We start from the raw sequence: 104868 nt of genomic DNA, 5'->3' as shown, positions 1-104868 counted from the left end.
TAATCCCCACCGAAGTGGTTCATCGTTCGACTTGCATGTGTTAAGCACGCCGCCAGCGTTCGTCCTGAGCCAGGATCAAACTCTCCGTGAATGTTTTCCCGCTGTGCTTATTTAAAAGCGCGGGGCGACACCACGAGAGCGGAACCACCGGAGGAATAGTCCGATGGTTCACAGCGTCCTCGCTGTGTTTTCTTCAAAGGAACCTCGTCCCAACCGAAGATTCGGCCGGAGACGGGGTAATCAACATATCTGGCGTTGACTTTTGGCACGCTGTTGAGTTCTCAAGGAACGGTCGCTTCCTTTGTACTCACCCTCTCGGGCTTTCCTCCGGGCTTCCCTTCGTTCTTGCGTTTCCGACTCTATCAGATCTTTCCGATCCGATTTCCTCGGCGCTTTCCAGGTTTCCGCTTTCGCGTTTCCCTTTCCGGCGGTTCCGACTCTATCAGATCCTTTCGGCGTCCGATTCCCGGTCGGCGGGTTGTCCAGGGCTTTTCGGCTTTCGCCGGTCGGCCTTTCGACATTCACTACGTTAGCCGATTCCCGTCGGGACTCATAATCGAGTTCCGCGAGTTCGAATTCGAGCATGCGGGCATGACGAATCCGACCCCGTCAGGGGAAGTCGTAGGTAGTGGGTGGCCGCTTCCGACTGCTGGCGAACACCGTACCCGGTTCAGCGGCTCGGGCCACATTACGCACCTTCCAAGCGCGCGTCAACTTGAACGGCGCCGGGGTACGTGCGCCCGGTAGGGGCTGACCGTGGGGTCGTTGGCGACCCAGTATCGCCACGGATGGACCTCCCCGTCGCCGCCCTCGCCGGCGACCCCGGTGCGCGGACCGTTGCGTACCTGGTCGGAGGGGACGGGGGTACCGGTCAGCATGCGCAGCGGTGTCTCGCCGGCGGCACACGCGTCCGTGCCGTCCAGGGCCCGGTCGACGCCCAGGGCGGTCGCCAGGCGGGCCGGGCCTTTGGCCAGTTCTCTGTCGTAGCGGGCCGAAAGTCGACGTTTACGGGCCAGCGCGGCGCCCTCGACGATCTCGCCGGCGCGGAGCAGGACCCCGCTCGGGTTGCCCACGGGACCGCAGACGAGGTTCATGCAGGACCACATGCCGTACGTGAAGTAGACGTACACGTGTCCGGGTGGACCGAACATCACCTCGTTGCGGGGTGTGCGGCCCCGGTAGGCGTGCGACCCGGGATCGTTCGGGCCGTCGTACGCCTCCACCTCCGTGATGCGGACCGCGATCGGACCCTCCGGGGTGGTGCGCAGGACGACGCGCCCGAGGAGATCGGGGGCGACCTCCAGTACAGGGCGGTCGAAGAAGTCCCTTTGAAGTGGCGTACGGTCCGGGGGCGAGATCATGGCGTCCGAGCCTAGTCCAGGCCGTGGATGCCAAGGGGTGGTCAAGGATTGGTCTCCTTGCCAGGGTGTGGGCCGGAACCGGTCGCGGCCGGATCGCGTTTGTAGGGATCAAGGGTCCGTACGTAAAGGGAGAGTCATGGGGTTCAAGAAGCTGCTCGCGAGCCTGGGGGCCGGCGGGGCGTCCGTGGAGACGGTGCTCACCGAGGCCAACGTCGTACCGGGTGGCGTCGTCCAGGGCGAGGTGCGGATCCAGGGCGGGTCGGTGAACCAGGAGATCCAGGGGCTGTCCGTGGGTCTCCAGGCGCGGGTCGAGGTGGAGCACGGCGACGAGGAGTTCAAGCAGAACATCGACTTCGGCAAGGTGCGGCTCGGCGGTGCCTTCGAGCTCCAGGCCGGTGCGGTGCACGCGGTGCCGTTCGGGCTGGAGATCCCGTGGGAGACGCCGGTCACCATGATCGACGGGCAGGCGCTGCGCGGGATGCACATCGGCGTGACCACCGAGCTGGAGATCGCGCGTGCCGTGGACTCCGGTGACCTGGACCCGATCAACGTGCACCCGCTGCCGGCCCAGAAGGCGATCCTGGACGCCTTCATCCAGCTCGGTTTCCGGTTCAAGAACGCGGACCTGGAACGCGGCCACATCCGGGGGACCCGGCAGACCCTGCCGTTCTACCAGGAGGTCGAGTTCCACCCGCCGTCCCAGTACCGCGGCCTGAACCAGGTCGAGCTGAGCTTCGTGGCGGACGCGCAGGCTATGGACGTCATCCTGGAAATGGACAAGAAGCCGGGGCTGTTCAGCGAGGGCAGTGACACCTTCCGGTCGTTCCAGGTGGGTCTGCACGACTTCCACGGGACCGACTGGGCGGGTTATCTCAACCAGTGGCTGTCCGAGGTCGGCAGCAAGCGCAACTGGTTCTAGGCTCGGGAGGCGCGGAGTCCGTCACGGCCTCCGCAGCCGATCCGCATCGATCAGGAGGTACCGAGGTGACCGAGCTCAAGCGGCGGCCGCTCCCCCATGACTTCCATCCGCCCGTTCCGTCGTTCACGGTGACGAGCGAGGACGTCGAGGAAGGGGCGACGCTCAAGGACGCTCAGGTCTACGACAAGGGCAACACCTCACCGCAGCTGCGGTGGGAGGGCTTCCCGGCCGGGACCAAGAGCTTCGCCGTGACCTGCTACGACCCGGACGCGCCGACGGGAAGCGGGTTCTGGCACTGGTCCGTGTTCGACATCCCGGCCTCGGTGACCGAACTGCCGGCGGGTGCGGGCAGCGGCAAGTTCGAGGGCTTGCCCGAGGGCGCCATGCAGGTGCGCAACGACTACGGGTCGAAGGACTTCGGCGGTGCCGCGCCGCCGCCCGGGGACGGTTCGCACCGGTACGTCTTCACGGTGTACGCGGTGGACCAGGAGAAGCTCGGTCCGGACGCCGACGTGTCACCGGCGGTCGTCGGTTTCAACCTGCGGTTCCACGCGATCGCCCGCGCGCAGTTGATCGGCGAGTACGAGAACCCCGAGAAGGGCTGACGTACTTCGCGGAATCAGCCAAGCGTTCATTGAACGTTTGCCCGTCCCTGGTCATGGAAGTGATCAGGGGCGGGCAGTTTTTATTGCGTTGTCCATCTCGGCGCGCCCGTCCAGAGTTGATCCAAGCCCGCCGGGGGTGGGCACGGTGCACATGGGAGGTGGGCTGGATGCGTGACACGCTGGTGCTGAACGCGAGCTTCGAGCCGCTGTCTACGGTGACGTTGAATCGAGCCGTCGTCCTGGTGCTTCAGGACAAGGCCGTTGTCGAGCAGGCCCACCCCGAACTGCGCATGCGCGGTGCCGATGTGGACATACCTGCGCCTCGAGTGATCAGGCTGTGCCGCTACGTACGGGTACCGTTCCGGAGACAGGCGCCCTGGTCGAGGCGGGGTGTGCTGGTCAGGGACCGGCACCGGTGCGCGTACTGCGGGCGGCGGGCGACGACCGTCGACCACGTGGTGCCTCGGGCCCAGGGCGGTCAGGACTCGTGGCTGAACACGGTGGCCTCGTGCGCGGAGGACAATCACCGTAAGGCGGCCCGGACGCCTGAGCAGGCGGGGATGCCGTTGCTCCGGAAGCCGTTCGAGCCTTCGCCGCAGGACGCGATGCTGTTGGCGATGGGGGCGGAGGACCTGGCGTCGCTTCCTGAGTGGCTCGCGGGGGATGTGGCCGCCTCAGAGGCTGCCTGACCCCGGTCGTTCGGCGGCCACGGCCATGTCGTGGCTTGTCGCGCAGTTCCCCGCGCCCCCAGGAGGGTGGGCGCGGGGAACGTCTGTCTGCAGGGGCGCCCTAGTCGATGTGGGGCTTCTCGCGGCGTTCCTGGGCCGGGACGCTGCCGCTGCTGCCGCCGCCGCCGGAACCGCCGCCCAGGTTGCCGAAGTTGCCCATCGCGCCGGAGAGGCCCTTGAGGGCGTCGCCGATCTCGCTGGGGACGATCCAGAGCTTGTTGGCGTCGCCCTCGGCGATCTTCGGGAGCATCTGGAGGTACTGGTAGGAGAGCAGCTTCTGGTCCGGGTCGCCGGCGTGGATCGCCTCGAAGACCGTGCGGACCGCCTGGGCCTCGCCCTCGGCGCGCAGGGCGGCCGCCTTGGCCTCACCCTCGGCGCGCAGGATCTGGGACTGCTTCTCGCCCTCGGCGGTGAGGATCGCGGCCTGGCGGGTGCCTTCCGCGGTGAGGATCGCGGCGCGCTTGTCACGGTCGGCGCGCATCTGCTTCTCCATCGAGTCCTGGATGGAGGTGGGCGGTTCGATCGCCTTGAGCTCGACGCGGTTGACGCGGATGCCCCACTTGCCGGTGGCCTCGTCGAGGACGCCGCGCAGGGCCGCGTTGATCTCCTCGCGGGAGGTCAGGGTGCGCTCCAGGTCCATGCCGCCGATGATGTTGCGCAGCGTGGTGACCGTGAGCTGCTCGATGGCCTGGATGTAGCTGGCGACCTCGTAGGTGGCGGCCCGCGCGTCGGTGACCTGGTAGTAGATGACCGTGTCGATGTTCACGACCAGGTTGTCCTGGGTGATCACCGGCTGGGGCGGGAACGGCACGACCTGTTCACGCAGGTCGATGCGGTTGCGGATGGTGTCTATGAACGGGACCACGATGTTCAGGCCCGCGTTCAGGGTCCGCGTGTAGCGGCCGAAGCGCTCCACGATGGCGGCGCTCGCCTGTGGGATGACTTGGATCGTCTTGATCAGGGCGATGAAGACCAACACCACCAGAATGACCAGGACGATGATGACCGGTTCCATCGTCGCTCCCCGTACCCTTCTCCGCCTCGGCGCTTCGGCATATCTCATGGTTGTCGAAGATCTTGCTGCACGAGTCTGACAGACCGTCGCCCAACTCGGGAGTCCTTCCGACGAGTTGCGTCGTACGAGGTCAGATGACGATGGCCGTGGCTCCCTCGATCTCCACGACGTCCACTTCCTCCCCGGCTTCGTAGGCGCGCCCGGTGTCGAGTGAGCGGGCCGACCAGATCTCGCCGGCCAGCTTGATCCGTCCGCCGGATCCGTCGACGCGTTCCAGCACGACGGCCTGCTTGCCCTTCAACGCGTCGATGCCCGTGGCGAGTCCGGGCCGCTGGGCGGCGTGCCGGGATGCGATGGGCCGTACGACGGCGATCAGGGCGACGGAGACGACGACGAAGACGAGCACCTGGATCACGGCGCCGGCACCCAGTCCGGCGGCGGCCGCGGCGGCCAGCGCACCGACCGCGAACATGCCGAACTCCGGCATCGCGGTCACCACGAGCGGGATTCCGAGCGCCACCGCGCCGACGAGCCACCACACCCATGCGTCGATGCTGTTCACATCGTCATGGTAGGGCCGCGGGTACCCACCTCGACAGGGTGCTTCACCGGGGCTGTGCGTCCGTCAGGGACCCGTCGGGAGCCGTCAGGACAGCGGGAGTCCGTGGGCGGTCCAGCGGTCGCCGAGCTGCTCGACGACGAGCGGGAGGCCGAAGCAGAGGGAGAGGTTGCGGGAGGAGAGTTCGAGCTCCAGCGGGCCGGCGGTGAGGACCTTGCCCTGGCGGATCATCAGGACGTGGGTGAAGCCGGGGGCGATCTCCTCGACGTGGTGGGTCACCATGATCATGGAGGGGGCGATCGGATCGCGGGCGAGCCTGCCGAGGCGGCGGACCAGGTCCTCGCGGCCGCCGAGGTCGAGGCCCGCGGCGGGCTCGTCGAGCAGCAGCAGCTCGGGGTCGGTCATCAGGGCGCGGGCGATCAGGGTGCGCTTGCGCTCGCCCTCGGAGAGGGTGCCGAACTTCCGGTCCACGTAGTCGGTCATGCCGAGGCGGTCGAGGAAGGCGCGGGCGCGCTCCTCGTCGACCGCGTCGTACTCCTCCTGCCAGTGGGCGGTCATGCCGTAGGCGGCGGTGAGCACGGTCTCCAGGACGGTCTGGCTCTTGGGGAGCTTCTCGGCCATGGCGATGCCGGCCACGCCGATGCGCGGGCGCAGGTCGAAGACGTCGACCTTGCCGAGGGTGTCGCCGAGGATGGTGGCGGTGCCCTTGCTGGGGAAGAGGTAGCTGGAGGCGATGTTGAGGAGGGTGGTCTTGCCGGCGCCGTTGGGGCCGAGGATGACCCAGCGCTCGCCCTCCTTCACCGACCAGGAGACCTGGTCCACCAGAGCCCGTCCCTCCCGGACCACGGATACGTCCTGAAGCTCCAGAACATCGCTCATGAGCGCGTTGTCTCCCCTTGCAGTGTGGCCGGTCTCGGCTGGCGCGTACGCCGGTGGCTCGGGCGGCGGCGCCGGTGGGCGCGGCCCTTATGAAATCTACGCCACGAGGGCGGCGCTCCATTCCATCGGTCCGGTCCTTAGGGTGGGGGCATGCTCTCGGAACCGCGTTCAGGACGCCTCGCCGCGTGGGGAAATGCCCTATTGGCCGGACTCGTCTCCCCGGACGAAGCCGTGCTCGCCGTCGTCGGCGAGGACGCGCTGCACCGGGTGGCGGGGCTGCCCGGGGAGCCGGCTCCGGTCGGGCTCACGCTGGCGCTGGGGCGGCTGCGGACGCTGGGGGCGTCCGGGCTGTGCGTCGCGCTGCCGGCGCCCGGGCATCCGCTGGGGCTGAGCGGTCCGCCGGAGTTCAACGCGCGGGCCCTGGAGGCCGAGGAGGCGGTCGTCTGTCACGGTGCCGCCTTCGGGCTGGTGCCGGAGGTGTCCGAGGCCGGTCCCGCCGGTGACGTGCACGTCGAGGTGGTCTGGCACGTGCTGCCGGTGCGGGAGGCCCCGCCCGCGGACGTGCCCTCGCTGGGCGAGGCGGAGCGGGAGCTGGCGGAGGCGCTCAGGGACGCGACCGAGGTGCTGTCGAAGCTGGACGTCGCCGGGTCGGGTCCGGTGGCGGAGGCGGCGATCGACGCCTACCGGGCCCGGGCCGCGCGGGGGCGGGAGGTGCTGGCCCCCGGGTATCCCCCGCGGGCGGTACGGGTGCTGGAGCTGGCGCAGCGGGTCGGGATGCTGGTCTCGCTGGCGTACGAGAACGGGCACGGCGGTGCGGTGAGCGCGTCGGAGATGGCGGGGCGGTCGCTGGCCCTGCGGCCGGTGGAGCGGACGGCCCGGCGGGCGCAGGTCGCCGCGTACAACTCGGTGGTGGAGGAGCGCGAGCGGGGGCGCTGAGGTGAGTGGAGAGGACGCCGCGAGCCGGTGAACCCTTCCGGTCGCGGCACCGGGGCGGGTCCGACGGTTCCCGCCGTCTCCCGGAGGGGGCCCGGGGCGGGACGCCGGGCCACCGTGCGGGACGGCAAGCCGACCGGCCTCCCGGGCGTACCCGGAAGGCCGGAGGTCGATGCCGCGGTGCGGCGCGGTCTCAGTGGTTGAGGCCGAGGTTGCCGAAGGCGGGGTTCAGGACGCCGATGACGTTGACGCTGTTGCCGACGGCGTTGACCGGGATGTGGACCGGGACCTGGATGACGTTGCCCGAGACGACGCCCGGAGAGCCGTGGGCCCCGCCGTCGGCGTGCGAGCCGCCGGTGTGGGCGGAGGCCATCCCCGCGCCCGCGGCCACGATCCCGCCGGCCACCATCGTCACGGCCGCTGCCTTCTTCAGGTTCTTCACTTCTTGACCCTCCTTGGCGATCGCCGCGGCGGTCACCGCGGCACGCACTGAGAACGCGGGTGGCCGGGAGAGGATGCGCCGTCCGGGTGACATTCCCACGACGGTATGAATCTCAGTCCGTAGGACGACCCTTCAGGTTGCCGCCGGTGAAGCGTTGCGGAGGGCGTTTCAGCCGGTCACGCCGTGGCGTACGGCCCACAGGGCGGCCTGGGTGCGGTCGGCGAGGTCGAGTTTCATCAGGATGTTCGAGACGTGCGTCTTGACGGTCTTCTCGGAGAGCACCAGCGCACGGGCTATCTCCCGGTTGGAGCGGCCGTCGGCGATCAGCCCGAGCACCTCGCGTTCCCGTTCGGTGAGCGACCCGCCACGGCCCTGCCCGGAGTTGGCCTCCTCCTGGGAGAGCAGGGCGCCTGCCACCTCCGGCTGGAGCACGACGTGCCCGGCGTGGACCGAGCGGATGGCGGTGGCGAGCGCGTCGGGATCGACGTCCTTGTAGACGTACCCGGCGGCGCCGGCGCGCAGGGCCGGGACCACCGTGCGCTGCTCCATGAAGCTCGTGACGATGAGCACGCGCGCGGGGTTGTCGAGTTCGCGGAGCCTGCGCAGCGCCTCCACGCCGTCCATGCCCGGCATCTTGACGTCCATGAGGACGACCTCGGGACTCAGTTCCTGCGCGCGTTCGACGCCCTCGGCACCGTCGGCCGCCTCGCCGACGACCTCTATGTCGTCCTGGATCTCCAGAAAGGTGCGCAGTCCCCGGCGGACGACCTGGTGGTCGTCCACGAGCAGGACCCTGATCGCGTCAGCCACCGGGGACCTCCATCTCGATCGTGGTGCCCTTGCCGGGCGCCGATTCCACGGTGAGCGTGCCGCCGACCCCGCTCGCCCGGTCCCGCATGGAGACCAGGCCGAGATGGCGTCCGGCGCTGCGGATGACGTGCGGGTCGAAGCCCGCGCCGTCGTCGGTGACCCGCAGCACCGCTCCGCCGCCCCGCCGGTTCACGCTGACGTCGACGTGCTCGGCGCCGGAGTGCCGCAGGGCGTTGTGCAGGGCTTCCTGGGCCACCCGCAGCAGCGCCTCCTCCTGGGCCGCGGGCAGAGCGCGGAAGCCGTTGCCCGCGAAGGTCACCCGCGCGTCGTGGGCGCGGTCGAGGACCTGGATCTGGGTGCGGAGGGTGGCGATCAGGCCGTCCTCGTCGAGGGCGGCGGGGCGCAGCTCCACGACCGCGGCGCGCAGTTCCTCGGTGGCCTCGGCGGCGAGCGCCGCCACCTGCTGCAGCTCGCCCTTGGCACGGGAGGGGTCGCGGTCGACGAGGGCGGCGGCCGCCTGGGCGGTGAGCCGCAGGGAGAAGAGCTTCTGGCTCACCGCGTCGTGCAGCTCGTGGGCGAGCCGGGAGCGCTCCTCGGCGATGGTCAGCTCGCGGCTGCGCTCGTAGAGGCGGGCGTTGGTGAGGGCGATGGCCGCGTGCTGGGCGAGGATGGAGAGGAGTTCCTCGTCCTCCGCGGTGAAGCCGCAGCCGCCCCCGGGCCTGGCACACCTCTTGTTGGCGAGGAACAACGCGCCGATGGTCTCGTCGCCGTCGCGGATCGGCAGGCCCAGGAAGTCGGACATCTCGGGGTGGGCGGAGGGCCAGCCCTCGAAACGGGGGTCCGCGCGGACGTCGGCGAGCCGCTCGACCTTGGCCTCCTGGAGCATCGCGGCCAGGATGCCGTGCTGGCGCGGGAGCGGGCCGATGGCCTTCCACTGGGCGTCGGTGACACCGTCGACGACGAACTGCGCGAAGCCGCCGTGGTCGTCGGGGACCCCGAGCGCCGCGTACTGGGCGTCGAGCAGTTCACGGGCGGAGGCGACGATCGTCTTGAGGACGTCGCGCACCTCCAGGTGCCTGCTCATGGCCAGCAGCGCGGCGCTGACCGCCGCGAGGCCGGACCGGGGACCTTGGCTCATGTCCTCACGGTACCGGCGGGGTGCGACAGCGGTGATCGGCCTTCGGTGGCGGGGGGCCGGGCCCTTGGCCGTAGGCCTCGGGTCCTAGGCCCAGGGCCCCCGACCGGCGGCTTAGTCCGAAGGACCCCGCCCGGTTGCGGCTCGCGTCCGAGGCGGCCGGGGCGGTGCCGTTCCTAGGTTGGGATCTCCGCCGACGCGGGCGGACGGAGCCGAGGGGACGGTTGTCATGCCGGTAGCGATCATCACGGGGGCGTCGAAGGGGCTGGGGCGGGCGCTGGCGGCGGCGCTGGCCGCGCGCGGCTGGGACCTGGTGCTGGACGCCAGGGGCGCGGGCGCGCTGAAGGAGGCCGCGGAGGCCGTCTCGGGGCCGGGGACGCGGGTGGCGGCGCTGCCCGGCGACGTCACGGACGCCGGGCACCGGGCCGACCTGGTGGCCGCGGCGGGCCGGCTGGGCGGGCTGGACCTGGTGGTGAGCAACGCCAGCGCGCTGGGTGCCGAGCCGCTGGTGCGCCTCGGCGAGCTGCCGCTGCCGGGACTGCGCCGGGCCCTGGAGGTCAACGTGGTGGCCGCGCTGGGCCTGGTCCAGGAGGCGCTGCCGCTGCTGCGGGAGTCGGCGGCCGGTGCGGTGGTGGCGGTCAGCTCGGACGCGGGCGCGGAGGCCTATGCGACCTGGGGCGGGTACGGCGCCTCGAAGGCGGCCCTGGACCAGCTGGCCGCGGTGCTCGGTGTGGAGGAGCCGGGGTTGCGGGTGTGGGCGGTGGATCCCGGCGACATGGCGACCGGCCTGTACGCGGCGGCCGTACCGGACGACGACGACCCGCGGCCGGCGCCGGAGAGCGTCGTACCGGCGTTCCTGCGGTTGCTGGACGAGCGGCCGGCCAGCGGCCGCTACGACGCGCCCGCGCTGGTGGAGGGGCGATGACGACCGCGCTGAGGGTGCCCGAGGAGCTGTCGGCGCGAGTGCCGGCCGAGCAGCGCGGGCCGGGGCTGGAGCGGGATGCCGTGCGGCTGCTGGTGTCGCGCGGGACCGCGGTGTCGCATCACGCCTTCGCCGAGCTGCCGGTGCTGCTGCGGGCCGGGGACCTGCTGGTGGTGAACACCTCGCCGACGCTGGCGGCCGCCGTGGACGGGCGGGTCGGGCACGCGCGCGTGGTGGTGCACTTCTCCACCAGGGGGGACGACGGCAGGTGGGCGGTCGAGCTGCGGGAGCCGGACGGCAGGGGGACCACTCGCGCGCGGGCGGGCGCGTCCGCGGGGAGTGAGGTGCGGCTGCCCGGGGGCGGGCGGCTGGTCCTGGCGGAGCCGCTGAGCGCGCGGGGTGAGCGGTTGTGGTGGGCACGGGTCACGGGGGACGTGCCGGGGCTGCTGCGGGAGCACGGGCGTCCCATCCGTTACTCCTATACGGAGCGGGACCAGCCGTTGTCGGTGTACCAGACGGTGTTCGCGCTGCCCTCGGCCGACGGGGCCGGGAGCGCGGAGATGCCGAGTGCGGCGCGGCCCTTCACCGCGCGGCTGGTGGCGGAGCTGGTGAGCCGGGGCGTGCAGTTCGCGCCGATCACGCTGCACACGGGGGTGTCGTCGGCGGAGGCGCACGAGCCGCCGTACGCGGAACGCTTCGCCGTGCCGGCGGCGTCGGCGCGGCTGATCAACGCGGCCAGGGCGGGCGGCAGGCGGGTCGTCGCCGTCGGGACGACGGCCGTGCGGGCCGTGGAGTCGGCGGCGGACGCGGACGGGGTGGTGCGGGCGGCCGGAGGGTGGACGGAGCTCGTCGTGACGCCCGGTCGCGGTGTGCGGGTGGTGGACGGGCTGCTGACCGGGCTGCACGAGCCGGAGGCGTCGCATCTGCTGATGCTGGAGGCGGTCGCGGGCCGGGCCGCCGTCGACCGCAGCTACCAGGAGGCGCTGGGCGGGCTCTACCTGTGGCACGAGTTCGGCGACGTGCACCTCATCCTCCCGGAGGAGGGGGCTCACGCAGAGCATTGCTCAAGCAACTCGTGGTGAGATTCGGGGCGCCGCGATGTGAGGGCGCACATAGGGCGCACATCACGTACGAACGGACATAGGAGATAAAGGGTCCCTCGGTGAACGGGACAGACGACCTAGTCTGTCCCGTTTTGCCCCTCCGGGTTCAACTACCGGGGATCGTACGTCACACCTTTGCCAGGGCGTTTTGCGGCCGCTAAGAATTGCTCTCGTCGCTCAGCACCGCGGGTTCCCCCCGCGGTGTTCGTGCAGGAGGAGCCGGTCTCCCCCGCGGACAACGAGCGACTCCGCGCTATTCGAAGAGGTCACCTGCTATGCCCAAGCACTCCCACAGTCCGACCCTGACCAAGCACCACAAGATCGCGCTCGCCGGTGTCGCCACGCTCGGCGCCGCCGCCCTCGCCATCTCGGCCGTGCCCAGCAGCGCCGAGACCGTCGCGAACGTGTCCCCCCAGGCCGCGGCGCAGGTGGCGTACAGCACGCAGCAGATCAAGGACGTCAAGGGCGCGGTCACCGACCGGCTCGCGACCCAGCACCTCAAGGTCGAGGCGATCGCCGCCAAGAAGGCGCCCTCGGCCCACGCCAAGCACGTGGCCCACGTCAAGAAGGTGCACGCGGCCCACACCGCGCACCTCAGGAAGGTCCACGCCGCGCACGTCGCGCACGTCAGGACGGTCCACGCCGCGAAGGCCAAGGCGGCCCACAACGCCCACGTGAAGCACGTCGAGGCAGCCACCAACAAGGCCGCCCACGCCGCCCACGTGAAGCACCTGGCCAAGCAGGCCGCGAGCCGGTCCGCGCAGCGCCCGCAGCTCCAGCGCCCCGCCACGTCCTACGGCAACAACCTCGACGGCTGGATCCGCCAGTCCCTGGACATCATGCGCTCCAAGGGCATCCCGGGCTCCTACAACGGCCTGTACCGCAACATCATGCGGGAGTCCTCCGGCAACCCCAACGCCATCAACAACTGGGACATCAACGCCATCAACGGCATCCCCTCCAAGGGTCTGCTCCAGGTCATCCCGCCGACCTTCGCCACGTACCACGTGGCCGGCACCTCGTGGAACATCTACGACCCGGTCGCCAACATCACGGCCGCCTGCAACTACGCCGCCCACCGGTACGGTTCGATGGACAACGTCAACAGCGCGTACTGAGGCCTGCGCGGACCTCTTCACGCACACGCCGAAGGGCGGCACCCCACTGCGGGGTGCCGCCCTTCAGGCGTTCTACGGGCACCGGAGTGCTACTTGCGCATGACCTCGGGCTCGTGGCGGCGCAGGAACCGGGCCACCAGGAAGCCGCACAGCACGCCGAGGACGATCAGCACGGCCATGTCCATGGTCCAGGCGCCGGCCGTGTGCTGCCAGAGCGGATCCTTGCTGGTCGGGTCGTCGGTGTTGGGCGCGATGTTGTTGAAGTCCAGCGTGGCGCCGGCGGCGCCCACCGCCCAGCGGGACGGCATCAGGAACGAGACCTGGTTGGCGCCGACCGCCCCGTTCAGGGTGAACAGGCAGCCGGTGAACACGACCTGGATGATCGCGAACATCACCAGCAGGGGCATGGTCTTCTCGGACGTCTTCACCAGCGAGGAGATGACCAGGCCGAACATCATCGAGGTGAAGCCGAGTCCCATGATCGGGATGCAGAGCTCCAGGATGACGGAGTGGCCGAGGACCACGCCCTCGTCGGGGATCACCCGGCTGGAGAAGCCGATCAGGCCGACCATCAGGCCCTGCAGCACGGTGATCGCACCGAGCACGACCACCTTGGACATCAGGTACGCCGACCGGGACAGGCCGACCGCGCGCTCCCGCTCGTAGATCACCCGTTCCTTGATCAGCTCCCGGACGGAGTTCGCGGCGCCCGCGAAACAGGCGCCGACCGCGAGGATCAGCAGGACCGTGGTCGCCGTGCCGTTGGGGACGGGAATGCCGGTCTTGCTGTTGACCGGGTTCACCAGCAGGGTCTTGTCGCTGTCGATGAGCAGGCTGACCGCGCCGAGCACCGCCGGCAGGATCACCGTCAGCAGCAGGAAGCCGCGGTCCGAGGCTATGACCGACACGTACCTCCGGATCAGGGTCATCAGCTGCGACCCCCAGCTCTGCGGCTTCTTCGGCCGCATCGCCTGCATCGCGGGGATCTGTACGGACTGCGGGGCGATCGCGTCGATGTCCGCGGCGTACATCTGGTAGTGCTGCGAGCCCTTCCAGCGGCCCGCCCAGTCGTAGTCGCGGTAGTTCTCGAAGGCGGAGAACACGTCGGCCCAGGTGTCGTAGCCGAAGAAGTTCAGCGCCTCCTCCGGCGGACCGAAGTAGGCGACCGAGCCGCCCGGCGCCATCACCAGGAGCTTGTCGCACAGCGCCAGCTCGGCCACCGAGTGCGTGACGACGAGGACCGTACGGCCGTCGTCGGCGAGGCCGCGCAGCAGCTGCATCACATCGCGGTCCATGCCCGGGTCCAGGCCCGAGGTCGGCTCGTCGAGGAAGATCAGCGACGGCTTGGTGAGCAGCTCCAGGGCGACCGAGACCCGCTTGCGCTGGCCGCCCGAGAGGGAGGTGACCTTCTTGTCCTTGTGGACGTCGAGCTTCAGCTCGCGCAGCACCTCTTCGATGCGGTCGTCGCGCTCCTGCCCGGTGGTGTCGGCCGGGAAGCGCAGCTTGGCCGCGTACTTGAGGGCTCTCTTGACGGTCAGCTCCTTGTGCAGGATGTCGTCCTGCGGGACCAGACCGATGCGCTGGCGCAGCTCGGCGAACTGCTTGTAGAGGTTGCGGTTGTCGTACAGCACCTCGCCCTCGTTGGCGGGGCGGTAGCCGGTGAGCGCCTTGAGCAGGGTCGACTTGCCGGATCCGGACGGGCCGATGACCGCGATCACGGACTTCTCCGGGACGCCGAAGGAGACGTCCTTGAGGATCTGCTTGCCGCCGTCGACCGTGACCGTCAGGTGCCGCGCCGAGAAGGAGACCTCGCCGGTGTCGACGAACTCCTCCAGCCGGTCGCCGACGATCCGGAAGGTGGAGTGGCCGACACCGACGATGTCGTCCGCGTCGAGCAGCGCGGTGCCGCCCTTGGCGATCGCCATACCGTTGACGTACGTGCCGTTGTGCGAGCCGAGGTCGCGGATCTCCATGCGCCCGTCGGGCGTGGAGTGGAACTCGGCGTGGTGGCGGGAGACCTGGAGGTCGGACACGACCAGCTCGTTCTCCAGGGCACGGCCGATGCGCATCACACGGCCGATGGAGAACTGGTGGAACGTGGTCGGGCTGCGGTCTCCGTAGACCGGCGGCGCCCCCGCGCCACCGCCGGAGGCCATCGCCGGGGCGCCCTGCTGCTGCGGGATCGCCGGCGGGGCCTGCTGCCACTCCTGCCGCGCGGCCGACGGCTGCGCGGCAGGCGGCTGGGACCAGCCCGCACCGCCCGCGCCCTGCGCCGCGTACGGCTGCTGCCGGGGCTGCGCCCGGGCCGGGTCGGCGGCCGCGGTGCCGGACAGGCTCAGCCGCGGTCCGTCGTTCGCGTTGCCGAGGTGCAGGGCCGTGCCCGGGCCGATCTCCGTCCGCTGCACCCGCTGTCCCCGCGCGAAGGTGCCGTTGGTACTGCCGTGGTCCTCGATGACCCAGCCGCGGCCGTCGAAGCTGATCGTGGCGTGCCGCCAGGAGACCCTGGCGTCGTCGAACACGAGGTCCCCCTGCGGATCACGTCCGAGGGTGTAGGACCTGGACGGATCGAGCGTCCAGGTACGTCCGTCTGATTCCAGTACGAGTTCCGGCACTCCAAGCCCCATGAGTAGTCCCCCGAGTTACCCCCATCACAGGGAGTCTAGGGATGTCGAACATCGTCGGGAACTATTTCAGGCTCGGCCCTCTGACCGAAAGTCGGGCCTTGCGCAGGCCTCGTGCGACCGCTTCGACTCTTTCCGTTGACGGGGTTGAAACCGGGCCGGAGAGTGGTAATTCACGCGAGGGGGACAAGCGCGGCGGAGCGGCCCGGCGCGTGAGCGGATCGGGGGGTCGGCCATGGGTCCTGGCACGTCCGGCACGGGAGTCGAGAGCACGAGGCACGGCGCGCGGCTGCCCTGGGGCGACGTCCTGCTGTCCGCGATCGCCGCGGTCAGCTGGGCGTTGATCGGCATGGCGGGCACCGCGGCGCTCGGTCTGCACCTGCTGCGGGCGGACGCGGCGGGCTCACTGGGCCCGATGACAGCGGCTGTTGTGGCACTCGGGGCGGGTGGTTCGGTCACACCGGACGGAGATCTGTCCGCGTTCGGCCTGAAAGGAGCACAGGCCACCACTGCCATCGACATCACGCCACTGGGTGTGAGTCTGGTGGGGGCCCTGCTCCTGTCCTGGTTCTTCCTACGATCCCTGCGGGCGGCCGGAGTTGTGATCGCACCGGCCGAACTGCTGGTCCGGGCCGGGTCGGTGGTGGTGCTGTTCGTGGCGACGCTGGGCGGGCTGGCCTGGGCCGGGCACTCGGTCGTCACCATCGACGGCGGCGCGCTGGGGCTGGACAAGCTGCCCGGCACCGGCGGCAACGGCGGCGGGCTCAAGATCCCCGGCATCGGGGACGTCGGCGGGCTGCTGCCGGACCGCCTCGGCGACCTCGTGCACGCGAACGCGGCGGTCGGCTTCAGCGTGGACACGACGGCGACCCTGCTCGGTGGCCTCGGCTGGTCGGCGGGCGTCCTGCTGATCGCCCTGCTGGCCTCGCGCCGCACGCCGCTGCCGCCCGGCCTGGAGGCCGTGCACCGGGTGGTACGGCCGGCTGTCTCGGCACTGGTGACGGTCCTGCTCGTGGCGGTCGTGGCGGGCTGGGCGGCGGCGGCCTACGCGGCGATCGGGGACCCGCACCCGGCCCGGATCATGGGCGCGGCGCTGCTCGGCGCCCCGAACGGCGTCTGGCTCGGCATCCCGATCGGCCTCCTCGTCCCTTTCGACGGCCGGGCGACGGGCGTGCTCACCATGTTCCTGCCGCACCCCCTGGACGACCTGCTGAACTCACCGTCCGACCACCCGGTCACACTCGGCCGCCTGGCCGACCTGGACGGCCGGGTATGGCTGCTGGGCGTGGCCGCGGCACTGCTGATGCTGCTCGCCGGAGTCTTCACGGCGGTACGGACGCCGGTGGCCGCCCATGGCGCGGCGACCGTGCCCGGCGGCCGGGGCACGGGGCACGGGGCGCTCGGGTTCGCCGGGCGGTGCGCGGTGCGGCTGGCCGTCGCGACCGCGCTCACCCTGTCGCTGCTGGCCTGGCTGACGGACGTGTCCGTGGACGCGTCGCTGTCGGTACTGGGCTTCGACGCCTTCGGCGCCGGCGTCGAACTGCACGGGCAGCCGGGCATGGCCCTGCTCCTGGGCGCGGGGTGGGGCGCGGCGGCGGGGGCGGCGGGGGCGCTGCTGGCCTGGGCGACCGGCGCCGCGGGCACCCGCGCGGCACCGCTGGCACGCGGTGACGCGGACGCCGTCCCGTCCCGCCCCGCGGGGTCGGGCACGCCGGGAGGGCCCGGAGGCCCGGGAGGGCCGGGAGGGCCGGGAGCGCCGGGAGCGCCGGGAGCGCCGGGAGGCGGGACGCCGGAGGGGCCCTACGTCCCGGCGGCTCCGTACCGCCCGCCGAATCCGTCCACCAACCCCTACCTCCGGATCCCGGACGAACTGCGCGAGCCCGGGGGCGGCGGCGCGGAGTCCCGGCCCGGGCGACCGGGGGTACGGCAGGGTCACGAGCCGGGAGTACCGCAGGGTCAGGGACCGGGGGCACGACAGGGTCAGGGACCGGGGCCGTACGACGGACAGGGGTTTCCGGCCGACGCTCCTCGGGGCTTCGGGACCCACGGAGAACGGGGCGGTCCGCACGGAGGACCGGGGCAACCGCGGGACTCCAGGGCGGGAGCCGGTCGGGGCCGCGGGCCCGGGACCCCGGCCGACGGCGGGGTGGTCGGCGGCCCTCGGTCACCCGAGGAATGGCCGCGGGCCGGTGGCGATGCGCCCTCCGCCGACAACGCCCACGGGGACGCCCGCGGCGGACGGCCAGGCACCGATGACGCCTACCGCAACCCCTCCGACGGACGGCCCGGCGCCGACAACCCCTACGGCGCTCCCTCCGACGCAGGGCCCGGCGCCGATGCCCCCTACCGCAACCCCTCCGACGGACGGCCCGGCGCCGATGACGTCTACGGCGCTCCCACCATGGCGCGGCCCATGGACCCGCCGACGCGCTCGCCGCGGCGCGGATCGCAGGCGGGCCGGCCGGACGGGCCCGACCAGGGCCCGCCGCCCCCGCCGCCGCCACCTCCCGCGCCGCCGCCCAAGCGGCCCCGTCGGTGAGGGCGCGCGCCGTCGGTGAGGGCGCGCGCCGTCGGTGAGGGCGCGCGCCGGGACAGGGTGCGGCGGCGGTACCGCGGCGTCCGGACCGTGCGTGGGCCCGCGCCGAACCGTGCGCGCAGAGGGCGGCCGGAGAGTCCCGCCGCCGGACCGCCGAGGACGCACGCACGATCGCCCGGGCCACCGAGGACGCACGCACGTTCGCCCGTTGTGCGGAGGCAAGGCGTCCGACACCGGACGGACACTTATTGTTCCGTGTCCGTCAGGCGGACCACCTGCGCCGCAGGCACTGCGTGCCGGTTACGGTGGTCACACCATGAGCGATCCGCAGACCTCCGAGGTCCCCACTCTCCTCGTCAAGATTTTCGGCAAGGACAGGCCGGGCATCACGGCCGGCCTCTTCGACACCCTTGCCGCGTACATGGTCGACGTGGTCGACATCGAGCAGGTCGTCACGCGGGGACGGCTGGTGCTGTGCGCGCTCGTGACCCAGCCTCCCGCGGGACTCGAGGGCGACCTCAGGGCGACCGTGCACAGCTGGGCCGAGTCGGTGAAGATGCAGGCGGAGATCATCTCCGGCCACGGCGACAACCGCCCGCGCGGGCTCGGCCGTTCGCTGGCCACCGTCCTCGGTCATCCCCTGACCGCCGAGTCGACGGCCGCCATCGCCGCCCGGATCGCCAAGGCCGGCGGCAACATCGACCGCATCTTCCGGCTCGCCAAGTACCCCGTGACCGCGGTGGAGTTCGCCGTCTCCGGGGTGGAGACCGAGACGCTGCGCACGGCCCTGGTCTCCGACGCCGCGGAACTCGGCGTGGACATCGCGGTCGTGGCGGCCGGGCTGCACCGGCGGGCGCAGCGCCTGGTGGTCATGGACGTGGACTCGACGCTCATCCAGGACGAGGTCATCGAGCTCTTCGCCGCGCACGCCGGCTGCGAGGACGAGGTCGCCGAGGTGACGGCGGCGGCGATGCGCGGGGAGCTGGACTTCGAGCAGTCGCTGCACGCGCGCGTGGCGCTGCTGAAGGGGCTGGACGAGTCGGTCGTGCGGAAGGTGCGCGCCGAGGTGCGGCTGACGCCGGGTGCCCGGACCCTGATCCGCACACTGAAACGGCTCGGCTACCAGGTCGGTGTCGTCTCGGGCGGCTTCACCCAGGTCACCGACGATCTCCAGGAGCGGCTCGGGCTGGACTTCGCCCAGGCCAACACGCTGGAGATCGTCGACGGCAAGCTGACCGGCCGGGTGACCGGCGAGATCGTGGACCGTGCGGGCAAGGCACGGCTGCTGCGCAGGTTCGCCGCCGAGGCGGGTCTGCCGCTGTCACAGACGGTGGCCATCGGTGACGGCGCCAACGACCTGGACATGCTGAACGCGGCCGGTCTCGGTGTCGCCTTCAACGCCAAGCCGGTGGTCCGTGAGGCCGCGCACACGGCGGTGAACTTCCCCTTCCTCGACACGGTGCTGTACCTGCTGGGCGTCACCCGGGAAGAGGTCGAGGCGGCGGACACCCACGACGAGAGCTGAGCCGGCGGCCGGTCGGACCTGTCAGGACCTGACAGCGCCTGACACCAGGGGCCCGGCACCGAGGTGATCGGTGCCGGGCCCCTGGTCGCCACACGTCCGGAGGGAGCGGTGGTCGTCGGACAGTCGTCCCGGTCGTGTCACTCGGAGGGGGCCCAGTAGTCCACGAGCGTGGTCACGCCGGGTTCCAGGCTCTTCCAGGTGCCCTCGAAGGTCACGACGGCGAAGGCCGCGGCGGGAAAGCCCCGGCTGTTCATCCGGTCGCGGGCGTCGCCCTCGGAATCACCGATAAGGATCTCGGTCACGCCGTGCACCCCGGGGTTGTGACCGATGAGGATAACGTCCTGCGCGTCGTCCGGCACCTCGTTGAGCACGGCGATCAACTCGCCCGGAGAGGCCTCGTACACCCGCTCCTCATAGACTGTTTTCGGCCGGTGTGCGAGTTCGTGGACGGCGAGCTTCCAGGTCTCCCGGGTGCGCACGGAAGTGGAGCACAGGGCCAGGTCGAAGGTGATGCCGCTGTCCGCGAGCTTGCGTCCGGCGACGGCGGCGTCCATTCGGCCCCGGTCAGCGAGCGGTCGCTCGTGGTCGGTCACCTGCGGCCAGTCGGCTTTCGCATGGCGGAAGAAGACGATCCTGCGGCGTTCTGCGACACTCATGTCACCCAGCTTCGCATGAAACAGGCCAACGGGCGCAGGGAGTTGACATGCGGCCCGGCCCGGTCCGGAGGCCGTGGGGCTAACGCGTGACGATCTGCTGGACCCGCTCGACGAGATGGGTGACGGCCGGGTCACCGGTGGTCGCGTGCGCGTCCGCCGGGTTCAGTATCAGCGCCAGGAGCGCGACGAAGGCGAGCGCGGGCAGCGCGAGGGCCCACCAGGGCAGCCGGACGTCGACGCTGCCCGGGGTGGCGGGGTGGGGCAGGGTGTGCGTACGGGCCGGCATGGTCGCCTCCGCTGGTCTCCGGGCTTCGGCGGCCGCCCCTCGCGGCCACACCTCGAAGTTACGGAATCCGCGGCCGCCGCCCCATCCGGTGATCCACCCACTTCACCCTGACCCTCACCCCCTAGGGGTTGGTGGGGCTAGCCCCACCAACGGCCGCCGGGACCGTGGTCAGGGTGACGCGAGGGTCGCGATGACGGCGATGACGACGAAGATGGCGAAGAACGAGCCGAAGACGATCAGCATCTTCTTCTGACCGTTCTGGGGGTTCGGGTCGAGCACTGGCATGCGCTCAGTCTGGCATCCCGCGAAGGAGCCGGACCGGGCGGGGGTGGCCCGACACGCCGCGCGGGCCCCGACGGGACCCCACCGGTGCCGTGCCCGCGAGGCCGCGCCCGCGCCCGGACGCGTGCCGCCCCCGCACCGCCCGCACCCGCCCCCGTACCCGCACGCGCCGCGTCGGGCGTCAGGCGTCGGGCGTCAGGCGGTCGCGGCCGCCTCGTCCTCGACCGTGCGGTCGCGGCCCGCCAGGACGCCGACGGCCATCTGCGGGACCATCAGGCCGATCATGAGGGCGATGGGCAGGCCCCAGCCGCCGCTGTGCTGGTAGAGCACGCCGACCAGCAGCGGCCCGGGGATGGAGATCAGGTAGCCGACGCTCTGGGCGAAGGCGGAGAGCTGTACGACGCCGGCGCCGGTCCTGGACCGCATCCCGACCATCGTGAGGGCCAGCGGGAACGCGCAGTTCGAGATGCCGAGCAGCACGGCCCAGGCCCAGGCGCCGCCGGCCGGAGCGGCCCACAGGCCGGCGTAGCCCGCGAGTCCGCACACCCCGAGCACGATCACGATCGGGCCCTGGTGCGGGAGCCGGGTGGCCACGCGCGGGATGACGAAGGCCAGCGGTACGCCCATCACCATCGTGACGGCCAGCAGCAGTCCGGCGGTACCGGCGGAGACGCCCGCGTCGCGGAAGATCTGTGCCATCCACCCCATCGTGATGTAGGCGGCGGTGGCCTGGAGTCCGAAGAAGACGGCGAGCGCCCATGCGGTGCGGCTGCGGGTGATGCGCAGAGCGGGCGGCGCGGGCGGCCGCCGGTCCGTACCCGCGTGTGCCGTACCCGCGTGTGCCGTACCCGCGTGTGCCGTGGCCTCGGGGGCCGGCGCCGGCCCCCGGTCCCGGACCAGCGTGATCCACGGCAGCACCGCGACCGCCGCCAGTCCCGCCCACACCGCCAGCCCTGGGCGCCAGCCGCCGCCGAGCGCGTCCGTCAGGGGCACGGTCACCGCGGCGGCGACCGCGGTGCCGGCGGCGAGGGCCATCGAGTACAGCCCGGTCATGGAGCCGACCCGGTCGGGGAACCAGCGCTTGACGATGACCGGCATCAGCACGTTGCTGACCGCGATGCCCATGAGCGCGAGCGCGCTGCCGGCCAGGAACCCGGCCGTGCCACCGACGTACGGGCGTATCAGCAGGCCGGCCGTGATGGCGGCCATGCCTGCGCAGACCACCGCCGGCGGGCCGAAGCGGCGGGCCAGACGGGGGGCCATGACGCCGAAGACGGCGAAGCAGAGCGGCGGCACGGAGGTGAGCAGCCCGGCGACGCTGCCGCTCATGCCGAGCCCGTCGCGGACCTCCTCGAGGAGGGCGCCGAGGCTGGTGATGGCGGGCCGGAGGTTGACGGCGGCCAGCAGGATGCCGACGACGAACAGCCGTGTCGTCCACGCGCGCGTGCCGTTCACGGGGCGGCTTCCGCCGGATTCCGTCGTTCGTGCTGTCGTGGCTGCTCCTGGTGCGGATGTCGTCGCGGTGTTTTCCTCGGCTCCCATGACACTCATCATAGAATCATGGGATGATTGGTTGTCCAGTCCGGGTGGTGAAGCGCGGCACACCCCGCCGCCACGGCCCGGCCCTCGCGTGCGAAGGTGTGTCATGCCTCTGAGCCACCCACGCCGCTCGGCGCTGTCCGAGCAGGTCATCGCCGAGCTGCGGAACCAGATCGCCACCGGCGAATGGCCGGTCGGCTCGCGCATCCCCACCGAGCCGGAGCTGGTCGAACAGCTCGGGGTCGCCCGCAACACCGTCCGGGAGGCCGTCCGCGCGCTGGCGCACAACGGCCTGCTGGACATCCGGCAGGGCTCGGGCACCTACGTGGTGGCCACCAGTGAGCTGGCCGGCGTGATGCACCGCCGGTTCGCCGGGGCCGACCCCCGGCACATCGCCGAGCTGCGCTCCACCCTGGAGTCGGCGGCGGCCCGGCTGGCAGCCACCCGACGCGGCGAGAAGGACCTCAGGCAGCTCGACGCGCTGCTGGCGCACCGCGAGCGGGCCTGGGAGTCGGGTGAGGCGGAGGCCTTCGTGACGGCGGACGCGACCTTCCACCTGGCCGTGGTGGCCGCCTCGCACAACGACGTGATGACGGCGATGTACGCCGACCTGGGCGAGGTGCTGCGGGACTGGCTGCGGGCGGACGTCGGCGCCGAGCTGACACCGGAGACGTACATGGACCACGCCCGGCTGGTCGACGCGATCCGCGCGGGCGACGCGGACGCGGCCGCGAAGGAGGCGGCCAGCTACCCGTACCTGTGCCGTCCCGACCGGTTCAGTCCGCCTTCTGGTGGCTGATCCACACCGAGCGGACGTCCTGCCAGCAGCGGCCGGTGAGCCGTACGGTCATCGCCGGTCCGGTGTCCACCGGGGAACCGTCGGTGTCGATGTCCCACCACTGGGCGCACTCGATGTGCAGCTGTACCCGGTCGGTGTCCACGTAGGGGTTGTGGCAGTAGGCCACCACGTGGGAGCCCCGGACGGTCGTCCGGCAGGACGCGCCGAAAAGCTGCGGGGCCGGCCGGTCATCGCCGTCCACGCGCGCGTGGGACGCGGCGTCGTACGGCAGGGCCAGCACGAGGGCGAGGGCCGTGGTCACTGGGGCCAGGCTGCGGAACAGGCGCACAAGGGGGACCTCCTCGGCCGGGCTGGGGAGGGACGTCGCACGGTGAACGCGTGATCCGACGCGTAGTCCCAGAGTGCGCCGCCCGGCCGGCGACGGCCCGGCCGGTGGGCCGAACGGGTGAGGCCCGCACTCCCCGGGGAGTGCGGGCCTCAGGATGTCCGCGTGAGAACGGTGACCGCGTGAGGACGGTGTCCGTACGCGTCAGGCGCCGATGGCGTGCAGGCCGCCGTCCACGTGGATGATCTCGCCGGTGGTCTTCGGGAACCAGTCGCTCAGCAGCGCGACGATGCCCTTGCCGGCCGGCTCCGGGTCCTTGAGGTCCCACTCCAGCGGAGAGCGGTGGTCCCAGACGGCGGCCAGGTCGCTGAAGCCCGGGATGGACTTGGCGGCCATGGAACCGATGGGGCCGGCCGAGACCAGGTTGCAGCGGATGTTCTGCTTGCCGAGGTCGCGCGCCATGTAGCGGCTGGTGGCCTCCAGGGCGGCCTTGGCCGGGCCCATCCAGTCGTACTGCGGCCACGCGTACTGGGCGTCGAAGGTGAGGCCGACCACCGAGCCGCCGTTCTGCATCAGCGGCAGGCAGGCCATGGTCAGCGACTTCAGGGAGTACGCCGAGACGTGCATGGCGGTCGCGACGGACTCGAAGGGCGTGTTCAGGAAGTTGCCGCCGAGCGCGTCCTGGGGGGCGAAGCCGATGGAGTGCACGACTCCGTCGAGGCCGCCCAGCTCCTCGCCGACCAGGTCGGCCAGCCGCGCGAGGTGCTCGTCGTTGGTGACGTCCAGCTCGATGACCTTGGTGGGCTTCGGCAGCTTCTTGGCGATGCGCTCGGTCAGCGTGGGCCGCGGGAACGCGGTGAGGATGATCTCGGCACCCTGCTCCTGGGCCAGCTTGGCCGCGTGGAAGGCGATGGAGGACTCCATCAGCACGCCCGTGATCAGGACCCGCTTGCCCTCGAGGATTCCACTCATGGTGATCAGTGACCCATTCCCAGTCCGCCGTCAACGGGGATGACGGCTCCAGTGATGTACGAGGCGTCGTCCGAGGCCAGGAACCGCACCGTCGCGGCGACCTCCTCGGGCTGCGCGTACCGGGCGAGCGGCACCTGCGACACGATGGCCGCGCGCTGCTCGTCGGTGAGCACCTTGGTCATGTCGGTGTCGACGAAACCGGGCGCGACGACGTTGAAGGTGATGTTGCGCGAGCCCAGCTCACGGGCGAGGGAGCGCGCGAAGCCGACCAGGGCGGCCTTGGAGGCGGCGTAGTTGGCCTGGCCGGGCCCGCCGAGGAGGCCGACGACCGAGGAGATCAGGACGACGCGGCCCTTCTTGGCGCGCAGCATGCCGCGGTTGGCGCGCTTGACGACACGGAAGGTGCCGGTGAGGTTGGTGTCGACGACCGAGGCGAAGTCCTCCTCGGACATCCGCATCAGGAGCGTGTCCTTGGTGATGCCGGCGTTGGCGACCAGGACCTCGACCGGGCCGTGGGCGTCCTCGATCTCCTTGTAGGCCTGCTCCACCTGCTCGCTGTCGGTGATGTCGCACTTGACGGCGAGGCAGCCCAGTTCCTTGAGGACGGCGGGCGGCTCACCCGAGCGGTACGTGACGGCAACCTTGTCGCCGTTGTCGGCGAATGCGCGGGCGATGGCGAGGCCGATGCCCCGGTTGCCTCCAGTGACGAGAACCGAGCGGCTCAACGGATCACCCTTTCGTTCGGTCTGACCACCGGCCGGTACAGCTGGCACGACAGGCGGCTTCATCGAAAACCTATCGGTCCCGCCATCACCGCGACCAAGCGGGCACCGACAGTGGCTCGGGGGTGTCGCTGTCGGGTCCCTACATAAAGACGTGGCGCCGGACCGAAACCTGTGGTCCGTACACCCGCGGGCGCGACATGATCGGAGGGACAGGCCACGACAGCAGGGAGACCTCCGTGCCCCATTCCATCGACGAAGCCTTCACGGCGCTTCCGCTACGGGCCCTCGCCGACGCCGCGCTCGCACGCGCGCGGGCGCTCGGGGCCCAGCACGCGGACTTCCGGTTCGAGCGGGTGCGCAGCGCGTCCTGGAGTCTCAGGGACGCCCGGCCCGCCGGATCGTCGGACACCACCGACCTCGGCTACGCGGTCCGGGTCGTGCACGGCGGCACCTGGGGGTTCGCCTCCGGGGTCGACCTGACCCTGGACGCCGCCGCCAAGGTCGCCTCCCAGGCGGTGGCGATGGCCAAGCTCTCGGCGCAGGTCATCAAGGCCGCCGGGTCGGACGAGAGGGTGGAGCTGGCCGGCGAGCCGGTGCACGCGGAACGCACCTGGGTCTCCTCGTACGAGATCGACCCGTTCACCGTGCCCGACGAGGAGAAGGCGGCGCTGCTAGCGGAGTGGAGCGCGCGGCTGCTGGCGGCGAACGGGGTCAACCACGTCGACGCCTCGCTGCTCACCGTGCACGAGAACAAGTTCTACGCCGATACCGCCGGGACCGTGACCACCCAGCAGCGGGTACGGCTGCACCCGCAGCTGACGGCCGTGTCGGTGGACGATTCCAGCGGTGAGTTCGACTCGATGCGGACCGTCGCGCCGCCGGTCGGGCGCGGCTGGGAGTACCTCACCGGCACCGGCTGGGACTGGGACGCCGAACTGGAGCAGATCCCCGAGCTGCTGGCCGAGAAGATGCGGGCGCCTAGCGTGGAGGCGGGGCTGTACGACCTGGTGGTCGACCCGTCCAACCTCTGGCTGACCATCCACGAGTCGATCGGCCACGCCACCGAGCTGGACCGCGCGCTGGGCTACGAGGCGGCCTACGCCGGCACCTCGTTCGCCACCTTCGACCAGCTCGGCAAACTCAGGTACGGCTCCGAACTGATGAACGTCACCGGCGACCGCACCGCGGAGCACGGCCTGGCGACCGTCGGCTACGACGACGAGGGCGTCGAGGCCCAGTCCTGGGACCTGGTGAAGGACGGCACGCTCGTCGGCTACCAGCTGGACCGCAGGATCGCGAAGCTGACCGGCTTCGAGCGCTCCAACGGGTGCGCGTACGCCGACTCCCCCGGGCACGTGCCCGTGCAGCGGATGGCGAACGTGTCCCTCCGGCCGGACCCGGCCGGGCTGTCGACCGAGGACCTGATCGGCGGGGTCGACCGCGGCATCTACGTCGTCGGCGACCGTTCCTGGTCAATTGATATGCAAAGGTACAATTTCCAGTTCACCGGACAGCGGTTCTTCCGGATCGAGAACGGGCGGATCACCGGGCAGCTGCGCGATGTCGCCTACCAGGCGACCACCACCGACTTCTGGGGCTCCATGGCGGCCGTCGGCGGCCCGGGGACGTACGTCCTGGGCGGCGCCTTCAACTGCGGCAAGGCGCAGCCGGGACAGGTCGCCGCCGTGTCCCACGGCTGCCCCTCGGCCCTCTTCAGGGGCGTCAACATCCTCAACACCACGCAGGAGGCCGGTCGATGAGCGCCCGCAGCAACAAGCCGCACGAGATCGTCGAGCGCGCGCTGGAGCTCTCCCGCGCCGACGGCTGTGTGGTCATCGCCGACGAGCACTCCACCGCCAACCTGCGCTGGGCCGGGAACGCGCTCACCACGAACGGCGTCACACGCGGCCGTTCGCTCACCGTCGTCGCGACCGTCGACGGCAAGGAGGGCACGGCCTCCGGTGTGGTGTCCCGGTCGGCGGTGACCGCGGAGGACCTGGAGCCGCTGGTGCGGGCCGCCGAGGCCGCCGCGCGGGGCGCGGGTCCCGCCGAGGACGCGCAGCCGCTGGTCACCGGCGTGCCGGAGGCCCCGGACTTCACGGACGCGCCCACCGAGACCTCCTCGGCCGTGTTCGCCGACTTCGCCCCGGCGCTCGGTGAGGCCTTCGCCCGCGCGCGTGCCGGTGGCCGCGAGCTGTACGGCTTCGCCAACCACGAGCTGGTCTCGACGTACGTCGGCACCTCGACCGGGCTGCGGCTGCGCCACGACCAGCCCAACGGCACCCTGGAGCTGAACGCGAAGTCCCCGGACCGCACCCGGTCGGCCTGGGCGGGTCGGTCCACCCGGGACTTCAAGGACGTCGACCCCGGCGCCCTCGACGCCGAACTGGCCGTGCGGCTGGGCTGGGCGGAGCGGCGGGTGGACCTGCCGGCGGGCCGTTACGAGACGCTGCTGCCGCCGACCGCGGTGGCCGACCTGCTGATCTACCAGCTGTGGTCGGCGTCCGGGCGGGACGCCACCGAGGGGCGGACGGTGTTCTCCAAGCCGGGTGGCGGCACCCGCGTCGGTGAGCGGCTGACCGAGCTGCCGCTGACCCTGCGCAGCGATCCGAACGAGCCGGGCCTGGAGTCCGCGCCGTTCGTCGTGGCCCATTCCTCCGGCGGTGACCAGTCGGTCTTCGACAACGGGCTGCCGGTCCCCGCCACCGAGTGGGTCGCGGCCGGCGAGCTGAAGCACCTGACCACCACCCGGCACACGGCCGGTCTGACCGGGCTGCCGGTCGCCCCGGCGGGCGGGAACCTGATCCTGGACGGCGGCGGGGAGCACTCCCTGGAGGACATGGTCGCCGCCACCGGGCGCGGGCTGCTGCTGACCTGCCTCTGGTACATCCGCGAGGTCGACCCGGCGACGCTGCTGCTCACGGGGCTGACCCGGGACGGCGTCTACCTGGTGGAGAACGGCCAGGTCACCGGGCAGGTGAACAACTTCCGGTTCAACGAGTCGCCGGTGGACCTGCTGGGACGGGCCACGGAGGCCGGGCGCACGGAAAAGACGCTGCCGAGGGAGTGGAGCGACTGGTTCACTAGGGCTGCGATGCCCGCGCTGCGCGTGCCCGACTTCAATATGAGCTCTGTCAGTCAGGGCGTATAACCTCGTAGCCGGGGTGTCGCTCGACCACCCGAAGATCATCTGATGATCACCCGAAGATCGCCCGAGGAGATACGAGAACCGTGACGGACATCGTCGACGAACTGAAGTGGCGGGGGCTCATCGCCCTCTCCACGGACGAGGACGCATTGCGCAAGGCGTTCGCGGACGGTCCCGTCACGTTCTATTGCGGCTTCGACCCGACCGCGCCCAGCCTGCACCTCGGCAACCTCGTGCAGATCCTGACGATGCGCCGGATCCAGCAGGCGGGCAACCGCCCGCTGGGCCTGGTCGGGGGTGCCACGGGCCTGATCGGCGACCCGAAGCCGAACGCCGAGCGCACGCTGAACGCACCCGAGGTCGTCGCCCAGTGGGTCGAGCGGCTGCGCGCGCAGATCGCACCGCTGCTCGACTTCGAGGGCCCGAACGCGGCGGTCATGGTGAACAACCTGGACTGGACCCAGGGCATGTCCGCCATCGAGTTCCTGCGGGACGTCGGCAAGCACTTCCGCGTGAACAAGATGGTCGCCAAGGAGGCCGTCGCCCGGCGCCTGGAGTCCCAGGAGGGCATCAGCTACACGGAGTTCAGCTACCAGATCCTCCAGGGGATGGACTTCCTGGAGCTGTACCGGCGGCACGGCTGCACGCTGCAGACCGGCGGCAGCGACCAGTGGGGCAACCTCACCTCGGGCACCGACCTGATCCACAAGGTCGAGCCCGACGCCGTGGTGCACGCGCTGGGCACGCCGCTGATCACCAAGGCCGACGGCACCAAGTTCGGCAAGACGGAGTCCGGCACGGTCTGGCTCGATCCCGAGATGACCACACCGTACGCCTTCTACCAGTTCTGGCTGAACGCGGACGACCGGGACGTCTCCAAGTTCCTGCGGATCTTCAGCTTCAGGTCGCACGAGGAGATCGAGGACCTGGAGCGGCAGACCGAGGAGCGTCCGCAGGCGCGGGCCGCCCAGCGGGCGCTGGCCGAGGAACTGACGACGCTGGTGCACGGCGCGGACCAGACGGCCGCGGTGATCGCCGCGAGCCGTGCCCTCTTCGGGCAGGGCGAGCTGGCGGAGCTGGACGAGCGCACGCTGGCCGCGTCGCTCTCCGAGGTGCCGCACATCCAGGTCGCCGAACTGGCGCCGGTGGTGGACCTGTTCGCCGAGGTCGGGCTGGTGGCGAGCAAGTCCGCGGCCCGGCGGACCGTGAAGGAGGGCGGGGCCTACGTGAACAACGTCAAGGTGACCGCCGAGGACGCGGTACCGGATCCCGCTGAGCTGCTGCACGGGCGATGGCTGGTGCTGCGCAGGGGCAAGAAGAACCTGGCGGCCGTGGAGGTCGTCGGGGCCTGAGCGTGGTGAGGGGCCTGAGCGTGGTGAGGGGTGCGGGTGCCGTGACAGGACCCGCACCCCTCACGGACGCTTCAGACCCGGTGCCTGCGCCTGCCCAGCGTCGCCGTGTAGAGCATGTCGCCCAGGAAGACGATGATGACCGCGGCGACCAGCTGGAAGAGGTGGCGGCTCCAGTCGATGCCTCTGGTCGCCTCCACGCCCAGCGCACGGGCGACGGCGTTGCCGGCGATCGCCCCCAGGATGCCGAAGATGGTCGTCAGCCAGAGGGGGCTGTGCTGCTTGCCGGGGATGACCGCCTTCGCGATCAGGCCCAGCACGAATCCCACGATGATCGCCCACAACCATCCCATGCCTGCCTCCTAGGTACGGCTCGACGTGAGCATTACGCCAAGTCTCGGCCTGCCCGCCGTACGGCGCATGTCGGTACACCCGTACGCGCTACGGCGCAGAACGTTCACGCAGGCGGGAGGGTGACCCGGTCTCGAACGCGGCGCAGGCGCGGCGTAACGTAAGAGGCGTCCTGGCCCGGTTCCCCGTGCGGGCGCGGGCAGCGTACGGGCCGGGGAGTGTCCGATGCGGGCGGATGGTGGAATCTGATGCGGAAGCAGCGCGGCGGCGGCAGCGTCCAGGTGTTCCGGATCACCGGGGCCCGCACCGGCCTCGCGGAGGACGTGCGCGGCCGGCAGCGGCGGTACGTCATCTCGATGGGTGTCCGGACCGTGTCGGTGATCCTGGCGGCCACGTTGTGGAACGTCGAACGCTATGTCGCGGTCGTGGCGTTGGTACTCGGGGCACTGCTCCCCTATGTCGCGGTCGTGATCGCCAACGCCGGCCGGGAGCGGCCGGCCTCCCTTCCGTCGACGTTCGGCATCGCACCGACCCGGCTGATGATCGCACCGCCGCGCGCCGAGGAACCGCGCCCGGAACCCGTCCCGGAGGACGTGCGCGCCGACCCGGTGACGGGGGTACGCGATGAGCGGCCCGAGTCGGTCTGACCACCGGGGCCCCGGCGTGGGCGGGCCGCGGCCACGCACAAAGCTCAAGAAAAGCTCAGATCAATCGCGCAGTTCCGGTGCCGGGCGGCGGGTGACCCATGACATACTGCGTACGCGCTCCGCATCCCCCGTCGGAGCGACGGACCGACGCCGGGCAGCTCCCCCCGTGGCTGCTCGGCGTCGCCTTGTTTACGGGGCTTTCTGGTGCGGGACGACACGGTGCGGGACGAAGTAGTGAGTGACGTCATCTGTTCGGCGAAGGGGTGCCGGGCCGCCGCCGTGTGGGTGCTGGCGTGGAACAACCCGAAGATCCACACGCCGGAGCGGCGCAAGACCTGGCTCGCGTGCGAGGAACACCGCGAGCACCTCTCGCAGTTCCTCGGGGTGCGCGGATTCCTGAAGGACGTGGTGCTGCTGGAGGAATGGCAGCCGTCCGAGTCCCACTAAGGGCTGTCCCGTAATCCCCGGCGGGCGCACGACGACAGCTACGGCACCTCGCGGCGTTGTCGGGGTCGCCCGAATACGCCCAGTATGAGGACGACCCTCCGCCTTGCGATGCACCGCATCTGACGCCGTGCGCCGACCCACCGGGGATTACGGGACAGCCCTTAGGCGGTTCGCGAAGGCCCGCCTGTCGCGCGGCTTCGCGCAGCCGCTCCGGCGGGACGGCCGCTAGCCCCCGATCGCGGACATCGGGCGGTCCGGCTGGACGAAGGTGGGATCGTCCAGGCCCGCTCCGGCTTTCTTCCCCCACATCGCGAGCCGCCAGATGCGGGCGATCTCCTCGTCGGAACCGCCTGAGCGCAGTGCGCCGCGCAGGTCCGTCTCCTCCCTGGCGAACAGGCAGTTGCGTATCTGGCCGTCGGCCGTGAGGCGGGTGCGGTCGCAGGCCGCGCAGAACGGCCGGGTGACCGAGGCGATGACTCCGACGCGGTGCGGGCCGCCGTCCACCAGCCAGCGCTCCGCCGGGGCGGCACCCCGCTCCTCCGCGTCCTCGGGTGTCAGGTCGAAGCGGGTGCGGAGCGAGGCGAGGATGTCCCCCGCCGTCACCATGCCGTCGCGCTTCCAGCCGTGCTGGGCGTCCAGCGGCATCTGCTCGATGAAGCGCAGTTCGTAGCCGTGCCGCAGCGCCCAGGCCAGCAGGTCGGGGGCCTCGTCCTCGTTCAGGCCGGGCATCAGGACCGTGTTGACCTTGACCGGGGTCAGGCCCGCGTCGTGGGCGGCCAGGAGGCCGTCGAGGACGTCCCGGTGCCGGTCGCGGCGGGTGAGGATCTTGAAGACCTCCGGGCGGAGGGTGTCGAGGGAGACGTTGACCCGGTCCAGGCCGGCCGACTTCAGGGCCTGGGCCGTGCGCCGCAGTCCGATGCCGTTGGTGGTCAGGGACATCCCGGGGCGGGAGTCCAGCGCCGCGACCCGCTCGACGATGCCGACCAGGCCGGGGCGGAGCAGGGGCTCACCGCCGGTGAAGCGGACCTCCTCGATGCCGAGCAGGCGGACGGCGATGTCGATCAGTCGGACGATCTCGTCGTCCGTGAGCAGCGCGGTCTTGGTGAGCCACTGCAGACCCTCCTCGGGCATGCAGTAGGTGCAGCGCAGATTGCACCGGTCGGTCAGCGAGACCCTCAGGTCGGTGGCCACCCGGCCGTAGGTATCGATGAGCACGTGGGCCCCCTCCCTCGTTACGGATCGGTTGTCTTCCGTCACCTGCGAGCCTACGTGACCGCGCCGACATCGCGAGAGGACCGATGCCACGAGGTACGACGCGGCCGCGTCGTAGGGTCCTACGATCCCCCCCCGACGCGGCCTGTCGTACGAAGCTCAGTGCGCCCCGGTGCCGGTCAGGGACCGCACCTCCAGTTCCGCGTACTTCGCGGCGTCCGGGGTCTCCTTCGACAGCAGGGTGCCCACGATCCCGAGGAGGAAGCCGACGGGGATCGAGATGATGCCCGGGTTCTCCAGCGGGAACCAGTGGAAGTCGACGTCCGGGAACATCGAGGTCTCCTTGCCGGACACCACCGGCGAGAACAGCACCAGGCCGACCGCGGTGACCAGGCCGCCGTAGATGGACCAGAGGGCGCCCGCGGTGGTGAAGCGCTTCCAGAACAGGCTGTAGAGGATGGTCGGCAGGTTCGCGGAGGCGGCGACCGCGAAGGCGAGCGCGACCAGGCCGGCGACGTTGAGGTCGCGGGCCAGGGCGCCGAGCAGGATCGACACCGCGCCGATGCCGACGGTGGCGTAGCGGGCCGCGTTGATCTCCTGCTTCTCGGTGGCCTGCCCCTTCTTGATCACGTTGGCGTAGATGTCGTGCGCGAAGGACGAGGAGGAGGCCAGGGTGAGGCCCGCGACCACGGCGAGGATCGTCGCGAAGGCCACCGCGGAGATGGTGGCCAGCAGGATCGCGCCCCAGGTGGAGTCGACGCCGCCCAGGTGCAGGGCGAGCAGCGGGGCCGCGGTGTTGCCCGACTTGTTGGAGGCGATGATCTCGTCCGGTTTGATCAGCGCGGCCGCGCCGAAGCCGAGGGCGAGGGTCATCAGGTAGAAGGCGCCGATCAGGCCGATCGCCCAGAGCACGGACTTACGGGCGGCCTTGGCGGTGGGCACCGTGTAGAAGCGGATCAGGATGTGCGGCAGGCCGGCGGTGCCGAGGACCAGGGCGATGCCGAGGGAGAGGAAGTCCAGCTTGCTGGTGCCGGTGGCGCCGTACTTCAGGCCGGGCTCCAGGAAGGCGCTGCCCTTGGCGCTGTTGTCGGCGGCCTTGCCGAGCAGGTCGGAGAGGTTGAAGTGGAACTTGGCCAGGACCATGAAGGTCAGCAGCAGGGCGCCGGCGATGAGCAGCACGGCCTTGACCATCTGCACCCAGGTGGTGCCCTTCATGCCGCCGATGGTGACGTAGACGATCATCAGGACGCCGACCAGGGCCACGATGCCGATCTTGCCGGCGTCGCTGGTGATGCCGAGGAGCAGGGAGACGAGGACGCCCGCTCCCGCCATCTGGGCCAGCAGGTAGAAGATCGAGACGACGATCGTCGAGGTGCCGGCGGCGGTGCGGACCGGGCGCTGGCGCATGCGGTACGCCAGCACGTCGCCCATGGTGTAGCGGCCGGAGTTGCGCAGCGGTTCGGCGACCAGCAGCAGGGCGACGAGCCAGGCGACCAGGAAGCCGATGGAGTACAGGAAGCCGTCGTAGCCGAAGAGGGCGATGGCGCCGGCGATGCCCAGGAACGACGCGGCGGACATGTAGTCGCCGGAGACGGCGAGGCCGTTCTGGAAGCCGGTGAACTGGCGGCCGCCCGCGTAGAAGTCGGCGGCGTCCTTGGTCTGGCGGCCGGCCCAGACGGTGATGACGAGGGTCGCGGCGACGAACACCGCGAACAGGGTGATGATCAGGGTCCGGTGCTCGCCGGCCTCGCCGGCCGCCATGGTGATCGCGGGGGTCATGCGCCGCCCTCCGTCCGGGACTTGATGGCCTCTGCCTTGGGGTCGAGTTCGGCCGCGGCGTGGTGGGCGTACCACCAGGCGATGAGGAACGTGGTGAGGAACTGGGCGAGGCCGAGGACCAGGGCCACGTTGATGTTGCCGACGACCTTGGTGCCCATGAAGTCGCCCGCGTAGTTGGAGAGCAGGACGTACAGCAGGTACCAGGCGATGAAGCCGACGGTCAGCGGGAAGGCGAAGGAGCGGTAGGAGTGCCGCAGTTCGGCGAACTCCGGACTCTGCTGCACCTCGGCGAACTCCTCGCTGGAGGGAAGCCGGGTCTGCGCTTTCGAGGGCGGTGGTGTCTCGGTAGCCACGGAGTCTCCTCGCGATACGGACATGCGGATTCGGACCTGACAGACATTTGGATCACCTACTTGGAGTGATACCACGACTCCTTTGAGTGATGCCGGCAGGGGGCCCCGATCCTGCTGCGGCTCCCTGCCCAAGGTCACGGCGCCACGCGTGGACGGGTTCAACTCGCCCGGCTTCTTTCGGAAGTCGTTCGCGCGGGTCGCCTCGGGTCATTGCTGGCCGGTGAGTGCGGGAGATAGCTTCGGCCCTGCACCATCCGTCATGTACCTGTCCAAGCAGGCCACGCGCGGCTCGGACGGGCCCGTTCTCGGTTGATGTCCCGGATGAAGTGGAGACCCCATGGCTCATCTGCGTTCCAGACGCGCGCTGGCGCTCGCCGTACCGGTCGTCCTGTCGCTGACCGCCTCGCTCGGCCTGCTGCCGGCCGCGGCTTCGGCGGCACCGTCGACGGTCGCGGCGGCGCCGGCGGCGGACGGCCCGAACCTGGCCTATGTCGTCAACACCGGCACCGACCACCGCACGATCGCGTCGGTGCGGCGGGCGATCACCCGCAACGGCGGCACGGTCGTCGTGTCGTACGACCGGATCGGTGTGATCGTCGTGCACTCGGCGAACCCCGGCTTCGGCGCCGCGATGCGCGCGGTGCGCGGAGTGCGGTCGGCGGGTGCGACGCGCACCGCCCCGCTGAGCGCGGCCGGCACCACCGACGAGGGGGCCGTGCAGGTCCTGTCGAAGGCGGAGGCCGCGAAGGCCGGGAAGCGGGCGGCGCCGGGCCAGGAGCCCCTGGAGGCCGACCAGTGGGACCTGCGGGCCATCGGCGCCGACAGGGCCGCCGCGGTCGACCCGGGGAGCCGCTCGGTGACGGTCGGTGTCATCGACACCGGCGTCGACGACACCCACCCGGACATCGCCCCCAACTTCTCCGCCGCGCAGTCCGCCAACTGCGTGAGCGGCAAGGCCGACACGACGTACGGCGCCTGGCGGCCCGCGGACGCCGACCACTACCACGGCACGCACGTCGCGGGCGAGATAGCCGCGGCCCGCAACGGCATAGGCGTGGCGGGCGTGGCACCGGGGGTGAAGGTCGCGAGCATCACCGTGGCCCAGCCCGACTCGACGCAACTGTTCTACCCGGAGAGCGTCGTCTGCGCGTTCGTGTTCGCCGCCGACCACGGCGTGGAGATCACCAACAACAGCTACTACGTCGATCCATGGCTGTACAACTGCATGGACGACCCTGATCAGCGGGCCATCGTCGACGCGGTCGACAGGGCGCAGCTGTACGCCCGGAGCAAGGGCACGCTCAACGTGGCCTCGGCGGGCAACTCGAACGACGACCTCGACGCGCACGCCCTCACGGACGCCTCCAGCCCGGACGACTCGACGGCCACGACCCGCACGGTCGATCCGCACGAGTGCTTCGACGTGCCGACCCAGCTGCCCGGCGTGGTCACCGTGAGCGCGGTCGGCGTCAACGGCACGAAGTCGTACTACTCCAGTTACGGCCGGGGCGTCATCGACGTGGCGGGCCCGGGCGGCGACAAGTACCAGATCCCGGACACGCCGTCGAAGAACGGCCGCATCCTGTCCACCCTGCCGAACGGCCAGTACGGCTTCCTCCAGGGCACCTCGATGGCGTCCCCGCACGTGGCCGCGGTCGCCGCCCTGCTGAAGTCGGCCCACCCGCACGCCTCCCCGGCCCGGCTGCTGGCCCTGCTGAAGGCCGAGGCGGACAACCCGGGCTGCCCGAGCGGCCCCTACGACGGGGACGGCGACGGCGTCGTGGACGCCACCTGCGTGGGCGGGAAACACGTCAACGGCTTCTACGGCGCGGGGATCGTGAACGCGCTGCGCGCGGTCAGGTGACCGTCCCCCGGCAGGACTTCCCGCACGGCATCCTCGTTTCGCGAACGAACCGGAGGCTCAACCACATGACAGCGCCCCAGTCGCGCCACCGCCGCGCGCTCGCCGTTCCGCTCGGCATGGCCATGGCCACGGCCCTCGCCTTCCTGCCCAACGTCTCGGCGTCCGCCGCCGACACCGCGGCCGCGGCCACGACCGCGGCCGCGAGTGGCGCGAGTGACGCGACGTCCCTCAGCTACGTCGTCAACGTCCGCCCCGGGCACGGCACCGCGCAGCGCGTCCAGCGGGCGATCGACCGGGCCGGCGGTTCGGTGGTGATCGCGTACGACGAGATCGGTGTGATCGTCGTCCACTCCTCGAACCCCGACTTCGCCAAGGCCATGCGCAAGGTGCCCGGCGTCGACTCGGCGGGCGCCACCCGCAACGCGCCGCTGCCCGCCCAGTCGACCACCGACGTCGGCACGCCGCGGGCGCTCGGCTCCGAGCAGGTCGCCGCGGCGGGCGCCAAGGCGGCCGCCGGGCAGGACCCGCTGGAGCCGTTGCAGTGGGACCTGCCGGCCATCAAGGCCGACAAGGCGCACGAGAAGACCCTCGGCAGCCCGAAGGTCACCGTCGGTGTCATCGACACCGGCGTGGACGACACCCACCCGGACATCGCCCCCAACTTCTCCGCCAAGCAGTCCACCAACTGCGTCACGGGCAAGCCGGACACGACGTACGGCGCCTGGCGGCCCAGCGCCTCGGAGAGCCCGCACGGCACCCATGTGGCGGGTGAGATCGCCGGCGCGAAGAACGGGATCGGCATCACCGGCGTGGCGCCCGGCGTCAAGGTGGCGGGCATCAAGGTGTCGACCACCGCCGGGTACTTCTACACGGAGGCGGTCGTCTGCGGTTTCGTGTGGGCGGCCGAGCACCACATCGACGTCACCAACAACAGCTATTACACCGATCCGTGGTACTTCAACTGCACCACCGACCCCGACCAGAGGGCGCTCGTCGACGCCATCACCCGCGCCTCCCGGTTCGCGGAGCGCAAGGGCACGGTCAACGTGGCGGCGGCCGGCAACGAGAGCTACGACCTGGCGGCCGACTCGATCACCGACCCGGTCTCGCCGAACGACGGCACGCCGAGCGACCGGGTCATCGACCCGCGCAAGTGCTTCGACATACCGACCCAGCTGCCGGGCGTCGTCACGGTCTCCGCCACGGGCGCCAAGGGCCTGAAGTCGTCCTTCTCGAACTACGGCCTCGGGGTGATCGACGTCGCCGCGCCCGGTGGCGACTCGACCTCGTACCAGACCCCGGCGCCCCCGGCGACCAGCGGTCTCATCCTGGGTCCGCTGCCGGGCGGCACGTGGGGCTACATGGCCGGTACGTCGATGGCGACCCCGCATGTCGTCGGCGTCGCCGCATTGATCAAGTCCACACATCCGCACGCCTCCCCCGCCCTGGTGAAGGCCCTGCTGTACGCCGAGGCGACCGCCACGCCGTGCGCCGACCCGTACGACATCGACGGTGACGGCAAGGTCGACGCGGTGTGCGAGGGCTCCAGGAACCACAACGGTTTCTACGGCTGGGGCACGGTGGACGCGCTGGCGGCGGTCACCCGGTAGCCGGGCACATGTATTGATTCATTACTGATTCAGTCAATACTGCATAGTGCAGTCATGACTGCAATCAACTCCGCGTGGTCCGCGCTGGGCGGCGCTCCGTCGCTGTCCGCGCGGATCACGACGGTGCCCCGCGCGGACACGCTTCCCGCACGCCTTCCCGTACGACGGCTGGCCCGCGCGTGCGTCGGCGTGTGCGCGCTGGCCGCCGCCGAGCTGGCGGCGCGCCGGACCGGTGCCGCCCGGGTCCCCGCCGTCCTGGTGGACGACGGGGCGGTGGCGGCGGCCTTCACCAGTGAGCGGCAGCTCCTGGTCGACGGGCGGGCTCCGGTGCAGTTCGCGCCGCTGTCGCGGTTCTGGCGCACGGCCGACGGGTGGGTACGCACGCACGCCAACTACCCGCATCACCGGGCCCGGCTGCTTGGCGCGCTGGGACTGCCGGAGGGCGCCTCGGCGCAGGACGTGGCGGCGCGGATCGCCGACCGGTCCGCCGCGGCGGTGGAGACGGCCGTGTACGGCGCCGGCGGGCTGGCCGTGGCGCTGCGCTCACCCGGGGAGTGGGCCGCGCACGAGCAGGGGGTGGCGGTGGCCGCCCGGCCCCTCGTCGAACGCGGCCGCCTGGACGCGGCCCCCGCGCGCGTGCTCGCGCCCCTCGACGCCGGCGCCACCGCCCTGCTGCCCGCCGCCGGGCTCCGCGTGCTCGACCTGACCCGGGTGCTGGCCGGTCCGGTCGCCACCCGCACCCTGGCGCTGCTGGGCGCGGACGTCCTGCGCCTGGACGCGCCGTGGCTGCCCGAACTGGCCGACCAGCACGCCGACACGGGTTTCGGGAAGCGTTCGGCCACGCTCGACCTGACGACCGGCCGGGCGGCCTTCGAGGAGTTGCTGGCGTCGGCCGACGTCGTGGTCACCGGCTACCGGCCGGGCGCCCTCGACCGGTTCGGTCTCTCCCCCGAGGCGCTGGCCGGACGGCGGCCCGGACTGGTCGTGGCCCAGGTGTCCGCGTGGGGCGGACACGGGCCGTGGGGCGGGCGGCGCGGGTTCGACAGCCTGGTGCAGGTCGCCACCGGAATCGCGGAGACCGAGGGTTCGGCGGACCGGCCGGGCGCGCTGCCCGCGCAGGCGCTCGACCACGGGACGGGATACCTGCTGGCGGCGGCGGTGCTGCGAGCGCTGACCGAGCAGTCGTACGACGGCGGGAGCAGGTTCGTACGGCTGGCGCTGGCGCGCACCGCGCGGTGGCTGACGGCGGAGGTGGGACGGGAGCCCGAGGGCGGTGAGCCGTACGAGGGGCCGCGGGACTGGCTCGCCGAGAAGGACGGGCCGCTGGGACGGGTGCGGTACGCGCGGCCGCCGGTGTCCTTCGCGGGCGGTCCGGACGACTGGGCCCGGCCCGCGGCGCCGTGGGGATCGGATCCGGCCGTGTGGGCCTGACGCGTCCGCCCCGATGGCCGGAACCGTACGGCCAGGCGGAATGACGCACGGTCAGTTGTTTTGTTTCGCTTGCCCGGTTCTGTCGCGGCTGGCGAAGATCCTGGGGTGACCGCGACAGGACCGACCGCCGAGGCGACCGAGGCACGCGGCCCGGGGGGACGCCGCGCCGCCTGGCGGGCCGGCGCCCTCCTGCTGCTGGTGACACTGGCCGCGCTGACACCGCTGCTCGGGCCGTCCGTCGCGCTGCACGGCACCGGCGAGGCCGCGGCGCCGGGGACCGGCGGCATCGCTCTGCTGCGCGGGGTGGTGTTCGCCGCCCTGTGCGTGCCGTCGGGCGAGCTGCTGGTGCACCGGCTGGCCCGCCGGCTGCCCGGCCGGCTGCCCGAACCGCCGTCCGGCTGGCCGGTGTTCGCGGCCGCCGCCGGTTTCGTCGCCGCGCTCGGACTCGCGTCGGTCGTGGCCACGGGCAACCTGGTGCCGCACTCCTTCGCCGACGTCGAGGTGGGCGGCCTGTACCGGACGCGTGACGGCAGGCTGGCGCTGATCGAGGTCAACGCCTTCGTGCTGGCCGGTCTGTGCGCCCGCGCGCGCCGCCCGGCGATCCAGGTGTGGCCGCTCGCCGCGGTGGTCGCCGCCGAGGCGCTGCGCGCCCATCCCCCGCCCGAACACGCCCCGTTGCTCGGTTCGGCGCTGACCCTGGTGCATCTGACGTGCGCGATGCTCTGGGCGGGCGGTCTGCTGCACGCGCTGCGTCTGGTGCGCCGGTGGCGTTCCGGGCGGGCGGGGGCCGCACTGCTCGGTCTCTACGCGCGCGTGGCCGCCGTACTGCTCGCGGCCGTCACCGCGACGGGTGTGTGGAGTTCGCTGCGGCGGATGCCGGCGGGCACGGTCCTGGACCAGCTGACGACGACGGCGTACGGGCGCACCCTGCTGGCCAAGGCGGTCCTCGTCGTCGCCGTCGCCGCACTCGCGCTGTGGGCACGGTTCCGGCTGCGCCGGGCGGCCGACCCGCTCGCCGCGTACGTCCCGGCGCGGGCCGAGGTGGCCCTGTTGGGGGTCGTGGTCGCGGTGTCGGGCCTGCTCACGGCGCTGCCGGTGCCGATCAGATGGACGTGACGGCGTACCGGGACGTGATCGCGTACCGGTACGTGACCACGTCCCGGCCGGAGCGTCGGCTCAGCCGTTGGTGACGAGCACCTTCAGGGCGGTGCGCTCGTCCATCGCCTTGTAGCCCTCGGGCACGCCCTCGATGCCGACGGTCAGGTCGAAGACCGGCGAGGGGTCGACGGTGCCGGCCAGGACGTCGGGCAGCAGGTCGGGGATGTAGGCGCGGACCGGGGCGACGCCGCCGCGCAGGGCGATGTTGCGGTCGAACATCACCCCAAGGTCGAGACCGGTACCGCTGCCGTGCGGGACACCGACGAACCCGATCGCGCCGCCGTCCCGGGTGATCTCGACGGCCGTCCGCATGGACTGCTCGGTGCCCACGGCCTCCACCACGGAGTGCGCGCCCTGGCCGCGGGTGAGTTCGCGTACGGCGGCGACGGCCGCCTCGCCCCGCTCCGCGACGACGTCGGTGGCGCCGAAGCGGCGCGCGATGTCGGTACGGACCTCGTGCCGGCCAAGGGCGATGATCCGCTCGGCGCCCAGCCGCTTGGCGGCCAGCACGGCGCACAGACCCACCGCGCCGTCCCCGACCACGGCGACCGTGGCACCGGGGCGGGCGCCCGCCCCGAGGGCCGCGTGGTGGCCGGTGCCGAGCACGTCGGAGAGGGTCAGCAGGGCGGTGAGCAGGTGGTCGTCGGAGGCGGCCTCCTTGGGCAGCTGGACCAGGGTGCCGTCGGCGAACGGGACGCGCACGGCCTCGCCCTGGCCGCCGTCGTACCCGACCGAGCCCCAGAAGCCGCCGTGCTCGCAGGAGGTGGTCAGACCCTCCCGGCAGTAGTCGCAGACGCCGTCGGACCACATGAAGGGGGCCACCACGAGGTCACCGCGCCGCACGGTGCCCACCTCGGAGCCGGTCTCCTCGACGACGCCCAGGAACTCGTGGCCGATGCGCTGCCCCGGCTGCCGGGCCGCCTCACCCCGGTAGGCCCACAGGTCGCTGCCGCAGATGCAGGCGCGCAGTACCCGTACGACGGCGTCGGTGGGCAGTTGCACCACGGGCTCGGGAACGTCCTCCACGCGCATGTCGTACGGGGCGTGGATGGTGGTGGCGCGCATGGCGAGGGTCCCTCTCGTGCGGTGTCGTGGGTGCGCTCAGGGGGTGGTCTGGCGCACTTCACGGTACGCCGCCGCCGGTGCGGGCCGCGCGTCGAGGGTGCCCCGGACCAGCAGGAACTGGCCCGCCGCGTAGGTGAGCATGATCCAGAAGTCGGGTCTCGGCAGCTGCGGCCAGTCGGCGACGCCGGTGGCGATGAGGGTGTCGGAGAGCATGAAGAGCGCGCCGCCCAGTCCGGCCACCGGGCGTAGCCGGGTGAGCGCCGTGTACGCCATGGCGGTCAGCAGGGTGCTGTAGCCGGCCACGGGCACGCGCAGCCCCGCGGGCAGGTCCGGCCAGAGCAGGACGACCAGGGTGACGAGGGCCGCGGCGTAGCAGACGGCGAGGACACCGGCACGCGCGCGTGGCGGTCCGTGGCGGTGGAACAGGACGAGGTAGCAGACGTGCCCGGCGGCGAAGCAGGCCATCCCCGCCATGAAGGCGGGGTCGGCGTCGGAGAGCAGCAGCACGTCGCCGCCCCAGCCGCACAGCAGCGCCGCGACGAGCAGCCGCGGGCCGCCCGCGCGGGCGGCCCAGGCGGCGAGCAGCGGCATCAGGAGCACCTTGGCGACGACGTGCCCGGAGTGGAGGCCGGCGGCCAGGCAGCCGAGGTCGGCCGCGACGGCCAGGGCGAAGACGGCGGGCAGCGCCCGGGACGCTCTCACGCGGCCACGGACTCCTCGGTCTTCTCGGCGGGGGCCGGCGGCGCCCAGCCGGGCCCGCCGAACACCCTTCCGGCGCGCTCGCGCCAACTGCGGGCGGCCTTCAGGTCCCTGCCGATGGCCGCGTACTCGTGGGTGGCCACCCTGAGCGGGTTGAAGGTGTCGATGTTCTTGGTCAGTCCGTACACCGGACGCTCGACCTCGGGCACCCACGATCCGAACAGCCGGTCCCAGACGATGAGGATCCCGCCGAAGTTGCGGTCCAGGTAGCCGCCCTGGGAGGCGTGGTGCACCCGGTGGTGGGACGGGGTGTTGAACACGAACTCGAACCAGCGGGGCATCTTGTCGATGCGCTCGGTGTGGATCCAGAACTGGTAGACGAGGTTCGCGGAGGAGAGGAAGGCCAGCGTGGCCGGGTGCACGCCGAGGGCGATGAGCGGGAGGTAGAACGGCCAGACGGTCAGCGAGGTCCAGGGCTGGCGCAGTGCGGTGGTGAGGTTGAACTTCTCGCTGGAGTGGTGGACGACGTGGCAGGCCCACAGGATGCGGATGACGTGGTGGCCGCGGTGGGACCAGTAGTAGAAGAAGTCCTGGGCGAGCAGCAGCAGCGGGATCGTCCACCACAGGACCGGGATCCGCAGCGGGGTGAGCGCGTACACCGCCGAGTAGATCGCGACGATCGGGATCTTCCAGAAGAAGTCGAAGACGAGCGAGCCGAGCCCCATGCCGACGCTGGTGGCCGCGTCCTTGGTCTCGTACCCGTCGGCGTCGTCGTCGGGATGGATGCGGTAGCTGATCACCTCGATCACGGTGAGCAGCACGAAGGCGGGTATCGACAGCAGCACGACATCGGGCAGGTTCGGCATGGGGGCACCGTAGATGCGCCCGTCGCCCGCGGCTAGACGTTGTTACCCACAAGTATTGCCGACGGTACGCGCTTGTTTGTCGGCGATCTCCGCCAACGGACGAAATCGGGCGGGCCGACGGACGGGCCTCAGATCCCCACCGCCCCCAGCAGCGTCCCGGCCGCGTAGGTCACGCCCATGGCCAGCGCGCCGCCCAGCACGTTGCGGACCATCGCCGGGCCCACCGCCGCCGCCCCGAGCCGCGCGCTGCTCCAGCCCGTCAGGACCAGCGCGGCCAGTACGGACCCCACCGTGACCGGAAGCCGCCAGCCGGCGGGCGGCAGCACGATCGCCAGCAGCGGCAGCAGCGCCCCCGCCGTGAACGCCAGGAAGCTGGCCAGCGCCGCGTTCCACGGGCTGGTCAGCTGGTCCGGATCGATGCCCAGCTCCACGCTCGCGTGGGCCTTCAGGGCGTCCCGTTCGGTCAGCTGGACCGCCGCCTCCCTGGCCACCTCCCGGGACAGCCCGCGCCGCTCCAGCAGTTCGGCCAGTTCCTCGAGCTCCGCCTCGGGCTGCTCCTTCAGCTCCCGTCTCTCCAGGGCGAGGGCGGCCAGTTCCGAGTCGCGCTGGGTGGACACCGACACGTACTCCCCGGCCGCCATCGACATCGACCCGGCGAGCAGCCCCGCCAGACCGGCCGTCAGCAGCGCGTTCCGGTCACCGGTGGCGCCCGCGACGCCGACGACGATGCCCGCCGTCGACACGATGCCGTCGTTGGCGCCCAGTACGGCCGCCCGCAGCCAGTTCAGCCGGGAGCCGAGCGCTCCCCCGTGGGCCTCGTCGTCGTGCGTCTGTTCCGTCACGACACGGAGGATCGCACTCCGGCCCGGGCGAGGGGAGCACCGACGTCACCAGACGCGGACCGAGGCACCGCGCGCGAAGACCGGACTGGTGGCGTCCGGCGGCGGCTCCGGCAGCGGTTCGGCGATCTCCGCGACCGTCGGTCCCACCTCGGCCGCGATCGGGTCCAGGAGGCCGAGGTCGAAGCCGTACACGCGGGCCGCGTTGCCGCCGACCATCGCGGCGACCTCCTCGCGCGGGACGCCCGCGTAGGCGAAGCGCAGGCCCTCACGGGTGTACGGGTAGGTGCCCTCGTCGTGCGGGTAGTCGCTGCCCCACATGATCTTGTCCAGGCCGATGCGGTCGCGCAGCGGCACCTCGTGCGGGCGCATGAAGCTGGCGCCGACGAAGCAGTTCGCGCGCCACACCTCGGACGGCGACCCGCCCATGCCCTGCGCGAGCCCGGCTCCGAACCTCGCCTCGGCGGTGGTCGCCGAGGCGGCCGCGGCCAGCAGGCGGCCGTGGTAGTAGTCCAGCATGGCCAGCACCCCGGGGATCCAGCCGGAGCCCTGCTCGGTCAGGACGAGTTTCAGCTCCGGGTGGCGGCGGAAGGCGCCGCCGAAGACGAGGTGCCACAGCGCCCGGTGCGAGAACCAGGTCGTCTCGACCATGAAGACGGCGCGGGCGGCGGGTTCGTCACCGAGCGGCGGGGACGCCGAGCCCGCGTGGTGGTTGACGGGGACGCCGAGTTCCGCGCACACCGCCCAGATCGGGTCGTACACGCGCGCGTGCAGTTCGGGCAGGCCCGAGCTGGGCGGGGTGCCGGGCAGCATGAGGCCGCCCGTCAGGCCCGCGGCGGCCGCCCGGCGGATCTCCCCGACGGCCTCGTCGACGTCGTTGAGGAGGATCTGGAAGACACCCGCCCGGCGGCCGGGGGCGGCGGCGCAGAAGTCCGCCAGCCAGCGGTTGTGGGCGCGCAGGCCCGCCCAGCGCAGCTCGGCCTCCGCGCCGGTCGGCGCGGGGGCCATGAGCGACCCGGACGGGAAGAACGGCGGGATGGTGTTCGGGAAGATCACCTCGGCGACGATCCCGTCCCGTTCCAGCTCCGCGAGGCGCCGGGCGGAGTTCCAGTTCCGGTCGGCCGAGTCGGAGAGCAGGTCCTCGTACGGGTTGACGTACGTGGCCGCCCAGTCGTCGAAGTCGTCGTGGTAACGCTTCTCCAGGTAGGGCCGGTAGTCGAGGAGGTCCGCGCCCGCGTGGCAGTCCGCCGAGATCACCGTGTAGCGGTCCTCGCTCACGACGTCACCCCCAGGGCCGGGAAGTCGTGGTCGGTCAGCCAGTGCCGGCCCACCTCGCGCGAGCGTGCCCAGGACGCCGCCACGGCCGCCTGGTCGGCCGGCTGGCCGAGGTCGGCGGGGGTGGGGCCGATGCGGCGGGCCAGCGGGGTCAGCCGCGCCACGTCGAAGCCGAAGGCCTCGGCCGCCGCCAGGCCGAGCATCCGGCGGGTCTCGGCCACCGGGATGTCGTGGAAGGTGCGGCGCAGCCACGCGCGCGTGTCCGGCCAGGTGCCCTCCGGGTGCGGGAAGTCGCTGCCCCACAGGATGTTGTCGACGCCGATCTCGTAGCGCTGGGCGAGTTCACGGCGCTTGGTGTTGGTGGCGCAGACGAAGACCTGCCGGTCCAGGTACTCGTGCGGCGGCCGCCTCAGCTCCTCGAAGGGGGACAGCTTCTTGCCGCCGTGCGCGCCGAGGTAGAGGCGGTCCATGAACCAGAGCAGGTTGGGCAGCCACCAGCAGCCGGACTCCGCGACGCCGAACCGGAGGCCCGGGTGGCGTTCGAAGACCCCGGACCAGAGCAGGAACCACAGCGGCCTGGCCGGCCACCAGGTCACCTCGCTGACGTAGATGCCGAGGTGGTCGCCGTACTCGTGGCGCGGGGCGGCCCCGGAGTGGGTGAGGACCGGCATCCCGCACTCGGCGGCGGCCGCCCACACCGGGTCGTAACGGCGGTCGTGGTAGGGCTCCTTGTCGACCCACATGGCGGGGATCATCAGCGCGCGGAGGCCGGACTCCCTGGCCCGGCGCACCTCGGCGACGACGTGGTCCACCGGGGCCGTGACCGGCAGCAGGGCCACCCCGCAGTGCCGTTCGGGGTGTTCGGAGACGAAGTCGGCCAGCCAGCGGTTGTGCGCCCGCGCGCCCGCCATGCCCAGCTCCGGGTCGTGGTCGCCGGACAGGCCGAGGCCCACCCCGAAGGGCGCCGCCGTCCGGCTGTCGACGGCGTCGGCGTCCGGGAAGACCACCTCCGCGGCCACCCCGTCGCCGTCCAGTTCCTTCAGGCGCTGCGCGCTGTCCCAACCGCCGCGCAGCCCTTCCTCGTTGTCCTGGAACCATTTGCTCGCGAACGCCTCGTTGCGGATGCCCAGCCGGGTCATCTCCTCGCGGCGGCGGTCCCGCCCGGCGAGGAACTCGTCGAAGTCCCGGTGGAACCGGGCGTCCAGATAGGGCCGGTACTCCTCGGTGGGCAGCCCGGCGTGGCAGTCGGAGGAGATGATCAGGTAGGGATCGTCGTACGCGGTCACCACTGCCCCCTGTTCAGTCCAGGATGAAGCTCTCGAGATACGACGGGTTCACGCGGTCCAGCATCGAGCGCGCCCGCGCCCGGATCTGGGCGTCGCTGCGCTCGCTCTCCGGCAGCAGCCAGAACCGGTCCGCGCGGATGCCCGCCACGACGAGCTCGGCGACCTCCTCGACGGGCGTGAAGGCGACCTCCCGGCCCGCCGCCCGCATCGCCGCCTCCCACTGGTCCAGGCTGCGGTACGGCGTCCTGCGCGGGCGCTGTTTGGCGTGGCGCTCGGGCCGGTTGCGGTGCGACTCCCACAGGCCCGTCCGGAGCATGTGCGGCCCCGGGAAGAGCACCGAGGCGCCCACGCGCGCGTGCTCGGCCCGCAGATGGGCGTACAGCGACTCGGTGAGCGTGACGACGGCCGCCTTGGTGACCGCGTACACCGACGCCGTCGGCAGCGGCGCGATACCGCCGTCGCCCGAGGACGTGTTGACGACGTGCCCGGGCCGGCCGGACTCGACCATCCTCGGCACGAACGCCTGGACGCCGTGGAAGACACCCCACACGTTGACCTCGAAGGCCCACTTCCAGTCGCTGGGGTCGTGCTCCCACATGCGGCCCTCGGCCCCCGAGCCGACCCCGGCGTTGTTGCACAGGACGTGCACCGCGCCGTACGTGTCGTACGCCGACTCGGCCAGCTCCAGGACCTGTTCGCGCACCCCGACGTCGACCACGCGCGCGTGCACCTCGGCGCCGTCCGCGCGCAGGCCGGCCGCGGCCTTCTCCAGGGCGGCGGGCTCCACGTCGGCGAGGACCACCTTCAGGCCCTCGGCGGCGAAGCGCCGGGCCATGGCGAGCCCGATCCCGCTCGCCGCGCCGGTGACGACGGCGACCTGTCCGGCGAGGAGTTCCATCAGGCCCCGCTCCCTTCCGGGGGCGCGTCGACGATCTGACGCGGGTCGTCGTAGCGCTGGTGGACGTAGGGCAGCAGGGTCTGGGGGTCGACCCGTTCGGCGACCCGGCCGCGCTGGTCGCTGGTCTTCTCGCCGAGGGTGACCTCCAGCAGACGCAGCACCGGGAGGTCGGCGACCGGGTCGTACGCCGACTCACGCAGGATCACCTCCCCGCTCACCCGCTCCAGTCGGCGGACCCGCTCGTCGCGGACGCAGTGCACGAGCACCGGGTCGCCGTCGAAGCCCGGTCCGTCCACCGCCGGCAGGAACTTGAAGTAGAAGTCGGTCCTGCGCGCGGGACCGGGCAGCGGCAGCGGTCCGTCGACCGTGCCGCGCACCTCCACGAAGTCGACGCCGTGCCGGGCCAGCGTCGCGCGGACGCGGTCACCCTCCCGCGCGACGGTCACCTCGCCCAGCTTCTTGGGCTCTCCGAAGACCTCGCGGCCGCCGGTGAGGGCGCGCTCGTGGGTCATCGGCATCACCAGCGGATACCAGCCCTCGACCGCGCCGTGCGCGGCGGCGACCGCGAACGAGCCCGCGCCCAGCGGGTATCCGGGCAGCCGGACCCGGCTGACGGTGACGCGGACCAGGGGGCGGCCCGCGGGCTTGAGCGGGGGCGGCAGCACCGCCGCGACCGCGTCCGGGTCGCTCTCCCAGACGGCCACCACGCCCGTCGACCAGACGTCCGGGAGTCCCGTGGCGCGGGCGGCCGCGATCTCCGCCTCGGTCCGAGCGCCGTACCGTACGCGTGCCATCCGCCGTACCGCCCTTCCGTCGGCCGTCCCAACACCGCGCCGTCGCGCCGTCGTCGCCGCGTCGGCGGGCGGGGTGCACGGTCGCACCGGGCGGCGCAAAGGTCCATAGCCACGCGAAGGGCAATCAGGACATGCGAACGGGCGGTGGCGGCGGGCGACCTGACGGACCGGACTGTCGGCCGGGGCCCGTATCCTCAATGACCATGCTCGAAGACCGTACGACCGCAGTCTCCGCCGGCGTCCCGTGGCCGGCCGCGTATCCGCAGGGCTACGCGGTCGTCGACGTGGAGACCACCGGACTGGCCCGGGACGACCGGATCATCTCCGCCGCCGTCTACCGGCTCGACGGGCGCGGCGAGGTCGAGGACCACTGGTACACGCTGGTCAATCCGGAGCGCGATCCGGGCCCGGTGTGGATCCACGGCCTGACGAGCGAGGTGCTCGAAGGGGCGCCGCTCTTCCCGGACATCGCCGAGGAGTTCGCGGCCCGGCTCGACGGCCGGGTGCTGGTCGCGCACAACGCGGTCTTCGACTGGCAGATGATCGCGCGCGAGTACGCGCGCGCCAGGACCGAGCCACCGGTGAGGCAGCGGCTGTGCACCATCGCGCTCTCCAAGGAGCTGGGGCTGCCGCTGCCCAACCACAAGCTGGAGACGCTGGCCGCGCACTTCGGTGTCGTGCAGCGGCGGGCGCACCACGCGCTGGACGACGCGCGCGTGCTGGCCGAGGCGTTCCGGCCCAGCCTGCGGGCCGCGGCGGCGGGCAACGTCCGGCTGCCGCTCCTCGAGTGCCGGCCGCTGACCGAGTGGACGGAGACCCCGCGGATCGGGCAGCAGGCGAGCGGCGGGCACGGCGGCTACCGTGCCACCGGCTGGCGGCCGTCCCGCAAGCGGCCGGCCTGCCCCTATCCGAACCCGGGCCGGTACACGGACGGCGAGCCGCTCCGCCAGGGCATGCGGGTGGCGTTCTCCGGGGACACCTCCACCGAGCGGGACCTCCTGGAGGACCGGGCGGTGGAGGCCGGTCTGCACGTGTCGACGAGCATCTCGCGGCTCACCAGCCTGCTCGTCACCAACGACCCGGAGTCGGGCACCTCCAAGGTGGTCAAGGCACGCCAGTTCGGCACGCCGGTCGTCGACGAGGCGGCCTTCGGACAGTTGCTGCGGGACGTCGCGCCGGCGTCCGTCCCGGCGGCGGGGAAGTGACCGCGCGGCAAGGCCGTGCGGACGGGTGATTGCCGGGCGACTCGCCCGGCACCCGCTCGCCCGCGCGGGGACGACCGCCCACTCTGAGGCCCATGGCGAAATGCGAAGTCTGCGGCAATGACTACGGAATGACCTTCGAGGTGCACGCGCAGGGCGCGGTCCACGTCTTCGACTGCTTCTCCTGCGCGATCCACCGGATGGCCCCCGTCTGCGAGCACTGCAAGGTCTCGATCATCGGCCAGGGCGTGGAGGCCGAGAACCAGTGGTACTGCGGCGCCCACTGCGCCCGCGAGGCCGGAAAGGCGGGCATCGTCGACCGCGTGTGACCCTCCGTGCACAGGCCCTCCGGGGGACCCTGTCTCGGAGGGCCGGCGCACAAGGGGTACGGTCTTTGTTCGTGTACCGCTTCCTGTTGACCCGGCAGTGGGTGATCCTCACCCTGATCTCCCTGCTTCTCATCCCCACGATGATCCGGCTGGGGTTCTGGCAGAAGCACAGGTACGAGGAGCGCAGCGCCCGCAACGCGCTGGTGGCCGAGGCACTGCACGCCGAGCCGGTGCCCGTGGAGCGGATGACCGGACCGGGGCACGCGGTGACCCGCAAGGAGCGGTACCACACCGTCACGGCGACCGGCACCTTCGACACCGCCCACGAGGTCGTCGTCCGCCGCCGTACCAACGAGGACGACGAGGTCGGCTACCACGTCCTCACCCCCTTCGTCCTGGCCGACGGCAAGGTGCTGCTGGTCAACCGGGGCTGGATCTCCTCGGACGGCCCGAGCCAGACGGCGTTCCCCAAGGTCCCCGCCCCGCCGGCCGGCCGGGTCACCGTCCAGGGCCGGCTGATGCCCGACGAGACCACCGCGGCCAGCGGCATCAAGGACATCAGCGGCCTGCCGGACCGGCAGGTCATGCTGATCAACAGCGCGGAGCAGGCACGCCGTCTCGGCAGGCAGGTGCTCGGCGGCTACATCCAGCAGACCGCGCCCGAGCCCAGGGGCGGCACCCCGGAGCAGATCTCCGACCCGGGCAAGGAAGACGCCCCGCTGAACTACGCGTACATGATCCAGTGGTGGCTGTTCGCCGCGGGCGTCCCCTACGGCTGGTTCGTCCTGGTCCGCCGCGAGGCGCGGGCCCGCGAGGAGGCCGCGAAGGAACAGCCCGCGCCGGAAGCGGAACCGGCGGCCGTCGGCTGAGGACCGGGTCACTCCCCCGGCCCACCCCCTGATTGGCTCACCGGCGCGACGGGAAACCGGAACCCGTGGACCGACGCATCGAGGACTACGCCCTCATCGGCGACGAACAGACCGCGGCCCTGGTCGGCAAGGACGGCTCAGTCGACTGGCTGTGCGTGCCCCGCTTCGACTCGGCCGCCTGCTTCGCGAGGCTCCTGGGCGACGAGGACAACGGCCACTGGCGGATCGCCCCGAAGGACGCCACCACCTGCGCCCGGCGCGGCTACCGGCCCGGCACCCTGGTCCTGGACACCGAATGGGAGACCGCCGAGGGCACGATCCGGGTCACCGACCTGATGCCCCAGCGCGACCGGGCGCCCGATGTCGTCCGCATCGTCGAGGGCGTCAGCGGCCGGGTCACCGTGCACAGCGCGCTCCGGCTGCGCTTCGACTACGGCTCGGTCATCCCCTGGATGCGCCGCTCGGGCGGCCACCGCGTCGCCGTCGCCGGGCCCGACTCGGTGTGGCTGCGCAGCGAACCGTCGGTCCGGACCTGGGGCGAGGACTTCGGCACGCACTCGGAGTTCAGCGTCGGCGAGGGCGAACGGGTCGCGTTCGTGCTCACCTGGCACCCCTCCCACGAGCCGCGGCCGCCGCTCCTGGACCCGTACGAGGCGTTGCGCTCCAGCGTCACGGGCTGGCGGCGCTGGACCGCCCGCTGCACCTACCGCGGCCCCTACCGGGACGCGGTGGTGCGCTCCCTGATCACCCTGAAGGCGCTCACCTACGCGCCGACCGGCGGCATCGTGGCCGCCGCCACCAGCTCACTGCCCGAGGAACTGGGCGGGGTGCGCAACTGGGACTACCGCTTCTGCTGGCTGCGCGACTCCACCCTGACCCTCGGCGCCCTGCTGTCGGCCGGATACCACAAGGAGGCCGAGGCCTGGCGCGACTGGCTGGTGCGCGCGGTGGCCGGCGACCCGGCGGACCTGCAGATCATGTACGGCCTGGCCGGCGAGCGCCGGCTGCCCGAGTTCGAGCTGCCCTGGCTGTCCGGCTTCGCCGGCTCGGCGCCGGTCCGGGTCGGCAACGGCGCCGTCGACCAGCTCCAGCTGGACGTGTACGGCGAGGTCATGGACTCGCTGTCGCTGTCCCGCACCGCCGGCCTGTCCACCAGGCCGCACATGTGGGCCATCCAGTGCTCGCTGATGAAGTTCCTGGAGAAGATCTGGCGGCAGCCGGACGAGGGCCTGTGGGAGGTACGCGGCGGCCGCCGGCACTTCGTGCACTCGAAGGTGCTCGTCTGGGTGGCCGCGGACCGCGCGGTACGCACCCTGGAGGAGCACGCGGAGCTGGAGGGCGATCTGGAGGGCTGGCGCGCGCTCCGCGACGAGGTCCACCGGGAGGTGTGCGAGAAGGGGTTCGACCCGCGGCGCAACACCTTCACCCAGTACTACGGCTCGCGCGAACTGGACGCCGCCCTGCTGCTGATCCCCCGCTTCGGTTTCCTGCCGCCGGACGACCCGCGGGTGATCGGCACCGTGGACGCGATCCGCGACGGCCTGGGGCGGGACGGCTTCGTGTGCCGCTACGACACCGACGCGATCGGCGTCGACGGCATGCCCGGCGGCGAGGGTGCCTTCCTGGCCTGCTCGTTCTGGCTCGCCGACGCGCTGCACATGACGGGACGCACCGACGAGGCCAGGAAGCTGTTCGAGCGGCTGGTGGGTCTCGTCAACGACGTGGGGCTGCTCTCCGAGGAGTACGAGCCGGAACTGGGCCGCCAGCTGGGCAACTTCCCGCAGGCGTTCAGCCACATCGGCCTGGTGAACACCGTCCTGACACTCTTCGGCGGCGACGGGGCAGGATAGGGGGCATGGATCTTGGACTGAAGGACCGGGTGTACGTCGTCACCGGAGCGACCCGCGGGCTGGGCAACGCGACCGCCCGCGAGCTGGTCGCCGACGGGGCGAAGGTCGTGGTGACCGGACGGGACGAGGAGCGGGTCGCGGCGGCGGCGGCCGAACTGGGACCGGACGCGGCGGGCCTCGCCGTGGACAACGGGGAACCGGACGCGCCGGAGCGGGTCATCGCGGCGGCCCGTGAGCGGTTCGGACGCTTCGACGGCATCCTCGTGAGCGTGGGCGGGCCCCCGGCCGGGTTCGTCGCCGACAACACGGACGAGCAGTGGCAGTCCGCCTACGAGGCGGTGTTCCTGGGGGCCGTACGGCTGGCGCGAGCGGCGGCCGCCGAGCTGGCGGACGGTGGTGTCATCGGGTTCGTGCTGTCCGCCTCGGTGTACGAGCCGATTCCCGGGCTGACGATCTCGAACGCGCTGCGGCCCGGGCTGGCCGGGTTCGCCAAGTCGCTGGCGGACGAACTGGGGCCGCGCGGGATCCGGGTGGTGGGGCTGCTGCCGTCGCGGATCGACACGGACCGGGTGCGGGAGCTGGACGGACTGTCGGCCGACCCCGGCGCCACCCGGCTGGAGAACGAGTCCCGGATTCCGCTGCGGCGGTACGGGAGGCCGGAGGAGTTCGGCCGGGTCGGCGCGTTCCTGCTGTCGCCCGCGGCGTCCTACCTGACCGGGATCATGGTGCCCGTCGACGGGGGTATGCGGCACGGTTTCTGACGGTCGTGCGCCCGCGCCCCCGCGACGGGGGCGCGGTGCCTGCCGCGTCGTCAGGTGACGCGCTCCGCACGGTGTCGCACGGACGTGAGCCGGACCTCCGCGGGGAGCTTCTTCAGGGCCGCCGACTCACGTGCGTGGTGCAGGGCCCGGGCCGTCAGCTCGTCCAGCGCCGCGCGCGGTGGCACGTCCGGGTCCAGCCGGAGCCACACCCGCACCCGCGGTGCCGTGCGGGTGCCCTGGAGGACCGCCTGGGCGTGGGCGACGCCCTGTTGGTGGGCGGCGTCCTCGGCCAGCACCGTCTCCAGGGCCCGGCCGCGCAGCAGCGCGCCCTCGCCGTCCCCGGTGTCCACCAGGACCTCGGTGAGCCGGCGTCGGCGCAGTTGTGCCGTCAGCCACCACAGGGACAGCAGGAGCACGACGGCCAGTGCGCCCAGCACCGTCGGCCACCACCAGCCCGCGTCACGGAAGTGGGTGCGCCGGGCGGTGCTCAGCAGGACGTCGTGACGGCCGTCGTGGATCCACCAGGAGGGCGTCGGGGCGCCGAGGCCGACGGCCAGGACCGAACCGCCGAGGACCACGAGCACCAGCCCCGCGAGGCCGACCAGTACGCGGTTGATCGTCGTGCGCATCGCTCATCCCTTCCTGCCGGGTCGGACGACGTGCAGGCCCAGCCTGGGCGGATGGGCCAGGCCCAGGCCGTCGATCGCGTCGTGGAGCGCCGTGTCGAGGTCGGCCCGCACCTCGTCGAGTTCACGGAAGTGGGAGACGGCCAGGACGTGGGCACGGGAGCGGCTCAGCCGTACGCGTACCCGGCGTACGCCCGAGATCTCCATGGCCCGGTCGCGCAGCGTGGTGGCGGCCGCGTCGCGGCGCAGCCCGGCGCGCACGTCCGGATCGCTGCGGCGCATCGGCAGCAGGTCCCGCAGGCCCGGCGTGGCGGCCAGGGCGAGCAGCCACAGGCCGAGGACCGCGGCGACGCCCGCGCCGACCAGGACCCAGTTGTCGTCGAGGGGCCGTGTCGCCAGTTGCCCGGCCAGTGCGCGGCGCCAGTGCATCGCCGGGTGGTGCGCGCGGACCGCGCCGATGTCGTAGAGGAAGGCGGCGGACGCCACCAGGACCACGAAGGCGACCAGGGCCGCGGGGGCGCGGCGCGGCGACCAGAAACGGGACGCGTGACCGGCCGGGGGCGGCGCGGCCTCGGGCGGCCTCTCGACGACCTCTGTGCGCTCGGTGCTCATCACGCCCTCCCCGGGCTCTGGGCCGGATGCAGCCGTTCGACGTGCACGGCGACCTCCCGCACCTCCATGTCCACCAACGCGCCTACCCGCTCGACCACATGTCGACGCACGGCCGCGCACCGGGCGCCGATGGCGGACGGATAGTCCAGTTCGAGGTGGACGCGGACCCGGGCGGTGCCGTGGTGGACCACGACCGTGGCGTGCGGGGGCACGGCGTCCCTCGGGAGGGGGCCGAGGACCTCGCGGGCCGCCTGGGCCGCGATCTTCGCCACCACCCGGTCGGCGATCCGGACGGCCCCGCGGTCGCCCGGCGCCACGACGCTCGCGGGCCGTCCCGTCGCACCGCTCGCGCCGGTCATCGCCGACGGTCCCGGCGGTCGTCGCGGCTGCGGAAGAAGTCGCCGGGTTCGAGGTCCCCCTCGGCGAACCTGCCGGCGACGAACCCGACGGCGCCCAGCGCCGCCACCAGCAGGAAGGCGCCGAACCCGCCGAAGTACCCGGCGAAGCCCAGCGCCATGCCGGCGATCATGCCGACCACGGCCAGGTTCATGGTGAGCTCCCCTCAGCCGTCACTGGAGCCGGCTCTCCGGTTCCTCTTCCTCTTCCTCGGGCAGTTTCACGTCACTCACCGCGATGTTGACCTCGACCACCTCGAGGCCGGTCATGCGCTCGACCGCCGCGATCACGTTCTCCCGCACCGCGCGGGCCACGTCGGCGATCGACACGCCGTAGTCCACGACGATCTCCAGGTCGAGCGCGGTCTGCACCTCGCCGACCTCGGCCTTCACGCCCCGGCTGACCGACTTGGAACCGCCCGGCACCCGGTCGCGCACCACGCCGAAGGTGCGGGCCAGTCCGCTGCCCATCGCGTGCACGCCGACCACGTCCCGGGCCGCGAGTCCGGCGATCTTCTCCACCACTCCGTCGGCGATCGTGGTCCGCCCGCGGGTCGACGGGTCACCGCCTCCGCGCCGGACGGTCCTCCGGGTCCCCAGCGTCGGGTCCTTCGGGTCCTTCTCCGGCTCCGCCGTCATCTCCGTCATCGCCGTGCGCCCCTTCCGATCGTGGTCCTGCGACCACGTTAAGTGCGGATGCCCCCCTCCCGCCCCGGTGATGCGGCAGGCTGGAGCAATGTCCGCCGGACCGGGGGAACGGCACGGAGCGGCGCCCTCCGGCCGGGCCGGGGCGGTGGCGGTGGCGGTGTCGGAAGGGGTGCGGCTGTCGGCCCGCGGCCGGCCGGGCCCGGGACGGTCGCGGTGTCCGAAGGGGTTGCGGCTGTCGGCCGCGGCCGGCCGCGGGTGCGACCGGTCCCGGCCCGCCCGCGCCGGGCTACTCGCCGACGCCCGCGAGGTCCCGCAGCCGCCGGGCCTGGGCCTGCCGTTCGGCCGCCCGCTGCTCCTCGTAGGTACGGTCGCCGGCGCCCCGCAGCAGCGCCTTGGTCTCCACCACCGCGTCCCGGGGCGCGGCCAGCAGCGCCCCGGCCAGGTCGCGCACGGCGGCGTCGAGGTCGGCGGCGGGCACCGCGAGGTTGGCGAGCCCGGTCGCGACCGCCTCCTCGGCCTGGACGAACCGCCCGGTCGCGCAGATCTCCAGTGCGCGGGCGTAGCCGACGAGTGAGACCAGCGGGTGGGTCCCGGTGAGGTCGGGCACCAGGCCGAGGCTGGTCTCGCGCATGGCAAACCGCACGTCGTCGGCGACGACGCGCAGGTCACAGGCGAGGGCCAGCTGGAAGCCGGCGCCGATGGCGTGGCCCTGCACGGCGGCGATCGACACCAGGTCGTTGCGCCGCCACCAGGTGAACGCCTGCTGGTATTCGGCGATGGTCGCGTCGAGCCCGGCGTCGTCACGGCGCGCGAGTTCGATGAAGGTGGGCTCGCCCGGGATGCCCTCCGGCGAGAACATCTGCCGGTCGAGGCCCGCGGAGAAGGACTGGCCCTCACCGCGCAGTACGACGACGCGCACCGACCCCGGCAGCGACCTCCCGGCCTCCGCCAACGTCCGCCACAGTGCGGGGCTCTGGGCGTTGCGCTTGGCCGGGTTGGTCAGTGTCACCGTGGCGAGCGCGTCTTCGACGGTGAGCCGAACGCCGTCCTTGTCGAGAACAGGAGCGAGGTCCTGGTCGGGCGAAGCCATGGGGCGCCTCCGATGTGTGCGGTCATCACGCATTGCCGTGGGGCATGCTAAGTGACTGCACAGTAACCACCCGGTCGATCAGTCGGCCGACCGGGTGGCCACCATCGAAGCCGGTGGGCCGCCCGGGGTCAGGACGCGGCTTTCTTGCCCCGCGTCGCCCCGCCACGCCCACGCAGCGTGACACCCGACTCGCTGAGCATCCGGTGGACGAAGCCATACGAGCGGCCGGTTTCCTCGGCCAGTGCCCGGATGCTCGCACCGGAGTCGTACTTCTTCTTCAGGTCTGCCGCGAGCTTGTCGCGCGCGGCGCCGGTCACCCGGCTGCCCTTCTTCAGAGTCTCGGCCACCCGTGCCTCCTCATGGGAAGTGCGCTCTGGTCCCCTCATGATCACCCCTCCGGGGCCCGATGGCCACCCATTCGGCAAGGTCCGTGAGACATCGTTGTGACGACAGGAGCGCATCCCCACAAGCGGAATCGTCACTTCCAGCGGGTGGTGTCCGTGGGGCCGAACGGGTTGTCCCGCGAAGTGCCAGGTCAGGGACGAGAGACGGCCGACCCCTGTCGACAAAGGGATCGGCCGTGAAATCGGTGTATGACACACCTCGATACGAGGAGATCTCACACAGATGATGGATCACCGATAAGCCGAATGATCCATAGCCAGTGGATCAGGCATTCGATCAAACCAGGACGACGGGTCCGCCGGTCAGGCGAGCGCCACCAGGTCCGCGTAGTCGGCGCCCCACAGGTCCTCGACGCCGTCGGGCAGCAGGATGATCCGTTCGGGCTGGAGCGCCTCGACGGCGCCCTCGTCGTGGGTGACCAGGACGACCGCGCCCTTGTACGTGTGCAGGGCGCCGAGGATCTCCTCGCGGCTGGCGGGGTCGAGGTTGTTGGTCGGCTCGTCGAGGAGCAGGACGTTGGCCGAGGAGACGACCAGCGTGGCCAGGGCGAGCCTGGTCTTCTCGCCGCCGGAGAGGACCCCCGCGGGCTTCTCGACGTCGTCACCGGAGAACAGGAACGAGCCCAGCACCTTGCGGACCTCGACGAGGTCCATGTCCGGGGCCGCCGAGCGCATGTTCTCCAGGACCGTGCGGTCCGGGTCCAGGGTCTCGTGCTCCTGGGCGTAGTAGCCGAGCTTGAGACCGTGCCCCTCGATCACCTCGCCGGTGTCCGGCTGCTCGACCCCGCCGAGCAGCCGCAGCAGGGTGGTCTTGCCGGCGCCGTTGAGGCCGAGGATGACGACCCGCGAGCCCTTGTCGATGGCCAGGTCGACGTCGGTGAAGATCTCCAGCGAGCCGTACGACTTCGACAGGCCCTCGGCGGTCAGCGGCGTCTTGCCGCAGGGCGCCGGCTCCGGGAAGCGGAGCTTGGCCACCTTGTCGGAGACGCGCACGGCGTCCAGGCCGGCCAGCAGCTTGTCGGCACGGCGGGCCATGTTCTGGGCGGCGACCGTCTTGGTGGCCTTGGCGCGCATCTTGTCGGCCTGCGAGTGCAGCGCGGCCGCCTTCTTCTCGGCGTTGGCCCGCTCGCGCTTGCGGCGCTTCTCGTCGGCCTCGCGCTGCTGCTGGTAGAGCTTCCAGCCCATGTTGTAGACGTCGATCTGGGAGCGGTTGGCGTCCAGGTAGAAGACCTTGTTGACGACCGTCTCGACCAGGTCGACGTCGTGGGAGATCACGATGAAGCCGCCGCGGTAGGTCTTCAGGTAGTCGCGCAGCCAGACGATCGAGTCGGCGTCGAGGTGGTTGGTCGGCTCGTCCAGCAGCAGCGTGTCCGCGTCCGAGAACAGGATCCGGGCCAGCTCGATACGGCGGCGCTGACCGCCGGAGAGCGTGTGCAGGGGCTGGCCGAGCACCCGGTCGGGCAGGTTGAGCGCGGCGGCGATGGTGGCGGCCTCGGCCTCGGCGGAGTACCCGCCCTTGGTGAGGAACTCGGTCTCCTGGCGCTCGTACTGCCGCAGCGCCTTCTCGCGGGTGGCGCCCTGGCCGTTGGCGATGCGCTGTTCGTTCTCGCGCATCTTGCGGATCAGGACGTCGAGGCCGCGCGCGGACAGGATGCGGTCGCGGGCGAGCACGTCGAGGTCGCCGGTACGGGGGTCCTGCGGGAGGTAGCCGACCTCGCCGGAGCGGGTGACGGTGCCCCCGGCGGGGGTGCCCTCGCCGGCCAGGACCTTGGTGAGGGTCGTCTTGCCTGCGCCGTTGCGGCCGACCAGGCCGATACGGTCGCCCTTGGCGACACGGAAGGTGGCGTTCTCGATGAGGATGCGGGCGCCGGCGCGCAGCTCGATACCGGAGGCGGAGATCACGGACAGACTCCAGGGCGTACGGGGTTCGACGGGTGGGCGGCTGAGGACGTTCCCGCCGTCTAATGCGCGAGGAGAATGGCCATGGGCCAAGTCTAACGGGGCGGCGCAAGCGCTTTTGCGGTGCGCGGGTGTTCGGGGCGGGTGCCGGGGAGGTCGTTGCCGAGGGGCGCGCGGTGCGGCACGATCCGCCCGAGGTCGTCCACGGCGATGAGCTGCGCGGTCCAGGCGCCGTCCGCGCAGGGCTGGGCGATCAGCAGGGCACGGCCGTGACGTACGGCACGTTCGGGCCGGAACGCGCAGCCCGCGCGGGCGGGCAGCACCCAGCGCAGGTCGCCGTCGGCGGTGCGGTAGGCGGCGATGCGGGCCGGGGTGACGACCGCGAGGATGCCGCGCCCCAGGGGCCGCAGGACGCCGGCGCCGCCCTGTCGCCGGAGCCAGCCGGTGGCCGCGGGCAGGGCCCGGTGCCAGCGGACGGTGCGGCCGTCGGTGTCGGTGACGAGACCGTCGTCCCAGACGGCGATGGCGTGCCCGCGCGCGGGCAGCACGCTCAGCGGACGCCGCCCCGCGCGCGCGTAGCGCCACCGCAGGATCCGCCCGTCGTACGCCTCGACGGCCGCCCCGCGGGCCCGCGCGCCGGCCGCCGCCGGGCCGGGCGTGAGGTGATCCCCGTAGGGCACGGGCCGGACCTGCTGAACCGCGCAGAGCAGCGCGCCCGCCACGAGGAGAGCGAGGGCGGCGGGGAGCAGGCGGCGGGCGAGGGTCCCGGACAGCGGGCGCCGGACGGGGAGACCGCACGGGAGGGGGGCCTGGGGGCGGCGGTCCGCGGGCGCGGGGGCCCGGGGGCGGCGGGCGGCCCTGGCGGGGGGATCGCGCGGGGAGTCGTCGGCGGTGGCGGGGGGCGGGGTCGTCCCGGGTCGCAGAACGGGCACCGCCACCCCCTTCGGCGCCCGGTCGGGCGTCCTTTTCCCATGGATCAGGCGCAGAGCGTAGCCACGGCCGCGATCAGGGGGTGGGCGTGACGCGGGGGCGGGCCCGGACGTCGCCCGATCGGGCGTTCGTCGGCCCATCGACGGGAAGTGACGGCCGGGATGGCGCAAGGTGGATGCAGGGGACGGTGTGAGCAGAAGGCGGTGCCCCATGCAGTTCGACGACGACGCGAACCTGGACACCTCCGAGGTCCAGGACGTCCGCAGCAGCCGCGTCCCGGGCGGGAAGGCGACCATCGGCGGCGGCCTGGCCGGCCTGATCGCACTGATCCTGGCGCTGTTCTTCGGTGTCGGACCAGACCAGCTGGGTCTCTCCTCCGGCGACAGCGCGCCCTCGCCCGCCTCCTCCTCGCTGGCGCAGGTCCAGCAGAGCTGTCATACCGGACGGGACGCGAACACCAGGGACGACTGCCGGATGGTGGCGGTGGTCAACAGCGTGCAGGACTTCTGGAAGCAGGAGTTCCGGCAGCGCGGGGGCACCTACACGAACGCCCCGACGGTGTTCTTCACCGGCCGGGTCGCCACCGCGTGCGGCACGGCGACCTCCGCGGTCGGACCGTTCTACTGCCCGGGTGACCGGAAGGTCTACCTGGACCTCGGGTTCTTCGACGAGCTGCGGACCAAGTTCGGCGCCAGCGGCGGCCCGTTCGCGCAGGCGTACGTGGTGGCGCACGAGTACGGGCATCACGTGCAGGACCTGATGGGCACGCTGAGCAGGTCGCGGGACAACATGACCGGCGTGAACAGCAACGCGGTGCGGGTGGAGCTCCAGGCCGACTGCTACGCCGGGGTGTGGGCGCGGCACGCGACGACCACGAAGGACGAGTCGACCGGGCGGCCCCTGATCACCAGCCTGACGGACGCCGACATCCGGGACGGCCTCGACGCGGCGGCGGCGGTGGGCGACGACCGCATCCAGGAGCGGTACCAGGGCCGGGTGACGCCGGAGACGTGGACGCACGGGTCGGCGCAGCAGCGTCAGCAGTGGTTCTACCAGGGGTACCGCACCGGGGACATGGCGCGGTGCGACACCTTCCGGTGAGCGGCGCGGCCCCTTCGTCCGGGGCGTTGTCGGTGCCGGGTGCCAGACTGTGCGGCAGACCGGACGAAGGCTCTCGGGGGACCGGCACACAAGGGGAGTGATCGGGCATGGCAGACACGACCGGCGGACGGCCGAGCATCTATCCGTCACTGCTGTACACGGACGCGAAGGCGGCGATCAAGCAACTGACGGAGGCCTTCGGCTTCACCGAGCTGTCGGTGTACGAGGGCGAGGACGGCCTGGTGCTGCACGCGGAGCTGGTGCAGGGCAACGGCGCGATCATGCTGGGCTCCAGGGGCCGCGGCGGGCGCTTCGACGCGGCGATGGAGGGCGCGGGCCCGACCGGGGTGTACCTCGTCGTGGACGACGTCGACGCACACCACCAGCGGGCCGTGGACCACGGCGCGGAGATCCTGATGCCCCCGACCGACCAGGACTACGGTTCGCGGGACTACATGGCCCGGGACGTCGAGGGCAACATCTGGAGCTTCGGCACCTACGCCCCGGAGATAACGGCCTGACCCACCCGCCCCGCCGTCCGCCCCGTCAGCCTCCGGTGTGCACCTGGAAGGCGGCCCGGCGGACGGCCTTGGCCAGCGCCGGGTCGGGGTGGGCGGCGGCGAGCGCGACCAGGACCTGCACGGTCCGGGGGTGACCGACGGCGCGCACCTCGTCGAGCAGTGCGGGGACGGTGGGCTGGAGCGCCGACTCCAGGTGGCGGACCAGCATGGGCGCCTCACCGTGGTCGGCGACCGCGGCGGCCGTGTCGACCCAGAGCCAGGTGGCCTCCTCGCGGGTGAGCACCTCGTGGGCGTCCTCGGGGTCGGCCCCGTCGTGCTCGGCCAGCCACAGCAGGGCGTACGGCCGCAGGGTCGGCTCGTCGACGACCGCGTGGACGTCCGGTTCGGCGGGGGCGCCGACCACGCGCAGCGCCTCGAAGGCGAGACCGCGCAACAGGGCGTCCTCGCCGCGGGCGGCGGCGACGAGTTCGGCGACGGCGCTGCCGACGGGACGGGCGGCGAGCCAGGCCCGGTACTCCGCGCGAGCGGCGTTCGGGCGCAGCTGGGCGCAGCCGCGCAGCATCTCCTCGGCGGCGACCTCGATGTTCCCGGCGGGGCTCTGCGCGGCCACGCAGATCTGCTCCAGCTTGACCCAGACCGCCCAGCTGCCCAGCGGGGTGAGGGTGGCCTGGCCGGCACCGTAGGTCAGCGCGCCGACGGATGCGAGGGCGTGCAGGGACCAGTCGAGGAGGGGAGCGAGCTCGGCGTCCTCGGCGGGGGCGGGGTCCTCGGCCGGCACCCGTCCCGCCGGGTGGCTGCCGGTGGCGGGCACCGCGGTGACGGGGGCGGCGGACCCCGGCGTGCCGTCGGTGCCGGTCCCGGTCTCCGTGTCGTAGGAGACCTCGCAGCGCTCGGTGCGCAGCTCGGTGACCCGCTGTCCCAGCAGGTCCAGGAGCTGCTCGACCGGGACGGGACCGGCGGACAGCTGGAGGAAGGAGAGCACCTGGGGCATGGCCGAGACGACCTCGGCGACGGCGGCGGCCTCGAACTCCGCGGGCTCCGGATGGGCGAGCGACCAGGCGTCGAAGAGGGCCACCCAGCCGCGCAGCACGGCACTGTCGTCGCGGTCCCAGGCGCGCAGGCGCCAGCCGGGGCGGGCGCTGTCGCCGTGCACCTCGACCAGGCCGGCGAGCCGGGCGGTGTCCCAGTCGGCGCGGATCTGAGCGACGGTCAGACCGAGATCGCCGGACGCGCGTTCGGCGGACGCCTCGGAGAGGGTGGCCTTGCCGTCGGCGGTCGCGCCGTCGCTGCCCGGACCGAGGGCCGTGTCGGCCCAGTGGGCGACTCGGGCCGCTCCGGCCAGCCCGGACCGCGCCATTCTGGCCAGCTCGGCGGGGGCCGGGGTGCCCTCGGGCGGGCGGGGTGCGGGGCGGCGCGCGGGCCGCTGGTTCATCGCTCGGGGGGCTGCGGCCAGGGGTCGCGTTCGGACGAGTCGAAGCCTTGAGTCGCGCGGGATACGGGACGTCACGGGTGCAGTCTTCCGGTTGACGGTCCGAAAACCCAAACGGAATGTCACGGCGGGCGACGGGGCTGGCCAACGCACGGGGTCCGAACGGAGGCGAGGAGACATGTTCAGGCCAGTGGTACGGCCTTAAACGGAACCCTCGGGACCGCCTGGAACCGGGGCCTCCGGCCGGTGTCGGGGCGGGGTCGGGGCGAGGTCGGGGACGGGCGTCACGCGCGGCAGGAGTCACGGCGGTACGGCGGTGCGACCGGAGAGACCGGAGGAACCGCCGGAGGGAGCGCCCCGCGCGGACGTCACATCAGGGGTGTGAGGAATCGGCGGAGCCGCTCCTCGTACTGCTGGGGGTCGGCGTTCCACATGGCGCCGTGCGGGGCGTCCGGCACGGTGTGCAGGGCGATGAGGTCGGGGCGCCGCGCGGCCAGCCGGCGGGAGTACCCCCACGGGGCCACCGTGTCGTCCGGGCCGTGGACGATCAGGGTGGGCACGGTGAGCTGCTGCGGGTCGACCGGCGCGCCGACGTGGTCGGTGTACAGGCCCGCGCGGCCCTGGGCGGCCCGCACGGCGAGCGGGAGCAGCGGGTCGGGGGTGTGCCGTGCCTGGGCGAGGGCCCGCAGGGTGGCCTCCCAGCTGAGCACCGGCGAGTCCAGGATCAGCCCGGAGACGCGTTCGCGCAGCGCCGAGTGGACGGCGGCCAGCAGCGCCATGGTGGCGCCGGTGGACCAGCCGTACAGGACGACACGGCGGGCGCCGTAGCGGACGGCGTAGCGGATCGCCGCGTCCAGGTCGCGCCACTCGCTCTCGCCGAGGTGGTTAAGGCCGTCCGGGGAGCGCGGGGCGCCGAGGTCGCCGCGGTAGGCGAGGGCGAGGACGGGCAGGCGCCTGCCGTGCAGGAACCGCATGACGTTCATCGGGAGCTCGCGGGTGGCGCCCAGGCCGTGCACCGCGATCACCCAGGTGTCCCGGTAGCCGGGCACGAACCAGGCGGGCAGCGAACCGAGTTCGCCCGGAATGTCGATGTCCGCGTAGTCCAGGCCGAGGGCCGCGCCGGGGTTGCCGATGTGGACGTTGGGGGTGAGCCAGACCTTGTCGCCGGTTTCCAGCGCGCCGTGGGTCACGCTCTCCAGTCGTCGCACGACGGTGTCCGGTGTGTCCGCGGCGGACTCCAGGACGGCTCCGACGACCGCGTGCGAGCCGTCGCCGGCCAGGCCGTAGGTGCCGGGGCGCAGCGAGGCGAGGTCCCGGGTGAGGGTGATCCGGCCCGCCGCGGTGCCGTGCACGGTGAGGCGGGGCTCGGTGGGCAGGGGCCGGCCGGGCGGTGCCTTCAGCGCGGCGTCACTCGCGAACCGTCCCGCGGCCACGCTGGCCGCGCCGGCGGCGAGTACGGCACCGACGGCGGCGGCCGTGACTTTGACTGGGCGCACCTGTCCAGTGTCGGGGCGGACCGGGACGGCGGCCAGTGGAGAGGCGCGGCGCCGGTGGCGTGAACGGGGCTCGCGGGGCGGGCGGGGGTTGGCGCGTACTCCCGGGAGACGGGACGGGAGGGGGCTGGCGCATACCCCCGGGAGACGGGACGGGAAGGGGCTGGCGCATACCCCCGGGAGACGGGACGGGAAGGGGCTGGCGCATACCCCCGGGAGACGGGACGGGAAGGAGGCCGTCCGGTCGGCGCCCTTCGTCGGCGCCTATCCCTCCTGCCGGCCGTAGCCCCGCAGGCGCTCCCCCGCGTCGGCCAGCTGCTCGGGCGAGAGCAGGGTCGGGGTCCGGCCCGGGATCGAGGACGCCGTCAGCCACAGGCGGCACATCCACTCCAGCTGGGCCGTGCGGTCGTAGGCCTGGGCCAGGGTGGTGCCGTAGGTGATCGCGCCGTGGTTCTGGAGGAGGCAGCCGGAGCGTCCGGTCAGGGCGCGGAGCGTGTTCTCGGCCAACTCGTCCGTGCCGTATGCCGCATAAGGGGCGACTCGGACGGCTCCGCCGAGGGCGGCGGACATGTAGTGGATCACCGGAAGCTCCGGGACGAGCGTCGAGACGGCCGTCGCGTGCACGGCATGGGTGTGCACGACGGCACCGGCGTCCGTGCCGCCGTAGATGGCCAGATGCATCGGCAGCTCGCTGGTGGGGGCCAGGGTGCCCAGCACCTGACGGCCGAGGAGGTCGACGCCCGTCACGTCGTCGGGGGTGAGGCGGTCGTACGGCACGCCGGACGGCGTGACCAGCACGGTGTCGCCGACGCGCACCGAGACGTTGCCGGAGGTGCCGACGACCAGCCCGTCGGCCACCGTACGACAGGCCGTGGCGACGAGTTCGCGCCAGGCGGCCGTCTCCTCCGCGCGCACGTCCCGTCTTCGCGGCTGCGAGACACCTCGCCCGCCACCCTGTCCGTCCCGCCCGTCCCGCTCGTCCCGCCGCCGTTCAGCCATGATCCGATCCTGCCAGCCGACGCCCCAACCGGCCTGTGCGGCAATGCACTTTAGGCCGGACGCCCCGGATCCAGTAGAGCGCAAAGCAGCACAAAAACAGCCATTCCGCAGCTTGGCCGAAGATCGCCGATGATCCGTCGATCTTCCAATAGCCTCTGGACGATTTGTCACAGACGTCGCCATTCCGGGGGGATTCATGGCCCGTGACCGCTTCCTGCCACGCCCGCGCCACCGGCGGCACCGCGCCCGCACGCTCGCCGCGGCCGTCCTCGCCCTCTGCCTCGCGGGAGCCGCTCCCGCGCTCGTCGGGACACCGGCGTCCGCGGCGGACCTGCCGGCCGGGCACGACGTCTCCTCGCACCAGAAGAACGTCGACTGGCCCCGCGCCAGGGCGGAGGGCGCCATGTTCGTCTACATCAAGGCGACGGAGTCCACCGGCTACCGCAACCCGTACTTCGACCAGCAGTACAACGGTTCACGCGCGGCCGGGATCATGCGGGGCGCCTACCACTTCGCCCTGCCCGACCAGTCGTCGGGCGCCCGCCAGGCCGCGTACTTCGTGAGCCACGGCGGCACCTGGAGCGCGGACGGCTGGACCCTGCCGCCGGCGCTCGACATCGAGTACGACCCGTACGACAGGAAGCACCGCTGCTACGGCCTGAGCCGCTCCGGGATGGTCCGGTGGATCAGGTCCTTCAGCGACGAGATGAGGCGGGAGACCGGCCGGCGGCCGGTGATCTACACAACCACCCACTGGTGGAACCTCTGCACCGGCGGCAGCGGCGCCTTCGCCGCGGACCACGCCCTGTGGATCGCCCGGCACGGCTCGGCGGACGCGGGCACGCTGCCGGGAGGCTGGTCGCGATGGACGTTCTGGCAGTACGACAACCGCGGCGGCCTGCCGGGTGACCAGAATCTCTTCAACGGATCGGCGGGCCGGCTGAAGGCGTTCGCCGACGGCCGCTGACCAACGGACGAACGGGCCGCCGGGCCCGATTCGGTACGGCGGCCCGGCCCGTCCGCGCGCCCGGATACTCCACAGACGTCACCAGACACCACAGGGACCATCTCAGTTCACCTTCCGTTCATTCAGGTTTCCTACGGTCCAACAGCTGATGACCTCTAAAGATTGTCTGGGTAAATGGAAAGCTTCTCGCTGATCCTCGCGATTGTGGTGGTGACCGCACTCGCGTTCGATTTCACGAACGGTTTCCACGACACCGCCAACGCGATGGCCACGACCATCTCGACCGGCGCGCTCAAGCCCAAGATCGCGGTGACCATGTCCGCCGCGCTCAACCTGGTGGGCGCCTTCCTCTCCGTGGAGGTCGCCAACACGATCTCCAAGGGCCTCGTCGACGAGAACGGCATCCGGCCCGAGGTCATCTTCGCCGCCCTCGTCGGCGCGATCCTCTGGAACCTGGTGACCTGGCTGGTGGGCCTGCCCTCCAGCTCCTCGCACGCCCTGATGGGCGGCCTTGTCGGCGCCACCGTCGCCTCCGCCGGCTTCGGCGCGGTGCACGGCGACGTCCTGGTCACCAAGATCCTGCTGCCGGCGGTCGCCGCTCCCGTCGTCGCGGGCCTCGCGGCGATGCTCGCCACCCGCCTTTCCTACGGGATCGGCGGGAACGCCGACGACAACGCCACCCGCAAGGGCTACCGCGCCGGCCAGATCGCCTCCGCCGGCCTCGTCTCACTCGCCCACGGCACCAACGACGCGCAGAAGACGATGGGCATCATCACCCTCGCGCTGATCGCGGGCGGCTCCGTCGCGCCCGGCTCGAACCCTCCCACCTGGGTCATCCTCTCCGCCGGCCTGGCGATCGCGCTCGGCACCTACATCGGCGGCTGGCGGATCATCCGCACCATGGGCAAGGGCCTGACCGACCTCCAGCCGCGGCAGGGCTTCGCCGCCCAGACCAGCGCGGCCACCGCCATCCTGGCCTCCTCCCACCTCGGCTTCTCGCTCTCCACCACGCACGTCGTCTCCGGCTCCGTGATGGGCGCGGGCCTGGGCCGCAAGGGCGGCACGGTCCGCTGGTCCACCGCGACCCGCATGATGGTCGCCTGGGTGCTCACCCTCCCCGCGGCCGCGGCCGTCGGCGCGCTCGCCGAGTCCGTGACCGACCTCGGCGACTGGGGCACGGCGGCCGTCGCCGTCTTCCTCGTCGCCGCGAGCGCCGCGATCTGGAAGCTCTCCCGCCGCCAGGTGGTGGACAGCGCGAACGTCAACGACACCGACGGCACCGAGCCGTCCGGCGTGGTGACCGCGGCGATGGCCGCCGTGACCCCGCCGCCCGCGGGCCCGGTCGCCGACGCCCTGACGGCCACCATCCCCTCCCCCGCCGCTCCCGCCGCCGACCCGGCCGCGACCGTCTGACACCCGAGGAAGAACCCGACATGAACATCGACTGGGCAGCCATCGGCTCCGTCTTCGGCGTCAGCCTCGTGGTCACCGTGGGCATGGTCGCCCTCTTCACCCTCGGCATCAAGGGCCTGTCCGCCCGCGAACGCGCCACGGCCCAGGGCGACTCCGCGGCCCTGGCCGTGACCGCCGCCTACCTGTGCTTCGCGGCCTGCGCGGCCGTCGTCGCCTACGGCATCCACCTGATCGTCGCCAAGTCCTGACCTACGCCGAGTCCTGACCGTCGCAAGGTCCCGGCCGTGGCAACGGCCCTGCCGGACCGGTCGCCGGCGGCCTCCGAAGGCTCCTTCCCGATCCGTCGGGAAGGAGCCTTCGACATGCCCCACGAACCCCGCTGGACCACCGGTGTGGGCCTTCCCACACACTCCCCTCGCAGGTCAACGGCAAGTTGACGGCTCTTCCGGGGGCGTGGTGGACTTCCGGAGCCAAGTACGGCGGCAAGAGAGGAAGCCGGTGCGAATCCGGCGCGGTCCCGCCACTGTCACCGGGGTAACAACCCCCGGGAGCCAGGAACTCTCACCGCCGGTCTCGTCGAACCAGGGCGTGGACACCCTGAGTGAGGACATATCGCCATGCGCGGCTGCCGAACGAGGTTGAGTACCCGGACCGTTCACGCCCCCGCGGCCGGCTGAGCCGATGGGTGCCGGTCGCGTCTTCGCGTACGGCGCCGCCGCCGGCCTTCTCGGTGACCTGCTGCTCGGCGATCCTCGCCGCGGGCATCCGGTCGCCGCGTTCGGCCGGGCGGCAGGAGCCGTCGAACGGGTGCTGTGGCGGGACGACCGCGGCTGGGGCTCCCTGCACACCGCGGTCTGCGCCGGTGGCGCCGTGACGCTGGGCGTCCTGGCCCAGCGTGCCCTGCGGCCGTCCGCCGCCGCCTCCGTCGCGCTCACCGCGACCGCCACCTGGGCCGTGGTCGGGGGCACTTCGCTCGCCCGCGAGGCCGGTGCCGTCGGGCGCGCCCTGCGGGCCGGGGACGTCGAGGCCGCCCGGGCCCGGCTGCCCCATCTGTGCGGGCGCGATCCGCAGGCCCTGGACGCCGACGGGATCGCCCGGGCCGTCGTGGAGTCGGTCGCCGAGAACACCAGCGACGCGGTCGTGGGCGCGCTGGTGTGGGGAGCCCTCGCCGGGGTGCCGGGGCTGCTCGGGTTCCGGGCCGTCAACACCCTGGACGCGATGGTGGGTCACCGGTCCGCCCGGTACCGGCGGTACGGGTGGGCCTCCGCGCGGCTGGACGACGTGGCGGGATGGCCGGGGGCACGGCTCACCGCCGCGCTGGCGGCCGCCGCCGGCGACGACACCGCGGGAGCCGTGCGGGCCTGGCGGTCCGACGCGGCGAAGCATCCGAGCCCCAACGCGGGGCCGGTGGAGGCGTCGTTCGCGGGAGCGCTCGGGGTGCGGCTCGGAGGGACGCTGTCGTACGGGGGGCGCATCGAGCACCGGCCGGTGCTGAACGGGGAGGGACGGGCTGTGGAAGTCGCCGACATCGAGCGGGCGGTACGGCTGTCGCGCCGGGTGGGATGGCTGGCGCTCGGCGTGAGCGCGGCCGCGGCCCTGGCGCGCGGGGCGCTCTCGGGGAGGGCCTCATGAACAACGGCGGTCTCCTCGTCGCCGGTACCACCTCCGACGCCGGCAAGAGCGTCGTCACCGCCGGGATCTGCCGGTGGCTGGTCCGGCAGGGCGTCAGGGTCGCGCCGTTCAAGGCGCAGAACATGTCCCTCAACTCCTTCGTCACCCGCGAGGGCGCCGAGATCGGGCGGGCGCAGGCCATGCAGGCGCAGGCCTGCCGCGTCGAGCCGACCGCGCTGATGAACCCCGTGCTGCTCAAGCCGGGCGGCGAGCAGAGCAGTCAGGTCGTGCTGCTCGGCAAGCCGGTCGGTGAGCTCAGCGCGCGCGGCTACCACGGCGGACGGCGGCAGAAGCTGCTCGGCACCGTGCTCGACTGCCTCGCCGAGTTGCGGGGCACGTATGACGCGGTGATCTGTGAGGGGGCGGGCAGTCCGGCGGAGATCAACCTGCGCCGGACCGACATCGTGAACATGGGGATCGCGCGCAACGCGCGGATTCCCGTCCTCGTCGTCGGCGACATCGACCGCGGGGGCGTGTTCGCCTCCTTCTTCGGCACCGTCGCCCTGCTCTCGCCCGAGGACCAGGCCCTGGTCTCCGGGTTCCTCGTCAACAAGTTCCGTGGCGACGTCTCCCTGCTGGAGCCGGGCCTCGACATGCTGCACGGGCTGACCGGACGCCGGACGTACGGCGTGCTCCCCTTCCGGCACGGGCTCGGGATCGACGAGGAGGACGGGCTCAGGGTGTCGCTGCGCGGGACGGTACGGGAGTCGGACACCGCGCCGCCCGTCGGCGAGGACGTGCTCCGGGTCGCCGTCTGCGCGATCCCCCTGATGTCCAACTTCACCGACGTGGACGCGCTGGCCGCCGAACCGGGTGTCGTGGTGCGGTTCGTGGACCGGCCGGAGGAACTCGCCGACGCCGACCTCGTCGTCGTCCCCGGTACCCGGGGCACGGTCCGCGCCCTGGAGTGGCTGCGCGAGCGGGGGCTCGCGGAGGCGTTGCGCCGCCGGGCCGCCGAGGGGCGGCCCGTGCTCGGGGTCTGCGGCGGCTTCCAGGTCCTCGGGGAGCACATCGAGGACGAGGTGGAGAGCCGGCGGGGGCACGTGGACGGACTGGGGATCCTGCCCGTACGCGTCCGGTTCGCCCGGGAGAAGACACTGACCCGGCCCGTCGGCGAGGCCCTCGGCGAGCGGGTCGAGGGGTACGAGATCCATCACGGGGTCGCCGAAGTCACCGGCGGAGAAGCCTTCCTGGACGGTTGCCGGGTCGGACAGACCTGGGGCACCCACTGGCACGGCTCCCTGGAGTCGGACGGTTTCCGCCGGGCCTTCCTGCGCGAGGTCGCGGCCGCCGCGGGCCGCCGGTTCGTGCCGGCCCCCGACACCTCGTTCGCCGCGCTGCGCGAGGAGCAGCTCGACCGGCTCGGCGACCTGATCGAACAGCACGCGGACACCGACGCGCTCTGGCGGCTCATCGAGTCGGGCGCGCCGCAAGGACTGCCTTTCATTCCACCGGGAGCGCCCGCATGAGCACTGTGTTGTTGTTGTCGACCGCCGACACCGATCTGCTGGCGGCCCGGGCCGCCGCCGGTGCCGACTACCGGATCGGCAATCCGACGCGCGTCGACGTCGCGGCGGAGCTGCCCGCGCTGATCGCGGGCGCGGACATCGCCGTCGTACGGCTGCTCGGCGGCAAGCGGGCCTGGGAGGACGGGCTCGCCGCGCTGCGGGCCGCCGGGATCCCGACCGTGCTGCTCGGCGGCGAGGCCGTGCCGGACGCCGAGCTGATGGCCGAGTCCTCGGTGCCCGCCGGTGTGGTCGCGGAGGCGCTGCGCTATCTCGTCGAGGGCGGCCCCGAGAACCTGCTGGAGCTGTCCCGGTTCCTGTCCGACACCGTGCTGCTGACCGGTGAGGGGTTCACCGAGCCCCGGAAGATGCCCGAGTTCGGGGTGCACGGCGGTCACCATCTCCGGGAGGGGCGGCCCACGGTCGGGGTGCTCTTCTACCGGGCCCACGAACTCAGCGGCAACACCGCCTTCGTGGACACCCTGTGCGAGGCGATCGAGGCGCGGGGCGCCAACGCCCTTCCCGTGTACTGCGGTTCGCTGCGCGGCGCGGACGCCGGGCTGTACGAGATCCTGGCCGGGGCGGACGCGCTGGTCGCCACCGTGCTGGCGGCCGGCGGCACCCACGCCTCGCAGGCCTCGGCCGGCGGCGACGAGGAGGCCTGGGACGTCGGGGCGCTCGCCGACCTGAACGTGCCCGTGCTGCAGGGGCTGTGCCTGACCTCCTCCCGGCAGGCCTGGGACGACTCCGACGCCGCGCTCTCCCCCATGGACGCGGCGATGCAGGTCGCCATCCCGGAGTTCGACGGCCGTCTGATCACCGTGCCGTTCTCCTTCAAGGAGCAGGGCCCGGACGACGTCCCGGTGTACGTCGCCGACCCCGAGCGGGCCGGACGCGTCGCCGGGATCGCCGTCCGGTACGCCGGGCTGAGGCACAAGCCGAACGCGGACAAACGCGTCGCGCTGGTCTTCACCGCGTACCCGACCAAGCACTCGCGGGTCGGCAACGCGGTCGGACTGGACACGCCCGCCTCGGCGGTGCGAGTCCTCGACGCGCTCAGGGAGTCCGGCTACGGCGTCACCGAATACCCCTCGGACGGTGACGAGTTGATCCACCGTCTGATCGCGGCCGGCGGGCACGACGTGGAGTGGCTGACCGAGGAGCAGCTGGCCTCGGCGCCCGCGCGGGTTCCGCTCGCCGACTACCGGGCGTGGTTCGGGAAACTCGAACCCGGGCTGCGGGACGCGATGACCGAGGCGTGGGGCGAGCCGCCGGGCTCCCTCTACGTCGACGGGGAGGACATCGTCCTCGCCTCCCTGCGGTTCGGGAACGTCGTGGTGATGATCCAGCCGCCGCGCGGCTTCGGCGAGAACCCGATCGCGATCTACCACGACCCGGACATGCCGCCGTCGCACCACTACATGGCCGCCTACCGGTGGCTGGAGAACAGTTTCGGCGCCGACGCGATCGTGCACATGGGCAAGCACGGCACGATGGAGTGGCTGCCGGGCAAGGGGCTCGGGCTGGGGGCCGGCTGCGCGCCGGACGCGGTCCTCGGCGACCTGCCCCTGATCTACCCGTTCATCGTCAACGACCCCGGCGAGGGCACCCAGGCCAAGCGGCGCGGGCACGCCACCGTGGTCGACCACCTGGTCCCGCCGATGGCCCGTGCCGACACCTACGGCGACCTGGCCAAGCTGGAGCAGCTGCTCGACGAGTACGCGCTGGTCACCGACCTGGACCCGGCGAAGGCACCGGCCGTGCGGGCGCAGATCTGGACGCTGGTCAAGGCGGCCGAGCTCCACCACGACCTGCACGTGGACGACCAGCCGGACGACGCCGACTTCGACGAGTTCGTCATGCACATCGACGGCTACCTGTGCGAGATCAAGGACGTGCAGATCCGCGACGGCCTGCACGTCCTCGGCGGCGGGCCGGTCGGCGAGGCGCGCGTGAACCTGGTGCTGGCCGTGCTGCGGGCCTCGCAGGTGTGGGGCGGGCAGGCCAACGCGCTGCCCGGGCTCAGGGCCGCGCTGGCCGCCCACTTCGGCCTGGTCGAGAAGGAGTTGCTGGCCGAGCCCGGTGCGCCCGCCAAGGTGCCGGTGGAGCTGTCCGACCTCGTCGAGGGTCCGTCGCGCACGGCCGCCGACGCCGTCGACCTGCTGGAGCAGCTGTGCCGGCGGATCGCGGAGGGCATGGAGGAGCGCGGCTGGGCGGTCGCGGAGAGCGGTTCCCTCGTCCGTGACGTCGTCGGTACCGAACTCCCCGACGCCGTCGCGGTGCTGGAGTTCGCCTGCGCCGAGGTCGTGCCCAGGCTCGCCCGCACTACGGACGAGATCGGCCACATCCTCAAGGCCCTGGAGGGCGGTTACGTCCCGGCGGGACCGTCCGGCTCCCCCACCCGCGGCCTGGTCAACGTCCTTCCGACCGGCCGCAACTTCTACTCGGTCGACCCCAAGGCCATCCCTTCGAGGCTCAGTTGGGAGGTCGGCCAGTCGCTGGCCGACTCGCTGGTGCAGCGGTACCTGCAGGACACGGGCGAGTACCCGAAGTCCGTCGGGCTGACGGTGTGGGGCACCTCCGCGATGCGCACCCAGGGCGACGACATCGCCGAGATCCTGGCGCTGCTGGGCTGCCGTCCGGTCTGGGACGACGCCTCCCGGCGCGTCACCGGCTTCGAGGTGGTCCCGCCCGACGAACTGGGCCGGCCCCGCATCGACGTCACGGTCCGCATCTCCGGCTTCTTCCGGGACGCCTTCCCGCACGTGGTCGGGCTGATCGACGACGCCGTGCGGGCGGTCGCCGAGCTGGACGAACCCGCCGACCGCAACTACGTGCGCGCGCACGCCGACGAGGACACCGCCGAGCACGGCGACCGGCGGCGCGCCACCGCCCGCGTCTTCGGCTCCAAGCCGGGCGCGTACGGCGCGGGCCTGCTGCCCCTGATCGACGCCCGCAACTGGCGCTCGGACGCCGACCTCGCCGAGGTGTACGCCGTCTGGGGCGGGTACGCCTACGGGCGCGGGCTCGACGGGCGGGCGGCACGCGGGGACATGGAGACCGCGTTCCGGCGGATCGCGGTCGCCGCGAAGAACGTGGACACCCGCGAACACGACCTGGTCGACGCCGACGACTACTTCCAGTACCACGGCGGCATGGTCGCGATGGTGCGCCATCTCACCGGTGCCAGCCCCGAGGCGTACGTGGGCGACTCGGCCACCCCCGACCAGGTGCGGACCCGCACCCTCGGCGAGGAGACCCACCGGGTCTTCCGGGCCCGGGTGGTCAACCCGCGCTGGATGGCGGCCATGCGCAGGCACGGCTACAAGGGGGCCTTCGAGATGGCGGCGACCGTCGACTACCTCTTCGGCTACGACGCCACGGCCGGAGTGGTGGACGACTGGATGTACGAGAAGCTCAGCGCCGAGTACGTCTTCGACGCCGAGAACCGGGACTTCATGAAGAAGTCCAACCCGTGGGCGCTGCGCGGCATCACCGAACGGCTCCTGGAGGCCGCCGAGCGCGGCCTGTGGGCCGAACCGGACGCGGACACCCTGGAGCGGCTGCGCGCCACCTACCTGGAACTCGAAGGCGACCTGGAGGGCGACCAGTGACCACCCCCTTCCCCTTTACGGCCGTCGTCGGCCAGGACGACCTGCGGCTGGCGCTGCTGCTGAACGCCGTGTCGCCGGCGGTCGGCGGCGTGCTCGTGCGCGGCGAGAAGGGCACCGCCAAGTCCACCGCGGTACGCGCGCTCTCGGTGCTGCTGCCGACCGTGGACGTGGTCGCCGGCTGCCGATTCTCCTGCGACCCGGCCGCCCCGGACCCGGGCTGCCCGGACGGTCCGCACAACCCGCCCGGGGCGTTCGAGTCCCGTCCGGCGCGCATGGTCGAGCTGCCGGTCGGCGCCTCCGAGGACCGACTGGTCGGCGCCCTCGACATCGAACGGGCCCTGGCGGAGGGTGTGAAGGCCTTCGAGCCGGGCCTGCTGGCCGACGCTCACCGGGGCATCCTCTACGTCGACGAGGTCAACCTCCTCCACGACCACCTCGTCGACCTGCTGCTGGACGCGGCCGCGATGGGCGCCTCGTACGTGGAGCGCGAGGGTGTCTCGGTACGGCACGCGGCGAAGTTCCTGCTCGTCGGCACCATGAACCCCGAAGAGGGGGAGCTGCGGCCGCAGTTGCTCGACCGGTTCGGCCTGACCGTGGAGGTGGCCGCCTCGCGCGAGCCCGACCAGCGGGTGGAGGTGGTCCGCCGGCGGCTCGCCTACGACGACGATCCGGCGGGTTTCGCGGCCCGTTGGGCCGACGAGGAGGCCGCGGTCCGGCAACGGGTCGTGGCGGCACGGGCGTTGCTGCCGTCGGTGCGACTGGGCGACGGGGCGCTGCGGCAGATAGCGGCGACCTGCGCGGCCTTCGAGGTGGACGGCATGCGCGCCGACATCGTGATGGCGCGGACCGCCACCGCGCTGGCCGCGTGGGCCGGGCGGACGGACGTGCTGGCGGAGGACGTGCGCCAGGCCGCGCTGCTCGCGCTGCCGCACCGCAGGCGCCGCAACCCCTTCGACGCGCCCGGACTCGACGAGGACAGGCTGGACCGGACGCTGGAGGAGTTCTCCGGCGAGGACGAGGCCGAGGCCGCGGACGAGGACGAGGATCCCGATCCGGACGGTCCCGGCGGGGGCGGCGGCGGGCCGGCGCCCGACGACGGCGGGCCGCAGGGCGGTGACACGGGCGCCCGGCCCGAGCCCGGCGAGGACGGCGAGCCGCAGGCCCCGGGCGGGTCCGGCGAACAGGCGCCCACGCGGTCCGCCGAGCCGTTCCGCACCAAGGTGCTCACCGTGCCGGGGATCGGCGCGGGCGCGGCCGGACGGCGCTCCCGGGCCCGCACCGAACACGGCCGTACGACGGGTGCGCGGCGGCCCCGGGGTGCCCTGACCAAGCTGCACCTGGCGGCCACGGTGCAGGCCGCGGCCCCGCACCAGCGGGCGCGGGGGCGGTCGGGACTGGGCCTGGTGGTGCGGCGGGACGATCTGCGGCAGGCGACCCGGGAGGGGCGCGAGGGCAACCTCGTGCTGTTCGTGGTCGACGCGTCCGGGTCGATGGCGGCCCGGCAGCGGATGAGCGCCGTGAAGGGGGCCGTGCTGTCGCTGCTGCTCGACGCCTACCAGCGGCGGGACAAGGTGGGTCTGGTGACCTTCCGGGGTTCGGCCGCCGAGGTGGCGCTGCCGCCGACCTCGTCCGTGGACGCGGCCGCGGCCCGCCTGGAGGCGCTGCCGACCGGCGGCCGTACCCCGCTGGCGGCCGGGCTGCTCAGGGCGCACGACGTGCTGCGGGTGGAGCGGCTGCGGGATCCGGCGCGCCGGGCCCTGATGGTCGTGGTGACGGACGGACGGGCCACCGGCGGTCCGGAGCCGGTCGCCCTGGCCGGGCGGGCGGCCCGGCTGTTCGCGGCCGACCAGGTCGCCTCGGTGGTCGTGGACTGCGAGTCGGGGCCGGTACGGCTCGGGCTCGCCGGGGAGCTGGCGAGTGAGCTGGGCGGCACGGCGGTGACGCTCGGCGAGTTGCGGGCGGACTCCATCGCCGGGCTGGTCAAGGACGTGCAGAGGAGGGCGGCGTAGTGCCGCAGGGACAGCCGAGTGTCGTACCGGACGACGGCCTGACGACTCGTCAGCGCCGCAACCGGCCGCTGGTGGTCGTGCACACGGGCGTCGGCAAGGGGAAGTCCACCGCCGCGTTCGGGCTCGCGCTGCGCGCCTGGAACCAGGGGTGGCCGATCGGGGTGTTCCAGTTCGTCAAGTCGGCGAAGTGGAAGGTCGGCGAGGAGCGGGCGCTGCGGGTGCTCGGCGACTCCGGGGAGGGCGGGACCGTCGCCTGGCACAAGATGGGCGAGGGCTGGTCCTGGGTGCAGCGCGACGCGCAGATGGACAACGAGGACAAGGCCCGGGAGGGCTGGGAGCAGGTCAAGCGGGACCTGGCGGCCGAGACGTACCGGCTGTACGTGCTGGACGAGTTCGCGTACCCCATGCACTGGGGGTGGGTGGACACCGACGAGGTCGTCGAGGTGCTGCGGAACCGGCCCGGGGACCAGCATGTCGTGATCACCGGGCGGAACGCGCCGGAGAAGCTGGTCGACCTCGCCGACCTCGTCACCGACATGTCCAAGGTCAAGCACCCGATGGACGTCGGGCAGAAGGGGCAGAGGGGCATCGAGTGGTGATGTCCTCCGTCCCCCGGCTGGTCATCGCCGCGCCGTCGTCCGGCAGCGGCAAGACCACCGTCGCCACGGGGCTGATGGCCGCGTTCGCCGCGCGGGGACTCGCCGTGTCCCCGCACAAGGTCGGACCTGACTACATCGACCCCGGGTACCACGCGCTCGCGACCGGGCGGGTGGGACGGAACCTCGACGCGTACCTGTGCGGTCCCGAGCTGATCGGGCCGCTGTTCGCGCACGGTGCGCGAGGCTGCGACATCGCCGTGGTCGAGGGTGTGATGGGGCTGTACGACGGGGCCGCCGGGGAAGGTGAACTGGCGTCCACCGCGCATGTCGCGAAGCTGCTGCGGGCGCCGGTGGTGCTGGTCGTGGACGCGTCGTCGCAGTCGCGGTCGGTGGCCGCGCTGGTGCACGGGTTCGCCTCCTGGGACCCGGAGGTGCGGGTCGGGGGCGTGATCCTGAACAAGGTGGCCTCCGACCGGCACGAGGAGTTGCTGCGGGAGGCGCTGGAGTCCTCCGGGGTGCCGGTGCTCGGGGTGCTGCGGCGGGCCGCGCAGGTGGACACGCCGTCGCGGCACCTCGGGCTGGTGCCGGTCGCCGAGCGGCGGGCCGACGCGGTGGCGGCGGTGGCCGCGATGGCCGCGCGGGTCTCCGACGGGTGTGAACTCGGGGCGCTGATGGAACTGGCGCGGGGTGCGGGGGCGTTGCCGGGTGCGGCCTGGGACGCGGCCGAGGCGGTGTCCTCGCCCCCGCCCGTCCCCTCCTCGGGGTCTGCCGCCCCTTCGCCCCCCGCTTCGGGGGCTGCCACCCCCGTACCCCCGCTTCGGCCTGAACGGCCTCGTCCTCAAACGCCGGACGGGCTGGAGGGGGTCCCGACCGGCCTTCGTCCACAGGCATCAGACCGGCTGGAGGGGGTGTCGGCCGATCGTCGTCCACAGGCATCAGACCGGCTGGAGGGGGTGTCGGCCGGTCGTCGGCCGCAGGTGTCGGACGGGGTCGGTGGTGGTGTGGCGCGGTCGTCGTGTTCGGGGGGCGGGCGGCCCGTTGTCGCCGTCGCCTCCGGGGCCGCGTTCACCTTCTCCTATGCCGAGCACACCGAGTTGCTGGCCGCCGCGGGGGCCGAGGTGATTCCGTTCGATCCGTTGCGGGACGAGCAGTTGCCGGACGGGACGAGGGGCCTGGTCATCGGTGGCGGCTTCCCCGAGGTGTACGCCGCCGAGCTGTCCGCCAACGAGTCGCTGCGCAAGGCCGTCGGCGCCCTCGCGGAGAGCGGCGCCCCGGTGGCCGCCGAGTGCGCCGGGCTGCTCTACCTGTGCCGGGAACTCGACGGGCTGGCGATGTGCGGCGTGCTGGACGCGAACGCGCGGATGACCGAGCGGCTGACTCTGGGCTACCGGGACGCCGTCGCCGTGAACGACAGTGTGCTGGCCGTCGCGGGCACGCGGGTGCGGGGCCACGAGTTCCACCGGACCGCGGTCGAACCGGGGGCCGGCGCGGCCCCCGCGTGGGGCGTGCGGGCCCCTCGGCCGCGGGTCGAGGGTTTTGTACAGCAGGGCGTGCACGCGAGTTATCTGCACACGCACTGGGCGTCCGAGCCCGGTGTGGCCCGAAGGTTCGTGGAGAGGTGCCGGACGTCATGAACAGCAGCAGGCTGATCGGGGTCGGAGTGGGTCCGGGCGACCCCGAGCTGGTGACCGTGAAGGGCGTCAACGCCCTGCGCGCCGCCGAGGTGGTCGTCGTACCCGTGATGGACACCGGTGAGCGGGGCCGCGCCGAGGCCACCGTGCTGCACTACGTCGGCGCCGGGAAGGTCGTCCGGGTCGTGTTCGCGCTGAACGAGCGCAGCGACCGGGAGCGGCGCGAGGCCGCCTGGGACGAGGCCGGTGCCAGGGTCGCCGCGCTGCTGCGCGAGCACGGGTCCGTCGCCTTCGCCACCATCGGGGACCCGAACGTCTACTCGACCTTCACCTATCTCGCGCAGACCATCGCCGCGCTGGTCCCGGGGGTCGTCGTGGAGACCGTGCCCGGCATCACCGCCATGCAGGACCTCGCGGCGCGCTCCGGTGCCGTGCTCACCGAGGGGACCGAGCCGTTGACGCTGGTGCCGGTGACGGCGGGCGCCGAGGTGCTGAAGGACGCGCTGAGCGGGCCGGGGACGGTCGTGGCGTACAAGTTCGGGCGGCAGGCCGCCGCGGTCGCCGAGGCGCTGCGGGAGACCGGGCGGACCGAGGACGCCGTGTGGGGGTCGGCGCTGGGCCTGGACGAGGAGTCCATCCGGCCGGCCGCCGAGCTCGACGGCTCCCCGCTGCCGTACCTCTCCACGCTCATCGCGCCGCCGCGCCGGGACGGCGGCAGAGGCGGGAAACTGTGAGCGCCTCAGTTGGAGAGGCCCACCACCAGCCAGATGAAGGCGGCACCGGCCACCGTGAACAGCAGGGTGGAGCGGGCCGGGTGCTCGTGGTGCGCCTCGGGCAGGATCTCGGCGGCCGCCAGATAGAGCAGGACACCGCCGAAGAGGCCGAGATAGCCGCCGAGCAGCGCCTCCGGAATGGTGACGAAGACGGTGGACAGGGCACCGACGACCGGCGCGCAGGCGTCGGCGATCAGCATGCCTATCGCCCGGCGGCGCGCGTTGCCGTAGAGGCTCGCGATGGTGAACGTGTTGAAGCCGTCCGCGAAGTCGTGGGCGATCACGGCCAGCGCGACCGCCGTGCCCATGCCGCCGCCCACCTGGAAGGCCGCGCCGATGGCCACACCGTCCATCGCGCTGTGCCCGACCATCGCGCCGGCCGCCGTCAGGCCCACCTCGGGCGCCCGGTGACCGTGCTCGGCGCCGCCGTGCGCGGCCTGCCGGAGGGCCAGCGTGCGTTCCACCAGATGGGCCAGCAGGAAGCCGGCCACGAACAGCAGCAGGGCGGCCGGGACGCCGAAGACCTCCCGGTTCGCCGCGCGCAGCGCCTCCGGCAACAGGTCGAGGCCGACCACCCCGAGCATCAGGCCGCCGGCCAGGCCCAGGACCAGGTGGCGACGGTCGGTCACGCGCTGTGCCGTCCAGCCGCCGGCCAGCGTCATCAGGAACGCGCCGAGCGCGACGTAGACCGCCATGTGCCCTTGCTATCCGATGGACCGGCCTCCGCGCACATCCAGCCCCACCGGTAACAGCCTTTGTCCAGAGAGGACCGATTTCTCATGGCCGATGCCGCCGCCTCCGCCGCTGCCGGCGCCGCCGTCCCCGGTGGCGCCCCCACCGGCAAGGTGACCTTCGTCGGTGCCGGTCCCGGCGCCGCCGATCTGCTGACGTTCCGGGCCGCGCGCGCGATCGCCGAGGCCGACGTGGTGATCTGGGCCGCGAGCCTGGTCCAGGCGGAGGTCCTCCAGCACGCGCGCGAGGACGCGGAGATCCTCGACTCGGCCACGATGTCGCTGGAGGACGTCGTCGCCGTCTACGAGCGGGCCCGTGCCGAGGGGCTGCGGGTGGCCCGCATCCACTCCGGCGACCCGGCCCTGTGGGGCGGTACCCAGGAGCAGGCCGACCGGTGCGCGGAGATCGGCGTGCCGGTCGAGATCGTGCCGGGGGTGTCCTCCTTCTCGGCCGTCGCCGCGCTCGCCGGGCGCGAGCTGACCATTCCGGAGGTCGCCCAGTCCGTGGTCCTGACCCGGCTCGGCGGCGGCAAGACGCCGATGCCGCCGGGCGAGGAGGTACGGGAGTTCGCCCGGCACGGCACCACCATGGCGATCTTCCTCTCCGCGGCCCGCAGCGGGCAGCTGGTGCGGGAGCTGCTGGAGGGCGGCTATCCGACGTCGACCCCGGTGGTCGTCGCCTACCAGGCGACCTGGCCGGAGGAGCTGATCGTCAGGTGCACGATCGAGACGCTGGAGGAGACGGTCAAGGAGCACCGGCTCTGGAAGCACACCCTGTTCCTGGTCGGCCCCGCCCTGGACGCGCACGGCACCCGCTCGCACCTGTACCACCCCGGCCACTTCCACGGCTTCCGCAAGGCCGACCCGGAGGCCCGGAGGGCCCTGCGCGAGCGGGGGGCGAGTACGTGATCACGGTCTTCGGTACGGGCACGGGCGCGCCGCTCCCGGCTGACGCGCTGGCCGGGGCCGAGCTGGTGGTCGGCGGACGGCGCCACCTGGACGCGGCCCGGCTGCCGGAAGGCGCCGAGCGGATCGTCCTCGGGCCGCTGGCGCCCGCGCTCGACGCCGTCGCGGAGTACGTCGGCGCGGACCGGCCGGTGGCCGTGCTGGCCTCCGGCGACCCCGGGTTCTTCGGGATCGTGCGGGCGCTGGCCGAGCGGTTCGGGCCGGAGCGGCTGGAGGTGCGGGCCGGGGTGTCCTCGGTGGCCGCCGCGTTCGCGCGGATCGGGCTGCCCTGGGACGACGCGGTGGTGGTGAGCGCGCACGGGCGGCGGCCGCGCACGGCCGTCCAGGTGTGCCGGGCGCACCCGAAGGTGGCCGTGCTGACGGGGCCGGGGGCCGGCCCGGCGGAGCTGGCGGCCGAGGTGCCCGCGGACCGGCTGCTGGTGGTGGCGAGCGCGCTCGGTGATCCGGAGCGGGAGCGGGTGGAGCGGGTCACGCCCGCCGAGGCGGCCCGCCGGGACTGGGGAGCGGACGTCAGCGTGGTGCTGTGCCTGGATCCGGCGCGGGCGCTCGGTGCGGTGCGCACGGTCGCCGGGGTGCCGGATGGGCCCGCCGGCTGGGCCCTGGACGAGCGGGAGTTCGCCCACCGGGACTCGATGATCACCAAGTTCGAGGTCCGGGCGCTGGCGCTGGCCAGGCTCGGTCCGCGCCTCGGGGACCTGGTCTGGGACGTCGGCGCGGGGTCCGGGTCGGTGGCGGTGGAGTGCGCCCGGCTGGGGTCGGCCGTCGTCGCGGTGGAGAAGGCCGCGGACGGGGTGGAGCGGATCGCGGCCAACGCGCGGGCGCACGGCGTGTACGTGGACGTGGTGCACGGTACGGCGCCCGAGGTGCTGTCCGGGCTCCCGGATCCCGACGCCGTGTTCGTGGGCGGCGGAGGCCGTGAGCTGCCCGCCGTGGTCGGCGCCTGCGCGCGGCGGGCCCGGCGGACGGTGGTGGTCGCGCTGGCCGCCCTGGACCGGGTGCCGGCCGCGCGCGAGGCGCTGACCGGTGCCGGGTTCTCCTGCGACGGAGTGCTGCTGCAGTCGTCGCGCCTGGCGCCGCTGCCCGGGGACGTCACCCGGCTGGCGGCGGCCAACCCGGTGTTCCTGCTGTGGGGGAATCGGATCCCCCGTTCCGAAGATCCGTCCGGAGATCCGTCCGGAGAAGGAGTTGCTCAGTGATCGGCCTCATTTCCGCCACCGCGGCGGGGGCGGCGGCACGCGACCGGCTGGCCGCGGCGTGGCCGGACCGCACGCGGGTGTACGACGGTCCGGTCCAGGACGCCGTGCGGTCCGCGTTCGCGGAGTGCGGGCAACTGGTCTGTTTCCTCGCCACGGGCGCGGTGGTCCGGCTGATCGCCCCGCTGCTGGGCGACAAGACGGCCGACCCGGGTGTGGTCTGCGTCGACGAGGGCGGCCGGTTCGCCGTGTCCCTGGTCGGCGGGCACGCGGGCGGCGCGAACGACCTCGCCCGGGAGGTGGCCGCGGTACTGGCCGCGCAGCCCGTGGTGACCACCGCGACGGACGCCGTCGGACTGCCCGGCCTCGACACCCTGGGTTTCCCGGCCGAGGGCTCGGTGGCGGCGGTGTCCCGGGCGCTGCTCGACGGCGAACCGGTCGCCCTGCGCGCCGAGTCGACGTGGCCGCTGCCGGCGCTGCCGCTCGCCGCGGAGGGCGCGTACACGGTCCGGCTGACCGACCGCGCGGTCGAACCGGCCGAGCGTGAGGTGCTGTTGCGCCCGCCGTCCCTGGTCGTGGGCGTCGGCGCCTCCCGGGGCGCCCCCGCGGACGAGGTGTTCGACCTGGTCGTGGGCGCGTTGCGGGACGCCGGGCTCTCCCCGGCCAGCGTCGCCGAACTCGCCACCGTCGACGCCAAGGCCGAGGAGCCCGGCATCGTGGCGGCGGCCGCCCGGCTCGGGGTCCCCCTGGTGACGTACCCGGCCGAGGAGTTGGCCGCGGTGACGGTGCCGAACCCCTCCGACGCACCGCTCGCCGCCGTCGGCACCCCGTCCGTCGCCGAGGCCGCCGCCCTGCTGCGCGGCGGCGAACTCCTCGTACCCAAGCGGAAGTCGGACCCCGAGGACGGCCGGCCCGCCATGGCGACCTGTGCCGTCGTACGCCGGTCCCCGCGCGGCCGGCTCGCGGTCGTCGGGCTCGGACCCGGCGCCCGTGACCTGCTCACCCCGCGGGCGCTGGCCGAACTCCGGCGCGCCTCCGTGCTGGTGGGGCTCGACCAGTACGTCGACCAGATCCGCGACCTGCTGCGGCCCGGCACCCGGGTCCTGGAGTCGGGTCTCGGCGCCGAGGAGGAGCGGGCCCGGACGGCGGTCGCCGAGGCGCGTGCCGGGCACGCCGTCGCGCTGATCGGCAGCGGCGACGCAGGCGTGTACGCGATGGCCTCCCCCGCGCTCGCCGAGGCCTCCGACGACATCGACGTGGTCGGCGTCCCGGGTGTCACCGCGGCGCTCGCCGCCGGGGCCGTCCTCGGCGCGCCGCTGGGCCACGACCACGTCTCCATCAGCCTGTCCGACCTGCACACGCCCTGGGAGGTCATCGAGCGCCGGGTACGGGCCGCCGCCGAGGCGGACATCGTGGTGACCTTCTACAACCCGCGCTCCAGGGGCCGTGACTGGCAGCTGCCGAAGGCGCTGGCGATCCTGGCCGGGCACCGCGAGGCGACGACGCCCGTCGGTGTCGTGCGCAACGCCTCGCGCCCCGACGAGTCGAGCCGGGTGACCACCCTGGGCGAGATGGACCCGGCATGGGTCGACATGATGACCGTCGTGACCGTCGGCAACACGGCGACCAGGAACATCGCCGGGCGGATGGTCACCCCGCGCGGTTACCGCTGGCAGGAGACCGCGTCGGAGGGGGCCGAGTGAACCGGGTCGTCCATCCCATCGAGGAGGAGTCCTACCGGCGGATGCGCGCCCGCCTGGACACCTCGCACCTCCCGCCGCTGACCCGCGCCGTCGTGGAGCGGGTCGTGCACTCCGCCGCCGACCTGGAGTACGCGGCCGACCTCGTCACCGACGAGGCGGACCTGGCGGCGGCGCACGCCGCGCTGCACGCCGGGGCGCCGGTCGTCGTGGACGTGGCGATGGTCGCCGCCGGCATCACCCGCCGGGAGACCGTGTGCCGGCTGCCCGACGCCGGCTCCGCTGCCGGGCTGACCCGTTCCGCGCACGCGGTCCGGCTCGCCTACGAGCAGGTCGGGCCCGGCGCCCTGTGGGTCATCGGCAACGCGCCGACCGCCCTGGAGGAGCTGCTGACGCTGGACGCCGCTCCCGCGCTCGTCATCGGCCTGCCCGTCGGTTTCGTCGGCGCGGTCGAGTCCAAGGCCGCGTTGCGGGCGAGCGGGCTGCCCGCCGTGAGCAACGTGTCCGAGAAGGGCGGCTCTGCGGTCGCCGCCGCCGCGCTCAACGCCCTGCTGTACCACCCCACTTCCGAGGAGACACCGTGAACACCCCGCCCGCCCTGCTCATCGCCGGCCATGGCACCCGGGACGAAGCCGGGGCCGAGGCGTTCCGTGACTTCGTGAGGGAGTTGGGCCGCCGCAATCCCGAACTGCCCGTCGCCGGCGGCTTCATCGAGCTGTCGCCGCCCCCGCTGGGGGAGGCGGTCGCCGAGCTGGTGGAACGCGGCGTGCGCCGTTTCGCCGCCGTACCGCTGATGCTGGTCTCCGCCGGTCACGCCAAGGGCGACATCCCGGCCGCGCTGGCCCGCGAGAAGGAACGGCACCCGGGGATCTCCTACACCTACGGGCGGCCGCTGGGTCCGCACCCCGCGCTGCTGACCGTGCTGGAGCGGCGCATCGACGAGGCGCTGGGCGCCGACGGCGGACGGGCCCCGCTGGACCGGGCGGACGTCACGGTGCTGCTGGTGGGCCGGGGTTCCACGGATCCCGACGCCAACGCCGAGGTGCACCGGGCGGCGCGGCTGCTGTGGGAGGGCCGCGGCTACTCCGGTGTGGAGACGGCGTTCGTGTCGCTGGCCGCGCCGGACGTGCCGAGCGGGCTCGACCGGTGTCTGAGACTGGGGGCGCGCCGGATCGTGGTGCTGCCGTACTTCCTGTTCACCGGGATCCTGCCGGAGCGGGTGCGGCAGCAGACCGAGGGCTGGGCGGCCGCGCACCCGGAGGCCGAGGTGCGCTCGGCGGACGTCATCGGACCCGAGCCGGAGCTGCTCGACCTGGTGATGGAGCGGTACCGGGAGGCGGCCGCGGACGCGGTGCGGATGAACTGCGACTCGTGCGTGTACCGGATCGCGCTGCCCGGCTTCGAGGACAAGGTCGGACTGCCGCAGCAGCCGCACTTCCATCCCGACGACGACGGCGACGAGCACGGACACGGGCACGGGCACCACCATCACGGCGGGCACGCGCATGCCCACTGACGGCGGCTCCGGCGGCTCCGGGGACCCGCACGACCTGCGTCACCACGGCGACGCCGAGGTCCGCGACGCCGGCTCCGCCCTCGTCGACCTCGCGGTCAACGTTCGGGCCGACACTCCCCCGGCCTGGCTGCGGGAGCGGATAGCCGGGTCGCTGGGCGGTCTCGCGGCCTATCCGGACGGCCGGGCGGCGCGGGCGGCGGTCGCGGCACGGCACGGGCTGCCGGTGGAACGGGTGCTGCTGACGGCGGGCGCCGCCGAGGCGTTCGTCCTGCTGGCGCGGGCGCTGAAGGTGCGCCGGCCGGTGGTGGTGCATCCGCAGTTCACCGAGCCGGAGATGGCGCTGCGGGACGCCGGGCACACCGTGGGCCGGGTGCTGCTGCGGGAGGCGGACGGGTTCCGGCTCGATCCGGCGGCCGTGCCGGAGGACGCCGACCTGGTGGTGATCGGCAATCCGACCAATCCGACGTCGGTGCTGCATCCCGCCGGGGCCGTCGCCCGGCTCGCCCGGCCCGGGCGGACGCTGGTGGTGGACGAGGCGTTCATGGACGCGGTGCCGGGTGAGCGGGAGGCGCTGGCCGCGCGGACCGACGTACCGGGGCTGGTGGTGCTGCGGAGCCTGACGAAGACGTGGGGGCTGGCCGGGCTGCGGGTCGGCTACGCGCTGGCCGCGCCGGAGACCGTCGCCGAGCTGTCCCGGGCGCAGCCGTTGTGGCCGGTGTCGGCGCCGGCGCTGGTGGCGGCCGAGGCGTGCGTGGCGCCGCGCGCGCTGGCGGAGGCGGCGCACGCGGCGCACCGGGTGGCGGCCGACCGGGCCCATCTGGTGGCGGGTCTCGAGGAGTTCGCGCCGGAGGGGGTGCGGGTGGCGGGGCCCGCGGAGGGGCCGTTCGTGCTCGTCCGGATGGCCGGGGCGGCCGCGGTGCGGCGGCAGTTGCGGGTGCTGGGCTACGCGGTGCGGCGCGGGGACACGTTTCCCGGGCTGGACGAGGAGTGGCTGCGGATCGCGGTGCGGGACCGGGGGACGGTGAACGGGTTCCTGCAGGCGCTGGACCGGGCGCTGACCCTGGTCGGGGGGTAGGAGAGCGGGGACTGCGCGCCGTTGCCGACCGCCGGTCGCCTGTGGCCGGTCGCGCAGTTCCCCGCGCCCCTGACGGGGGCGCTACCGCTTGCGTCGGGCGACAGTCACCGCCCCCGCGCCCGCCAGGAGCAGCGCCAGCGCCCCTCCCGCCACATACGGCGTCAGTGAGCTGCCGCCCGTCTCGGCGAGGTCGGTCTCCTTCGCCGGGGCGCCCTGGGGTTCGACGTCGGTCACCGGACCGGCCGAGCCGGACGCGGCGGCCTGGTCGGACGGGGCGGCCTGGGCCGGCGGGGTCTCACAGGTCGCCTTCGCCAGGGTCAGCGTGCCCTCCACGTCCGCCACGTTCAGCTTCAGCGGGTTCACGGAGATCTTGAGTTCCAGGGCGCTGGCCGCCGCCGTCGTGGAGGTCGTCTCGCGCTTGGACAGGTCGAGGCGGACCTCGCCGACGCCGGGGACACGGACGTCGGTGGGGCCGCCGGCGCTCAGCGTGATCCGCTTGCCGAGGACCGTGACGGCGCCGAGCACGTTCGCCTCGGCCACCGGGTGTTCGCCGGTCTCGCAGGTGGCCCTGGAGGTGACCGTGTCCAGTTCGACGAGGGAGAGCAGGGGCAGGCCGGGCAGGTGCAGGCGGGCGTGGGCCAGGTGGACCGAGCCCTCGGCCACGCCCTCCGAGACGGTCGCCTTCGCCGAGGCGACGTCGGCGCTCAGGACGTTGAACGGCTTGCCGCCGTCGACTCCGTCGAGGGTGGCGGTCAGCGCGGTGCGGTCGGCGCTCTGCGGGGCCCGGACCTCGTTCAGGGTGACCGCGAGCGGGACGTTCACGGTCTTGTTCAGGAGAGAGACGTCCAGGCCGGTGCGGAGCACGACCGCGCTCGCCCGGCCCTGGCCGGTGGTCGCGTGCGCGGTGCCCGCGCCCGCCAGGACCGCGGGACCGGCGACCAGGGCGGTGGCCGCCGCGACGGTCGCGAGACGGCGTGCGGGCATACGGAAGGTGTCGCTGTTCACGGTGGTGGGACCCCCAGAGGAAACTTGCTCGGGACCCGCCAAGAATTACGCACTGTGGGTGAACGGGCGGCGATCCAGCGTGACTTCACTCATTAGTGGACTTTCCGCGCGCACATTCGAACCCTCGCGCACAGTCGTTCCCCTACTCGACGATCCGCCCGTTCAGCACCACCCGTCGGGGGGACGCGAGGACGCGTACGTCCGCGCGCGGGTCGCTCTCGTACACCACCAGGTCCGCCGGCGCGCCCTCCTCCAGGCCGGGCCTGCCGAGCCAGGCGCGGGCCGCCCAGCTGGTCGCGGCGAGCGCGTCGACGGCCGGGATCCCGGCCGTGACCAGTTCGGCGACCTCGCCCGCGACCAGGCCGTGGGCGAGCGAACCGCCGGCGTCGGTGCCGACGTACACCGGGATGCCCGCGTCGTAGGCGGAGCGCACGGTGTCGTAGCGGCGTTCGTGGAGCCGGCGCATGTGGGCCGACCAGCGCGGGAACCGGGCGTCGCCGCCGGCCGCCAGCCGCGGGAAGGTGGCGATGTTGACGAGGGTCGGGACGATGGCCACACCGCGGGCGGCGAAGAGCGGGATCAGCTCCTCCGTCAGGCCCGTGGCGTGCTCGATGCAGTCGATGCCGGCCTCGACCAGGTCCTGCAGCGAGTCCTCGGCGAAGCAGTGGGCGGTGACCCGGGCGCCGAGCCGGTGCGCCTCGGCGATCGCCGCCTGCACCGCGTCCCTCGGCCAGCTGGGGGCCAGGTCGCCGAGGTCGCGGTCGATCCAGTCGCCGACCAGTTTGACCCAGCCGTCACCGCGCCGGGCCTCCTGGGCGACGTACGCGACCAGGTCCTCGGGCTCGATCTCGTGGGCGAAGTTCCTGATGTAGCGGCGGGTGCGGGCGATGTGCCGGCCGGCCCGGACGATCTTCGGGAGGTCCTCGCGGTCGTCGACCCAGCGGGTGTCGGAGGGCGACCCGGCGTCCCGGATCAGCAGGGTGCCGGCCTCGCGGTCGGTGAGGGCCTGCTTCTCGGCGGTCTCCGCGTCGACCGGCCCGTCCGGGCCGAGACCGACGTGGCAGTGGGCGTCCACGAGACCGGGGAGCGCCCAGCCCTCGACGGTCCGCACGTCACGGGCGCCGGCGGGACGGTCGTGGGAGACACGGCCGTCCACCACCCACAGTTCGTCACGGACGTCCTCGGGTCCCGTCAGGACCCGGCCCTTCACGTGCAGCACCGGTCGATCGCTCATGGGGCTCAGCCTAGGACGACGGGAAGTCCCTCATCGAGGCGGCTCAGCAGCCGGCCGCCGTGCGCCCGGGGGGCGTCGAAACCGCGCGGGCACTCCTCGCCGTCCGCACGGAGCACCTCCGGGACCAGGACGGAGGCCGGGTCGGTGTCCTGGGCGAGGTCCAGGTAGGCGGGCGCGAGGACGGCGCCGTGCAGGGTGCCGCCGACGAGGTCGGGGGCGAACTCGCCGGACAGGACGGTCACCCGGGTCCTCAGATCGCCGTGGATCATGACGAGCTTGTCGGTCGTGTGGCCTATGAAGGCGTCCACGAGGACACTGCCCAGCACCAGCAGCTTGGCGTCGCCCTCGAGGTAGACGTTGGCGGCGCGCAGGTCGCCGAGGACGACCAGGGCCGGGCACCCGTCGTCGAGGTTGAACACGGTGCCCCCGACGGTCAGGTCGCCGTCGACCACGATCCCGGTGCCGGAGGTCTCGGCGGTGTCCAGGTCCAGCTCACCGGTGATCGTGACCGGGCCGGGGAGGATGTCGTACGGCTCCTCGTAGAGGTTCTCGTACGACGACTCGGGCAGTCCGCGGCGCTCGAACAGGGCGACGGCGTCGTCCCAGCCCCGCTCCAGGTGATCGGTGTTCATGGCCGAACCCTCGCACACGGCACCGACAGCGGGGCCCGCCCGTCTACTCGGAGGACTCCTCCTCCACCTGGGCCATGGCCGGGTCCAGCAGCCGGGACAGGAAGTGGCGGGTGCGCTCGTGCGTGGGGTCGCCGATCACCCGGTCCGGCGTACCGTCCTCCACGATCACCCCGCCGTCCATGAAGACGACCCGGTCGGCGACCTCCCGGGCGAAGGACATCTCGTGGGTGACGACCATCATCGTCATGCCTTCCCGGGCCAGCATCCGCATCACCGCGAGGACGTCCCCGACCAGTTCCGGGTCGAGGGCCGAGGTCGGCTCGTCGAAGAGCATCACCTCGGGGCCCATCGACAGCGCGCGGGCGATCGCCACGCGCTGCTGCTGGCCGCCGGAGAGGGAGGCGGGGTAGGCGTCCGCCTTCTCGGACAGGCCGACGCGGGCGAGGTTCTCGCCGGCGACCCGTGCGGCCTGCGCCTTGTCCCGCCGGAGCACCCGGCGCTGCGGCAGCGTGAGGTTCTCGGTCACCGTGAGGTGCGGGAAGAGGTTGAACTGCTGGAAGACCATGCCGATACGGCGGCGTACGGCGTCGATGTCGACATCCGGGTCGGTCAGCTCCGTGCCGCCGACGAACACCTGGCCCCTGCTCGGCTCCTCCAGGAGGTTGACGCAGCGCAGCAGGGTCGACTTGCCGGAGCCCGACGGGCCGATGACGCACACGACCTCGCCCTGGCCGATCTCCAGGTCGATGCCGCGCAGCACCTCGTTGTCGCCGAAGGACTTGTACAGGTCCTTCACCGTGATCTCGGACCGGCTCATTTCACGGCCTCCCGGGCCTTCGCCTCCATGCGCCGCACCACGAAGCCGAGCGGGATCGTGACCAGCAGGTAGCAGAGTCCGGCGACCAGGATCGGCGTGGAGTTGGCGGTCGTACTGGCCAGGTCCCGGCCGTACTTGGACAGTTCGCGCTCCTCCAGGGTGACGCCGAGGAGCAGCACCAGGGAGGAGTCCTTGAAGAGGATCACGAACTCGTTGGTCAGCGGCGGCAGGATGATCCGGAAAGCCTGCGGGATGATGACGGAGACCATGGCACGGGCGGGCGAGAAGCCGAGCGAACGCGCCGCCTCCATCTGTCCCTTGGGTACGGCCTGGATGCCGGCGCGGAAGGTCTCGGCCAGATAGGCGGCGCCGACCAGACCGAGGGCGATGGCGGCCTTGCCGTACGTGCCGCCGACGATCTCCGTGCCGGGGAAGGCGAGCGGCACCGCCACCCCGATGAAGATGAAGATCAGCAGGGCGGGCAGACCGCGGAAGATCTCGATGTAGACGCCGGCGACCCAGCGGTAGGGGGCGACGGACGACAGGCGCATCAGCGCGACCACCAAGCCCAGCACCAGGGCGAAGACGAACCCGGACACCGTGTAGAGCACGGTGTTCTTCAGCGCCAGCGTGATGACGTCCGGGAACATCTGCCGGGCGATGCTCCACTGCGCGAACTGGTTCTTCAGCCGCCCCCAGTCGGCGCCGACCGCGAACGCGACCACCGCGGCGACGAAGACGACGTACTGCGCGCCGCGCGACAGGCGGCGCTTCTGCCGCCGGGTCAGGCCCTTCCTGCGGGGCTGGAGTTCGGTGTCCGCGGAGGTCATGAGGCGGCCGGAGAGGCCGCGGACGCGTCGTACGGGCCGATCCACTTCTCGTACAGCTTCTTGTAGGTGCCGTCGGCCTTGGCGTCCGCGATCGCCCTGTCGACGGCCGCGAGCAGCTTGGTGTTGCCCTTCTTGACCGTGAAGCCGTACTGCTCACCGGTGTTGATCTGGCCGGCGACCTGGAAGGCGGCGGCGTTGGCCTTGTCCTTCAGCCAGCCCTGGACCACGGGGTAGTCGATGACGACGGCCTTGACCTGGCCGGTGCGCAGTCCGTTGAGGACGGCGTCGGAGGACTCGAAGGAGACCGGGTCGAAGCCCTGCGCCCTGGCGTAGTCCTCGCCGGTGGTCTGCGCCTGGGTGCCCAGCGGCACCTTCTTGGCCTTGGCGTCGGCGAGCGAGGTGACGCCGCTGCCCTTGGCCACGAGGAGGGCCTGGGTGGCGTCGAAGTACGGGGTGGAGAAGTCGACGTTCTTCTTGCGCTCGGCGGTGATGGTCATGCCGGCCGCGGCCAGGTCGCACTCGCCGGAGTTGAGGAAGGCGCCGGTCTTGAAGTTCTCGAAGGGCGTGTCGAGGATCTGCTGCTTCACGCCGAGGTCCTTGGCGACGAGGTCGACCATCGAGACGTCGAAGCCCTGCACCTTGCCGTCGATCTCCGACTGGAACGGCGGGTACGGCAGGTGGGTGCAGGTGGTGAGCTGTCCGGCCTTGACGAGTTCGACCCCGCCGGCGGCCGTTCTGGAGGCACTGAAGCCGTTCCCGCTCGACGTGCAGCCGGCCACCAGGGCCAGCCCGGCCGCGGCGGTGGCGGCGGCCAGGGCGCGAGCCCGGCGGCGCCCGGGGAGCGTGGTCACGAGACCTCCCGTGAGTCTGTGGCGGAGCTGTGCATTCCGGTTCTGCGGGTTCCGATTATAAGGAGATGTTTGGTTCTCTCAAATCAAACCGTTGGCGGTGGAGCTGTCCGGCCTAAGAAGTCGCCGGTCGGAGGGGGTGAGCGCCCGCCCGTTACGCTCGATGTGATCCACCCCTCCGTGAGCGAAGAGAGCACCGCCGTGACCCACCCCTTCCTCGACCTGCCCCCGCTGAGCGCCGCGCACTTCGCCGCCATCGAGGACCGCGTGGCCCGGTTGCTGGACACCCGGCAGGACGTCGTGATCACACAGGGCGAGGCGCTGCTCCCCCTGGAGGGCGCGATCAGGGCGGCCGCCGGGCCGGGGACGACCGCGCTGAACGTGATCACCGGCCCCTACGGGCAGACCTTCGGGAACTGGCTGCGGGACTGCGGCGCACGCGTGATCGACCTCGCGGTGCCGTTCCACACGGCGGTGACGGCCGCGCAGGTCCGGCAGGCCTTCGCCGAGCACCCGGAGATCGACTTCGTCTCCCTGGTGCACGCCGAGGCCGCGACCGGCAACACCAACCCGGTCGCGGAGATCGGCGAGGCGGTGCGCGAGCAGGGCGCCCTCTTCTACCTGGACGCGGTCGCCTCCGTCGGCGCCGAGCCGGTGCTGCCGGACGCCTGGGGCGTGGACCTGTGCGTGATCGGGGCGCAGAAGGCGATGGGCGGGCCGGCCGGCGTCTCGGCGGTGTCGGTGAGCGAGCGGGCGTGGGCCCGGATGGCGGCCAACCCGCAGGCTCCGCGCCGCTCGTACCTGTCGCTGCTGGACTGGAAGGAGCGCTGGGTCGACGGCGGCCGCACGGCACTGCTGCACGCGCCGGCCCAGTTGGAGATGCTCGCCCTGGAGGCGTGCCTGGAGCGGATCGAGGCGGACGGACCGGAGACGGTGATGCGCCGTCACCGCACGGCGGCGCTGGCCACCCGGGCCGGGGCGGTGGCCCTGGGCGGCGGCCTGGAGCCCTACGTGCGCGCGGAGTCGGACGCGGCGCCGGTCGCCACGACACTGCGGGTGCCGTCCGGGGTGGTGGCCTCCGAACTGGTCGCCCGGGCGCTGGCGGACGACCCCGCGCTGCCGCTGGCCGCCGGCGGGGGCGCGCTGGCCGCGGAGATGGTCCGGGTGAACCACTACGGGGCGGACGCGACCGCGGCGGCGGTCCACGCGAGTCTGGCGGCGCTCGGCGCGGGACTGGCGGGACACGGGCGGGCGGTGGACCTGGCGGCGGCACGGCGGGCGGTGGAGTCCGCCTGGCGCTGACGGACCGGGGCGGACTCGGGGCGGCATTCGCCGCACTTCGAAAGCGTCAATGGCGCCAGAATTCAAGGCAATTCCGAATTCCATTTTGGTCGATGGCTTACCCGAGTTCTTCTGCCCGCTTTTTGCGGAGCTAAACCGGCCGGATTTCATCCGGGTTTCAACCCTGTGACGCACTCCACATAACCGGGGCATTTGCCCGGTTTGTGGTGGGAAATATCGGGACATACAGGCACGGCAGGTAGCGCTGACAACAGCGCCTGCCGTGCATTTTTGCATTTGCCTCGCTAAATTCAGTCCGCATGACCGCCCCACATGCAGACCTGATCGTCGAGCGCCCGATGGTGACCGACGGCGCCGCCCTGTGGCGTATCGCAAAGGATTCCAGGACCCTCGATCTGAACTCCTCGTACAGCTATCTGCTGTGGTGCCGGGATTTCGCCGGCACCTCGGCGGTGGCGCGCGGCGCGGACGGCGAGCCCGTCGGATTCGTGACCGGGTACACCCGGCCGGACCGCCCGGACACGCTGCTGGTCTGGCAGGTGGCGGTGGACCCCGCACAGCGCGGGCGCGGTGTCGCCGCCCGACTGCTGGACGGGCTCACGGCACGGGTGGCCGCCGAGCAGCCGCTCACCGCCGTGGAGACCACCATCACGCCCGGGAACACCGCCTCCGAGCGGCTGTTCACCTCGTACGCCACCCGGCACGGCGCCACCGTCGAGCGCACCGTTCTGTTCGAGGCCGGGGAGTTCCCCGACGGTCCGCACGACCCCGAAGTCCTGTACCGCATCGGCCCCTTGACCCCCACATCGCACTGAGGAGCCTCCCTGTGACCATCACGCAGCCCGACCTGAGCGTCTTCGAGACCCTGGAGTCCGAGGTCCGCAGCTACTGCCGCAGCTGGCCCACCGTGTTCGACCGGGCCCGGGGCAGCCGCATGTACGACGAGGACGGCCACGAGTACCTGGACTTCTTCGCCGGCGCCGGATCACTCAACTACGGCCACAACAACCCGGTGCTGAAACGGGCGTTGCTCGACTACCTGGAACGCGACGGGGTCACCCACGGCCTCGACATGTCGACCACCGCCAAACGGTCGTTCCTGCAGACCTTCCAGGACCTGGTGCTGCGGCCGCGCGACCTGCCGTACAAGGTCATGTTCCCCGGCCCCACCGGCACCAACGCCGTGGAGTCCGCGCTGAAGCTGGCGCGGAAGGTGAAGGGGCGCGAGGCGATCGTGTCGTTCACCAACGCCTTCCACGGCATGTCCCTGGGTTCGCTGGCCGTCACCGGCAACGCGTTCAAGCGGGCCGGGGCGGGGATACCGCTGGTGCACGGGACGCCGATGCCCTTCGACAACTACTTCGAGGGGAAGATCCCGGACTTCCTCTGGTTCGAGCGGCTCCTGGAGGACCAGGGATCCGGGCTCAACAAGCCCGCCGCCGTGATCGTGGAGACCGTGCAGGGCGAGGGCGGCATCAACGTCGCCCGGCCCGAGTGGCTGCGCGCCCTCAAGGAGCTGTGCGAGCGGCAGGACATGCTGCTGATCGTCGACGACATCCAGATGGGCTGCGGCCGGACCGGTGCCTTCTTCTCCTTCGAGGAGTCCGGGATCGTCCCCGACATCGTGACGGTGTCCAAGTCCATCAGCGGCTACGGACTGCCCATGTCGCTGTGCCTGTTCCGGCCCGAGCTGGACGTGTGGGAGCCCGGCGAGCACAACGGCACCTTCCGCGGCAACAACCCCGCCTTCGTCACCGCGACCGCCGCGCTGGAGAGCTACTGGACCGACGGCCCGGCGATGGAGAAGCAGACCCGCGCCAAGGGCGAGCAGATCGAGCAGGGGCTCATCGCGATCGTCGAGGAGAACCTCGCCGACGTGCGGGAGTACCGCGGCCGGGGTCTGGTGTGGGGCATGGAGTTCCACGACAAGGCGCGGGCCGGGCGGATCGCCGTGCGCGCCTTCGAACTGGGCCTGCTGATCGAGACGTCGGGACCGGAGAGCGAGGTCGTCAAGCTGCTGCCCGCCCTGACCATCACTCCGGACGAGCTGGACGAGGGGCTGAGCATCCTCGCCCGGGCCGTCCGGGAAACCGTCTGACCAGGATCTAGCCAAGGAGGCTGTACACCACCGTGATCGTCCGTTCTTTCAAGGAGATCGAAGGCACCGACCGGCACGTCAAGTCCGCGTCCGGGACCTGGGAGAGCAAACGCATCGTCCTCGCCAAGGAGCGGGTCGGCTTCTCGGTCCACGAGACGATCCTCTACGCGGGTACGGAGACCGAGATGTGGTACGCCAACCACATCGAGGCCGTGGTCTGCGTCGAGGGCGAGGCCGAACTGACCGACCGTGAGACCGGGACGTCGTACACGATCACGCCCGGCACCATGTACCTCCTCGACGGGCACGAGCGGCACACGCTGCGCGTCAAGGAGGACTTCCGCTGCATCTGCGTGTTCAACCCGCCGGTCACCGGCCGGGAGGACCACGACGAGAACGGCGTCTATCCCCTGCTGACGGAGGAGGGCTGACCATGACCACGATCACCGACCTGTACCCGAGCCGTGGCCCGGCCGAGGTCTCCGTGCCCCGCAAGGACCCGGTCGTCTGGTCGGCGCCCGGGGCGGCCGGGCCGATCGCCACCGACCGGCTGGAGGCGTTCGAGCGGGACGGCTTCCTCGCCGACGAGAACCTGCTCGCGGACGACGAGGTCGCCGTCTACCGGCAGGAACTGGAGCGGCTGATCGCCGACCCTGCGATCCGGGCCGACGAACGTTCCATCGTCGAGGCGAAGTCCAAGGAGATCCGCTCGGTCTTCGAGGTGCACCGGATCAGCGAGGTCTTCGCCAACCTGGTGCGCGACCAGCGGGTGGTCGGCCGGGCCCGGCAGATACTCGGCTCGGACGTCTACGTCCACCAGTCGCGGATCAACGTCAAGCCCGGGTTCGGGGCCGGCGGGTTCTACTGGCACTCGGACTTCGAGACCTGGCACGCCGAGGACGGGCTGCCGAACATGCGCACGGTGTCGGTCTCGATCGCGCTGACCGAGAACCACGACACCAACGGCGGGCTCATGATCATGCCGGGCTCGCACCGGACGTTCCTGGGCTGCGCCGGCGCCACGCCCGAGGACAACTACAAGAAGTCGCTGCAGATGCAGGACGCGGGCACGCCCTCGGACGAGGCGCTGACCGCGATGGCCGGCGAGTACGGCATCAAGCTGTTCACGGGCCGGGCCGGTTCGGCGACCTGGTTCGACTGCAACTGCATGCACGGCTCCGGCGACAACATCACGCCGTTCCCGCGCAGCAACGTCTTCATCGTGTTCAACAGCGTGGAGAACACGGCGGTCGAGCCCTTCTCGGCCCCGGTCCGCCGTCCCGAGTTCATCGGGGCGCGGGACTTCACGCCGGTGCGGTGACGACGGTGCGGTGACGACGGTGCGTTGACACCCCCTGAGCCGACCGGGCCGGGACCTCCCGTGGGACGGGGTCCCGGCCCGGTCGTGTCCGCGTCCGTCAGCCGCCGAGCACGTCCAGCAGCCGGTCCACGTCCGCCGCGGTGTTGTACAGGTGGAAGGCGGCCCGCAGGTTGCCCGCCCGGTCGGAGACCTCGATGCCCGCGCGGCTCAACTCGGGCTGACGGCCCCCGAGTCCCGGCACCGAGACGATCGCCGAACCGGGCGCGGGCAGCGGCTCGTGGCCCAGGCCGGCGAGTCCCGCCCGGAACCGGTCGGCGAGGGCCACGTCGTGATCGTGCACGGCGGCCACCCCGAGCTCCTCCACCAGGTCGAGGGAGCGGCGCAGGCCCGCGAAGGTGAACAGGGCGTGGGTGAGGTCGAACCGCCGCGCGGAGTGGGCCAGTTCGGCGACCGGGCCGTAGCAGCTGTCCCAGGGCGCCTCGCCCGCCACCCATCCCGCGAGCAGCGGGGTCAGCCCGCCGAAGTCCTCGGGGACCACGAGGAAGGCGGTGCCGTGCGGGCCGAGCAGCCACTTGAAGGAGACCGCGGCCGAGAAGTCGTGGTCGTCGGCGTCCATCGGGAGCCAGCCGGCGGACTGGGAGAAGTCGACGTAGGTACGGGCCCCGTGCGCGCGGGCGGCCTCCCGCAGCGCCGGCAGGTCGGCGACGCGGCCGTCGGCCGACTGGGCGGAACTGACCGCGACCAGCGCGGTGCCGGGCCGGACCGACTCGGGGATCCGCTCCAGCGGCACGGCGCGCACCTTGAGGTCGCCGCGGATGTGGAACGGGTTCAGCACGGAGGTGAAGTCGTCCTCGGCGGTGAGGACTTCGGCGCCGGCGGGCAGCGAGGCGGCGATCACGCCGGAGTGCGCGGCGACGGACGCGCCCACCGCGACCCGCGTCGCCGGGACACCGGCGAGCCGGGCGTACGCGGCCCGGCTCGCCTCCACGTCCTCGTACAGCGAGGTCAGCGGCCGGCCCTCGGCCCGCAGCAGGGCCGCCTCGTGCAGGGCGGTCACCGTGCGGGTCGGCAGCAGGCCGTTGCTCGCGGTGTTCAGGTAGGTGCTCTTCGGGGTGAACTCGGCGCGGACGAGGCTCTCGAACGTCTCCGTGGTCTCCATGGCTCCACTCTGCGGCCCACGGAACCCCCCGTCCATTGCGGATTTTTCCGCAGTACCGCTAAGCACCACTTATACGATGCCCCTGACCTGCGACTTCTCAGTGCTGCGGGACCGCGCACCCGTCCGGCCCGCAGGCCTCGGCGCCGCCCTCGTCGATGAGCTTCAGCGGGGACCGCGCGCCCCAGGCCTGGCCGAGCGCCTGGGTGAACACCTCGGCGGGCTGGGCGCCGGAGACCCCGTACTTCCGGTCGAGGACGAAGAAGGGCACCCCGTTCGCGCCGAGCTCGGCCGCCTCGCGCTCGTCGGCGCGGACGTCGTCGGCGTAGCGGGCCGGGTCGGCGAGCACCCCGCGCACGGCCTCCGCGTCCAGCCCCGCCTCCACGGCCAGCTCGACGAGCCGCTCGGCGCCCTCGGTGAACAGGGACCGCTCCTCGGCGAAGTTCGCCCGGTACAGGATCTGGATCAGCTCGTCCTGGCGGCCCTGTTCCCCGGCGAAGTGCAGCAGCCGGTGCATGTCGAAGGTGTTGCCGTGGTCGCGGCCCCGGGTCCGGTAGTCGAGGCCCTCGGCGGCGGCCTGCGCGCCCAGGTTGTCCTCGCCGGCCTCGGCCTGCGCCTCGCTCATGCCGTACTTCTTGGAGAGCATGGCGAGCACCGGCTGGACGTCGTCCTTGGCGCGGCCCGGGTCCAGCTCGAAGGAACGGTGCACGACCTCGACCTCGTCACGGTGCGGGAAGGCGGCGAGCGCCTTCTCGAAACGCGCCTTTCCGACGTAGCACCAGGGGCAAGCGATATCGGACCAGATCTCCACGCGCATGGTGTCGGCTCTCCAGGTAGTAAAGGGACTTCAACTACCTGAACCTTCAACCAGCGTGCTTCATTCCCCGCTCACCGCGTACCGCAGGTACAGATGGTGGTCGCCGTCGGCCGGCGGGTGCTCCGGGTCCGGCACCCAGCCCTGGCGGGCGTAGAAGGCCTGGGCCCGCCGGTTGTCGACGTGCACGTCCAGTACGGCCGTCCGGCTGCCGTCGGCCCGCCACTGCTCCAGGCAGGCGGCGTGCAGGGCGGTACCGACACCGGTCCGCCAGTGGGCGGGGTCGACGTGGAACTGGAACAGTTTGACCGTCTGCGCGGACGCGCCCTCCGGCGGCCGGAAGGAGGCCACCGCGGTGATCTCGCCCGCCTCCACCACGCACAGCACCTGCCCGTCGGGGCGCTCGACGGCCGACCGCCAGGCCGCCGTCCAGTCGACACCGTCGTCCGGGAGCCCGTCCGGGTAGTACGTGGACCTGGCCCGGTGGTGCAGCGCGGCGATCTTCTCGGCCTCGGCGGACAGGGCGGTACGGATCACCCGCAGTCCCTTCAGACGGTCACTGATCATGCAGCACAGGACGCGGAGAAGCCCCACGCCGGTTCCGCGCCGCCCGGTTCGCCGGTGACCGGCCCGCTCAGCTGCCGTCGCGGAGGTCGGCCGGCCAGTCGGGCCTGAACTCGATGTGGTCGTAGGTCACCACGCACCCCTCCCCTATCGGCGACTGGGTCATGAAGCCGACCAGCGCGTCCGCCGTCTCCTTCTCGCCGCCCAGCGTGAACAGCCGGACGAAGACCCACTTCCTGCCGTCGCGGGAGGCGTGGAAGGCGAGCGCCCGCCCGGTCCTGCTGATCCGCAGCCAGACCGAACTCCCCTCCACCGCGAAGGCGTTGGAGTCGTCGGAGTGTCCCCGGGTCACCACCGTGCAGACGGTGGGGACGTCCGGGGAGTTCTCCAGGCAGAGCTTGGCCCAGGCCCGGTCCCCGACATGGACGTACAGCACACCCGCGTCGAAGGCGGCGCCGAAGCCGACGGTGACCCTTGCGATCAGCTGGAAGTCGCCCTCGGGCGCGCCGAGCAGCCGGGGCGCGTCCGAGGCGGGGTCCAGGGCCTCCCCGGTGGGCGAGACGAACCGGTCCTGCCGGGCCCCGGCCCACCCCGTGAGCACACCGTCCTCGTGGAACCAGTGCCCGTCGGGCCCGTAGGTACGGAGAGGGAAGGGCAGTTCGGGGAGTTCGAAGTCCATGGCCACAGTCTCGCAGGGGACTGTTCCCCCAGGGGCGCGGGACTGTGCCGATATGCGGCTCCGACGCGCGGGCGCGAGCGACCACGACGAACCGTCGCCCGGCAACGCACCCGCACCCGCGCCCCCGCGGCGCGCTACCGCTCCAGCACCCCGTCGTACCGCCGCGGAAGTCCCAGCGGGTTCTCGTCCCGCAGCTCCGCCGGCAGCATCGCCTCCGGCACCCCCTGGTACGCCACCGGCCGCAGCCACCGCTCGATGGCCGTACCGCCCACCGAGGTGGACGTGGACGTGGTGGCCGGGTAGGGCCCGCCGTGGTGCTGGGCCGGTGCCACGGCCACCCCGGTCGGCCAGCCGTTCACCAGCACCCGGCCGGCCAGCGGCGTGAGCTCCGCGAGGATCTCCGCCCCGAGCCCCTCCCCCGCGGCCTCCTCGGCGGAGACGTGCACCGTCGCCGTGAGGTTGCCCGGCAGCCGCGACAGCACCGCCGTCGCCTCGTCCCGGTCGGCGTAGCGGACCACGACGGTCACCGGTCCGAAGCACTCCTCCAGGAGCAGGTCGTAGGCCCCCTCCTCGGCCAGCCGGCTCGCGGGCACCGTGAGGAACCCCGCGCTGACGGTGTGCTCGCCGCCCGCGCCCGGGGTCACCGGGCTGTCCACGTCGGGGAGCCCGGCACGCTCGGCGACCCCGGCGACGAAGTTGTCCCGCATCCGGTGGTCGAGCAGCACACCGGCGTCGGTGTCGCTGACCGCGTCCGTGAGGGACTTGAGCAGCCCGTCGCCGGCGGCGTCGGACGGCACCAGGACCAGGCCCGGCTTGACGCAGAACTGGCCGACGCCCAGCGTCATCGACCCGGCGAGCCCGGTGCCGATCTCCCCGCCGCGCTCGGCGGCCGCGGCCTCGGTGACCAGGACGGGGTTGAGGGATCCCAGCTCGCCGTGGAAGGGGATCGGGACCGGTCGCGCGGCGGCGGCGTCGAAGAGCGCGCGGCCGCCCCGTACCGAACCGGTGAAGCCGGCCGCGGCGACCAGGGGGTGCCGGATCAGTTCGAGGCCGGCCTCGAAGCCGTGCACGAGACCGATCACGCCCGCGGGGATGCCGTGTTCGGCGGCGGCCCGGCGCAGCACCGACGCGACCAGCTCGGACAGGCCCGGGTGGTCGGGGTGGGCCTTGACGACGACCGGGTTGCCCGCAGCCAGCGCGCTCGCGGTGTCGCCGCCGGCGACCGAGAAGGCGAAGGGGAAGTTGGAGGCCGAGTACACGGCGACGACGCCCAGCGGGACCTTGTAGCGGCGCAGGTCGGGGACGGGCGGGGTGGCGGTGGCGTCGGGGTGGTTGATGATGACGTCGAGGAAGGCGCCCTCGTCGACGATGTCGGCGAAGGCCCGCAGCTGGTAGGTGGTGCGGGCGAGTTCGCCGGTGAGCCGGACCGGTCCGAGCGCGGTCTCGGCGTCGGCGGCCTCCACGAGGTGGTCCTTGGCCGCGTCGAGTCCGGCGGCGGCGGACCGCAGGAAGGCGGCGCGGACCGTGCGGTCGGCGAGACGACCGCGTACGGCGTGCGCCGCGCCGACGGTGGCGTCCACCTCCTCGGCTGTGGCTTCCACCGCAACCTGTTCACGCTGCTTCCCGGTACGCGGGTCGACACTCCAGACTGGTGCTGCTGCCACCGCGGGTCCCTCCAAGAGTTGCGTTCTGCCGCAGAGCCGGGTCACTCACCAGGGATGTTCGATATACTGAACGCTGTCTCTGATGATGAATATGCTGTTGGAGACTATAACCTCGGTTTCTCGTCCAACGAAGGGGTCAAGGGCGATGTCGGCAGGCGAGACAGGCGGCGGGGCACAGGTCAAGTCCGCGGTACGGACCGTGGAGTTGCTCGAGTACTTCGCCGGCCGGCCCGGTATGCACTCCCTCGCGGCGGTGCAGGAGGCCGTGGGCTATCCGAAGTCCAGCCTCTACATGCTGCTGCGCACCCTCGTGGAGCTCGGCTGGGTGGAGACGGACGCGACCGGCACCCGGTACGGCATCGGCGTCCGGGCCCTGCTGGTCGGCACCTCCTACATCGACGGCGACGAGGTGGTCGCGGCGGCCCGCCCGACCCTGGACCGGCTCTCCGACGACACCACGGAGACCATCCACCTGGCGCGCCTGGACGGCACGAACGTGGTCTACCTCGCCACCCGCCAGTCCCAGCACTACCTGCGCCCCTTCACCCGGGTCGGCCGCCGGCTCCCCGCGCACTCGACCTCCCTCGGCAAGGCGCTGCTCGCCACCCACACCGACGAGCAGGTCCGCAAACTGCTCCCGGAGACCCTCCCGGCGCTCACCGAGCACACCCTCACGGACCGCGAGAAGCTCATCGAGGAGCTCCAGCAGATCCGCGACCAGGGCTTCGCGATCGACCGCGAGGAGAACACGCTCGGGCTGCGCTGCTTCGGGGTGGCGATCCCCTACCGCACCCCGGCCCGCGACGCGATCAGCTGCTCGGTCCCGGTGGCCCGCCTCACCCCCGCCCACGAACAGATGATCAAGGACGCGCTGTTCGACGCCCGGGACCGCCTGACGCTGGCCACCCGCCGCCTCTAAGGGCTGTCCCGTAATCGCCGGTGGGTCGGCGCACGGCGTCGGATGCGGTGCATCGCAAGGCGGAGGGTCGCCCTCATACCGGGCGTATTCGGGCGACCCCGACAACGCCGCGAGGTGCCGTAGCCGTCGTCGTGCGCCCGCCGGGGAGTACGGGACAGCCCTTAGGGCCCGCGGCCGCATGAACGGGCGATGAGAATTCCGCCCGCGCGGGAACGGACCACCCGTCTTCGCTCGTCTGTCCGGACGGAATGAACAAGACGATCAGGCGGGCGTCCGTCTTCGTGCTGCTGCTCGTACTCGCTCTGCTGGGCAGGGCGACGTGGCTGCAGTTCTACGACGGCCAGGCCCTCGCGGAAGACACGAAAAACCGGCGGAACGCGATCCAGACGTACTCGCAGCCGCTCGGGAACATCGTCGTGGCCGGCAGTTCGATCACCGGCTCGGCACGGACGTCGGGCAGCGACCTCGCGTACAAGCGCACCTACACCGCCGGCAAGCTGTACGCGGCGGTGACGGGCTACGCCTCGCAGGCCTATGCCCCGACCCAGTTGGAGGGTATCTACCAGGATCTGCTCAACGGCACCGACACCCGGCTCAAGTCGGTGATGGACACCGTCACCGGGGAGCGCGCCGCCCCGGGCAACGTGATCACGACGATCGACCCGGACGTCCAGAAGGCGGCCTACCGGACGCTCGGCGACAAGAAGGGCGGGGCGGTCGCGATCGACCCGAAGACCGGCAGGATCCTGGCGGTCGTCTCCACCCCGTCGTACAACCCGGACTCGCTGACCGACGCGAACACGGCGGGCACGGCCTGGAAGTCGCTGCTCGGCGACGCGGACAAGCCGCTCACCAACCGGGCGCTGCGCCAGCCGCTGCCGCCGGGTTCCACCTTCAAGCTGGTGGTCGCGGCGGCCGCGCTGGAGGACGGGCTCTACGGGAACGTGGACGTGAAGACGGACAGCCCCATCCCGTACACCCTGCCCGGCACCACCACCCCGCTGCGCAACGAGAGCAAGTCGGCACCCTGCGAGAACGCCCCGATCCGGGTGGCGCTCCAGTACTCCTGCAACAACGTCTTCGGCAAGATGGCCGTCGACCTGGGCCAGGACAAGGTGCGGGCGATGGCCGAGAAGTTCGGCTTCGACGACGAGCAGCAGGACGTGCCGGTACGGGCCTATGCCAGCGTCTACCCGAAGGACATGGACAAGGCCCAGACCGCGCTCTCCGGCATCGGCCAGTTCGACGTCACGGCGACCCCGCTCCAGATGGCCATGGTGTCGGCCGCCATTGCCAACGGCGGCAAGCTGGTCTCGCCGCACATGGTGTCCCAGGTCACCGACAGCGGCGGCGACGTGCTCCAGAACTACGACGACGACACGGACAGCAAGGAGATCGTCAGCTCCTCGACGGCCGAGCAGCTCCAGTCCGCGATGCAGACGGTCATCGAGCAGGGCACGGGCACGAACGCGCGCATCGACGGCGTGACCGTGGGCGGCAAGACGGGCACGGCCCAGCACGGCGAGAACAACAGCAAGACGCCCTACGCCTGGTTCACCTCGTACGGCAAGTCCGACAGCACCGGCAAGGAGGTCGCCGTGGCGGTGATGGTCGAGCAGTCGGACGCCGCCCGGTCGGAGGTCAGCGGAAACGGCCTGGCGGCGCCGGTGGCGAAGGCGATGATGCAGGCGGCGCTCAAGTAGACGCCCCCGAAGGGGCGCGGGGGACCGCGCCGGACGCCGCGGACCGCCCGCGGCCGAAAGCGCGGCGCCCGCGCCCCCTCGGCTACTTCACGCCCAGCACCTGCTCCACCGGATCGATCGCGAAGTACACCAGGAACAGCGCCGACACCACCCACAGCAGCCAGTTGACCTCCTTGGCCCTGCCCAGCACCGTCTTGATCACCACGTACGCCAGGAACCCCGCCCCGATGCCGTCGGTGATCGAGTAGGTGAACGGCATCGCGGCGATCGTCAGGAACGCCGGTATGGCGATCTCGTACCTGTCCCAGTCGATGTGCTTGACGTGGGTCATCATCAGGAAGCCGACGGCGATCAGGGCCGGTGCCGCCGCCTGGAGCGGCACGATCGTCAGCAAAGGGGTCAGGAAGAGCGCGAGTCCGAACAGGCCGCCGGTGATCAGGTTGGCGAAGCCGGTGCGCGCCCCCTCGCCCACTCCGGCCGCCGACTCGATGTACGCGGTGTTGGAGGAGGCCGAGCCGACGCCGCCGGCCACCGCGGCCGCGCCGTCGATGAACAGCACCCGTCCGATGCCGGGCACCTGCCCCTTGTCGTCCAGCAGTCCGGCCTCCGCGCTGATGCCCACGATCGTGCCCATGGCGTCGAAGAAGTCGGACAGGATCAGCGTGAAGACCAGCAGCACGGCGGTGAGCACACCGGCCTCGGCGAAGCCCCCGAACAGGCTGAAGTGGCCGATCAGCCCGAAGTCCGGCGTGTCGACGATCTTGTCGGGGACCTTCGGGGTGGTCAGGCCCCAGCTCTTGATGTCGGCGACCGAGTCGATGACGACCGCCACGACGGTCATGGTGACGATGCTGATCAGTATCGCGCCCCTGACCTTCCGCGCCACCAGCGCGAT

100 protein-coding genes, 1 rRNA gene, 1 pseudogene and 1 riboswitch (1 of these 103 running past the window's edge) are annotated in these 104868 nt (G+C 72.4%); of the genes and pseudogenes, 49 read left to right on the top strand and 53 right to left on the bottom strand.

Annotated elements, in window-relative coordinates; translation table 11 throughout:
- Together ACFY3I_RS15105 and ACFY3I_RS15100 are read right to left on the bottom strand one after the other, a co-directional pair.
- Positions 1 to 91: ribosomal RNA gene (locus ACFY3I_RS15105) — 16S ribosomal RNA — on the bottom strand; the annotation flags it as partial.
- 619 nt (positions 92 to 710) lie between these two features.
- Positions 711 to 1361 carry a DNA-3-methyladenine glycosylase gene (locus tag ACFY3I_RS15100; RefSeq protein ID WP_390860885.1) on the bottom strand — a complete coding sequence of 217 codons (651 nt, stop codon included), beginning with the start codon at positions 1359 to 1361 and terminating at the stop codon, positions 711 to 713.
- Positions 1362 to 1497: 136 nt separating this feature from the next.
- Here ACFY3I_RS15100 and ACFY3I_RS15095 point away from each other — a divergent pair, with 136 nt between their 5' ends.
- From ACFY3I_RS15095 to ACFY3I_RS15085, 3 genes are all read left to right on the top strand, one after another.
- Positions 1498 to 2280, top strand: a complete 783-nt coding sequence (locus ACFY3I_RS15095; RefSeq protein WP_365283684.1) for a sporulation protein — start codon at positions 1498 to 1500, stop codon at positions 2278 to 2280.
- 65 nt (positions 2281 to 2345) lie between these two features.
- Complete coding sequence (locus tag ACFY3I_RS15090; RefSeq protein WP_390860884.1) at positions 2346 to 2885, top strand: YbhB/YbcL family Raf kinase inhibitor-like protein; 540 nt, start codon at positions 2346 to 2348, stop codon at positions 2883 to 2885.
- A 167-nt stretch (positions 2886 to 3052) separates the two neighbouring features.
- Positions 3053 to 3574, top strand: coding sequence for an HNH endonuclease (locus tag ACFY3I_RS15085; protein ID WP_365283680.1), 522 nt, complete (start codon positions 3053 to 3055; stop codon positions 3572 to 3574).
- A 100-nt stretch (positions 3575 to 3674) separates the two neighbouring features.
- Here the strand turns inward: ACFY3I_RS15085 and ACFY3I_RS15080 are convergent, their stop codons facing one another.
- The 3 genes from ACFY3I_RS15080 to ACFY3I_RS15070 all read right to left on the bottom strand — a co-directional run bounded on the left by ACFY3I_RS15080 (position 3675) and on the right by ACFY3I_RS15070 (position 6066).
- Entirely contained in the window at positions 3675 to 4628 is a 954-nt protein-coding gene (locus ACFY3I_RS15080; RefSeq protein ID WP_390860883.1) for an SPFH domain-containing protein, read from the bottom strand.
- A gap of 130 nt (positions 4629 to 4758) precedes the next feature.
- Positions 4759 to 5190, bottom strand: a complete 432-nt coding sequence (locus tag ACFY3I_RS15075; RefSeq protein ID WP_390860882.1) for an NfeD family protein — start codon at positions 5188 to 5190, stop codon at positions 4759 to 4761.
- Between the two features lie 84 nt (positions 5191 to 5274).
- Positions 5275 to 6066: an ABC transporter ATP-binding protein gene (locus tag ACFY3I_RS15070; RefSeq protein ID WP_365283674.1), complete on the bottom strand. Its 792-nt coding sequence runs from the start codon at positions 6064 to 6066 to the stop codon at positions 5275 to 5277.
- 150 nt (positions 6067 to 6216) lie between these two features.
- On the opposite strand from ACFY3I_RS15070, the gene ACFY3I_RS15065 reads away from it, so the two are divergent.
- Positions 6217 to 7002 (top strand): hypothetical protein, encoded by a 786-nt coding sequence (locus ACFY3I_RS15065; RefSeq protein WP_390860881.1) that lies wholly within the window; start codon positions 6217 to 6219, stop codon positions 7000 to 7002.
- A 190-nt stretch (positions 7003 to 7192) separates the two neighbouring features.
- Here the strand turns inward: ACFY3I_RS15065 and ACFY3I_RS15060 are convergent, their stop codons facing one another.
- The 3 genes from ACFY3I_RS15060 to ACFY3I_RS15050 all read right to left on the bottom strand — a co-directional run bounded on the left by ACFY3I_RS15060 (position 7193) and on the right by ACFY3I_RS15050 (position 9389).
- Entirely contained in the window at positions 7193 to 7441 is a 249-nt protein-coding gene (locus ACFY3I_RS15060; protein WP_365283670.1) for a chaplin, read from the bottom strand.
- Positions 7442 to 7609: 168 nt separating this feature from the next.
- On the bottom strand, positions 7610 to 8251 hold the full coding sequence (locus ACFY3I_RS15055) for a response regulator transcription factor (RefSeq protein WP_365283668.1): 642 nt from the start codon (positions 8249 to 8251) through the stop codon (positions 7610 to 7612).
- On the bottom strand, positions 8244 to 9389 hold the full coding sequence (locus tag ACFY3I_RS15050; protein ID WP_390860880.1) for a GAF domain-containing sensor histidine kinase: 1146 nt from the start codon (positions 9387 to 9389) through the stop codon (positions 8244 to 8246). Before ACFY3I_RS15050 ends, ACFY3I_RS15055 begins: the two co-directional genes overlap by 8 nt.
- A gap of 226 nt (positions 9390 to 9615) precedes the next feature.
- Between ACFY3I_RS15050 and ACFY3I_RS15045 the strand changes: the two genes are divergently transcribed.
- From ACFY3I_RS15045 to ACFY3I_RS15035, 3 genes are all read left to right on the top strand, one after another.
- A complete protein-coding gene (locus ACFY3I_RS15045) occupies positions 9616 to 10311 on the top strand; it encodes an SDR family NAD(P)-dependent oxidoreductase (protein ID WP_390860879.1) in 696 nt (231 codons plus the stop codon).
- Complete coding sequence (locus ACFY3I_RS15040) at positions 10308 to 11390, top strand: S-adenosylmethionine:tRNA ribosyltransferase-isomerase (RefSeq protein ID WP_390860878.1); 1083 nt, start codon at positions 10308 to 10310, stop codon at positions 11388 to 11390. Before ACFY3I_RS15045 ends, ACFY3I_RS15040 begins: the two co-directional genes overlap by 4 nt.
- Positions 11391 to 11686: 296 nt before the next feature.
- Positions 11687 to 12529, top strand: coding sequence for a transglycosylase SLT domain-containing protein (locus tag ACFY3I_RS15035; RefSeq protein WP_390860877.1), 843 nt, complete (start codon positions 11687 to 11689; stop codon positions 12527 to 12529).
- A gap of 89 nt (positions 12530 to 12618) precedes the next feature.
- On the opposite strand, the gene ACFY3I_RS15030 is transcribed toward ACFY3I_RS15035, so the two are convergent.
- Positions 12619 to 15153 carry an FHA domain-containing protein gene (locus ACFY3I_RS15030; RefSeq protein ID WP_390860876.1) on the bottom strand — a complete coding sequence of 845 codons (2535 nt, stop codon included), beginning with the start codon at positions 15151 to 15153 and terminating at the stop codon, positions 12619 to 12621.
- Positions 15154 to 15385: 232 nt separating this feature from the next.
- On the opposite strand from ACFY3I_RS15030, the gene ACFY3I_RS15025 reads away from it, so the two are divergent.
- Positions 15386 to 17689 carry a streptophobe family protein gene (locus ACFY3I_RS15025; RefSeq protein ID WP_390860875.1) on the top strand — a complete coding sequence of 768 codons (2304 nt, stop codon included), beginning with the start codon at positions 15386 to 15388 and terminating at the stop codon, positions 17687 to 17689.
- A 313-nt stretch (positions 17690 to 18002) separates the two neighbouring features.
- The gene (serB, locus tag ACFY3I_RS15020; protein WP_365283654.1) at positions 18003 to 19211 is read left to right on the top strand and encodes a phosphoserine phosphatase SerB; all 1209 of its coding nucleotides are present in this window, start codon (positions 18003 to 18005) and stop codon (positions 19209 to 19211) included.
- 137 nt (positions 19212 to 19348) lie between these two features.
- Here the strand turns inward: serB and ACFY3I_RS15015 are convergent, their stop codons facing one another.
- The 4 genes from ACFY3I_RS15015 to ACFY3I_RS15000 form a co-directional block, all read right to left on the bottom strand.
- Positions 19349 to 19867, bottom strand: coding sequence for a SixA phosphatase family protein (locus ACFY3I_RS15015; protein WP_390860874.1), 519 nt, complete (start codon positions 19865 to 19867; stop codon positions 19349 to 19351).
- A 79-nt stretch (positions 19868 to 19946) separates the two neighbouring features.
- On the bottom strand, positions 19947 to 20153 hold the full coding sequence (locus tag ACFY3I_RS15010; RefSeq protein WP_365283648.1) for a hypothetical protein: 207 nt from the start codon (positions 20151 to 20153) through the stop codon (positions 19947 to 19949).
- A 168-nt stretch (positions 20154 to 20321) separates the two neighbouring features.
- A complete protein-coding gene (locus ACFY3I_RS15005) occupies positions 20322 to 20438 on the bottom strand; it encodes an SGM_5486 family transporter-associated protein (RefSeq protein WP_351498514.1) in 117 nt (38 codons plus the stop codon).
- Between the two features lie 192 nt (positions 20439 to 20630).
- Positions 20631 to 21989, bottom strand: coding sequence for a CynX/NimT family MFS transporter (locus ACFY3I_RS15000; protein ID WP_390860873.1), 1359 nt, complete (start codon positions 21987 to 21989; stop codon positions 20631 to 20633).
- A 91-nt stretch (positions 21990 to 22080) separates the two neighbouring features.
- Here ACFY3I_RS15000 and ACFY3I_RS14995 point away from each other — a divergent pair, with 91 nt between their 5' ends.
- Positions 22081 to 22773, top strand: coding sequence for a FadR/GntR family transcriptional regulator (locus ACFY3I_RS14995; protein WP_390860872.1), 693 nt, complete (start codon positions 22081 to 22083; stop codon positions 22771 to 22773).
- Here the strand turns inward: ACFY3I_RS14995 and ACFY3I_RS14990 are convergent.
- From ACFY3I_RS14990 to fabG, 3 genes are all read right to left on the bottom strand, one after another.
- Positions 22751 to 23101: a hypothetical protein gene (locus ACFY3I_RS14990; protein ID WP_390860871.1), complete on the bottom strand. Its 351-nt coding sequence runs from the start codon at positions 23099 to 23101 to the stop codon at positions 22751 to 22753. The two genes, ACFY3I_RS14995 and ACFY3I_RS14990, sit on opposite strands and share 23 nt — an antisense overlap.
- A gap of 201 nt (positions 23102 to 23302) precedes the next feature.
- Positions 23303 to 24070, bottom strand: a complete 768-nt coding sequence (gene fabI, locus ACFY3I_RS14985) for an enoyl-ACP reductase FabI (protein ID WP_365283639.1) — start codon at positions 24068 to 24070, stop codon at positions 23303 to 23305.
- A 5-nt stretch (positions 24071 to 24075) separates the two neighbouring features.
- Positions 24076 to 24795: a 3-oxoacyl-[acyl-carrier-protein] reductase gene (gene fabG / locus ACFY3I_RS14980; RefSeq protein ID WP_365283637.1), complete on the bottom strand. Its 720-nt coding sequence runs from the start codon at positions 24793 to 24795 to the stop codon at positions 24076 to 24078.
- A 236-nt stretch (positions 24796 to 25031) separates the two neighbouring features.
- Between fabG and ACFY3I_RS14975 the strand changes: the two genes are divergently transcribed.
- The 3 genes from ACFY3I_RS14975 to tyrS all read left to right on the top strand — a co-directional run bounded on the left by ACFY3I_RS14975 (position 25032) and on the right by tyrS (position 29295).
- Positions 25032 to 26555 carry a TldD/PmbA family protein gene (locus tag ACFY3I_RS14975; RefSeq protein ID WP_390860870.1) on the top strand — a complete coding sequence of 508 codons (1524 nt, stop codon included), beginning with the start codon at positions 25032 to 25034 and terminating at the stop codon, positions 26553 to 26555.
- Positions 26552 to 27946 (top strand): metallopeptidase TldD-related protein, encoded by a 1395-nt coding sequence (locus tag ACFY3I_RS14970; protein WP_390860868.1) that lies wholly within the window; start codon positions 26552 to 26554, stop codon positions 27944 to 27946. Before ACFY3I_RS14975 ends, ACFY3I_RS14970 begins: the two co-directional genes overlap by 4 nt.
- Positions 27947 to 28026: 80 nt before the next feature.
- Positions 28027 to 29295, top strand: coding sequence for a tyrosine--tRNA ligase (tyrS, locus tag ACFY3I_RS14965; RefSeq protein WP_390860867.1), 1269 nt, complete (start codon positions 28027 to 28029; stop codon positions 29293 to 29295).
- 71 nt (positions 29296 to 29366) lie between these two features.
- On the opposite strand, the gene ACFY3I_RS14960 is transcribed toward tyrS, so the two are convergent.
- A complete protein-coding gene (locus ACFY3I_RS14960) occupies positions 29367 to 29645 on the bottom strand; it encodes a GlsB/YeaQ/YmgE family stress response membrane protein (RefSeq protein WP_365283629.1) in 279 nt (92 codons plus the stop codon).
- A gap of 246 nt (positions 29646 to 29891) precedes the next feature.
- On the opposite strand from ACFY3I_RS14960, the gene ACFY3I_RS14955 reads away from it, so the two are divergent.
- Together ACFY3I_RS14955 and ACFY3I_RS14950 are read left to right on the top strand one after the other, a co-directional pair.
- The gene (locus tag ACFY3I_RS14955; protein ID WP_390860866.1) at positions 29892 to 30290 is read left to right on the top strand and encodes a DUF3099 domain-containing protein; all 399 of its coding nucleotides are present in this window, start codon (positions 29892 to 29894) and stop codon (positions 30288 to 30290) included.
- A gap of 234 nt (positions 30291 to 30524) precedes the next feature.
- Positions 30525 to 30737: a hypothetical protein gene (locus tag ACFY3I_RS14950; RefSeq protein WP_365283625.1), complete on the top strand. Its 213-nt coding sequence runs from the start codon at positions 30525 to 30527 to the stop codon at positions 30735 to 30737.
- A gap of 225 nt (positions 30738 to 30962) precedes the next feature.
- On the opposite strand, the gene moaA is transcribed toward ACFY3I_RS14950, so the two are convergent.
- From moaA to ACFY3I_RS14935, 3 genes are all read right to left on the bottom strand, one after another.
- Positions 30963 to 31952, bottom strand: a complete 990-nt coding sequence (moaA, locus tag ACFY3I_RS14945; protein ID WP_365283623.1) for a GTP 3',8-cyclase MoaA — start codon at positions 31950 to 31952, stop codon at positions 30963 to 30965.
- 156 nt (positions 31953 to 32108) lie between these two features.
- Positions 32109 to 33728, bottom strand: coding sequence for a cation acetate symporter (locus ACFY3I_RS14940; protein WP_390860865.1), 1620 nt, complete (start codon positions 33726 to 33728; stop codon positions 32109 to 32111).
- Positions 33725 to 34081: a DUF485 domain-containing protein gene (locus ACFY3I_RS14935; protein WP_365283619.1), complete on the bottom strand. Its 357-nt coding sequence runs from the start codon at positions 34079 to 34081 to the stop codon at positions 33725 to 33727. The genes ACFY3I_RS14940 and ACFY3I_RS14935 overlap by 4 nt, the downstream gene beginning before the upstream one ends.
- Before the next feature lie 337 nt (positions 34082 to 34418).
- On the opposite strand from ACFY3I_RS14935, the gene ACFY3I_RS14930 reads away from it, so the two are divergent.
- The 4 genes from ACFY3I_RS14930 (at position 34419) to ACFY3I_RS14915 (ending at position 40102) form a co-directional block, all read left to right on the top strand.
- On the top strand, positions 34419 to 35945 hold the full coding sequence (locus ACFY3I_RS14930) for a S8 family serine peptidase (RefSeq protein ID WP_390860864.1): 1527 nt from the start codon (positions 34419 to 34421) through the stop codon (positions 35943 to 35945).
- Positions 35946 to 36010: 65 nt separating this feature from the next.
- Positions 36011 to 37555, top strand: a complete 1545-nt coding sequence (locus ACFY3I_RS14925; protein WP_390860863.1) for a S8 family serine peptidase — start codon at positions 36011 to 36013, stop codon at positions 37553 to 37555.
- Between the two features lie 54 nt (positions 37556 to 37609).
- Positions 37610 to 38986 carry a CoA transferase gene (locus ACFY3I_RS14920; RefSeq protein WP_390860862.1) on the top strand — a complete coding sequence of 459 codons (1377 nt, stop codon included), beginning with the start codon at positions 37610 to 37612 and terminating at the stop codon, positions 38984 to 38986.
- A gap of 105 nt (positions 38987 to 39091) precedes the next feature.
- Complete coding sequence (locus ACFY3I_RS14915; RefSeq protein ID WP_390860861.1) at positions 39092 to 40102, top strand: CopD family protein; 1011 nt, start codon at positions 39092 to 39094, stop codon at positions 40100 to 40102.
- Between the two features lie 60 nt (positions 40103 to 40162).
- Here ACFY3I_RS14915 and ACFY3I_RS14910 read toward each other — a convergent pair whose 3' ends face one another.
- The 8 genes from ACFY3I_RS14910 to ACFY3I_RS14875 form a co-directional block, all read right to left on the bottom strand.
- Positions 40163 to 41209: a zinc-dependent alcohol dehydrogenase family protein gene (locus ACFY3I_RS14910; RefSeq protein ID WP_365283609.1), complete on the bottom strand. Its 1047-nt coding sequence runs from the start codon at positions 41207 to 41209 to the stop codon at positions 40163 to 40165.
- Positions 41210 to 41245: 36 nt separating this feature from the next.
- Positions 41246 to 41911, bottom strand: a complete 666-nt coding sequence (locus ACFY3I_RS14905) for a lysoplasmalogenase (RefSeq protein WP_390860860.1) — start codon at positions 41909 to 41911, stop codon at positions 41246 to 41248.
- Entirely contained in the window at positions 41908 to 42774 is an 867-nt protein-coding gene (locus tag ACFY3I_RS14900; RefSeq protein WP_390860859.1) for a sterol desaturase family protein, read from the bottom strand. Before ACFY3I_RS14900 ends, ACFY3I_RS14905 begins: the two co-directional genes overlap by 4 nt.
- A 128-nt stretch (positions 42775 to 42902) precedes the next feature.
- Entirely contained in the window at positions 42903 to 43616 is a 714-nt protein-coding gene (locus tag ACFY3I_RS14895; protein ID WP_390860858.1) for a VIT family protein, read from the bottom strand.
- Positions 43617 to 43661: 45 nt separating this feature from the next.
- Entirely contained in the window at positions 43662 to 44891 is a 1230-nt protein-coding gene (locus ACFY3I_RS14890) for an amidohydrolase family protein (protein WP_365283601.1), read from the bottom strand.
- Positions 44888 to 46174, bottom strand: a complete 1287-nt coding sequence (locus ACFY3I_RS14885) for an amidohydrolase family protein (RefSeq protein ID WP_390860857.1) — start codon at positions 46172 to 46174, stop codon at positions 44888 to 44890. Before ACFY3I_RS14885 ends, ACFY3I_RS14890 begins: the two co-directional genes overlap by 4 nt.
- 13 nt (positions 46175 to 46187) lie before the next feature.
- Positions 46188 to 47072: an SDR family NAD(P)-dependent oxidoreductase gene (locus ACFY3I_RS14880; RefSeq protein ID WP_390860856.1), complete on the bottom strand. Its 885-nt coding sequence runs from the start codon at positions 47070 to 47072 to the stop codon at positions 46188 to 46190.
- Positions 47072 to 47866, bottom strand: coding sequence for an acetoacetate decarboxylase family protein (locus ACFY3I_RS14875; RefSeq protein WP_390860855.1), 795 nt, complete (start codon positions 47864 to 47866; stop codon positions 47072 to 47074). The genes ACFY3I_RS14880 and ACFY3I_RS14875 overlap by 1 nt, the downstream gene beginning before the upstream one ends.
- A 203-nt stretch (positions 47867 to 48069) precedes the next feature.
- On the opposite strand from ACFY3I_RS14875, the gene ACFY3I_RS14870 reads away from it, so the two are divergent.
- The 5 genes from ACFY3I_RS14870 to ACFY3I_RS14850 all read left to right on the top strand — a co-directional run bounded on the left by ACFY3I_RS14870 (position 48070) and on the right by ACFY3I_RS14850 (position 52877).
- Positions 48070 to 49071: a DEDDh family exonuclease gene (locus ACFY3I_RS14870; RefSeq protein ID WP_390860854.1), complete on the top strand. Its 1002-nt coding sequence runs from the start codon at positions 48070 to 48072 to the stop codon at positions 49069 to 49071.
- A 92-nt stretch (positions 49072 to 49163) separates the two neighbouring features.
- Positions 49164 to 49397 (top strand): hypothetical protein, encoded by a 234-nt coding sequence (locus ACFY3I_RS14865; RefSeq protein ID WP_351326105.1) that lies wholly within the window; start codon positions 49164 to 49166, stop codon positions 49395 to 49397.
- A 71-nt stretch (positions 49398 to 49468) separates the two neighbouring features.
- On the top strand, positions 49469 to 50266 hold the full coding sequence (locus ACFY3I_RS14860) for an SURF1 family protein (RefSeq protein ID WP_390860853.1): 798 nt from the start codon (positions 49469 to 49471) through the stop codon (positions 50264 to 50266).
- Between the two features lie 65 nt (positions 50267 to 50331).
- On the top strand, positions 50332 to 52116 hold the full coding sequence (locus tag ACFY3I_RS14855) for a glycoside hydrolase family 15 protein (RefSeq protein WP_390860852.1): 1785 nt from the start codon (positions 50332 to 50334) through the stop codon (positions 52114 to 52116).
- 5 nt (positions 52117 to 52121) lie between these two features.
- The gene (locus ACFY3I_RS14850; RefSeq protein ID WP_365283586.1) at positions 52122 to 52877 is read left to right on the top strand and encodes an SDR family oxidoreductase; all 756 of its coding nucleotides are present in this window, start codon (positions 52122 to 52124) and stop codon (positions 52875 to 52877) included.
- 50 nt (positions 52878 to 52927) lie between these two features.
- Here the strand turns inward: ACFY3I_RS14850 and amaP are convergent, their stop codons facing one another.
- From amaP to ACFY3I_RS14805, 9 genes are all read right to left on the bottom strand, one after another.
- Entirely contained in the window at positions 52928 to 53506 is a 579-nt protein-coding gene (gene amaP, locus ACFY3I_RS14845; RefSeq protein ID WP_365283584.1) for an alkaline shock response membrane anchor protein AmaP, read from the bottom strand.
- A gap of 3 nt (positions 53507 to 53509) precedes the next feature.
- Positions 53510 to 54115: a DUF6286 domain-containing protein gene (locus tag ACFY3I_RS14840; RefSeq protein ID WP_365283582.1), complete on the bottom strand. Its 606-nt coding sequence runs from the start codon at positions 54113 to 54115 to the stop codon at positions 53510 to 53512.
- Positions 54115 to 54474, bottom strand: a complete 360-nt coding sequence (locus tag ACFY3I_RS14835; protein WP_365283580.1) for a hypothetical protein — start codon at positions 54472 to 54474, stop codon at positions 54115 to 54117. Before ACFY3I_RS14835 ends, ACFY3I_RS14840 begins: the two co-directional genes overlap by 1 nt.
- A complete protein-coding gene (locus tag ACFY3I_RS14830) occupies positions 54471 to 54665 on the bottom strand; it encodes a hypothetical protein (RefSeq protein WP_351326119.1) in 195 nt (64 codons plus the stop codon). Before ACFY3I_RS14830 ends, ACFY3I_RS14835 begins: the two co-directional genes overlap by 4 nt.
- A 19-nt stretch (positions 54666 to 54684) precedes the next feature.
- Positions 54685 to 55158 carry an Asp23/Gls24 family envelope stress response protein gene (locus tag ACFY3I_RS14825; RefSeq protein ID WP_390860851.1) on the bottom strand — a complete coding sequence of 158 codons (474 nt, stop codon included), beginning with the start codon at positions 55156 to 55158 and terminating at the stop codon, positions 54685 to 54687.
- Between the two features lie 286 nt (positions 55159 to 55444).
- Entirely contained in the window at positions 55445 to 56248 is an 804-nt protein-coding gene (locus ACFY3I_RS14820) for an enoyl-CoA hydratase/isomerase family protein (RefSeq protein ID WP_390860850.1), read from the bottom strand.
- Between the two features lie 128 nt (positions 56249 to 56376).
- On the bottom strand, positions 56377 to 56595 hold the full coding sequence (locus ACFY3I_RS14815) for a helix-turn-helix domain-containing protein (RefSeq protein ID WP_046727957.1): 219 nt from the start codon (positions 56593 to 56595) through the stop codon (positions 56377 to 56379).
- A 360-nt stretch (positions 56596 to 56955) separates the two neighbouring features.
- On the bottom strand, positions 56956 to 58554 hold the full coding sequence (locus ACFY3I_RS14810; RefSeq protein ID WP_365283574.1) for an ABC-F family ATP-binding cassette domain-containing protein: 1599 nt from the start codon (positions 58552 to 58554) through the stop codon (positions 56956 to 56958).
- Positions 58555 to 58646: 92 nt separating this feature from the next.
- On the bottom strand, positions 58647 to 59483 hold the full coding sequence (locus ACFY3I_RS14805) for a hypothetical protein (protein ID WP_390860849.1): 837 nt from the start codon (positions 59481 to 59483) through the stop codon (positions 58647 to 58649).
- Positions 59484 to 59691: 208 nt separating this feature from the next.
- Here ACFY3I_RS14805 and ACFY3I_RS14800 point away from each other — a divergent pair, with 208 nt between their 5' ends.
- Together ACFY3I_RS14800 and ACFY3I_RS14795 are read left to right on the top strand one after the other, a co-directional pair.
- On the top strand, positions 59692 to 60582 hold the full coding sequence (locus ACFY3I_RS14800; RefSeq protein WP_365283570.1) for a neutral zinc metallopeptidase: 891 nt from the start codon (positions 59692 to 59694) through the stop codon (positions 60580 to 60582).
- Positions 60583 to 60689: 107 nt separating this feature from the next.
- Positions 60690 to 61103 (top strand): VOC family protein, encoded by a 414-nt coding sequence (locus ACFY3I_RS14795; protein ID WP_390860848.1) that lies wholly within the window; start codon positions 60690 to 60692, stop codon positions 61101 to 61103.
- A gap of 25 nt (positions 61104 to 61128) precedes the next feature.
- Here ACFY3I_RS14795 and ACFY3I_RS14790 read toward each other — a convergent pair whose 3' ends face one another.
- The 3 genes from ACFY3I_RS14790 to ACFY3I_RS14780 form a co-directional block, all read right to left on the bottom strand.
- Entirely contained in the window at positions 61129 to 62535 is a 1407-nt protein-coding gene (locus tag ACFY3I_RS14790) for a hypothetical protein (protein WP_365283566.1), read from the bottom strand.
- 365 nt (positions 62536 to 62900) lie between these two features.
- On the bottom strand, positions 62901 to 64028 hold the full coding sequence (locus tag ACFY3I_RS14785) for an alpha/beta hydrolase (protein ID WP_390860847.1): 1128 nt from the start codon (positions 64026 to 64028) through the stop codon (positions 62901 to 62903).
- 261 nt (positions 64029 to 64289) lie between these two features.
- Positions 64290 to 65024: a class II aldolase/adducin family protein gene (locus tag ACFY3I_RS14780; protein ID WP_390860846.1), complete on the bottom strand. Its 735-nt coding sequence runs from the start codon at positions 65022 to 65024 to the stop codon at positions 64290 to 64292.
- Positions 65025 to 65220: 196 nt separating this feature from the next.
- On the opposite strand from ACFY3I_RS14780, the gene ACFY3I_RS14775 reads away from it, so the two are divergent.
- The 10 genes and pseudogenes from ACFY3I_RS14775 to cobI all read left to right on the top strand — a co-directional run bounded on the left by ACFY3I_RS14775 (position 65221) and on the right by cobI (position 79167).
- A complete protein-coding gene (locus ACFY3I_RS14775) occupies positions 65221 to 65991 on the top strand; it encodes a lysozyme (protein ID WP_390860845.1) in 771 nt (256 codons plus the stop codon).
- A gap of 174 nt (positions 65992 to 66165) precedes the next feature.
- A complete protein-coding gene (locus tag ACFY3I_RS14770) occupies positions 66166 to 67404 on the top strand; it encodes an anion permease (protein WP_390860844.1) in 1239 nt (412 codons plus the stop codon).
- 20 nt (positions 67405 to 67424) lie between these two features.
- Positions 67425 to 67652 carry a hypothetical protein gene (locus tag ACFY3I_RS14765; RefSeq protein WP_365283556.1) on the top strand — a complete coding sequence of 76 codons (228 nt, stop codon included), beginning with the start codon at positions 67425 to 67427 and terminating at the stop codon, positions 67650 to 67652.
- Positions 67653 to 67843: 191 nt separating this feature from the next.
- A riboswitch (cobalamin riboswitch) is annotated at positions 67844 to 67986 on the top strand.
- A 99-nt stretch (positions 67987 to 68085) separates the two neighbouring features.
- Entirely contained in the window at positions 68086 to 69036 is a 951-nt protein-coding gene (locus ACFY3I_RS14760; protein ID WP_390860843.1) for a cobalamin biosynthesis protein, read from the top strand.
- Positions 69033 to 70544, top strand: a complete 1512-nt coding sequence (locus ACFY3I_RS14755) for a cobyric acid synthase (RefSeq protein WP_390860842.1) — start codon at positions 69033 to 69035, stop codon at positions 70542 to 70544. Before ACFY3I_RS14760 ends, ACFY3I_RS14755 begins: the two co-directional genes overlap by 4 nt.
- The gene (gene cobN, locus ACFY3I_RS14750; protein WP_390860840.1) at positions 70541 to 74194 is read left to right on the top strand and encodes a cobaltochelatase subunit CobN; all 3654 of its coding nucleotides are present in this window, start codon (positions 70541 to 70543) and stop codon (positions 74192 to 74194) included. Before ACFY3I_RS14755 ends, cobN begins: the two co-directional genes overlap by 4 nt.
- On the top strand, positions 74191 to 76203 hold the full coding sequence (locus ACFY3I_RS14745; RefSeq protein ID WP_390860839.1) for a putative cobaltochelatase: 2013 nt from the start codon (positions 74191 to 74193) through the stop codon (positions 76201 to 76203). The genes cobN and ACFY3I_RS14745 overlap by 4 nt, the downstream gene beginning before the upstream one ends.
- A complete protein-coding gene (cobO, locus tag ACFY3I_RS14740; RefSeq protein ID WP_390860837.1) occupies positions 76203 to 76802 on the top strand; it encodes a cob(I)yrinic acid a,c-diamide adenosyltransferase in 600 nt (199 codons plus the stop codon). Before ACFY3I_RS14745 ends, cobO begins: the two co-directional genes overlap by 1 nt.
- Before the next feature lie 2 nt (positions 76803 to 76804).
- Positions 76805 to 78436: pseudogene (locus ACFY3I_RS14735) on the top strand (cobyrinate a,c-diamide synthase); the annotation flags it as partial.
- Positions 78421 to 79167, top strand: coding sequence for a precorrin-2 C(20)-methyltransferase (cobI, locus tag ACFY3I_RS14730; RefSeq protein ID WP_365283542.1), 747 nt, complete (start codon positions 78421 to 78423; stop codon positions 79165 to 79167). The pseudogene ACFY3I_RS14735 and the gene cobI, both read left to right, overlap by 16 nt.
- A gap of 5 nt (positions 79168 to 79172) precedes the next feature.
- Here cobI and ACFY3I_RS14725 read toward each other — a convergent pair whose 3' ends face one another.
- Positions 79173 to 79901 (bottom strand): ZIP family metal transporter, encoded by a 729-nt coding sequence (locus tag ACFY3I_RS14725; RefSeq protein ID WP_390860836.1) that lies wholly within the window; start codon positions 79899 to 79901, stop codon positions 79173 to 79175.
- Between the two features lie 84 nt (positions 79902 to 79985).
- Here ACFY3I_RS14725 and cobM point away from each other — a divergent pair, with 84 nt between their 5' ends.
- From cobM to cobC, 6 genes are read left to right on the top strand one after another with little or no spacing between them, the layout of a single operon-like run.
- Positions 79986 to 80846, top strand: a complete 861-nt coding sequence (gene cobM, locus ACFY3I_RS14720; protein ID WP_390860835.1) for a precorrin-4 C(11)-methyltransferase — start codon at positions 79986 to 79988, stop codon at positions 80844 to 80846.
- Complete coding sequence (cbiE, locus tag ACFY3I_RS14715) at positions 80843 to 82099, top strand: precorrin-6y C5,15-methyltransferase (decarboxylating) subunit CbiE (RefSeq protein WP_390860834.1); 1257 nt, start codon at positions 80843 to 80845, stop codon at positions 82097 to 82099. Before cobM ends, cbiE begins: the two co-directional genes overlap by 4 nt.
- Positions 82096 to 83799, top strand: coding sequence for a precorrin-3B C(17)-methyltransferase (gene cobJ, locus ACFY3I_RS14710; protein WP_390860833.1), 1704 nt, complete (start codon positions 82096 to 82098; stop codon positions 83797 to 83799). The genes cbiE and cobJ overlap by 4 nt, the downstream gene beginning before the upstream one ends.
- The gene (locus ACFY3I_RS14705) at positions 83796 to 84380 is read left to right on the top strand and encodes a precorrin-8X methylmutase (protein WP_390860832.1); all 585 of its coding nucleotides are present in this window, start codon (positions 83796 to 83798) and stop codon (positions 84378 to 84380) included. Before cobJ ends, ACFY3I_RS14705 begins: the two co-directional genes overlap by 4 nt.
- A complete protein-coding gene (locus ACFY3I_RS14700) occupies positions 84377 to 85312 on the top strand; it encodes a sirohydrochlorin chelatase (RefSeq protein ID WP_390860831.1) in 936 nt (311 codons plus the stop codon). The genes ACFY3I_RS14705 and ACFY3I_RS14700 overlap by 4 nt, the downstream gene beginning before the upstream one ends.
- A complete protein-coding gene (gene cobC, locus ACFY3I_RS14695; RefSeq protein WP_390860830.1) occupies positions 85302 to 86387 on the top strand; it encodes an Rv2231c family pyridoxal phosphate-dependent protein CobC in 1086 nt (361 codons plus the stop codon). The genes ACFY3I_RS14700 and cobC overlap by 11 nt, the downstream gene beginning before the upstream one ends.
- Before the next feature lie 81 nt (positions 86388 to 86468).
- Here cobC and ACFY3I_RS14690 read toward each other — a convergent pair whose 3' ends face one another.
- From ACFY3I_RS14690 to ACFY3I_RS14665, 6 genes are all read right to left on the bottom strand, one after another.
- On the bottom strand, positions 86469 to 87392 hold the full coding sequence (locus tag ACFY3I_RS14690; RefSeq protein ID WP_390860829.1) for an SCO1860 family LAETG-anchored protein: 924 nt from the start codon (positions 87390 to 87392) through the stop codon (positions 86469 to 86471).
- A 142-nt stretch (positions 87393 to 87534) separates the two neighbouring features.
- Positions 87535 to 88626 (bottom strand): amidohydrolase family protein, encoded by a 1092-nt coding sequence (locus ACFY3I_RS14685; protein WP_390860828.1) that lies wholly within the window; start codon positions 88624 to 88626, stop codon positions 87535 to 87537.
- A gap of 5 nt (positions 88627 to 88631) precedes the next feature.
- Positions 88632 to 89258 carry a hypothetical protein gene (locus ACFY3I_RS14680; protein ID WP_390860827.1) on the bottom strand — a complete coding sequence of 209 codons (627 nt, stop codon included), beginning with the start codon at positions 89256 to 89258 and terminating at the stop codon, positions 88632 to 88634.
- A gap of 43 nt (positions 89259 to 89301) precedes the next feature.
- Positions 89302 to 90075 (bottom strand): amino acid ABC transporter ATP-binding protein, encoded by a 774-nt coding sequence (locus ACFY3I_RS14675; protein WP_365283522.1) that lies wholly within the window; start codon positions 90073 to 90075, stop codon positions 89302 to 89304.
- A complete protein-coding gene (locus ACFY3I_RS14670) occupies positions 90072 to 90905 on the bottom strand; it encodes an amino acid ABC transporter permease (protein ID WP_390860826.1) in 834 nt (277 codons plus the stop codon). Before ACFY3I_RS14670 ends, ACFY3I_RS14675 begins: the two co-directional genes overlap by 4 nt.
- The gene (locus ACFY3I_RS14665; RefSeq protein WP_390860825.1) at positions 90902 to 91756 is read right to left on the bottom strand and encodes an ABC transporter substrate-binding protein; all 855 of its coding nucleotides are present in this window, start codon (positions 91754 to 91756) and stop codon (positions 90902 to 90904) included. Before ACFY3I_RS14665 ends, ACFY3I_RS14670 begins: the two co-directional genes overlap by 4 nt.
- Positions 91757 to 91954: 198 nt before the next feature.
- On the opposite strand from ACFY3I_RS14665, the gene ACFY3I_RS14660 reads away from it, so the two are divergent.
- The 5 genes from ACFY3I_RS14660 to thpD all read left to right on the top strand — a co-directional run bounded on the left by ACFY3I_RS14660 (position 91955) and on the right by thpD (position 96474).
- Positions 91955 to 93055 (top strand): pyridoxal-phosphate-dependent aminotransferase family protein, encoded by a 1101-nt coding sequence (locus ACFY3I_RS14660; protein ID WP_390860905.1) that lies wholly within the window; start codon positions 91955 to 91957, stop codon positions 93053 to 93055.
- Between the two features lie 299 nt (positions 93056 to 93354).
- Positions 93355 to 93870, top strand: coding sequence for a diaminobutyrate acetyltransferase (gene ectA, locus ACFY3I_RS14655; RefSeq protein WP_390860824.1), 516 nt, complete (start codon positions 93355 to 93357; stop codon positions 93868 to 93870).
- Positions 93871 to 93881: 11 nt separating this feature from the next.
- Positions 93882 to 95153: a diaminobutyrate--2-oxoglutarate transaminase gene (ectB, locus tag ACFY3I_RS14650; RefSeq protein WP_390860823.1), complete on the top strand. Its 1272-nt coding sequence runs from the start codon at positions 93882 to 93884 to the stop codon at positions 95151 to 95153.
- 32 nt (positions 95154 to 95185) lie between these two features.
- Positions 95186 to 95584, top strand: a complete 399-nt coding sequence (locus tag ACFY3I_RS14645) for an ectoine synthase (protein ID WP_365283514.1) — start codon at positions 95186 to 95188, stop codon at positions 95582 to 95584.
- 2 nt (positions 95585 to 95586) lie between these two features.
- Complete coding sequence (thpD, locus tag ACFY3I_RS14640) at positions 95587 to 96474, top strand: ectoine hydroxylase (RefSeq protein ID WP_390860822.1); 888 nt, start codon at positions 95587 to 95589, stop codon at positions 96472 to 96474.
- A gap of 97 nt (positions 96475 to 96571) precedes the next feature.
- Here the strand turns inward: thpD and ACFY3I_RS14635 are convergent, their stop codons facing one another.
- The 5 genes from ACFY3I_RS14635 to ACFY3I_RS14615 all read right to left on the bottom strand — a co-directional run bounded on the left by ACFY3I_RS14635 (position 96572) and on the right by ACFY3I_RS14615 (position 101351).
- Positions 96572 to 97633, bottom strand: coding sequence for an aminotransferase class V-fold PLP-dependent enzyme (locus ACFY3I_RS14635; RefSeq protein WP_390860821.1), 1062 nt, complete (start codon positions 97631 to 97633; stop codon positions 96572 to 96574).
- 97 nt (positions 97634 to 97730) lie between these two features.
- Positions 97731 to 98447: a DsbA family oxidoreductase gene (locus ACFY3I_RS14630; protein ID WP_390860820.1), complete on the bottom strand. Its 717-nt coding sequence runs from the start codon at positions 98445 to 98447 to the stop codon at positions 97731 to 97733.
- A 60-nt stretch (positions 98448 to 98507) separates the two neighbouring features.
- Positions 98508 to 99011: a GNAT family N-acetyltransferase gene (locus tag ACFY3I_RS14625; RefSeq protein WP_390860819.1), complete on the bottom strand. Its 504-nt coding sequence runs from the start codon at positions 99009 to 99011 to the stop codon at positions 98508 to 98510.
- A 67-nt stretch (positions 99012 to 99078) separates the two neighbouring features.
- Positions 99079 to 99687 carry a DUF1349 domain-containing protein gene (locus ACFY3I_RS14620; RefSeq protein ID WP_390860818.1) on the bottom strand — a complete coding sequence of 203 codons (609 nt, stop codon included), beginning with the start codon at positions 99685 to 99687 and terminating at the stop codon, positions 99079 to 99081.
- 134 nt (positions 99688 to 99821) lie between these two features.
- Complete coding sequence (locus ACFY3I_RS14615; RefSeq protein WP_365283502.1) at positions 99822 to 101351, bottom strand: aldehyde dehydrogenase (NADP(+)); 1530 nt, start codon at positions 101349 to 101351, stop codon at positions 99822 to 99824.
- A gap of 145 nt (positions 101352 to 101496) precedes the next feature.
- Here ACFY3I_RS14615 and ACFY3I_RS14610 point away from each other — a divergent pair, with 145 nt between their 5' ends.
- A complete protein-coding gene (locus ACFY3I_RS14610; RefSeq protein ID WP_365283500.1) occupies positions 101497 to 102270 on the top strand; it encodes an IclR family transcriptional regulator in 774 nt (257 codons plus the stop codon).
- 248 nt (positions 102271 to 102518) lie between these two features.
- Complete coding sequence (locus ACFY3I_RS14605; RefSeq protein WP_390860817.1) at positions 102519 to 103973, top strand: peptidoglycan D,D-transpeptidase FtsI family protein; 1455 nt, start codon at positions 102519 to 102521, stop codon at positions 103971 to 103973.
- Positions 103974 to 104055: 82 nt separating this feature from the next.
- Here the strand turns inward: ACFY3I_RS14605 and ACFY3I_RS14600 are convergent, their stop codons facing one another.
- A protein-coding gene (locus ACFY3I_RS14600; RefSeq protein ID WP_390860816.1) for an NCS2 family permease crosses the window boundary here: on the bottom strand, positions 104056 to 104868 show its 3' portion. Its footprint extends 639 nt past the window's final position; only the last 813 of its 1452 coding nucleotides appear in the window; the start codon falls outside the window, past its right edge; the stop codon is at positions 104056 to 104058.

The organism is Streptomyces sp. NPDC001068 (genome assembly GCF_042897315.1).
In the GTDB taxonomy this organism is placed as follows: domain Bacteria; phylum Actinomycetota; class Actinomycetes; order Streptomycetales; family Streptomycetaceae; genus Streptomyces.
The sequence above is the reverse complement of the archived record's forward strand: the minus strand, read 5'-3'. Positions and strand labels throughout refer to the sequence as shown.

Coding starts and splice junctions, on each gene's coding strand:
- ACFY3I_RS15100 (WP_390860885.1), bottom strand. CDS start 1,361: ATGATCTCGCCCCCGGACCGTACGCCACTTCAAAGGGACTTCTTCGAC.
- ACFY3I_RS15095 (WP_365283684.1), top strand. CDS start 1,498: ATGGGGTTCAAGAAGCTGCTCGCGAGCCTGGGGGCCGGCGGGGCGTCC.
- ACFY3I_RS15085 (WP_365283680.1), top strand. CDS start 3,053: ATGCGTGACACGCTGGTGCTGAACGCGAGCTTCGAGCCGCTGTCTACG.
- ACFY3I_RS15080 (WP_390860883.1), bottom strand. CDS start 4,628: ATGGAACCGGTCATCATCGTCCTGGTCATTCTGGTGGTGTTGGTCTTC.
- ACFY3I_RS15070 (WP_365283674.1), bottom strand. CDS start 6,066: ATGAGCGATGTTCTGGAGCTTCAGGACGTATCCGTGGTCCGGGAGGGA.
- ACFY3I_RS15065 (WP_390860881.1), top strand. CDS start 6,217: ATGCTCTCGGAACCGCGTTCAGGACGCCTCGCCGCGTGGGGAAATGCC.
- ACFY3I_RS15050 (WP_390860880.1), bottom strand. CDS start 9,389: ATGAGCCAAGGTCCCCGGTCCGGCCTCGCGGCGGTCAGCGCCGCGCTG.
- ACFY3I_RS15045 (WP_390860879.1), top strand. CDS start 9,616: ATGCCGGTAGCGATCATCACGGGGGCGTCGAAGGGGCTGGGGCGGGCG.
- ACFY3I_RS15040 (WP_390860878.1), top strand. CDS start 10,308: ATGACGACCGCGCTGAGGGTGCCCGAGGAGCTGTCGGCGCGAGTGCCG.
- ACFY3I_RS15035 (WP_390860877.1), top strand. CDS start 11,687: ATGCCCAAGCACTCCCACAGTCCGACCCTGACCAAGCACCACAAGATC.
- ACFY3I_RS15030 (WP_390860876.1), bottom strand. CDS start 15,153: ATGGGGCTTGGAGTGCCGGAACTCGTACTGGAATCAGACGGACGTACC.
- ACFY3I_RS15025 (WP_390860875.1), top strand. CDS start 15,386: ATGGGTCCTGGCACGTCCGGCACGGGAGTCGAGAGCACGAGGCACGGC.
- serB (WP_365283654.1), top strand. CDS start 18,003: ATGAGCGATCCGCAGACCTCCGAGGTCCCCACTCTCCTCGTCAAGATT.
- ACFY3I_RS15015 (WP_390860874.1), bottom strand. CDS start 19,867: ATGAGTGTCGCAGAACGCCGCAGGATCGTCTTCTTCCGCCATGCGAAA.
- ACFY3I_RS15010 (WP_365283648.1), bottom strand. CDS start 20,153: ATGCCGGCCCGTACGCACACCCTGCCCCACCCCGCCACCCCGGGCAGC.
- ACFY3I_RS15005 (WP_351498514.1), bottom strand. CDS start 20,438: ATGCCAGTGCTCGACCCGAACCCCCAGAACGGTCAGAAGAAGATGCTG.
- ACFY3I_RS15000 (WP_390860873.1), bottom strand. CDS start 21,989: ATGATGAGTGTCATGGGAGCCGAGGAAAACACCGCGACGACATCCGCA.
- ACFY3I_RS14995 (WP_390860872.1), top strand. CDS start 22,081: ATGCCTCTGAGCCACCCACGCCGCTCGGCGCTGTCCGAGCAGGTCATC.
- fabI (WP_365283639.1), bottom strand. CDS start 24,070: ATGAGTGGAATCCTCGAGGGCAAGCGGGTCCTGATCACGGGCGTGCTG.
- ACFY3I_RS14970 (WP_390860868.1), top strand. CDS start 26,552: ATGAGCGCCCGCAGCAACAAGCCGCACGAGATCGTCGAGCGCGCGCTG.
- ACFY3I_RS14960 (WP_365283629.1), bottom strand. CDS start 29,645: ATGGGATGGTTGTGGGCGATCATCGTGGGATTCGTGCTGGGCCTGATC.
- ACFY3I_RS14955 (WP_390860866.1), top strand. CDS start 29,892: ATGCGGAAGCAGCGCGGCGGCGGCAGCGTCCAGGTGTTCCGGATCACC.
- ACFY3I_RS14940 (WP_390860865.1), bottom strand. CDS start 33,728: ATGACCCCCGCGATCACCATGGCGGCCGGCGAGGCCGGCGAGCACCGG.
- ACFY3I_RS14930 (WP_390860864.1), top strand. CDS start 34,419: ATGGCTCATCTGCGTTCCAGACGCGCGCTGGCGCTCGCCGTACCGGTC.
- ACFY3I_RS14925 (WP_390860863.1), top strand. CDS start 36,011: ATGACAGCGCCCCAGTCGCGCCACCGCCGCGCGCTCGCCGTTCCGCTC.
- ACFY3I_RS14920 (WP_390860862.1), top strand. CDS start 37,610: ATGACTGCAATCAACTCCGCGTGGTCCGCGCTGGGCGGCGCTCCGTCG.
- ACFY3I_RS14910 (WP_365283609.1), bottom strand. CDS start 41,209: ATGCGCGCCACCACCATCCACGCCCCGTACGACATGCGCGTGGAGGAC.
- ACFY3I_RS14900 (WP_390860859.1), bottom strand. CDS start 42,774: ATGCCGAACCTGCCCGATGTCGTGCTGCTGTCGATACCCGCCTTCGTG.
- ACFY3I_RS14880 (WP_390860856.1), bottom strand. CDS start 47,072: ATGGAACTCCTCGCCGGACAGGTCGCCGTCGTCACCGGCGCGGCGAGC.
- ACFY3I_RS14875 (WP_390860855.1), bottom strand. CDS start 47,866: ATGGCACGCGTACGGTACGGCGCTCGGACCGAGGCGGAGATCGCGGCC.
- ACFY3I_RS14870 (WP_390860854.1), top strand. CDS start 48,070: ATGCTCGAAGACCGTACGACCGCAGTCTCCGCCGGCGTCCCGTGGCCG.
- ACFY3I_RS14865 (WP_351326105.1), top strand. CDS start 49,164: ATGGCGAAATGCGAAGTCTGCGGCAATGACTACGGAATGACCTTCGAG.
- ACFY3I_RS14850 (WP_365283586.1), top strand. CDS start 52,122: ATGGATCTTGGACTGAAGGACCGGGTGTACGTCGTCACCGGAGCGACC.
- amaP (WP_365283584.1), bottom strand. CDS start 53,506: ATGCGCACGACGATCAACCGCGTACTGGTCGGCCTCGCGGGGCTGGTG.
- ACFY3I_RS14840 (WP_365283582.1), bottom strand. CDS start 54,115: ATGAGCACCGAGCGCACAGAGGTCGTCGAGAGGCCGCCCGAGGCCGCG.
- ACFY3I_RS14835 (WP_365283580.1), bottom strand. CDS start 54,474: ATGACCGGCGCGAGCGGTGCGACGGGACGGCCCGCGAGCGTCGTGGCG.
- ACFY3I_RS14830 (WP_351326119.1), bottom strand. CDS start 54,665: ATGAACCTGGCCGTGGTCGGCATGATCGCCGGCATGGCGCTGGGCTTC.
- ACFY3I_RS14825 (WP_390860851.1), bottom strand. CDS start 55,158: ATGACGGAGATGACGGCGGAGCCGGAGAAGGACCCGAAGGACCCGACG.
- ACFY3I_RS14820 (WP_390860850.1), bottom strand. CDS start 56,248: ATGGCTTCGCCCGACCAGGACCTCGCTCCTGTTCTCGACAAGGACGGC.
- ACFY3I_RS14800 (WP_365283570.1), top strand. CDS start 59,692: ATGCAGTTCGACGACGACGCGAACCTGGACACCTCCGAGGTCCAGGAC.
- ACFY3I_RS14795 (WP_390860848.1), top strand. CDS start 60,690: ATGGCAGACACGACCGGCGGACGGCCGAGCATCTATCCGTCACTGCTG.
- ACFY3I_RS14790 (WP_365283566.1), bottom strand. CDS start 62,535: ATGAACCAGCGGCCCGCGCGCCGCCCCGCACCCCGCCCGCCCGAGGGC.
- ACFY3I_RS14780 (WP_390860846.1), bottom strand. CDS start 65,024: ATGGCTGAACGGCGGCGGGACGAGCGGGACGGGCGGGACGGACAGGGT.
- ACFY3I_RS14775 (WP_390860845.1), top strand. CDS start 65,221: ATGGCCCGTGACCGCTTCCTGCCACGCCCGCGCCACCGGCGGCACCGC.
- ACFY3I_RS14770 (WP_390860844.1), top strand. CDS start 66,166: ATGGAAAGCTTCTCGCTGATCCTCGCGATTGTGGTGGTGACCGCACTC.
- ACFY3I_RS14765 (WP_365283556.1), top strand. CDS start 67,425: ATGAACATCGACTGGGCAGCCATCGGCTCCGTCTTCGGCGTCAGCCTC.
- ACFY3I_RS14760 (WP_390860843.1), top strand. CDS start 68,086: ATGGGTGCCGGTCGCGTCTTCGCGTACGGCGCCGCCGCCGGCCTTCTC.
- ACFY3I_RS14755 (WP_390860842.1), top strand. CDS start 69,033: ATGAACAACGGCGGTCTCCTCGTCGCCGGTACCACCTCCGACGCCGGC.
- cobN (WP_390860840.1), top strand. CDS start 70,541: ATGAGCACTGTGTTGTTGTTGTCGACCGCCGACACCGATCTGCTGGCG.
- ACFY3I_RS14725 (WP_390860836.1), bottom strand. CDS start 79,901: ATGGCGGTCTACGTCGCGCTCGGCGCGTTCCTGATGACGCTGGCCGGC.
- cobM (WP_390860835.1), top strand. CDS start 79,986: ATGGCCGATGCCGCCGCCTCCGCCGCTGCCGGCGCCGCCGTCCCCGGT.
- cobC (WP_390860830.1), top strand. CDS start 85,302: ATGCCCACTGACGGCGGCTCCGGCGGCTCCGGGGACCCGCACGACCTG.
- ACFY3I_RS14685 (WP_390860828.1), bottom strand. CDS start 88,626: ATGAGCGATCGACCGGTGCTGCACGTGAAGGGCCGGGTCCTGACGGGA.
- ACFY3I_RS14680 (WP_390860827.1), bottom strand. CDS start 89,258: ATGAACACCGATCACCTGGAGCGGGGCTGGGACGACGCCGTCGCCCTG.
- ACFY3I_RS14675 (WP_365283522.1), bottom strand. CDS start 90,075: ATGAGCCGGTCCGAGATCACGGTGAAGGACCTGTACAAGTCCTTCGGC.
- ACFY3I_RS14670 (WP_390860826.1), bottom strand. CDS start 90,905: ATGACCTCCGCGGACACCGAACTCCAGCCCCGCAGGAAGGGCCTGACC.
- ectA (WP_390860824.1), top strand. CDS start 93,355: ATGACCGCCCCACATGCAGACCTGATCGTCGAGCGCCCGATGGTGACC.
- thpD (WP_390860822.1), top strand. CDS start 95,587: ATGACCACGATCACCGACCTGTACCCGAGCCGTGGCCCGGCCGAGGTC.
- ACFY3I_RS14635 (WP_390860821.1), bottom strand. CDS start 97,633: ATGGAGACCACGGAGACGTTCGAGAGCCTCGTCCGCGCCGAGTTCACC.
- ACFY3I_RS14630 (WP_390860820.1), bottom strand. CDS start 98,447: ATGCGCGTGGAGATCTGGTCCGATATCGCTTGCCCCTGGTGCTACGTC.
- ACFY3I_RS14625 (WP_390860819.1), bottom strand. CDS start 99,011: ATGATCAGTGACCGTCTGAAGGGACTGCGGGTGATCCGTACCGCCCTG.
- ACFY3I_RS14620 (WP_390860818.1), bottom strand. CDS start 99,687: ATGGACTTCGAACTCCCCGAACTGCCCTTCCCTCTCCGTACCTACGGG.
- ACFY3I_RS14610 (WP_365283500.1), top strand. CDS start 101,497: ATGTCGGCAGGCGAGACAGGCGGCGGGGCACAGGTCAAGTCCGCGGTA.
- ACFY3I_RS14605 (WP_390860817.1), top strand. CDS start 102,519: ATGAACAAGACGATCAGGCGGGCGTCCGTCTTCGTGCTGCTGCTCGTA.